Source organism: Roseivivax lentus (assembly GCF_900156805.1).
GTDB lineage: Bacteria > Pseudomonadota > Alphaproteobacteria > Rhodobacterales > Rhodobacteraceae > Roseivivax > Roseivivax lentus.
In genome coordinates this window covers 450,393-562,566 of the sequence record NZ_FTOQ01000001.1, presented here as the reverse complement: position 1 = coordinate 562,566, position 112,174 = coordinate 450,393, and the positions used below count along the sequence as shown (strand labels likewise).

General features: G+C 68.4%; 111 protein-coding genes and 1 tRNA gene (2 of these 112 only partly in view). 57 read left to right on the top strand and 55 right to left on the bottom strand.

The genetic code is table 11. The annotated features are described in order from the left end of the window. The 7 genes from smpB to rlmH all read left to right on the top strand — a co-directional run. A protein-coding gene (gene smpB / locus BW990_RS02635; RefSeq protein WP_076444689.1) for an SsrA-binding protein SmpB crosses the window boundary here: on the top strand, positions 1-30 show its end. Its footprint begins 444 nt before the window's first position; the window shows 30 of its 474 coding nt (coding positions 445-474); its start codon lies off the left edge, out of view; its stop codon occupies positions 28-30. Between the two features lie 67 nt (positions 31-97). Further along, complete coding sequence (gene sseA, locus BW990_RS02630) at positions 98-955, top strand: 3-mercaptopyruvate sulfurtransferase (RefSeq protein WP_076444687.1); 858 nt, start codon at positions 98-100, stop codon at positions 953-955. After that, entirely contained in the window at positions 955-2,139 is a 1,185-nt protein-coding gene (locus tag BW990_RS02625; protein ID WP_076444685.1) for an amino acid aminotransferase, read from the top strand. Before sseA ends, BW990_RS02625 begins: the two co-directional genes overlap by 1 nt. Before the next feature lie 556 nt (positions 2,140-2,695). Beyond that, a complete protein-coding gene (gene deoC, locus BW990_RS02620) occupies positions 2,696-3,679 on the top strand; it encodes a deoxyribose-phosphate aldolase (RefSeq protein WP_076445136.1) in 984 nt (327 codons plus the stop codon). 9 nt (positions 3,680-3,688) lie between these two features. Next, positions 3,689-6,025, top strand: a complete 2,337-nt coding sequence (locus tag BW990_RS02615) for an aldehyde dehydrogenase family protein (RefSeq protein WP_076444683.1) — start codon at positions 3,689-3,691, stop codon at positions 6,023-6,025. A gap of 462 nt (positions 6,026-6,487) precedes the next feature. Next, positions 6,488-6,838, top strand: coding sequence for a ribosome silencing factor (gene rsfS / locus BW990_RS02610; protein ID WP_076444682.1), 351 nt, complete (start codon positions 6,488-6,490; stop codon positions 6,836-6,838). Continuing rightward, positions 6,839-7,309 (top strand): 23S rRNA (pseudouridine(1915)-N(3))-methyltransferase RlmH, encoded by a 471-nt coding sequence (gene rlmH / locus BW990_RS02605; RefSeq protein ID WP_076444680.1) that lies wholly within the window; start codon positions 6,839-6,841, stop codon positions 7,307-7,309. A 6-nt stretch (positions 7,310-7,315) separates the two neighbouring features. On the opposite strand, the gene BW990_RS02600 is transcribed toward rlmH, so the two are convergent. The 3 genes from BW990_RS02600 to BW990_RS02590 form a co-directional block, all read right to left on the bottom strand. After that, a complete protein-coding gene (locus tag BW990_RS02600) occupies positions 7,316-8,341 on the bottom strand; it encodes a succinylglutamate desuccinylase/aspartoacylase family protein (protein WP_076444678.1) in 1,026 nt (341 codons plus the stop codon). A 90-nt stretch (positions 8,342-8,431) separates the two neighbouring features. Next, on the bottom strand, positions 8,432-9,706 hold the full coding sequence (locus BW990_RS02595; protein WP_083950437.1) for a multidrug effflux MFS transporter: 1,275 nt from the start codon (positions 9,704-9,706) through the stop codon (positions 8,432-8,434). A 167-nt stretch (positions 9,707-9,873) separates the two neighbouring features. Further along, positions 9,874-10,527 (bottom strand): peroxiredoxin, encoded by a 654-nt coding sequence (locus BW990_RS02590; RefSeq protein WP_076444676.1) that lies wholly within the window; start codon positions 10,525-10,527, stop codon positions 9,874-9,876. A 155-nt stretch (positions 10,528-10,682) separates the two neighbouring features. Between BW990_RS02590 and BW990_RS02585 the strand changes: the two genes are divergently transcribed. Continuing rightward, a complete protein-coding gene (locus BW990_RS02585) occupies positions 10,683-12,128 on the top strand; it encodes an aldehyde dehydrogenase family protein (protein WP_076444674.1) in 1,446 nt (481 codons plus the stop codon). A gap of 717 nt (positions 12,129-12,845) precedes the next feature. Here BW990_RS02585 and argJ read toward each other — a convergent pair. Further along, positions 12,846-14,081 carry a bifunctional glutamate N-acetyltransferase/amino-acid acetyltransferase ArgJ gene (gene argJ / locus BW990_RS02580; protein WP_076444672.1) on the bottom strand — a complete coding sequence of 412 codons (1,236 nt, stop codon included), beginning with the start codon at positions 14,079-14,081 and terminating at the stop codon, positions 12,846-12,848. A 1-nt stretch (position 14,082) separates the two neighbouring features. Then, on the bottom strand, positions 14,083-14,928 hold the full coding sequence (locus BW990_RS02575; RefSeq protein ID WP_076444670.1) for a peptidylprolyl isomerase: 846 nt from the start codon (positions 14,926-14,928) through the stop codon (positions 14,083-14,085). Positions 14,929-15,105: 177 nt separating this feature from the next. Between BW990_RS02575 and secA the strand changes: the two genes are divergently transcribed. From secA to BW990_RS02555, 4 genes are all read left to right on the top strand, one after another. After that, positions 15,106-17,841, top strand: coding sequence for a preprotein translocase subunit SecA (secA, locus tag BW990_RS02570; protein ID WP_076444668.1), 2,736 nt, complete (start codon positions 15,106-15,108; stop codon positions 17,839-17,841). Between the two features lie 88 nt (positions 17,842-17,929). Beyond that, positions 17,930-18,598, top strand: coding sequence for a hypothetical protein (locus tag BW990_RS02565; protein WP_076444666.1), 669 nt, complete (start codon positions 17,930-17,932; stop codon positions 18,596-18,598). Between the two features lie 183 nt (positions 18,599-18,781). After that, positions 18,782-19,807 (top strand): hypothetical protein, encoded by a 1,026-nt coding sequence (locus BW990_RS21190; RefSeq protein WP_076444664.1) that lies wholly within the window; start codon positions 18,782-18,784, stop codon positions 19,805-19,807. A 67-nt stretch (positions 19,808-19,874) separates the two neighbouring features. Beyond that, positions 19,875-21,488, top strand: coding sequence for a phosphate ABC transporter substrate-binding/OmpA family protein (locus BW990_RS02555; RefSeq protein ID WP_407690121.1), 1,614 nt, complete (start codon positions 19,875-19,877; stop codon positions 21,486-21,488). A 28-nt stretch (positions 21,489-21,516) separates the two neighbouring features. On the opposite strand, the gene radC is transcribed toward BW990_RS02555, so the two are convergent. The 10 genes from radC to BW990_RS02505 form a co-directional block, all read right to left on the bottom strand. After that, entirely contained in the window at positions 21,517-22,266 is a 750-nt protein-coding gene (gene radC, locus BW990_RS02550; protein WP_076444662.1) for a RadC family protein, read from the bottom strand. 180 nt (positions 22,267-22,446) lie between these two features. Further along, positions 22,447-22,959, bottom strand: coding sequence for a peptide-methionine (S)-S-oxide reductase MsrA (gene msrA / locus BW990_RS02545; RefSeq protein ID WP_076444660.1), 513 nt, complete (start codon positions 22,957-22,959; stop codon positions 22,447-22,449). After that, positions 22,956-23,405 carry a peptide-methionine (R)-S-oxide reductase MsrB gene (gene msrB, locus BW990_RS02540; protein WP_076444658.1) on the bottom strand — a complete coding sequence of 150 codons (450 nt, stop codon included), beginning with the start codon at positions 23,403-23,405 and terminating at the stop codon, positions 22,956-22,958. The genes msrA and msrB overlap by 4 nt, the downstream gene beginning before the upstream one ends. A 139-nt stretch (positions 23,406-23,544) precedes the next feature. Further along, positions 23,545-24,585: a tRNA epoxyqueuosine(34) reductase QueG gene (gene queG, locus BW990_RS02535; protein ID WP_076444656.1), complete on the bottom strand. Its 1,041-nt coding sequence runs from the start codon at positions 24,583-24,585 to the stop codon at positions 23,545-23,547. Between the two features lie 24 nt (positions 24,586-24,609). Further along, entirely contained in the window at positions 24,610-25,275 is a 666-nt protein-coding gene (gene fzlA, locus BW990_RS02530; RefSeq protein WP_076444654.1) for an FtsZ-binding protein FzlA, read from the bottom strand. 87 nt (positions 25,276-25,362) lie between these two features. Continuing rightward, complete coding sequence (gene mtgA / locus BW990_RS02525) at positions 25,363-26,070, bottom strand: monofunctional biosynthetic peptidoglycan transglycosylase (RefSeq protein WP_234990139.1); 708 nt, start codon at positions 26,068-26,070, stop codon at positions 25,363-25,365. Between the two features lie 228 nt (positions 26,071-26,298). Further along, on the bottom strand, positions 26,299-27,462 hold the full coding sequence (locus BW990_RS02520) for a beta propeller repeat protein (protein WP_076444650.1): 1,164 nt from the start codon (positions 27,460-27,462) through the stop codon (positions 26,299-26,301). Between the two features lie 138 nt (positions 27,463-27,600). Then, a complete protein-coding gene (gltB, locus tag BW990_RS02515) occupies positions 27,601-32,139 on the bottom strand; it encodes a glutamate synthase large subunit (protein ID WP_076444648.1) in 4,539 nt (1,512 codons plus the stop codon). Positions 32,140-32,144: 5 nt separating this feature from the next. Continuing rightward, positions 32,145-32,579 (bottom strand): GFA family protein, encoded by a 435-nt coding sequence (locus BW990_RS02510; RefSeq protein WP_076445130.1) that lies wholly within the window; start codon positions 32,577-32,579, stop codon positions 32,145-32,147. A gap of 10 nt (positions 32,580-32,589) precedes the next feature. Then, the gene (locus BW990_RS02505; protein ID WP_076444646.1) at positions 32,590-34,026 is read right to left on the bottom strand and encodes an NAD(P)-dependent oxidoreductase; all 1,437 of its coding nucleotides are present in this window, start codon (positions 34,024-34,026) and stop codon (positions 32,590-32,592) included. Between the two features lie 228 nt (positions 34,027-34,254). Here BW990_RS02505 and BW990_RS02500 point away from each other — a divergent pair, with 228 nt between their 5' ends. Continuing rightward, positions 34,255-35,064: an undecaprenyl-diphosphate phosphatase gene (locus BW990_RS02500; protein WP_076444644.1), complete on the top strand. Its 810-nt coding sequence runs from the start codon at positions 34,255-34,257 to the stop codon at positions 35,062-35,064. Here BW990_RS02500 and BW990_RS02495 read toward each other — a convergent pair. The 8 genes from BW990_RS02495 to BW990_RS02460 form a co-directional block, all read right to left on the bottom strand. Beyond that, positions 35,055-35,402: an antibiotic biosynthesis monooxygenase family protein gene (locus BW990_RS02495; RefSeq protein ID WP_076444642.1), complete on the bottom strand. Its 348-nt coding sequence runs from the start codon at positions 35,400-35,402 to the stop codon at positions 35,055-35,057. The two genes, BW990_RS02500 and BW990_RS02495, sit on opposite strands and share 10 nt — an antisense overlap. Positions 35,403-35,535: 133 nt before the next feature. After that, positions 35,536-38,439: an error-prone DNA polymerase gene (locus BW990_RS02490; protein ID WP_076444640.1), complete on the bottom strand. Its 2,904-nt coding sequence runs from the start codon at positions 38,437-38,439 to the stop codon at positions 35,536-35,538. A 103-nt stretch (positions 38,440-38,542) separates the two neighbouring features. Next, the gene (locus tag BW990_RS02485) at positions 38,543-39,538 is read right to left on the bottom strand and encodes a P1 family peptidase (protein ID WP_076445128.1); all 996 of its coding nucleotides are present in this window, start codon (positions 39,536-39,538) and stop codon (positions 38,543-38,545) included. Between the two features lie 14 nt (positions 39,539-39,552). After that, positions 39,553-41,160, bottom strand: coding sequence for an ABC transporter ATP-binding protein (locus tag BW990_RS02480; RefSeq protein WP_076444638.1), 1,608 nt, complete (start codon positions 41,158-41,160; stop codon positions 39,553-39,555). Continuing rightward, positions 41,157-41,972 (bottom strand): ABC transporter permease, encoded by an 816-nt coding sequence (locus tag BW990_RS02475; protein WP_076444636.1) that lies wholly within the window; start codon positions 41,970-41,972, stop codon positions 41,157-41,159. The genes BW990_RS02480 and BW990_RS02475 overlap by 4 nt, the downstream gene beginning before the upstream one ends. Beyond that, positions 41,969-42,913 (bottom strand): ABC transporter permease, encoded by a 945-nt coding sequence (locus BW990_RS02470; RefSeq protein WP_076444634.1) that lies wholly within the window; start codon positions 42,911-42,913, stop codon positions 41,969-41,971. Before BW990_RS02470 ends, BW990_RS02475 begins: the two co-directional genes overlap by 4 nt. Before the next feature lie 192 nt (positions 42,914-43,105). After that, the gene (locus tag BW990_RS02465; RefSeq protein ID WP_076444632.1) at positions 43,106-43,423 is read right to left on the bottom strand and encodes an antibiotic biosynthesis monooxygenase family protein; all 318 of its coding nucleotides are present in this window, start codon (positions 43,421-43,423) and stop codon (positions 43,106-43,108) included. Between the two features lie 287 nt (positions 43,424-43,710). Further along, positions 43,711-45,177 (bottom strand): ABC transporter substrate-binding protein, encoded by a 1,467-nt coding sequence (locus tag BW990_RS02460; protein WP_076444630.1) that lies wholly within the window; start codon positions 45,175-45,177, stop codon positions 43,711-43,713. A 555-nt stretch (positions 45,178-45,732) separates the two neighbouring features. Between BW990_RS02460 and BW990_RS02450 the strand changes: the two genes are divergently transcribed. The 4 genes from BW990_RS02450 to panC all read left to right on the top strand — a co-directional run bounded on the left by BW990_RS02450 (position 45,733) and on the right by panC (position 49,988). Beyond that, positions 45,733-46,944 (top strand): helix-turn-helix transcriptional regulator, encoded by a 1,212-nt coding sequence (locus BW990_RS02450; protein WP_076444626.1) that lies wholly within the window; start codon positions 45,733-45,735, stop codon positions 46,942-46,944. 271 nt (positions 46,945-47,215) lie between these two features. Next, entirely contained in the window at positions 47,216-48,130 is a 915-nt protein-coding gene (yghX, locus tag BW990_RS02445) for a YghX family hydrolase (RefSeq protein WP_076444624.1), read from the top strand. 188 nt (positions 48,131-48,318) lie between these two features. Further along, positions 48,319-49,149: a 3-methyl-2-oxobutanoate hydroxymethyltransferase gene (panB, locus tag BW990_RS02440; RefSeq protein ID WP_076444622.1), complete on the top strand. Its 831-nt coding sequence runs from the start codon at positions 48,319-48,321 to the stop codon at positions 49,147-49,149. Next, positions 49,146-49,988 (top strand): pantoate--beta-alanine ligase, encoded by an 843-nt coding sequence (gene panC / locus BW990_RS02435; protein WP_076445126.1) that lies wholly within the window; start codon positions 49,146-49,148, stop codon positions 49,986-49,988. The genes panB and panC overlap by 4 nt, the downstream gene beginning before the upstream one ends. Positions 49,989-50,301: 313 nt before the next feature. Here the strand turns inward: panC and BW990_RS02430 are convergent, their stop codons facing one another. From BW990_RS02430 to ribA, 7 genes are all read right to left on the bottom strand, one after another. Then, positions 50,302-51,093, bottom strand: coding sequence for an SseB family protein (locus tag BW990_RS02430; RefSeq protein ID WP_076444620.1), 792 nt, complete (start codon positions 51,091-51,093; stop codon positions 50,302-50,304). A 350-nt stretch (positions 51,094-51,443) separates the two neighbouring features. Then, positions 51,444-52,631: a DUF2235 domain-containing protein gene (locus tag BW990_RS02425; RefSeq protein ID WP_076444618.1), complete on the bottom strand. Its 1,188-nt coding sequence runs from the start codon at positions 52,629-52,631 to the stop codon at positions 51,444-51,446. A 17-nt stretch (positions 52,632-52,648) separates the two neighbouring features. Beyond that, positions 52,649-53,623, bottom strand: coding sequence for an HNH endonuclease family protein (locus tag BW990_RS02420; RefSeq protein WP_076444616.1), 975 nt, complete (start codon positions 53,621-53,623; stop codon positions 52,649-52,651). Beyond that, the gene (locus tag BW990_RS22015) at positions 53,623-55,830 is read right to left on the bottom strand and encodes an AAA family ATPase (RefSeq protein WP_200798003.1); all 2,208 of its coding nucleotides are present in this window, start codon (positions 55,828-55,830) and stop codon (positions 53,623-53,625) included. Before BW990_RS22015 ends, BW990_RS02420 begins: the two co-directional genes overlap by 1 nt. Before the next feature lie 82 nt (positions 55,831-55,912). After that, positions 55,913-56,494: a uracil-DNA glycosylase family protein gene (locus tag BW990_RS02410; RefSeq protein ID WP_076444614.1), complete on the bottom strand. Its 582-nt coding sequence runs from the start codon at positions 56,492-56,494 to the stop codon at positions 55,913-55,915. Further along, positions 56,491-57,006, bottom strand: coding sequence for a L,D-transpeptidase family protein (locus tag BW990_RS02405; protein WP_076444612.1), 516 nt, complete (start codon positions 57,004-57,006; stop codon positions 56,491-56,493). The genes BW990_RS02410 and BW990_RS02405 overlap by 4 nt, the downstream gene beginning before the upstream one ends. 328 nt (positions 57,007-57,334) lie before the next feature. Next, the gene (gene ribA / locus BW990_RS02400; protein WP_076444610.1) at positions 57,335-58,432 is read right to left on the bottom strand and encodes a GTP cyclohydrolase II; all 1,098 of its coding nucleotides are present in this window, start codon (positions 58,430-58,432) and stop codon (positions 57,335-57,337) included. Between the two features lie 119 nt (positions 58,433-58,551). On the opposite strand from ribA, the gene BW990_RS02395 reads away from it, so the two are divergent. The 3 genes from BW990_RS02395 (at position 58,552) to BW990_RS02385 (ending at position 61,261) form a co-directional block, all read left to right on the top strand. After that, on the top strand, positions 58,552-59,238 hold the full coding sequence (locus tag BW990_RS02395; protein WP_076444608.1) for a response regulator transcription factor: 687 nt from the start codon (positions 58,552-58,554) through the stop codon (positions 59,236-59,238). Positions 59,239-59,545: 307 nt separating this feature from the next. Further along, a complete protein-coding gene (locus BW990_RS02390; RefSeq protein WP_076444606.1) occupies positions 59,546-60,541 on the top strand; it encodes a fatty acid desaturase in 996 nt (331 codons plus the stop codon). A gap of 6 nt (positions 60,542-60,547) precedes the next feature. Then, positions 60,548-61,261: a hypothetical protein gene (locus BW990_RS02385; RefSeq protein ID WP_076444604.1), complete on the top strand. Its 714-nt coding sequence runs from the start codon at positions 60,548-60,550 to the stop codon at positions 61,259-61,261. A gap of 29 nt (positions 61,262-61,290) precedes the next feature. Here BW990_RS02385 and BW990_RS02380 read toward each other — a convergent pair whose 3' ends face one another. The 6 genes from BW990_RS02380 to BW990_RS02355 form a co-directional block, all read right to left on the bottom strand. Next, a complete protein-coding gene (locus BW990_RS02380) occupies positions 61,291-61,509 on the bottom strand; it encodes a hypothetical protein (RefSeq protein ID WP_076444602.1) in 219 nt (72 codons plus the stop codon). A 129-nt stretch (positions 61,510-61,638) separates the two neighbouring features. Beyond that, positions 61,639-63,780: a polyribonucleotide nucleotidyltransferase gene (gene pnp, locus BW990_RS02375; protein WP_076444600.1), complete on the bottom strand. Its 2,142-nt coding sequence runs from the start codon at positions 63,778-63,780 to the stop codon at positions 61,639-61,641. Positions 63,781-63,949: 169 nt separating this feature from the next. Continuing rightward, positions 63,950-65,059, bottom strand: coding sequence for a THUMP domain-containing class I SAM-dependent RNA methyltransferase (locus BW990_RS02370; RefSeq protein WP_076444598.1), 1,110 nt, complete (start codon positions 65,057-65,059; stop codon positions 63,950-63,952). Between the two features lie 94 nt (positions 65,060-65,153). Further along, positions 65,154-65,423, bottom strand: coding sequence for a 30S ribosomal protein S15 (rpsO, locus tag BW990_RS02365; protein ID WP_076444595.1), 270 nt, complete (start codon positions 65,421-65,423; stop codon positions 65,154-65,156). A 434-nt stretch (positions 65,424-65,857) separates the two neighbouring features. Then, entirely contained in the window at positions 65,858-66,997 is a 1,140-nt protein-coding gene (locus BW990_RS02360) for a calcium-binding protein (protein WP_234990137.1), read from the bottom strand. A gap of 63 nt (positions 66,998-67,060) precedes the next feature. Beyond that, positions 67,061-67,594 carry a DUF1643 domain-containing protein gene (locus tag BW990_RS02355; RefSeq protein ID WP_076444591.1) on the bottom strand — a complete coding sequence of 178 codons (534 nt, stop codon included), beginning with the start codon at positions 67,592-67,594 and terminating at the stop codon, positions 67,061-67,063. A 216-nt stretch (positions 67,595-67,810) separates the two neighbouring features. Here BW990_RS02355 and BW990_RS22435 point away from each other — a divergent pair, with 216 nt between their 5' ends. Together BW990_RS22435 and BW990_RS22430 are read left to right on the top strand one after the other, a co-directional pair. Further along, entirely contained in the window at positions 67,811-68,212 is a 402-nt protein-coding gene (locus BW990_RS22435) for a dienelactone hydrolase family protein (RefSeq protein WP_268794321.1), read from the top strand. After that, positions 68,209-68,562 carry a dienelactone hydrolase family protein gene (locus tag BW990_RS22430; protein WP_268794320.1) on the top strand — a complete coding sequence of 118 codons (354 nt, stop codon included), beginning with the start codon at positions 68,209-68,211 and terminating at the stop codon, positions 68,560-68,562. The genes BW990_RS22435 and BW990_RS22430 overlap by 4 nt, the downstream gene beginning before the upstream one ends. A gap of 65 nt (positions 68,563-68,627) precedes the next feature. Here BW990_RS22430 and BW990_RS02345 read toward each other — a convergent pair whose 3' ends face one another. The 3 genes from BW990_RS02345 to BW990_RS02335 form a co-directional block, all read right to left on the bottom strand. Next, the gene (locus BW990_RS02345) at positions 68,628-71,093 is read right to left on the bottom strand and encodes a mechanosensitive ion channel domain-containing protein (RefSeq protein ID WP_076444589.1); all 2,466 of its coding nucleotides are present in this window, start codon (positions 71,091-71,093) and stop codon (positions 68,628-68,630) included. Between the two features lie 218 nt (positions 71,094-71,311). After that, a tRNA-Ala gene (locus BW990_RS02340) sits at positions 71,312-71,387 on the bottom strand. Between the two features lie 101 nt (positions 71,388-71,488). Next, positions 71,489-71,812: a TIGR02300 family protein gene (locus BW990_RS02335; protein ID WP_076444587.1), complete on the bottom strand. Its 324-nt coding sequence runs from the start codon at positions 71,810-71,812 to the stop codon at positions 71,489-71,491. Between the two features lie 117 nt (positions 71,813-71,929). On the opposite strand from BW990_RS02335, the gene BW990_RS02330 reads away from it, so the two are divergent. The 3 genes from BW990_RS02330 to BW990_RS02320 are packed head-to-tail and all read left to right on the top strand — an operon-like array spanning position 71,930 to position 74,535. Further along, positions 71,930-72,622: a M48 family metallopeptidase gene (locus BW990_RS02330; protein WP_076444585.1), complete on the top strand. Its 693-nt coding sequence runs from the start codon at positions 71,930-71,932 to the stop codon at positions 72,620-72,622. A 31-nt stretch (positions 72,623-72,653) separates the two neighbouring features. Continuing rightward, on the top strand, positions 72,654-73,328 hold the full coding sequence (locus BW990_RS02325) for a GntR family transcriptional regulator (protein WP_076444583.1): 675 nt from the start codon (positions 72,654-72,656) through the stop codon (positions 73,326-73,328). A 1-nt stretch (position 73,329) separates the two neighbouring features. Next, a complete protein-coding gene (locus BW990_RS02320; RefSeq protein WP_076444581.1) occupies positions 73,330-74,535 on the top strand; it encodes a cation:proton antiporter in 1,206 nt (401 codons plus the stop codon). 193 nt (positions 74,536-74,728) lie between these two features. Here BW990_RS02320 and BW990_RS02315 read toward each other — a convergent pair whose 3' ends face one another. Both BW990_RS02315 and BW990_RS02310 read right to left on the bottom strand, forming a co-directional pair. Next, on the bottom strand, positions 74,729-75,691 hold the full coding sequence (locus BW990_RS02315; protein ID WP_076444579.1) for an acetyl-CoA carboxylase carboxyltransferase subunit alpha: 963 nt from the start codon (positions 75,689-75,691) through the stop codon (positions 74,729-74,731). Between the two features lie 76 nt (positions 75,692-75,767). Beyond that, complete coding sequence (locus BW990_RS02310; RefSeq protein ID WP_076445122.1) at positions 75,768-76,385, bottom strand: LysE family translocator; 618 nt, start codon at positions 76,383-76,385, stop codon at positions 75,768-75,770. A gap of 82 nt (positions 76,386-76,467) precedes the next feature. Between BW990_RS02310 and BW990_RS02305 the strand changes: the two genes are divergently transcribed. From BW990_RS02305 to BW990_RS02275, 7 genes are all read left to right on the top strand, one after another. Further along, on the top strand, positions 76,468-76,911 hold the full coding sequence (locus BW990_RS02305; protein WP_083950457.1) for an Lrp/AsnC family transcriptional regulator: 444 nt from the start codon (positions 76,468-76,470) through the stop codon (positions 76,909-76,911). Between the two features lie 65 nt (positions 76,912-76,976). Then, positions 76,977-77,435, top strand: coding sequence for a GAF domain-containing protein (locus BW990_RS02300; RefSeq protein ID WP_076444575.1), 459 nt, complete (start codon positions 76,977-76,979; stop codon positions 77,433-77,435). Next, a complete protein-coding gene (locus BW990_RS02295; RefSeq protein WP_076444573.1) occupies positions 77,432-78,043 on the top strand; it encodes a LysE family translocator in 612 nt (203 codons plus the stop codon). Before BW990_RS02300 ends, BW990_RS02295 begins: the two co-directional genes overlap by 4 nt. Positions 78,044-78,057: 14 nt before the next feature. Next, a complete protein-coding gene (locus tag BW990_RS02290) occupies positions 78,058-78,429 on the top strand; it encodes a GFA family protein (protein ID WP_076444571.1) in 372 nt (123 codons plus the stop codon). Further along, a complete protein-coding gene (locus BW990_RS02285; RefSeq protein ID WP_234990136.1) occupies positions 78,426-79,049 on the top strand; it encodes a LysE family translocator in 624 nt (207 codons plus the stop codon). Before BW990_RS02290 ends, BW990_RS02285 begins: the two co-directional genes overlap by 4 nt. A gap of 42 nt (positions 79,050-79,091) precedes the next feature. Further along, a complete protein-coding gene (locus tag BW990_RS02280) occupies positions 79,092-79,988 on the top strand; it encodes a homocysteine S-methyltransferase family protein (RefSeq protein WP_076444569.1) in 897 nt (298 codons plus the stop codon). After that, positions 79,981-80,640 carry an RluA family pseudouridine synthase gene (locus BW990_RS02275; RefSeq protein ID WP_234990135.1) on the top strand — a complete coding sequence of 220 codons (660 nt, stop codon included), beginning with the start codon at positions 79,981-79,983 and terminating at the stop codon, positions 80,638-80,640. The genes BW990_RS02280 and BW990_RS02275 overlap by 8 nt, the downstream gene beginning before the upstream one ends. Positions 80,641-80,770: 130 nt before the next feature. On the opposite strand, the gene truB is transcribed toward BW990_RS02275, so the two are convergent. The 6 genes from truB to BW990_RS02245 form a co-directional block, all read right to left on the bottom strand. Then, a complete protein-coding gene (gene truB, locus BW990_RS02270; RefSeq protein WP_076444565.1) occupies positions 80,771-81,682 on the bottom strand; it encodes a tRNA pseudouridine(55) synthase TruB in 912 nt (303 codons plus the stop codon). A 51-nt stretch (positions 81,683-81,733) separates the two neighbouring features. Next, positions 81,734-83,125 (bottom strand): MATE family efflux transporter, encoded by a 1,392-nt coding sequence (locus BW990_RS02265; protein ID WP_076444563.1) that lies wholly within the window; start codon positions 83,123-83,125, stop codon positions 81,734-81,736. Between the two features lie 38 nt (positions 83,126-83,163). Then, positions 83,164-83,364, bottom strand: a complete 201-nt coding sequence (locus BW990_RS02260) for a Trm112 family protein (RefSeq protein ID WP_076444561.1) — start codon at positions 83,362-83,364, stop codon at positions 83,164-83,166. Next, on the bottom strand, positions 83,361-84,011 hold the full coding sequence (locus BW990_RS02255) for an LON peptidase substrate-binding domain-containing protein (RefSeq protein ID WP_076444559.1): 651 nt from the start codon (positions 84,009-84,011) through the stop codon (positions 83,361-83,363). Before BW990_RS02255 ends, BW990_RS02260 begins: the two co-directional genes overlap by 4 nt. Before the next feature lie 27 nt (positions 84,012-84,038). Next, positions 84,039-84,950 (bottom strand): thioredoxin, encoded by a 912-nt coding sequence (trxA, locus tag BW990_RS02250; RefSeq protein WP_076444557.1) that lies wholly within the window; start codon positions 84,948-84,950, stop codon positions 84,039-84,041. A 312-nt stretch (positions 84,951-85,262) separates the two neighbouring features. Next, the gene (locus BW990_RS02245) at positions 85,263-86,051 is read right to left on the bottom strand and encodes an exodeoxyribonuclease III (protein WP_076444555.1); all 789 of its coding nucleotides are present in this window, start codon (positions 86,049-86,051) and stop codon (positions 85,263-85,265) included. A 313-nt stretch (positions 86,052-86,364) separates the two neighbouring features. Here BW990_RS02245 and BW990_RS02240 point away from each other — a divergent pair, with 313 nt between their 5' ends. Together BW990_RS02240 and BW990_RS02235 are read left to right on the top strand one after the other, a co-directional pair. Beyond that, positions 86,365-86,982, top strand: coding sequence for a LysE family translocator (locus BW990_RS02240; RefSeq protein WP_076444553.1), 618 nt, complete (start codon positions 86,365-86,367; stop codon positions 86,980-86,982). A gap of 61 nt (positions 86,983-87,043) precedes the next feature. Further along, positions 87,044-87,496: a DUF3429 domain-containing protein gene (locus BW990_RS02235; RefSeq protein ID WP_076444551.1), complete on the top strand. Its 453-nt coding sequence runs from the start codon at positions 87,044-87,046 to the stop codon at positions 87,494-87,496. A 16-nt stretch (positions 87,497-87,512) separates the two neighbouring features. Here BW990_RS02235 and BW990_RS02230 read toward each other — a convergent pair whose 3' ends face one another. Together BW990_RS02230 and BW990_RS02225 are read right to left on the bottom strand one after the other, a co-directional pair. Beyond that, positions 87,513-87,953, bottom strand: a complete 441-nt coding sequence (locus tag BW990_RS02230) for a YqaA family protein (RefSeq protein ID WP_076444549.1) — start codon at positions 87,951-87,953, stop codon at positions 87,513-87,515. 15 nt (positions 87,954-87,968) lie between these two features. Continuing rightward, entirely contained in the window at positions 87,969-88,541 is a 573-nt protein-coding gene (locus BW990_RS02225) for a LabA-like NYN domain-containing protein (RefSeq protein ID WP_076444547.1), read from the bottom strand. Between the two features lie 149 nt (positions 88,542-88,690). Here BW990_RS02225 and folK point away from each other — a divergent pair, with 149 nt between their 5' ends. The 8 genes from folK (at position 88,691) to BW990_RS02185 (ending at position 95,360) form a co-directional block, all read left to right on the top strand. Further along, positions 88,691-89,272, top strand: coding sequence for a 2-amino-4-hydroxy-6-hydroxymethyldihydropteridine diphosphokinase (gene folK / locus BW990_RS02220; RefSeq protein WP_076444545.1), 582 nt, complete (start codon positions 88,691-88,693; stop codon positions 89,270-89,272). A gap of 79 nt (positions 89,273-89,351) precedes the next feature. Continuing rightward, positions 89,352-89,705, top strand: a complete 354-nt coding sequence (gene rpoZ / locus BW990_RS02215; RefSeq protein ID WP_076444543.1) for a DNA-directed RNA polymerase subunit omega — start codon at positions 89,352-89,354, stop codon at positions 89,703-89,705. Between the two features lie 40 nt (positions 89,706-89,745). After that, positions 89,746-91,896 (top strand): RelA/SpoT family protein, encoded by a 2,151-nt coding sequence (locus BW990_RS02210; protein ID WP_076444541.1) that lies wholly within the window; start codon positions 89,746-89,748, stop codon positions 91,894-91,896. A 23-nt stretch (positions 91,897-91,919) separates the two neighbouring features. Further along, positions 91,920-92,579: a DUF2062 domain-containing protein gene (locus tag BW990_RS02205; protein WP_076444539.1), complete on the top strand. Its 660-nt coding sequence runs from the start codon at positions 91,920-91,922 to the stop codon at positions 92,577-92,579. A 120-nt stretch (positions 92,580-92,699) separates the two neighbouring features. Continuing rightward, positions 92,700-93,482: a pyridoxine 5'-phosphate synthase gene (locus tag BW990_RS02200; RefSeq protein WP_076444537.1), complete on the top strand. Its 783-nt coding sequence runs from the start codon at positions 92,700-92,702 to the stop codon at positions 93,480-93,482. A 49-nt stretch (positions 93,483-93,531) separates the two neighbouring features. Next, positions 93,532-93,993 carry a deaminase gene (locus tag BW990_RS02195; protein ID WP_076444535.1) on the top strand — a complete coding sequence of 154 codons (462 nt, stop codon included), beginning with the start codon at positions 93,532-93,534 and terminating at the stop codon, positions 93,991-93,993. Beyond that, positions 93,990-94,391 carry a holo-ACP synthase gene (gene acpS, locus BW990_RS02190; RefSeq protein ID WP_076444533.1) on the top strand — a complete coding sequence of 134 codons (402 nt, stop codon included), beginning with the start codon at positions 93,990-93,992 and terminating at the stop codon, positions 94,389-94,391. Before BW990_RS02195 ends, acpS begins: the two co-directional genes overlap by 4 nt. Before the next feature lie 300 nt (positions 94,392-94,691). Next, positions 94,692-95,360 carry a L,D-transpeptidase gene (locus tag BW990_RS02185; RefSeq protein WP_076444531.1) on the top strand — a complete coding sequence of 223 codons (669 nt, stop codon included), beginning with the start codon at positions 94,692-94,694 and terminating at the stop codon, positions 95,358-95,360. A 36-nt stretch (positions 95,361-95,396) separates the two neighbouring features. Here the strand turns inward: BW990_RS02185 and BW990_RS02180 are convergent, their stop codons facing one another. Then, the gene (locus tag BW990_RS02180; protein WP_076445118.1) at positions 95,397-95,660 is read right to left on the bottom strand and encodes a hypothetical protein; all 264 of its coding nucleotides are present in this window, start codon (positions 95,658-95,660) and stop codon (positions 95,397-95,399) included. Positions 95,661-95,949: 289 nt separating this feature from the next. Between BW990_RS02180 and BW990_RS02175 the strand changes: the two genes are divergently transcribed. Next, a complete protein-coding gene (locus BW990_RS02175) occupies positions 95,950-96,234 on the top strand; it encodes a sll1863 family stress response protein (protein WP_076444529.1) in 285 nt (94 codons plus the stop codon). A 165-nt stretch (positions 96,235-96,399) separates the two neighbouring features. On the opposite strand, the gene BW990_RS02170 is transcribed toward BW990_RS02175, so the two are convergent. Then, a complete protein-coding gene (locus BW990_RS02170) occupies positions 96,400-96,861 on the bottom strand; it encodes a thiol-disulfide oxidoreductase DCC family protein (protein ID WP_083950431.1) in 462 nt (153 codons plus the stop codon). Positions 96,862-97,099: 238 nt separating this feature from the next. Between BW990_RS02170 and lepB the strand changes: the two genes are divergently transcribed. The 5 genes from lepB (at position 97,100) to BW990_RS02145 (ending at position 100,908) form a co-directional block, all read left to right on the top strand. After that, positions 97,100-97,933 carry a signal peptidase I gene (lepB, locus tag BW990_RS02165; RefSeq protein WP_076444525.1) on the top strand — a complete coding sequence of 278 codons (834 nt, stop codon included), beginning with the start codon at positions 97,100-97,102 and terminating at the stop codon, positions 97,931-97,933. Then, a complete protein-coding gene (gene rnc / locus BW990_RS02160) occupies positions 97,930-98,619 on the top strand; it encodes a ribonuclease III (RefSeq protein ID WP_076444523.1) in 690 nt (229 codons plus the stop codon). Before lepB ends, rnc begins: the two co-directional genes overlap by 4 nt. Before the next feature lie 136 nt (positions 98,620-98,755). Next, complete coding sequence (locus tag BW990_RS02155) at positions 98,756-99,652, top strand: DMT family transporter (RefSeq protein WP_076444521.1); 897 nt, start codon at positions 98,756-98,758, stop codon at positions 99,650-99,652. A 19-nt stretch (positions 99,653-99,671) separates the two neighbouring features. Continuing rightward, positions 99,672-100,580, top strand: coding sequence for a GTPase Era (era, locus tag BW990_RS02150; RefSeq protein WP_076444519.1), 909 nt, complete (start codon positions 99,672-99,674; stop codon positions 100,578-100,580). Next, positions 100,573-100,908 carry a DUF1491 family protein gene (locus BW990_RS02145; RefSeq protein ID WP_076444517.1) on the top strand — a complete coding sequence of 112 codons (336 nt, stop codon included), beginning with the start codon at positions 100,573-100,575 and terminating at the stop codon, positions 100,906-100,908. The genes era and BW990_RS02145 overlap by 8 nt, the downstream gene beginning before the upstream one ends. Here the strand turns inward: BW990_RS02145 and BW990_RS02140 are convergent. Further along, on the bottom strand, positions 100,850-101,494 hold the full coding sequence (locus BW990_RS02140; RefSeq protein WP_143526040.1) for a Pr6Pr family membrane protein: 645 nt from the start codon (positions 101,492-101,494) through the stop codon (positions 100,850-100,852). The two genes, BW990_RS02145 and BW990_RS02140, sit on opposite strands and share 59 nt — an antisense overlap. 54 nt (positions 101,495-101,548) lie before the next feature. Here BW990_RS02140 and recO point away from each other — a divergent pair, with 54 nt between their 5' ends. From recO to BW990_RS02120, 4 genes are read left to right on the top strand one after another with little or no spacing between them, the layout of a single operon-like run. Beyond that, on the top strand, positions 101,549-102,286 hold the full coding sequence (gene recO / locus BW990_RS02135) for a DNA repair protein RecO (RefSeq protein WP_076445116.1): 738 nt from the start codon (positions 101,549-101,551) through the stop codon (positions 102,284-102,286). Positions 102,287-102,330: 44 nt separating this feature from the next. Beyond that, on the top strand, positions 102,331-102,996 hold the full coding sequence (gene pgsA / locus BW990_RS02130; RefSeq protein WP_076444513.1) for a CDP-diacylglycerol--glycerol-3-phosphate 3-phosphatidyltransferase: 666 nt from the start codon (positions 102,331-102,333) through the stop codon (positions 102,994-102,996). Then, entirely contained in the window at positions 102,996-103,241 is a 246-nt protein-coding gene (moaD, locus tag BW990_RS02125) for a molybdopterin converting factor subunit 1 (RefSeq protein ID WP_076444511.1), read from the top strand. Before pgsA ends, moaD begins: the two co-directional genes overlap by 1 nt. Further along, positions 103,241-103,684 (top strand): molybdenum cofactor biosynthesis protein MoaE, encoded by a 444-nt coding sequence (locus BW990_RS02120; RefSeq protein ID WP_076444509.1) that lies wholly within the window; start codon positions 103,241-103,243, stop codon positions 103,682-103,684. Before moaD ends, BW990_RS02120 begins: the two co-directional genes overlap by 1 nt. Before the next feature lie 267 nt (positions 103,685-103,951). Here the strand turns inward: BW990_RS02120 and BW990_RS02115 are convergent, their stop codons facing one another. Together BW990_RS02115 and BW990_RS02110 are read right to left on the bottom strand one after the other, a co-directional pair. Continuing rightward, positions 103,952-105,346: an aspartate aminotransferase family protein gene (locus BW990_RS02115; protein ID WP_076444507.1), complete on the bottom strand. Its 1,395-nt coding sequence runs from the start codon at positions 105,344-105,346 to the stop codon at positions 103,952-103,954. 196 nt (positions 105,347-105,542) lie between these two features. Then, on the bottom strand, positions 105,543-106,241 hold the full coding sequence (locus tag BW990_RS02110) for a GntR family transcriptional regulator (protein WP_076444505.1): 699 nt from the start codon (positions 106,239-106,241) through the stop codon (positions 105,543-105,545). 149 nt (positions 106,242-106,390) lie between these two features. Between BW990_RS02110 and BW990_RS02105 the strand changes: the two genes are divergently transcribed. From BW990_RS02105 to BW990_RS02085, 5 genes are all read left to right on the top strand, one after another. Then, positions 106,391-107,476 carry a polyamine ABC transporter substrate-binding protein gene (locus tag BW990_RS02105; RefSeq protein WP_076444503.1) on the top strand — a complete coding sequence of 362 codons (1,086 nt, stop codon included), beginning with the start codon at positions 106,391-106,393 and terminating at the stop codon, positions 107,474-107,476. Between the two features lie 69 nt (positions 107,477-107,545). Continuing rightward, positions 107,546-108,679, top strand: a complete 1,134-nt coding sequence (locus BW990_RS02100) for an ABC transporter ATP-binding protein (RefSeq protein ID WP_076444501.1) — start codon at positions 107,546-107,548, stop codon at positions 108,677-108,679. Positions 108,680-108,682: 3 nt separating this feature from the next. Next, positions 108,683-109,573, top strand: a complete 891-nt coding sequence (locus BW990_RS02095; protein WP_076444499.1) for an ABC transporter permease subunit — start codon at positions 108,683-108,685, stop codon at positions 109,571-109,573. A gap of 211 nt (positions 109,574-109,784) precedes the next feature. Continuing rightward, positions 109,785-110,603 (top strand): ABC transporter permease, encoded by an 819-nt coding sequence (locus BW990_RS02090; protein ID WP_076444497.1) that lies wholly within the window; start codon positions 109,785-109,787, stop codon positions 110,601-110,603. Further along, the gene (locus tag BW990_RS02085) at positions 110,603-111,919 is read left to right on the top strand and encodes an NAD(P)/FAD-dependent oxidoreductase (RefSeq protein ID WP_076444495.1); all 1,317 of its coding nucleotides are present in this window, start codon (positions 110,603-110,605) and stop codon (positions 111,917-111,919) included. Before BW990_RS02090 ends, BW990_RS02085 begins: the two co-directional genes overlap by 1 nt. A 204-nt stretch (positions 111,920-112,123) precedes the next feature. On the opposite strand, the gene BW990_RS02080 is transcribed toward BW990_RS02085, so the two are convergent. After that, positions 112,124-112,174: the 3' end of a hypothetical protein gene (locus BW990_RS02080; RefSeq protein WP_076444493.1), read on the bottom strand. 327 nt of this gene lie beyond the right edge of the window; the window shows 51 of its 378 coding nt (coding positions 328-378); its start codon lies off the right edge, out of view — the gene reads right to left on this strand; it ends in the stop codon at positions 112,124-112,126.

The window sequence follows — 112,174 nt, the reverse complement described above, 5'->3', positions numbered from 1 at the left end:
AAGGCGCGCCTCCTGAAGGAGCATGGCTGAACTTGCCTCCCGCCCGGCTTGGCACTAAGCCGGAGACAACCCGCGAGTGACGCAAACCGAGGTGCCTATGGCAGACGACGATCCCCGCACATTGGTGTCCACCGACTGGCTCGCCGCGCATCTGAAGGACCCCGATCTGCGCGTCCTCGACGCGAGCTGGTACTTGCCCGACATGAAGCGCAACGCCCGCGCCGAATACGAGGCCGCGCATATTCCCGGCGCGCGTTACGTCGATATCGACGATCTGAGCGATGCCCGCTCCGACCTGCCGCACATGGCGCCCCCGCCCGAGAAGTTCATGTCGCGCATGCGCGCGATGGGTGTGGGCGACGGCCATCAGGTCGTCGTCTATGACGGCGCGGGGATGTTCTCGGCGGCGCGCATCTGGTGGCTGTTCCGGCTCATGGGTCATTCGGACATCGCCGTGCTGGATGGCGGCTTTCCGAAATGGCAGGCCGAGGGACGCCCGGTGGAGGACATGCCCCCGGTGATCCGCGACCGCCACATGACCGTGCGGCGGCAGGCGCATATGGTGCGCGATGTCACGCAGGTCTCCTCGGCGGCGAAACTCGGCGATCACGAGGTGATCGACGCCCGGTCCCCGGGCCGCTTCCGCGGCGAGGAACCAGAGCCGCGCGCGGGCATGCGCGCGGGCCATATCCCCGGCTCGCGCAACGTGCATTACGCGTCGCTGCTGGCCCAGGACGGCACGATGAAGGCCACCGCCGATCTGAAGGCCGCCTTCGAGGCCGCCGGGGTCGATCTGGCGAAACCCGCCATCACCACCTGCGGATCGGGCGTCACCGCCGCGATCCTGTCGCTTGCCATGGAGCGTTTCGGCAAGCACGACCATTCCCTTTATGACGGCTCGTGGTCCGAATGGGGCCAGTTCCCCACCCTGCCCGTCGCAACCGGAGACGATTGATGTTCGAACATCTCAAGGAACAACCCGCCGACAAGATCCTGGCCCTGATGCAGGCCTTCAAGGACGATCCGCGCGAGGACAAGATCGACCTCGGTGTCGGCGTCTACAAGGATGCGGACGGCAAGACGCCGATCATGCGCGCCATCAAGAAAGCTGAAAAGCAGCTCTGGGAAGAAGAGACCACGAAGGCCTATACCGGCCTCGCGGGCGATCCGCTCTTCGGCGAACGCATGGCGGCGCTGGTCCTGGGCGATGCGGTGCCCGCGGGCAAGGTCGCCAAGGTCGCGACCCCCGGCGGCACCGGCGCCGTGCGGCAGGCCTTCGATCTCATCCGCATGGCCAACCCGGAGGCCCGCGTCTTCGTGTCGGACCCGACCTGGCCCAACCACCTGTCGATCCTGAAGCACATGGACATCCCCTTCACCACCTACCGCTATTTCGACGGGGTGACGGGCGGCGTCGATTTCGACGGCATGATGGAGGACCTTGCCCAAGTCCGGAAGGGCGACGTGGTGCTGCTGCATGGCTGCTGCCACAACCCCACCGGCGCCAATCTCAACATATCGGAATGGCAGGCGGTCGCCGATCTTCTGAACAAGCAAGGCGCGGTGCCGATGATCGACATCGCCTATCAGGGCTTCGGCGACGGGCTTGACGACGATGCCGCCGCCACGCGCCTCATCGCCGCGCATTGCCCCGAGACGCTGATTGCGGCCTCCTGCTCGAAGAATTTCGGCATCTACCGCGAACGCACCGGCTGCCTGATGGCCGTCGCCCATGAAGAGGGCCGCCACAAGCTCAACCAGGACACGCTGGCCTATCTCAACCGCCAGAACTATTCCTTCCCGCCGGATCACGGCGCGCGGCTGGTGCTGATGGTGCTGGGGGACGACGCGCTCCGCACCGATTGGCAGGCGGAGCTCGAGGACGTGCGCCTCGGCATGCTGAAGCTGCGCGAACAGCTCGCGGGCGAACTGCGCGATCTGTCCGGCTCGGACCGTTTCGGTTTCCTGGCCCAGCACCGCGGCATGTTCTCGCGGCTGGGCGTCGGGCCGGACAAGGTCGAGGCGCTGCGCGAGAAGCATGGCATCTACATGGTGGGCGACAGCCGCATGAACATCGCCGGCCTGAACGCCGAGACGATCCCGAAACTCGCCCGCGCCATCATCGACGTCGGCTGCTGATCCGGCGGAGCAGGCGCCGCGGCGCCTGCCCATGTCATGTCGCCCGTGGCCTGAGGGCCCCGGTCTCCGGTGATGCCTCCGGCGGGAGGTATTTCCGGTCCGGTCGTAACACTTGGTTAAGAACGATCTGAGACGCTGCTCTCGCGGTACAGGCGGGAGCGCCGATGACCATGTACGGTCGTTACGATGTCGCGCCCCGCCCCGTCCTTCACGCGAGGACGGGGCGTTTCCCCGACCAGGGCCGGCCCGCATACCCCAAAACCGACCTGCGGCGTTCCGCGCGAATCCACCTGCTGAAGGAAAAGGACCCGGGTGCCGCCTTTGCCCACCCGGCCAGACCACCCTCAGGTCCCATGCCGGGACCAGCAGGGCCGCGCCCCTCACGATCGGACCAGAAATACCTCCGGAGAGCGCGAGAGGCAGCGTCTCTCGCAGGTTCGGGCCCGGCTCGATGCCGGGTCCGAACCTCCCCCGTCCCGTGACGGCGCGGCATGTCTTGCCCTTGCGCGGTCCGCATGCGAGCAATCCATGGAACCAGACAGGAGGGATGCATCCCATGCAGACCGCCAACAGAGCCACCCATCTTCCCCAGACCGTCGAGCCGCGGAACCCCGGCATGCCGCTCGACCTCGACTGGGTGATGCGGGCCAATGCCAACCGCTCGGCGATCGAGCGGCGCGCGGCGCAACTGCCCGCCCGGCGCAGCGTGAAGAAGGACCACCAGGCGGCCTGGCTCGCCCGGGCGATCTCCTGCATCGACCTGACGACGCTCGCCGGCGACGATACCGAGGGCCGGGTCCGCCGCCTCTGCGCCAAGGCGCGCCAGCCGGTGCGCGCCGATATCCTCGAGGCCCTGGGCCTGCCCGATCTGACCGTGGGCGCGGTCTGCGTCTATCACGACATGATCGCCCCCGCCGTCCGCTTCCTCGACGGCTCGGGCATTCCCGTCGCCGCGGTCTCCACGGGCTTTCCCGCCGGGCTCTCGCCCTTCCATCTCCGCGTGGCCGAGATCGGCGAAAGCGTCGCCGCCGGGGCCGCCGAGATCGACATCGTGATCTCGCGCCGCCACGTGCTGACCGGCAACTGGCAGGCGCTCTACGACGAGATGCGCGCCTTCCGCGAGGCCTGCGGGCCTGCCCATGTGAAGGCGATCCTCGCCACGGGCGAGCTCGGCACGCTGCAGAACGTGGCCCGGGCGAGCCTCGTCGCGATGATGGCGGGCGCCGATTTCATCAAGACCTCGACCGGCAAGGAGAGTGTCAACGCCACCCTGCCCGTCTCGCTCGTGATGATCCGCGCGATCCGCGACTATCACGAGGCGACGGGCATCCGCATCGGCTACAAGCCCGCGGGCGGGATCTCCAAGGCCAAGGACGCGATCACCTATCTCGCGCTCATCAAGGAGGAGCTCGGCCGCGACTGGCTCTCGCCGCATCTCTTCCGCTTCGGCGCCTCCTCGCTTCTGGGCGATATCGAGCGGCAACTGGAACACCATGTCACCGGCGCCTATTCGGCGAGCTGGCGGCATGCGATGGCGTAAGGCACGGACATGACCGTCAAGGATATCTTCGAGACCATGGAATACGGGCCCGCCCCCGAGGCCGCCGGCGATGCGCTGGCCTGGATCACCGATCAGGGCGCGCGGTTCGGGCATTTCGTGGACGGCGCTTTCACCGCGCCCGGCGCGACCTTCGAAACCACAAGCCCCGCCACGGGCGAGGTGCTGGCCGAGATCACCCAGGGCACGGCGGAAGACGTGGCGCGCGCCGTGGCCGCCGCCCGCGCCGCGCAGGGCAAATGGGAGAAGCTCGGCGGTCCGGGACGGGCGCGCTATCTCTACGCCATCGCGCGGCTCCTGCAGAAGCATTCCCGCCTCTTCGCCGTGCTCGAGACGCTCGACAACGGCAAGCCCATCCGCGAGGCGCGGGACATCGACGTGCCCCTCGCGCAGCGACATTTCTACTACCATGCGGGTTGCGCGCAGCTGATGGACGATCATGCGCCGGGCCGCGTCGCGCATGGCGTCTGCGGTCAGATCGTGCCTTGGAACTTCCCGCTTCTCATGCTCGCCTGGAAGATCGCCCCCGCGCTCGCCATGGGCAACACGGTGGTGCTGAAACCCGCCGAATGGACGTCGCTCACGGCGCTGCTTTTCGCCGATATCTGCCGTCAGGCGGGCCTGCCGAAAGGTGTCGTCAACATCGTCACCGGCGATGGCGAGACCGGCGCGGCGCTGGTCGCCGCCGACGTGGACAAGATCGCCTTCACCGGCTCGACCGAGGTGGGCCGCAAGATCCGCGCCGCCACGGCCGGGCAGGGCAAGGCGCTGACCCTCGAGCTCGGCGGCAAGTCGCCCTATATCGTCTTCGAGGATGCCGATCTCGACAGCGCCATCGAGGGCCTCGTTGACGCGATCTGGTTCAATGGCGGGCAGGTCTGCTGCGCGGGCTCCCTCCTTCTGGTGCAGGAGGGCATCGCCGAGCGGTTCCACGCGAAACTGCGCGCCCGGATGGACAAGCTGCGCTTGGGCGACCCCCTCGACAAGTCGATCGACGTGGGCGCCATCGTGCATCCCGAGCAATGCGCGCGGATCGCAGCACTCGTGGAGCAGGCGGACGGCACCGTCTACCGCGCCGCGGGTCCGGTGCCCGAGGGCTGTTTCTACCCGCCCACGCTGATCTCCGATCTCTCGCCCGCGTCGCCCCTGATGCAGGAGGAGATCTTCGGCCCCGTCCTCGTCTCCACCACCTTCCGCACGCCCTCCGAGGCGGTGCAGTTGGCCAACAACACGCGTTACGGGCTGGCGGCCACAATCTGGTCGGAAAACATCAATGTCGCGCTCGACATCGCGCCGAAACTGGCCTCGGGCGTGGTCTGGGTGAACGGCACCAACATGTTCGACGCGGCGGCCCCCTTCGGCGGCGTGCGCGAATCGGGCTTCGGACGCGAAGGCGGCGCTGAGGGGCTGATGGCCTACACGAGACCCGCGGGAAAGGCGAAGGCGCTGAAGCGCATCGCGCCCTTCACCGGCGACGCGGCGGAGCCGCAGCCCGTAGACCGCACCGCCAAGCTCTATATCGGGGGCAAGCAGGCGCGGCCCGATGGCGGCTACGCGCAGGCGATCTTTGATGCCAAGGGCCGCCTTCTGGGGCAGGCGCCCATCGCCAACCGCAAGGACGTGCGCAACGCAGTCGAGGCGGCGCGCGGGGCCTCGGGCTGGGCAGGCGCCACCGCGCATAACCGCGCGCAGGTGCTGTATTACCTGGGCGAGAACCTCTCGGCCCGCGACGCAGAGCTGGCCGCGCGGATCGACGCCATGACCGGCAGGAAGGGCGGCGCGGCGGAAGTGGCGTTGGCCACTACGCGCCTCTTCGAGGCCGCCGCCTGGGCCGACAAGTTCGCCGGAGAGGTGCGCGCCGTGCCGATGCGGGGCCTTGCCATGGCGCTGCGCGAGCCGGTGGGCGTGATCGGCGCGCTCTGCACCGACGAGATGCCGCTTGCGGGCCTCGTGTCGGTGATGGCGCCCGCCCTCGCGATGGGCAACCGGCTGGTTCTGGTGGCCTCCGAAGCCGCGCCCCTCATCGCGCAGGAGCTGACGCAGCTTCTCGAGACGTCGGACGTGCCGGGCGGCGCGGTGAACCTGCTGACCGGGCCGCATGACGATCTGGCGAAAACGCTGGCCGATCACGCCGATGTGGACGCGGTCTGGTCCTTCTCGGGCGCCGATATCTCGGCCGAGATCGAACGCCGCGCGGCGGGCAATCTCAAACGGACCTGGGTCAATGACGGGAAGGCCCGCGACTGGGCCGGGGCGGAGGGCGCCGCGCGCGCCTTCCTCGATGCCGCGACCGAGGTGAAGACCGTGTGGGTGCCCTACGGCGCGTGATGGGGCCTGGCGGGCGAATGCCCGCCACGCCTCCGGTGGCGCCGGGAATCCCTGCGCCCCGACGCGCGCGCTGGCGCGCGCCCTGAGCGCGGAGCCAAGGCTGCGCTGACCACCGCCGCCGCGCGTCCGCACCTGCCCGCCCCGCCGGGCTGGCCATGGGTCATGCCGGCGCCCATGCGCGATCCACGCCATGGCCGGGCATCCATCGCGCGCCAGCATGCGCGGGATGAAGCGTCGCCCGCGGCCAAGCGCTCCCGCGTCATGCGCACAGCGCAAAGCCTCGATGCAGCGCATCCGCACACCTGTCATTGAGATTTCGCCGCCCCGATGTTATCTTTGCACTACCCCAACGCGCCGGGGGTCGTACCGGCGTGACAAACCAAGGAGGACGATGTCCTGTTGCCCAATGCTTCCGCGACCGGTGTCGCTGAACTCGGGGGCCCGATGACGGGCCAGACCCCAATGACGCCGACGAGCGAGAACTCCCTCGCGGCGATTCTCAAAACCCTCGATGACATGAAGGCCGAAGACGTCGTGCAGATCGATCTGCGCGGCAAATCCGCGATGGGCGATTACATGATCGTCTGTTCCGGCCGGTCCTCGCGTCAGGTAGGCGCGATCTCCGAGAAGGTCGCCGACGATCTGAAGACCCAGTACGGGATCTTGTCCAAGATGGAAGGACGCGAGACCGGCGATTGGGTGCTGATCGATACCGGCGACGTGATCGTGCACGTGTTCCGCCCCGAAGTGCGGGACTTCTACCAGATCGAGAAGATGTGGGCGCCCGCGCCCGCGGCGGCCAAAGCCCAGTAGGTGCGGCTGCATCTCTGCGTCGTGGGACGGCTCCGCAAGGGGCCGGAGAAGGCGCTTGTCGACGATTATCTCGACCGAGCGGAAAAAACCGGGCGGGCCTTGGGCCTCGGCCCGGTCTCTTGTGTCGAGGTGGAGGACAAGAAGGGCGGCGGCATGGCCGCGGAAGCGGCGCTTCTGCGGCGCGCGCTGCCCGCCGGCGCGCTGCTTTGTGTTCTCGATGAACGCGGGGCGAGGATGTCCTCGCCGGATTTCGCCGGTCAGATTGCCAAGTGGCGCGATACCGGGCGGCAGGACGTGGCCTTCGCGATCGGCGGCGCCGACGGGATCGACCCGTTCTTGCGCGCCGAGGCGGATTTCGCGCTGAGTTTCGGGGCGATGGTCTGGCCGCACATGCTCGTGCGCGTCATGCTGGCCGAACAGCTTTACCGCGCGGCCTCGATCCTTGCCGGGACGCCCTATCACCGCGCCTGAAGCGGCTCAGATGATCTCGTCCTCGTCGTAAAGCGACGGCAGCTCCAGATGGTCCGACATCGCGTCCTGCGCCATCGGCCGCGCCGGCGTTGCGATATGGAAACAGGCATCGCCCTCGTTGACGACGGGCAGGTTGGTCCGCCCGATCACGATTCCCGCCTCGGGCGCCGCGATCTCGTGATCGACGGCGCCGAACGGGTCCGACACGATGCCCAGAACGGCGCCTTCCTCCACATAATCGCCCGCGGCCTTCAGCGTCCGCAAGAGCCCGCCCGACGGTGCGCGCACCCAGGACGAGCCGTCGCAGAACACCGACGCGCCCCGCGCCCGCGGCACGCCGCGTCCGGCGATCATGCCCAGATGCTGCATGACCCGCAGGATGCCCGCGACGCCCGCCCGCGCGGCGGTCTCGTCGAAGCGCAGCCCCTCGCCCGCCTCGTAGAGCAGCACGTCCACCCCGGCATTGTCGGCGGCCTCGCGCAGCGATCCGTCGCGCACCCGGCTGTTCATCGTCACCGGTGCCGCGAAGGCCGCCCCGAGTTCGGCCAGCCGCGCATCCCCGGGCGTCAGCCGGATCTGCGGCAGGTTCGTGCGCCCGACCGCGGCGGAATGCAGGTCGATGCCCACATCGCAGCGCGTGACGATCTCGGTCAGGAAGATATCGGCGAGCCGCGCCGCGAGCGATCCATGCGCCGAGCCCGGGAAGGACCGGTTCAGATCGCGCCGGTCCGGCAGGTATCGCGACTGGTTGAGAAAGCCGAAGGTGTTGACCACCGGCACCGCGATCAGCGTGCCCGCCAGCCGCTCCAGCGGGCGCGCGCGCAACAGGCGGCGCACGATCTCCACGCCGATCACCTCGTCGCCGTGAATCGCCGCCGAGACGAAAAAGGTCGGGCCCGGACGGCGCCCGTGGACGACCTCGGCCGAGAGGTGCACCGGGGTGTGATCGGACAGGACCGACACCGGCAGATCGACGCTGGCGCGCGTGCCCGGCGCGATGGTGACCTCACCGATCTCGAAGGGTCTGGGCATGGGGAGTTCCTCGTGCAGCACGCCCCACGCGATACGGCATGGGACGCCCGGTGCCAATGGGGCGGGCGGTCAGGCCCGGTGCGCGCGCCCCTACGCCCGGCGGCGCTGGAACAGTCCCCAGCCTTCCGCATAGGCGGCCAGCGTCAGCGACAGCCCGCCCAGCACCGCAAAGCCCAGGAACATCGGCAGCACGGTCCCGTCGTAAAGATAGCCCAGCGCCGCCCCGATCAGTCCGCCGCCCAGCGTCTGCACGGTGCCCAGCACCGCCGAGGCGGTGCCTGCCACATGGCCCAGCTCCTCCATCGCGAGCGCGTTGAAATTCGCCGGGATGAAGCCGAAGAAGCAGAATTGCGGGATCGACAGCAGCAGGAACCACACGAAGGGCAAGGCGCCGCCCCAGGCCGCGGCCAGCGCGAGATGCACCGCCGCTAGCACCGCGAAGCCCAGCAGCGCGCCATGGCTCAGCCGGCGCGTGCCGAAGACCCGCACGAGCCGCGAATTGGCGAAGTTCGACGCCGCCATGAAACACGCCACCAGCGCGAAATAGAGCGTGAATTCCGGCCCGATGCCGTAGACCACGGTGTAGATCTGCTCGGCCTGGCTGACGAAGGAAAAGAGCACCCCGAAAAAGGCGCCGGTCGCCAGCGTGTAGCCGAAGGCGCGGCGGTTGGTGAAGATGATCCGGAAGGCCTCCATGATCCGCGCGCCGCTGAGCTCGCGCCGGTCCTCCGGGCGCAGCGTCTCGGGCAGGCGCAGGAAGCTCCACAGGAAGGCGGCGGCACCGATGAGGAACATCGCCCCCGCCAGAAGCCGCCAATCGCCGAACAGCAGCACCGCGGAGCCGAGGTTGGGCGCCAGCACCGGCATCACCATGAACACCATCATAACCAGCGACATGGCCTGCGCCATCGCCTCGCCGCGGAACCGGTCGCGCACCACCGACAGCGCCACGACCCGGGTCGCTCCGGCGCCGAGGCCCTGGATGAACCGCATGGCGAGCAGCATCTCGAACGAGGTGGCGAAGGCCGCCGCGATGGCCGCCGCGCAATAGACCCCAAGGCCGAAGAACAGCACCGGCCTGCGCCCGAAACGGTCCGACAGGGGGCCGTAGACCACCTGGCTCGCGCCGAAGCCGATCACGTAGGCGCCGATGACGAATTGCCCGGCATTGGCATCGGCCACGGCGAAGGCCGCGCTGATATCGGTGATCGCCGGGATGTAGACGTCGATCGCCGCGGCATTGAGCGCCATCAGGAAGGCCACGATCGCGATGAATTCCCAATAGGGCAGCGCATTGGCCGCCGCGGGCGGCGCGGCGGAGCCTTCGGTGGCGGAGGCGGCGGGACGGTCGGGAATGGCGGACATGGAATTTCCAGATGCAATCGTACGAATGGAAAACCCGGCGCGAAGGCTGCGCCGGGTCTATGGGGAATATATAGCGCCCGATTTCTGCCGCCAACCGCGGCGGCGGCCATCCGCGCAGGCCGCGGGCGCACAGGTCCTGTGCGCCGGTGCTCGGGCGGCGTGCGGGATCACTCGGGCAGTTTGGCCATCCGCAGGTAGGGCAGCACGGTCTGGTACTGGCCGAACTTCTCGCGGGCATCCTCTTCGGACACGGTCGCTGGGATCACCACGTCCTCGCCCACCGCCCAGTTGGCGGGCGTCGCGACGGTGTGCTGGGCCGCGGTCTGCAGACCGTCGATGGCGCGCAGCACCTCGGCGAAATTGCGGCCCACATTCATCGGGTAGGTCATCGACAGCTTGAGCTGTTTGTCCGGCCCGATCACGAAGACCGCGCGCACGGTCGCAGTGTCGTTGGGCGTGCGGCCATCGGGCAGATAGGCCTCGGCGGGCAGCATGTCGAAGGCCTTCGACAGCGCAAGATCGGTATCCGCCACGATCGGGAAGGTGGCCTCGGCGCCGCCTGCGGTGCGGATGTCCTCCTTCCAGCGCTTGTGGTCCTCGACCCCGTCCACCGAGACGCCGAGCACCTTCACGCCGCGCTTGTCCCATTCGTCCTTCAGCCGCGCCACCGCGCCGAACTCGGTGGTGCAGACGGGCGTGAAATCCTTCGGATGCGAAAAGATCACCGTCCAGGCGTCGCCCACGTAATCGTGCAGAGAAATCGGGCCCTGATCGGTCTCGACGGTCAGGTCGGGGATGGTATCGTTGATGCGCAAAGCCATGATGAGCCTCCGTGCCGGGTTATGTCCTCCCCGTGTACCTAGGGCGCCCGGGCGCCCATTGCATCCCCCGGGATGCGGCGGCATGGTGCAGCGGAGAATTTGATCAAATAGCGCGACGGGGTTTCCGGCCCGGGCCGCATGCAAGGGAGACGGCGATGATCGAGAAACGCAACTTCTATATCGACGGTGCCTGGGTCGCGCCCAGGGCGGGCACGGATCACGCGGTGATCGACCCCTCGACCGAAGAGGCCTTCGCGACGATCTCGCTGGGCGGCGAGGCCGATACCGACGCCGCCGTGGCCGCCGCCAAGGCCGCGCTTCCGGGCTGGATGGCCACCCCCGTGGCGGAGCGGATCGTGGCGGTCGAGCGCCTGCTCGAGGCCTATAACGCGCGCGCCGCCGACATGGCCGAGGCGATGAGCCGCGAGATGGGCGCCCCCATCGATCTCGCCTCGCGCAACCAGTTCGGCGCGGGCTCCTATCACCTGAAGAACTTCATCAAGGCCGCGAAGGACTTCGCCTGGGAGGCCCCGCTCGGCGACGATACGCCCAATGACCGGATCATCCACGAGGCGGTGGGCGTCTGCGCGCTCATCACGCCGTGGAACTGGCCGATGAACCAGATCACGCTGAAGGTCGGCGCGGCGGCCGTGGCGGGCAACACGATGGTGCTGAAGCCCTCCGAGGAAAGCCCGCTCTCGGCGCTGATCTTCGCCGAATGCGTCGAGGCGGCGGGCTGGCCCAAGGGCGTCTTCAACCTCGTCAACGGCGACGGCGCGGGCGTCGGATCGCAGCTCTCGGCGCATCCGGATGTCGACATGGTGTCCTTCACCGGCTCCACCCGCGCGGGCAAGCTGATTTCCAAGGCCGCCGCAGACACGCTCAAGCGCGTGCACCTGGAATTGGGCGGCAAGGGCGCGAACCTGATCTTTGCCGATGCGGACGACAAGGCCGTGAAGCGCGGCGTGCTGCACATGATGCAGAATTCCGGGCAAAGCTGTAACGCGCCGTCGCGGATGATGGTCGAGGCGCCGATCTACGACCGCGTCGTCGAGGAGGCCGCCGAGGTCGCCGGCAAGGTCGGCGTCGGCCCCGCCTCGGAAGAGGGCCGCCATATCGGCCCCGTCGTGAACCGCACCCAATGGGACAAGATCCAGGGGTTGATCCAGCAGGGCATCGACGAAGGCGCGCGGCTCGTCGCCGGCGGTCCGGGCCTGCCCGAGGGCATGAACAAGGGCTTCTTCGTGCGCCCCACCGTGTTCGCGGACGTCACCCCCGACATGACCATCGCGCGCGAGGAAATCTTCGGCCCGGTCCTGTCGATCATGCGCTTCGAGACCGAGGACGAGGCCGTGCGCGTGGCCAACGACACACCCTACGGGCTGACCAATTACGTGCAATCGGCCGATGGCGCGCGGCGCAACCGGCTGGCGCGGGTGCTGCGCTCGGGCATGGTCGAGATGAACGGCCAGGACCGCGCGGCGGGCTCGCCCTTCGGCGGCATGAAGATGTCCGGCAACGGCCGCGAGGGCGGTTCCTGGGGCATCCACGACTTCGTCGAGGTCAAGGCGGTGTCGGGCTGGGACCCCGAGGCAGGCTGAGGCAGGAGCGGTCATCCCCGGGTCAGGCCCGGGGATGACGTTTTCCGCGATGCCCGCGCGCAACCGCTTTCGCCAAACTGCCTGTCATCTGAAACGCCTGCCCGGCGGCTGCCAAAGCAGCCTCGGTTCCGCGCCTCGGGGTCGCTGATCCACCGAGCCCCGGAGGGACCGTAACACGAAAAACCCGCCGGTGCGCCTGCCCAGTGGGTTGGCGCTGCCCCCTTGGAGCGTGGGCGCTTTATGGCTGCCAAGCCCCTGCGCAGACCGAACGTCGCGCCAGCATCACCAAAGCGCCAGCCCGTGGGGCTGGGCAGGCGCTGGAGCGCGGCGGTTGCCAAGGCAACCTTGATTCCGCGCTCAGGGGTTCCCTGATCGACCGAGGGCCGGAGAGACCGTGACACGCGAAAACCCGCCGGTGCGCCTGCCCGCGGGTTGGCGTTGCCCCCTTGGAGCGTGAGCACTTTATGGCTGCCAAGCCCCTGCGCAGACCGAACGTCGCGCCTGCGTCACCACAGCGCCAGCCCACGGGGGCGGGCAGGCGCTGGAGCGCGGCGGTTGCCAAGGCAACCTTGATTCCGCGCTCAGGGGGTCCCTGATCGACCGAGACACGGGAAGCATCTCACGCCACGAACACCGCCGGCGCGCCTGCCGGTGAGAGTGGCGCCGCACCCTCGGAATAGGGCGCCTTATCCTGACCACGCCCCCCGCGCCGACCTCTTACGACCGGTAATCCGCGTTGATCGAGATGTAGCCGTGGGTCAGGTCGCAGGTCCACACGGTCGCGTCGCCCTCGCCCAACCCCAGATCCACCGATATCTCGATCTCGGGTTCGCGCATCACCGCGGCCCCCATCTCTTCGCGATAATCCGGCGACACCCAGCCCTTCTCGGCCACCACAACGTCGCCGAAGCGGATCGACAGCAGGTCCCGATCCGCCGCGGCACCCGACTTGCCGATGGCCATCACGACCCGGCCCCAGTTCGGGTCCTCGCCCGCGATGGCGGTCTTCACCAGCGGCGAGTTGGCGATGGAGAGGGCGTGGACGCGGGCATCCGCCGCGCTCTCGGCGCCGGAGACGCGCACGGTGACGAACTTCGTGGCCCCCTCACCGTCGCGCACGACCAGCTGCGCGAGATCGAGAAAGACGCGCTCCAGCGCCTCCACGAAAGCCGTCGTGTTACGGTCCACCCGCACCCCCGACGCCCCCGTCGCACCCATCAGAAGCGTGTCCGAGGTGGATGTGTCGCTGTCCACGGTGATGCAGTTGAAGGTCCGGTCGTTGATCCCCGAGACAAGCGCCTGCAGGTCTTCGCGGTCGATGGCGGCGTCGGTGAAGATGTAGACCAGCATCGTCGCCATGTCGGGCGCGATCATGCCCGAGCCCTTGGCGATGCCCGCGATCTTCACCGGCGCGCCCGCGACCTCGATCTCCGCCGTGGCGCCCTTGGGGAAGGTGTCGGTGGTCATGATCGCCTGCGCAGCACCCGCGATCCCGGCCTCGTCGAGCCCGGCCACGAGGTCGGCGACCTTCGCCACGATCCGCTCATGCGGCAGCCGCTCGCCGATCACCCCGGTCGAGGAGGTGAAGACCCGCTCCGTGGGCAGGTCCATCGCCGTCGAGACCGCCTCGCACAGGGCCTTCACCGATCCTTCGCCCGCGCGCCCGGTAAAGGCGTTGGAGTTGCCGGAATTCACCAGGATCGCCGCGCCGTCGCCGTCCTTCGGGTCGCGCCCGATCTTGGCCTGGCAATCGAGCACCGGCGCCGAACGCGTGGCCGAGCGCGTGAACACCCCCGCCACGGTCGAGCCCGGCACCAGATGCGCCAGCATCACGTCGTTGCGCCCGGCATATTTGACCCCCGCCGCGGCGGAGGCGAAGCGCACGCCCTTGATGACCGGCAGCGCCGGAAAGGCATCGGGCGCCAGCGGCGAACGCGCGAGGGTCTTGGCCATGTCAGCGCGTTCCCAGAAGGTCCAGACGGTTGAGAACATTGGGGTCGAGCGCATCCCCGGGGCGAGTCACGTCGGCCTCGGCGACCGCCGCGTCGATCCCGTTCGCCACGGCCTCTTCGGAGAGCGCGTTCACGATCTCGTCGCGCACGGTGTCGAGGGCCGGGGCCTCCTTCAGGCGGGTCTCGTTCAGCTTCACAACGTGCCAGCCGAACTGGGTCTCGACCGGCGCGGAGAACTCGCCCGCCTCCAGCGTCTCGACCGCCGCCTGGAACGGCGCGACCATCTGGCCGGCCTCGAACCAGCCGAGGCTGCCGCCGTTGGGACCGGACGGGCCGGCGGATTTCTCGCGCGCGAGCTCGGCGAAATCCGCGCCGCCCTCGAGCTCGGTCACCAGCGCCGCCGCCTCTTCCTCGGTCTCCACGAGGATGTGCGAGGCGTTGTATTCGGTGCCGGTCTCGTTGCCGTATTGCGCCTCGTAGGCGGCCTGGATGTCGGCCTCGGAAAACTCGCCCGGAACGAAGTCGCTCATCACCTGCGAGGACAGCAGCGCCCGGCGCTGGTTCTCGAGCGACAGGCGCACGACATCGGTTTCCTCGGCGTTTTCCGACTGCGACAGCGCTTCCTGCTGGATCATCTGGTTCAGGATGCCATCGAACAGCACGTTGGCGGGCAGCTGCTGGTACTGCTCGGGCAGCGTGGTGCGCAGCATCAGCATGTGACCGAGCGTGATCTCCGCGCCGTTGACCGTGGCCACCACGGTATCGATCGCGACGTCGTCCTGCGCGAAAGCGGGCGGCGCGCATGCGATCAGCGCGGCGGTGACGATTTTCAGGCTCGTGCGGGGCATGGAAACACCTCTTTCTGCGGCCCGTCTCAGGGGCAGCGTTGACAGTCAGAAGACCGGCCCTTACATCGCCACAGGGCTCTGCGTAGCCGGTCTTATCTCCCCATTTGTGTATGGGCTCGGTGCAGGACGGGCAAGCAGATGCCGGCACACGAGATGGTGACAGGCGAAAGAGAGCGTATGCTAGGGTTCGGAACAATCGCGAAGAAGGTCTTCGGCACGCCGAATGACCGGAAAATCAAGGCGACCCGGCCCCTGGTCGACCGCATCAACGCCCTCGAGCCGGAGTTCGAAGCCCTCGACGATGCGGGCCTGAAGGCCAAGACCGAAGAGCTGAAGTCGCGCCATGCGGGCGGCGAAAGCCTCGACGATCTGCTGCCCGAAGCCTTCGCCAATTGCCGCGAGGCCGCCAAGCGCGCGCTGGGTCTCAGGGCCTTCGACGTGCAGCTCATGGGCGGCATCTTCCTGCATCAGGGCAACATCTCCGAGATGAAGACCGGTGAGGGCAAGACGCTGGTCGCGACCTTCCCGGCCTATCTCAACGCGCTCTCGGGCAAGGGCGTGCATATCGTCACCGTGAACGATTACCTCGCCCGCCGCGACGCGGACTGGATGTCCAAGGTCTACAGCGCGCTCGGTCTGACCACCGGCGTCGTCTATCCGCGCCAGCCCGAGGAAGAGAAGAAGGCCGCCTACCAGGCCGACATCACCTACGCCACCAACAACGAGCTGGGCTTCGACTACCTGCGCGACAACATGAAGTCGGAACTCGACCAGATGTACCAGCGCGGCCACAACTACGCCGTCGTCGACGAGGTCGACTCGATCCTGATCGACGAGGCGCGGACGCCGCTGATCATCTCCGGGCCCTCGCAGGACCGCTCGGAGCTGTATGTGGGGATCGACAAGCTCATCCCCGAGCTCACCGAAGAGCATTTCACCATCGACGAGAAGACCCGGAACGTGACCTTCACCGACGAAGGCAACGAGTTCCTCGAGGCCCGCCTCGTCGAGGCCGGCTTCGTGCCCGAGGGCCAGTCGCTCTACGACCCCGAGTCGACCACGATCATCCACCATCTCAGCCAGGGCCTGCGCGCCCACAAGCTGTTCCAGCGCGACAAGGATTATATCGTCCGCGACGGCGAAGTGGTGCTGATCGACGAATTCACCGGGCGCATGATGCCGGGCCGCCGCCTGTCGGACGGCCTGCACCAGGCCATCGAGGCCAAGGAAGGCGCCAATATCCAGCCCGAGAACGTCACGCTCGCCAGCGTCACGTTCCAGAACTATTTCCGCCTCTACAACAAGCTCTCGGGCATGACCGGCACCGCCTCGACCGAGGCCGAGGAATTCGCCGAGATCTACGGCCTCGGCGTCGTGGAGGTTCCCACCAACAAGCCGATCGCCCGGATCGACGAGGACGACCGCGTCTACCGCACCGGCCCCGAGAAATACGACGCCATCGTCGAGGAAATCCGCAAGGCCCACGAAAAGGGCCAGCCGGTCCTCGTCGGCACGACCTCGATCGAGAAGTCCGAGATGCTGTCGGATCTGCTGAAAAAGGCCGATCTGCCGCACAACGTCCTGAACGCGCGCCAGCACGAACAGGAAGCGCAGATCGTCGGCGATGCGGGCCTGCCCGGCGCCATCACCATCGCGACGAACATGGCCGGACGCGGCACCGACATCAAGCTCGGCGGCAATTTCGAGATGAAGGTACAGGAGGCGCTGGCCGCCGATCCCGACGGGCATCCCGACGAGATCCGCGCCCGGATCGAGGCCGAACAGGCCGATGACGAGGCCCGCGTGAAAGAGGCCGGCGGCCTCTTCGTCCTCGCTACCGAACGGCACGAAAGCCGCCGCATCGACAACCAGCTGCGCGGCCGCTCGGGCCGTCAGGGCGACCCGGGCCGCTCGGCCTTCTTCCTGTCGCTCGACGACGATCTGATGCGCATCTTCGGCTCCGAACGGCTCGACAAGGTGCTGTCCTCGCTCGGCATGAAAGAAGGCGAGGCGATCATTCACCCCTGGGTGAACAAGTCGCTGGAGCGCGCGCAATCCAAGGTCGAGGGCCGCAACTTCGACATCCGCAAGCAGCTGCTGAAATTCGACGACGTGATGAACGATCAGCGCAAGGTCATCTTCGGCCAGCGCCGCGAGATCATGGAAGCCGAGGACCTGTCGGAGGTCACCGACGACATGCGCGAAGAGGTGATCGACGATCTGGTCGACACCTACGCCCCACCGAAGACCTATGCCGATCAATGGGATGCCGAGGGTCTCGACAAGGCGCTGAAAGAGACGCTGCTGCTGAACCTGCCCGTCGCCGCCTGGACCGAAGAGGACGGCGTCGATCAGGAAGAGCTGCGCGAGCGGATCGAGAAGGCCGCGTCGCAGATGATGGCCGAAAAGGCCGAGAAGTTCGGCCCCGAGGCCATGCGCCAGATCGAAAAGCAGCTGCTGCTGCAGACCATCGACGCGAAATGGCGCGAACACCTGCTGACGCTCGAACACCTGCGCTCGGTCGTGGGCTTCCGCGGCTATGCCCAGCGCGATCCGCTGAACGAGTACAAGACCGAAAGCTTCCAGCTCTTCGAGTCGATGCTCGACAGCCTGCGCGCCGAGGTCACCCAGAAGCTGTCGCAAATCCAGCCCATGAGCGAAGAGCAGCGCCAGCAGCTCATCGACGAGATGCGCCGCCAGCAGGCCCAGGCCCAGATGGCCGCGGCCCAGGCCCCGGCCGGCGCCGCCGCCCCCGATGCCGAGGCCGCGGGCCCCGCCGTCGCGCAGGTCGAACCGCTGGTCGAGGGCTTCGACGAGACCGATCCGTCTACCTGGGGCAATCCGGGCCGCAACAGCCCCTGCCCCTGCGGCTCGGGCAACAAGTTCAAGCATTGCCACGGGCGGCTGACCTGACCCGGCCAGCCGCACCGCGCCCGGCGTGACTTGCGCCGGGCAGCGTGCGGCGCCCCCCCCGAGACGGAAAGCGGAGGCACGGCGGATCATGGCGCTCTTGCTGAAGGACGATATCGTCTACCTGCACATCCCCAAGACCGGGGGAAACTGGCTGACCAAGATCCTCTCCGATCACGACCTGGTCGTGGCCTCGGTCAGTCACAAGCACGCCACCTACGACCTGATCGCCGGGCAGGTGCGCCAGGCCAAGGGCGGCTATTTCCGCCGCCGGGTTCTGCCGAAGGGAAAGCTGCGCTATCTCGCCGTCGTGCGCCATCCGATGCGCTGGTACGAGAGCTGGTTCAAGTACCAGACCTCGAAGGAATTTCGCCGCTGGGGCCAGCCGGGCCAGGCCGCGAACTGGCACGTGATGTCGCCGCTGAACGAGATCACCGACGACGATTTCAACACCTTCCTCGACAAGATCACCACCCGCGCGCCGGGCTTCGTCAGCGGCATGTATGCCGCCTATTGCGCCGCCTCGGGTGCCCATATCCTGAAGAACGAGACGATCCGCGACGATCTGGCGGCGTTCAACCGCGCGGCAGGGCTCGGCATTCCGGAAACGGCGATCTTCGACAGCCCGGCCCACGGGGTCAGCCCGCGGATGACACTCACCTGGGATCCCGCGCTGTTCGACCGGGTGGCGCGCCTTGAAGCCGCGGCGCTGGCCGCGCATGGCTATACCGATCCCGCGGCGGGAATCACCATCGGCTGAGCCTTGCCGCATCGAAATCCGGGCGCGCCCGGGCTATTGGCGCCTGCGCCCGGATTGTGATCGCCCCGCCCCGATATTGTTTCCGCCTTGGAAACGCCGCACCCGATGCACGCCTTTGCCCCATCATCGCCACCTTGGGCAGGCATCAAGATCGGGAATGAAACCGTCTCTCCGGAGGTTACGATGGCCAGCCCCAAGACCCGCGCTCTCGCGATCGGCACCGCGACCTGTGCCTTTGCAATCGGCTACGTGATGCAATTCGGCGTGCCCTTCCTGGGCGGGCCCACCGGCCCCGTCGAGGTCACGGGCATCACCGACACCGCGGCCCCCGCCACGATCGAGGCCGAGGCCGCAGCCGAACCGACGCAGACGGTCCCGGTCCTCGGCGCCGCCACGCTGCCGCAACTGCCCGGCGCGGACGCCGCCCCCGCGCAATTGCCGGACGCACCCGTCGAGATGGCCGCGATCGACAGCGGCACGGCCACGGATGCCACCGCGCTGCCCGCCGAAGCCCCCGAGACCGGCTTTGCCTGCGACATCATTGCCAGTGCCGCCGCAACGGCGGGCGCGATGGTCGCCCTCGACGTGACCGCGCCCTGCCACGGCTCCGAACGGCTCACCGTGCACCATTCCGGCCTGATGTTCACCGCGACGATGCAGCCCGACGGCTCGCTGTCGCTCGATGTGCCCGCGCTCTCGGAACAGGCGGTCTTCATCCTGTCCTTCGCCTCGGGCGATGGCGCCATCGCGCAGGCCGCCGTGCCGTCGCTGGCCTTCTACGAGCGCACCGCGCTGCAATGGCGCGGCGACAGCGGGCTGCAGCTCCATGCCCGCGAGATGGGCGCCGATTACTTCGCCGCGGGCCATGTCTGGTCCGGCGCGCCGGGCTCCGTCGAGACCGCGGCGCGCGGCGAAGGCGGGTTCCTGACCCGCCTCGGCGATGCCGCCGCACCCGAGCCGCTGCTGGCCGAGATCTATTCCTTCCCCGCCGGGACCGCGCAGGTCGAAGGCGCCGTGAGCCTCAGCGTCGAGGCCGAGATCACCGCCGCCAATTGCGGCGACGACGTATCGGCCCAGACCCTGCACTGGAGCTCCGAAGGCCGGCTCGGCACGCAGGAAGTGTCGCTGGCGATGCCCGATTGCGACGCGGTGGGCGACTTCCTCGTCCTCGACGGCGTGGTCCGCGACATCGAGGTCGCAGCCCGCTGAGATAGGCCCGACGCGGCCCTTGATCTTCCCGGACCGGGCGCGGACACTCGCGCCCGGTTCGGGCTGTTTGGAGGGGCGCACCATCCCGCATTTCGTCACAACGATCCGGCATGCGGCGTCCCTCGCGCTGGCATGGGCGCTTTCGCTGTCGCCGGCGCCGGCCCCGGCGCAGGTCGCCGATGACGTGACCCTGCGCAGCCAGGATGGCGGCGTGTCGATCACCGGCACGCTTCTGGGCTTCGACGGCGAGTTCTACCGCATCGCCTCGCAATACGGCGAGCTGACGGTCGACAGCTCCGGCGTGCGCTGCGAAGGCGTGGCCTGCCCCTCGCTCACCGATTTCGTGGCCGAGCTGCGCCTGTCGGGGTCGGGCACGATCGGCCGCGTGCTGCTGCCCGCGCTGATCGAAGGCTTCGCGCTTCGCGAAGGCTACGTCGCCGACCGCAGCGGCGGGACCGAGGGCGAAACCGGCACCGAAACCATCTACACGCTCGGCGACGGCGTCACCGGCAAGAGGCTCGCGCGGTTCGTCATCGCCAATTCCAACACCGACGAAGGCTTCGCCGATCTTCTGGCCGACGAGGCCGACATGGTGATGGCCCTGCGCGAGATTCGCCCCGACGAGGCCGCCCGCGCCGCCGAAGCCGGGCTCGGCGATCTGCGGCAGGCCAAGTGGAGCCGGGTGCTGGCGCTCGACGCGCTGGTGCCCGTGGTGGCGGCCGCCAATCCCGTCGAGGCAATCTCCATCGCCGCACTTGAAGGCGTGCTGGCGGGGCGGATCGAAAATTGGACCGCCCTTGGCGGGCCGGATGCGCCCATCACCCTGCACCTGCCCGCGGTCACCTCGGGCCTCGCGCAAAGCATCGAGCGACGGCTGACCGATGCCCGCGCCTCGGGCGTGGCGGGCAATGTGCTGCGCCATGCGACGCAGGATGCGCTGGCAGGCGCCGTGGCCATCGACCCGTTCGGCCTCGGCATCGCCAGCTTTTCGGAAACCGGCCTCGCAAGGCCGCTCGCCCTGACCGGCGAATGCGGCTTCATCCTGCGCGCCACGCGGCGCACCATCAAGACCGAGGACTGGCCGCTCACCGCGCCCATGTTCCTCTATCTGCCCGCCCGGCGCCTGCCCAAGATCGCCCGGGATTTCCTTGCCTATGCCGCCTCTCCGCCCGCGCAGAACGTCATCCGCCGCGTGGGCTTCACCGACCAGGCCAGCGAGGAGGTCCCGATCGCCGATCAGGGCGCACGGCTGGCCAATGCCATCGCCGTGGCCGAGGGCGAGGCCGGCCTGTCGGAGCTCAAACGCCTGCAGGAAACGCTCGCTCCGCGCCGTCGGCTGACCACCTCGTTCCGGTTCGAACCCGGTTCCGCCCGGCTCGATGCGCAGTCGCGGGCCAATGTCGCGGGCCTTGCCGCGGCGATCGAGGCCGGGCTCTTTGACACGCGCGACATCCTTTTCGCCGGATTTTCCGACGGGGTCGGCCCGGCAGCGGCCAATCGCGCCATCGCCCGCAAACGCGCCGAGGCCGTGCGCGCGGCGGTGCTCGAAGCGGCCGAGGCCGCCGACCCGGGCCGCCTGTCGACCCGCGCCGATGCCTTCGGCGAGGCGATGCCCATGGCCTGCGACGACACGACCTGGGGCCGGGGCGCCAATCGCCGGGTCGAGGTCTGGCTCGACTGAGCCGCCGCGTGCGGCGTGCGGCCCGCGGTCAGATCAGCCCCTCGGCGCGAAAGCTCAGCTCGCGGCTCTTGCCGATCACCAGGTGGTCGTGCAGCGTCACGCCCAGCGCCTCACCGGCGCGCGCGATCTCGTCGGTCATGGCGATATCGGCCTGCGACGGCGACGGATCACCCGAGGGGTGATTGTGCACGAGGATCAGCGCCGAGGCGTTGATTTCCAGCGCGCGCTTCATGATCTCGCGCGGGTAGACGGGCACGTGGTCGACCGTGCCCCGCCCCTGCGCCTCGTCGGCGATCAGCACGTTCTTGCGGTCGAGGAACAGCACGCGGAACTCCTCGATATCCTTGTGGGAGAGCGCGGCATGGCAATACTCCAGAAGCGCGTCCCAGCTCGAGACGACGGGCCGGTTCAGGACGCGCCCCCGGGCCAGGCGCTGCGCCGCGGCCTCGACGATCTTCAGCTCGCAGATCACCGCCTCGCCCATGCCGGCCACCTCGAGAAGCCGCGCCCGCGGCGCCGAGAGAACCCGCGCGAAATCGCCGAACGTGTCGATGAGCAGCCGCGCCAGCGGTTTCACGTCCCGGCGCGGAATGGCCCGGAACAGCACCAGTTCCAGCATCTCGTAATCGGGCACCGCCTCGGCTCCGCCTTCGGTGAAGCGCGCGCGCAAGCGCTGCCGGTGATCGCGGATATAGGAGGGCAGGACCGGCCCGCCCGCATCCCGCCGCGGCGGTTCGAACAGGGTCCCTTGCAGGTCGGAGAAGCCGTGACGTGCCATCCCCCGGATCTAGCGCACGTCCGGTTAAACGGACGTTAACGACACTTCGCGCTGCGCTTAACCTTTGCGTAATGGTTTTGCGCGTAACGTCAGGACGACCCTCCAGGTCAAGTCGCTCGTTTCCCCCGACTGCACGTGAACGCGCCCGGCTATCCCCAGCCGGGCGCGTTCTTCATTGCTCTACTCCGCCGCGTCGCGCCGCGGCAGCACCCAGTCGGGGCGCGGGAAATGGCAGGTATAGCCATTGGGAATCCGCTCCAGGTAATCCTGGTGCTCGGGCTCCGCTTCCCAGAAATCGCCCACCGGCTCGACCTCGGTCACCACTCGCCCGGGCCAGAGGCCCGATGCCTCCACATCCGCGATCGTGTCCTCGGCCACGGCCTTCTGATCCGCATCCACGTAATAGATCGCAGAGCGGTAGGACATGCCGATATCGTTGCCCTGCCGGTTGCGCGTGGTCGGGTCGTGGATCTGGAAGAAGTATTCCAGGATCCGCCGGTACGAGATGCGCGCGGGATCGAACCAGATCTCGATCCCCTCCGCATGGGTGCCATGGTTGCGATAGGTCGCGTTGGGCACATCGCCGCCGGTATAGCCGACGCGCGTCTTCTCGACGCCGTCCATCTTCCGGATCAGGTCCTGCATGCCCCAGAAACAGCCGCCCGCCAGGACGGCGCGCTCGAGATCGCTCATGCCCGTTCCTCCACTTGGTCAAGATATTTGCCGTAGCCCTCGGCCTCCATGTCGTCGCGATGGACGAAACGCAGGGCCGCCGAATTGATGCAGTAGCGCAGCCCGCCCCGGTCCGCCGGACCGTCGGGGAAGACGTGCCCGAGATGGCTGTCGCCATGCTTGGAGCGCACTTCGGTGCGGATCATCCCCATCGAGACATCGCGCAGCTCGGTGATGTTCTCGGGCTCGATGGGCTTCACGAAGCTCGGCCAGCCGCAGCCCGATTCGTATTTCGTCGACGAGGCGAACAGCGGCTCGCCCGAGACGATATCGACATAGATGCCCGGCTCCTTGTTGCCGAGATAGGCCCCGGTGCCCGGCCGCTCGGTGCCGTTTTCCTGCGTCACGCGGTAGCTTTCGGGATCGAGCGTGGCGATCACGTCCGGGTCTTTGCGATACTCTGCCATATGGCCCCCTTCTCGGTGTTGGTTGGTCCTAATGTGGGGTAAGGGCGGCTGAAAACAAAGGGGTGCGGCACCGGATCACGGCACTTGCCTGTGGCGGGGCCCCAACGCCCGGCGCGGCGCGGGACAGGTGCCAGCGGCGCTATTCGGTCTGGGGCAGCTGGCCGAGCGCCCAGGACGCGGCATCGCGGACGGTCGCGTCGGGATCGTCCGCCAAGGCAGCGGCCGCGCGGCGCAAGTCCGGACGCCCGGAATTCCCGATGGCGTAAAGCACGTTGCGCACGAAACGGTCCCGCCCGATCCGCTTGATGGGCGAGCCCGAGAACCGCGCGCGGAACCCCGCATCGTCGAGCGCCGCCAGCTCCGCGAGGTCGGGCGCCAGAAGGTCGGGCCGGGCGTGGTATTTCACCTCCCGCGCCTCGGCGGCGAACTTGTTCCACGGGCAGACCGCGAGGCAATCGTCGCAGCCATAGATCCGGTTGCCCATCTTCGCGCGCAGATCCTCGGCCACCGGGCCCTTATGCTCGATCGTGAGGTAGGAGATGCAGCGCCGCGCGTCGAGCCGGTAGGGCGCCGGGAAGGCATCGGTCGGACAGATGTCGAGACAGGCGCGGCAGGATCCGCAATGATCGTCCTCGGGCGCATCCCGCGCGAGGTCGAGCGTGGTGAAGATCGCGCCGAGAAAGAACCACGATCCCATCTCGCGGCTCACGAGATTGGTATGCTTGCCCTGCCAGCCGAGCCCCGCCGCCTGCCCCAGCGGCTTTTCCGCCACCGGCGCGGTATCGACGAAGACCTTGATCTCCGGCGCGCCCTCGGCCGCGTCGATCAGCCAGCGCCCCAGCCGCTTCAGCCGCTTCTTGACCACGTTGTGGTAATCGCGGTTCTGCGCATAGACCGAGATCGCCGCGCGGTCGGGCGTCTCCAGCACCGCCAGCGGATCGTGCCCGGGCGTGTAGGCCTCGCCCAGCATGATGACCGACCGCGCCTCGGGCCAGAGCGCCTGCGGATCGCCGCGCCAGGCCGCGCGGTCTGCCAGCCAGCCCATCTGGCCGTGATAGCCCTTGTCGAGAAAGGCGCGCAGCCGCTCGGGCACCTCCGGGATCGCATCCGGCCCGGTGATGCGGCAGGCCGTGAACCCCACCGCCTCCGCCTCTGCCTTCAGGCGCTGCGTCAGGTCCAAACCGACCCCCGAGGCGCGCCGCGCTCAAAAGTCGAGATCGGCATAATGCTTGGGCGGCGGGAAGCCCGGCACCTGGTCGGCCAGGATGCGGCGAAAGGCCGGGCGCGACTTGATCTTCGCGTACCAGTCCTTGACCGTCGCCTGCCGGTTCCAGTCCACGTCCGAGATGTAATCGAGCGATGACAGATGCGCGGCCGCCGCGAAATCCGCCAGCGTCATGACGTCGCCCGCGAGCCAGCGACGGTGATCGAGCAGCCAGGCCATGTAATCCAGGTGATACTTGATCGCCTTGGCGCCCGCCTTGACGTTGGCGCTGTCGGGAAAGCCCGCCTTCATCACCTTCTTGTTCACCCGCTCGTACAGGAGCTTCGACGTCACCTCGCTGTGGAACTTGTCGTCGAACCAGCCGATCAGCCGCCGCACCTCGTAGCGGGCATCGGCGCCTTTCGGCATCAGCGAGGGCTCGGGGTAGCTTTCCTCGATCCATTCGCAGATCGCCGCGGACTCGGCCATGGTCTTGCCGTCGATCTTCAGGACCGGGACCTTGGCGGCCGGATTGCGGCGGATGAAGTCGGGATCACGCTCCCAGTAGCGCTCCTCGATCAGCTCGCACTCGATCTTCTTCTCGGCGAGGCTGAGACGCACCTTGCGGCAGAACGGAGATAGGGGCACGTGATATAGCTTGGCCATCGGGAACACGTTTTTTCTGAGAATGCCCGTCGGTCATACCTTCCCCGGCGGGTCGGTTACAACACCTCGTCGCAAGGCTGCGCGGGGTTATGCACGCTCGAAGCAGGCCGCGCGTCCGTCGCGCTGGATCGTCGCCGCCCCGTCGAGGATCGAGGCCGCGCGATTGCGCACAAAGCGCGACGGATCGCTGGCCGACCGGCCCTTGGGATCGGGCAGGATCGCGGCGAGCCGGGCGGCCTGAACCGGGGTCAGATCCTGCGCGGAGGTGCCGAAATAATGCCGCGCCGCGGCCTCCACGCCGAAGATACCCTCATCGAATTCGGCGATGTTGAGATAGACCTCGAGGATGCGCCGCTTGGGCCAGGCGGCCTCCATTGCGGGCGTGATGACCGCCTCCAGCGCCTTTCGCGGCCAGGACCGCCCGTGCCAGAGATAGACGTTCTTCACCACCTGCTGGCTGATCGTCGAGGCGCCGCGATTGCCGCCCGCCTCGATGGCGGTGCGGATGGCGTTCATGTCGAAGCCCCAATGGGTGCAGAAATTGGCATCCTCCGCCGCCACGGCGGAGCGCATCATCACCGGCGCGATCCGGTCCGCATCGACCCAGTCGCGGCGCACCCCGTCGAGGCGTCGCGCCTCGGCCATGATGTAGGGCGTCGTGGGCGGGTTCACCACGCGGTAAAGCCCGACCCCGAGCCCGATCAGGACCGCCACGGCGAGCACCGCGCGAAAGACCCAGCGCAAGAGGAAGCGGACGGGCCGGACGCTCCGACGCGTCTTTTCTGATTTGCGCATTGCTCGTGCCATGTCTCGCTCTTAGCGGCGATGTGCCTCGCCGAAAAGTCATCCGGGGCCGGGATGGTATGCGTTTGGGACATCCCGGCCCCGGAGAGTGCTGAACCCGTCGGGGATATTATCCACGAACTTCGAACAATACCTGCCTATTGCGCATTTTGGACAGGATTGCGGTTCAATCGTGGCAAGAGTTGGACACAGCCGGTGGGACCCCGCCCGCCCGGGCCGTCAGGCGGGCGCGGCCACCTCGACGGACAGGATCGTCGGCAGGTGCCGCGCGATCTCGTGCCATTCCGCGCCCTCGTCGCGGGTGGCGAAGACCGACCCGGAATTCGTCCCGAAATAAAGCCCGGCAGGTTCCTGCGTATCGCCCGCCATCGCCTGGCGCAGCACGGTGAAGAAACACGCCTTCTGCGGCAGGCCCGCGCGCTGCGCCTCCCAACTTTGCCCGCCATCGCGCGAACACCAGACCGCCGCCGCGGCCCCGGGCGGGTAGCGCCCCACGCTGTCGCCGTTGAGCGGCAGCGTCCAGATCGTCTCGGGATCGCGCGGATGAACCCGGATCGGAAAGCCGAAGGTCGAGGGCAGGCCTTCGGTGATGTCGTCCCAGGACCGCCCGCCATCGGCGGATCGCCAGACGCCGTGATGGTTCTGCTGATACAGCACCGCCCCCGGCCCCGGCGCCTTCATCATGTTGTGCACGCAATGGCCGGTCTCGCCGTCGCCCGGCGCTGCCGGGTGGCTCCGTTCCGCCGGGCAGGCCTCGGCGTTGGACAGCCGGTTGCGCCGCTGCCATGTCTTGCCGCCATCCTCGGTCGCGAAGACGCCCGCGGCGGAGATCCCGACCCAGAGAGTGTCCGCATCGTCCGGATCCGCGACGATCGTGTGCAGCGTCAGCCCCGCCGCCCCGGGCGCCCAGCTTTCGGCGGAGGGATGATCGGTCAGCGCCTCGATCCGCTGCCACGTCGCGCCGCGGTCCCGGCTGACCAGCAGGTTCGCGGGCTTGGTGCCGGCATAAAGCGCGCCATGGGCGTAGCCGAGGGACCAGATCTGCGCGAAATCGGTGCCGAAGGGCAGCGGCACGTTCTCCCAGCCGATCATCGCGGCGAAGTCGGGATCGGCCTCGGCCCAATCGTCGGTCACGCCGCGGGTCAGCCGGGTCAGCGTCCAGGTGGCGCCACCATCCCCGGAGCGCCAGACCCCCGCGCCGGTCCAGTCGCCGCCGCCGCCCGCCCAGAGCGTGCCGGTCTCGGGATCGGAGGCGAAGTGGTTGATGGCCCAGCCGTCGCAATAGGGCCCCTCGACCTCCCAGGCTTGGCGCGCGGCGTCGCCCCGGAGCAGAAAGGCCCCTTTCGTCGTGCCGACGAGCACGGTCAGACCATCCGATGCCATGACGCCCTCCCTCGGATTCTGGCCCACAGGATACAGCAAAACGCCGCATTTCCCTACGGGCCGCGAGCGGGCAGAAAAAAACCGCGCGAGACCTGAGGGGCCTCGCGCGGCGTTCTGTCTTTCGGGCGGCGGGAGCGGTTATTCCGCCGGAACCGCCTCGTCCTCGACCCCCACCGGGTAGGGCAGCTTGTCGAGCATCTCCTTCGGGCAGACCTGCAGGAAATTGCCCTTCTCCTCGTCCCAATGCTGGAGGATATCGGCGCCCTTCACGCTGCGGGTCTCGGCCACATGGGCCTCGATCAGCCGCTTCAGCTCGGTCTCCCAGTGATCGACGGTGACCGGGCAGGTCACCAGGCTTTCATGGTTGATGAGCGTCTCGGCCTGGCCTTGGGGATCGTAGAGATAGGCCATGCCGCCGGTCATGCCCGCGCCGAAATTCGCCCCGATGGAGCCGAGGATCACCGCGACGCCGCCGGTCATGTATTCGCAGCCATTCGATCCGCAGCCCTCCACCACGACCTTGGCCCCGGAGTTCCGCACCGCGAAACGCTCGCCTGCGCGGCCTGCCGCAAACAATTGGCCATCGGTCGCACCGTAGAGAACGGTGTTGCCGATGATGGTGTTGTCCGCGGCGACCAGCGGCGAATGCATCGGCGGACGCACCACGATGATGCCCCCCGACAGGCCCTTGCCGACGTAGTCGTTGGCATCGCCCGACACCTCGATCTTCAGACCCGGGGCCGCGAAGGCGCCCAGCGACTGGCCCGCCGAGCCCGTCAGCTTCACCGTCAGGTGATCGGGCTGCAGCGCGTTGCGCATCCCGAAGCGGCTGACGATATGGCTCGAGGTGCGGGTGCCCACGGTGCGATGCGTGTTCATGATCGCATAGGAGAGCTGCATCTTCTCGCCATCGTTAAGGAAGCGCGCGGCGTCCTTCACGATCTCCGCGTCGAGGGTGTCGTCCACCGCGTTGCGCGGCCCGTTGCGGTCGTAAACCGTCGCCTCCGAACCGTCGACGCGGATCAGGAGCGGGTTCAGGTCCAGATCGTCCAAATGATCCGATCCGCGGCTGACCTGGTTCAGCAGATCCGCGCGCCCGATCACCTCGTCGAGCGACCGCGCCCCGATCTGGGCCAGCAGCTCGCGCACTTCCTGGGCGTAGAAGGTGATGAGGTTGACCACCTTGTCCGCCGTGCCGGTGAACTTCTCGCGCAGCGCCTCGTCCTGCGTACACACGCCCACCGGGCAGGTGTTGGACTGGCACTGGCGCACCATGATGCAGCCCATCGCGATCAGCGCGGCGGTGCCGATGCCGTATTCCTCGGCCCCCATCATCGCCGCCATGACGATGTCGCGGCCGGTGCGCAGACCCCCGTCGGTGCGCAGCGTGATGCGCGAGCGCAGGTTGTTCATCGACAGGACCTGATGCGCCTCGGTGAGACCCATCTCCCAGGGCAGACCCGCATACTTGATCGAGGTCGCGGGGCTGGCGCCGGTGCCGCCATTGTGGCCCGAGATCAGGATCACGTCGGCCTTGGCCTTGGCCACACCGGCGGCAATCGTGCCCACACCCGAGGAGGCCACCAGCTTCACCGTGACCTTGGCCTTGGGGTTGATCTGCTTCAGGTCGTAGATCAGCTGCGCCAGATCCTCGATCGAGTAGATGTCGTGATGCGGCGGCGGCGAGATCAGCGTCACGCCCTTCGTCGAGTGCCGCAGCTTGGCGATGAGGTCGGTCACCTTCATCCCCGGAAGCTGGCCGCCTTCGCCGGGCTTGGCGCCCTGCGCGACCTTGATCTCAAGCTCTTCGCAATTGAGCAGGTATTCCGCGGTCACGCCGAAACGGCCCGAGGCGACCTGCTTGATCTTGGCCGAGCGGTTGTCGCCATTGGCGTCGGGGGTGAAGTCCTTCGGATCCTCGCCGCCCTCACCCGAATCAGACTTCGCGCCGATGCGGTTCATGGCGATGGACAGCGTGCGATGCGCCTCGGGCGACAGGGCGCCCAGCGACATGCCCGGCGTCACGAAGCGCTTGCGGATCGAGGTGATGCTCTCGACCTCCTCGATGGGCACCGGGGCGCCCAGCGGCTTGATCGCCAGAAGGTCGCGCAGATGGATCGGCGGGTTGGCCTGCATCGCCTTGGAATAGGACTTCCACATCTCGTAGGAGGCCTTGTTGCAGGCCGCCTGCAGCAGATGCATCGTCTGCGCGCCCCAGGCATGGGTCTCGCCCGATTTGCGCGCCTTGTAGAAGCCGCCGATGGGCATGACGTCCTGGCCGCCGCGGAAGCCCAGCGCGTGGATCTCCTCGACCTTCTTCTGGATGCCCGAGACGCCGATGCCGGAGATGCGGCTGATCATGCCGGGGAAATATTCCGCGCACATGGCGCGGGACAGGCCCACCGCCTCAAAGTTGAGGCCGCCGCGATAGGACGAGACGACCGAGATGCCCATCTTCGACATGATCTTCAGGATGCCGAGGTCGATGGCGTCGCGATAGCGCTTCATCGCCTCGGTCAGCGTGCCGTCCATCAGCCCGCGACGAATGCGGTCGGCGATGGTGTCTTCCGCGAGATAGGGGTTCACCACCGTCGCCCCGGCGCCGATCAGCACCGCGAAGTAATGCGGGTCGATGCATTCCGCCGAGCGGACGTTGAGCGAGCAGAAGGTCCGAAGGCCCTTGCGCGTCAGGTGGCTGTGCACCGCGCTGGTGGCCAGGATCATCGGCATGCCGACGCGATCCTCGCTCGCCTTGTGATCGGTCAGGGTGATGTGCCCGGCGCCCGAGCGCACCGCGTCCTCGGCCTCGGCGCGGATCCGCTCGAGGTTGTCGCGCAGCGTGTTGCGCTGGCCGCCCGGCGGGAAGGTGCAGTCGATCTCCACCATCTCGGCGTTAAAATGCCCCTTCAGCGCCTCGAACTGGGCATTGCCCATGAAGGGCGTGTCGAGCACCAGGATCTCGGTCTGCGACGAGGATTCGTCGAGCACGTTCTTGAGGTTGCCGAACCGCGTCTTCAGCGACATGACGCGGAATTCGCGCAAGGAATCGATGGGCGGGTTGGTGACCTGGCTGAAATTCTGCCGGAAGTAATGCGACAGCGGGCGGTAGCGCTTGGACAGCACCGCCGAGGGCGTGTCGTCGCCCATGGAGACCACGGTCTCCTTGCCGTCCTCGGCCATCGGCATGAGGATCTGCTCGACCTCCTCGATCGAGTAGCCCGCGGCGATCTGACGGCGGCGCAGCTCACCGCCTTCGAAGAGCGGCTTCTCGGTCACGTCCGACAGCGGCTCGTCGAGCTCGGCGATCTTGCCGACCCATTCGCCGAAGGGCCGCGCGGCGGCGAGACGGTCCTTGATCTCGACGTCGTGGAAGAGCAGCCCCTCTTCCATGTCCACCGCGATCATCTGGCCGGGGCCGAGCGCGCCCTTTTCGCGCACCGTCGCCTCGTTGGTCGGGACCATGCCCGCCTCGGATCCCGCGATGAGCAGGTTGTCGCCCGTCACCACGTAGCGCATCGGGCGCAGGCCGTTGCGGTCGAGACCGCCGCAGACCCAGCGGCCATCGGTCATGGCCAGCGCCGCCGGGCCGTCCCAGGGCTCCATCACCGAGTTGCAGTAGGAATACATGTCGCGCCAGGCCTGCGGCAGCTCCTCGGCCTGCTTGGACCAGCTTTCGGGCACCAGCATGGTCTTGGCCATGGGCGCGTTGCGGCCCGCCCGCACCAGCACCTCGAACACCGCATCGAGCGCCGCGGAATCCGACGCGCCCGAGGCGATGATCGGCTTGATGTCGCCCGCCATCTCTCCGAACGTGGCCGAGGCCATGCGGATTTCGTGGCTCTTCATCCAGTTGATGTTGCCCTTGAGCGTGTTGATCTCGCCGTTATGGGCGAGCATGCGGAAGGGCTGCGCCAGCCACCATTGCGGGAAGGTGTTGGTGGAATAGCGCTGGTGATAGATCGCGAAGGCGCTCTCGAACCGCTCGTCCTTGAGGTCGGGATAAAACTCCGCCACGTCCTGCGCGAGCATCATGCCCTTGTAGATGATCGACCGGCAGGACAGCGAGGCGATGTAAAGCTGGTTGATCGAGGCCGCGGCAGCCGCCTTCTCGATGCGGCGGCGAATGACGTAAAGCTCGCGCTCGAAGGTCTCCTCGTCCACGCCCTTGGCGTTCGAGATCAGGATCTGCTCGATCTCGGGCCGGGTGGCGTTGGCCTTTTCGCCGAGGCACTCGACATTTACTGGCACATGGCGCCAGCCATAGATCGAATGGCCCATGCGCAGGACCTCGGTCTCGACGATGGTCCGGCAGGTTTCCTGCGCGCCGAAATCGGTACGCGGCAGAAAGACCTGACCCACGGCCATCAGCTGGTCCATCTTCGGCGTGTGGCCGGTGCGCTCGATCTGGTCGTAGAAGAACGAGACGGGGATCTGCACGTGGATGCCCGCGCCGTCGCCGGTCTTGCCATCCGCATCGACCGCGCCGCGGTGCCAGATCGCCTTCAGCGCGGTGATGCCCGCTTCCACGACCTTGCGGCTCTTCTTCCCGTCGATCGAGACCACGAGGCCCACGCCGCAGGAGGAATGCTCTTCCGCTTCGGAATAGAGACCGTTCTCCGCCAGCCACTGGCGCTTGGCCTCCATCTCGGCGGCCCAGTTCTCGTCGTACTTGGTCATGGCGTTCAGCCCTCCATCAGATGGGGATTCTCGGCCTCGTATGGGGCCGCGTCCGTCCGCCTGTGATCGCCCGCGAGCGTCACGGCGGCGAACGCCTTGTCATGGTAGATTTCGCTGATGAGCGGATAATCCTTCGCGCCGGGGAAGGCCCCGATCATGAATTCGTACGCGCCATCGTCATTGTCGCGCAGCCATAGATTGCTGCCGCAGGTGCCGCAGAAGGCCCGTTCCGCGATCTCACCCGGATAGACCGAGACCGGCCCCTCGACCGTGACGGAAGCGGGCGGGGCGCTGAACACCGCAAAGAGCGCGCCGGACCAGATCCGGCAGCGGCTGCAATGGCATGCGCCGACCTCGGCCCGGTGGCGTTCCACGCGGATCCGCACCGCGCCGCACAGGCACGCGCCGTCGAGCCCATGGGCCCAGACAGGGTCTTCCACGCTCAACCGGTCACTCCGCGGCGATGGCGCTGCTGGCGCCGTTGAGCTGCGCGAGGACCGCATCGGCGCAATCGCGCCCGTCGCGGATCGCCCAGACGACGAGGCTCGCGCCGCGCACGATGTCGCCCACCGCGTAGACGCCGTCGAGGCTGGTCTTGCCGGTGGTGAACTCGGCCTTCACGGTGCCCCAGCGGGTCACTTCCAGCTCCGGCTGATCCCAGAGCGCGGGCAGCGCCTCGGGCTCGAAGCCCAGCGCCTTGATGACCAGATCCGCGGGCTCGTCGTAATCCGAGCCCTCGATCACCTCGGGGCTCTGGCGGCCGGTGGCATCCGGCGCGCCGAGGCGCATCTTCTCGACGATGACGGCCTCGACCGGATCGCCCTTGAAGCCCTTGGGCGCGGTCAGCCATTCGAACTGCACGCCCTCTTCCTCGGCGTTCTGCACTTCGCGCTGGCTGCCCGGCATGTTGGCCCGGTCGCGGCGATAGAGGCACTTCACGCTGGTCGCGCCCTGGCGGATCGCCGTGCGCACGCAATCCATCGCCGTGTCGCCGCCGCCGATCACCACGACCCGCTTGCCCTCGGCGTTCAGCTCCCCCGATTCGAACTCGGGCACCGCATCGCCGAAGCTCTTGCGGTTCGACGCCGTCAGGAAGTCGATGGCGCGCACGATGCCGCCCGCCCCGGAGCCGGGGCCCTGCAGGTCGCGCGTCTTGTAGACGCCCGTGGCGATGATGACGGCGTCATGCTTTTCGCGGATCTCGTCGAAGGTGATGTCGTCGCCGACGTTGCAATTCATGACAAACTCGACGCCCGCGCGCTCGAGCTGTTCGTTGCGGCGCATGACCACGTCCTTTTCCAGCTTGAAGCCCGGAATGCCGTAGGTCAGCAGCCCGCCGGAGCGGTCGTAGCGGTCGTAGATGGTGACCTGCACGCCGGCGCGGCGCAGCACGTCCGCCGCCGCCAGACCGCCCGGCCCCGCGCCGATGATGCCGACGCTTTCGGTGCGCTCCTTGGCGGGCTTGATGTCCTTCACCCAGCCCTCTTCCCAGGCGGTGTCGGTGATGTACTTCTCGACCGCGCCGATGGTGACAGTGCCGTGGCCCGATTGCTCGATCACGCAATTGCCTTCGCAAAGACGGTCCTGCGGGCAGATGCGGCCACAGATCTCGGGGAAGGTGTTGGTGGCCTGGCTGACCTCGTAGGCCTCCTGCAGGCGGCCCTCGGCGGTCAGGCGGAGCCAGTCGGGGATGTTGTTGTGCAACGGGCAATGCGACTGGCAATAGGGCACGCCGCATTGCGAACACCGGCTCGCCTGCTCTTCGGCCTTCTGCCGGGCGAACTCGCCGTAGATCTCGTGAAAGTCGCGGCGACGCTCCTCCGCGGTGCGCTTGTCGGGCATGTCGCGGTTGACGGACACGAACTTCAGCATCGGCTGTTTCGCCATGGATCTTCCCTCGAATTCTGGGTGGTGTGAGCCTGATATACGCGTCGCCCGGAAAATAAAAGTCAGTTTTACTGTCCTTTATTGAAGAAATTTCTGCCGAAAACAAAAATTTCGATGCTGTGCTGCAGCATTTTGGGACCGGTATGTGACCTATATTCGCGCTTCCCTCTGAGAATCAGGGCATTATAGCAGGACGGGTCCCTTCTCCCCTGTCGCGGTGACATGCCTATGACGCTCTTCCACCTGCTCGTACTGGCGCTGATCCAGGGCATCACCGAGTTCCTGCCGGTCTCCTCCTCCGGTCATCTGATCCTGCTGCCGCAGCTTACGGGCATCGAGGATCAGGGCCTCGCCCTCGATGTCGCGGTCCATGTGGGCACGCTTTTTGCGGTGATCCTCTATTTCTGGGCGGATGTGCGCGTGGCGCTCGGCGGCACGCTGCGGCTGGTCCGGGGCCGGATCGACACGCCCGGCGCGTTCCTCGCCCTCTGCCTGCTGATCGCGACGATCCCCGTGATGGCCGCCGGGCTGGTGCTGCGCCTGAGCGGGCTCGACGAGATGATGCGCTCGGTCGCGGTGATCGGCTGGGCGATGATCGTCTTCGGCGTGGTGCTCTACTGGGCCGACATGAAGGGCGGCGAGACCCGCCGTGCGGAGGGCTGGACCCTGAAGCATGCCGCGATCATGGGGCTCTGGCAGGTGCTGGCACTGATCCCGGGCACGTCGCGCTCGGGTATCACCATCACCGGCGGGCGGCAGCTCGGCTATGACCGGCATTCGGCGGCCAGGCTCGCCATGCTGATGTCGATCCCGACGATCCTCGCCTCGGGCGGGCTTCTGGGCCTCGAGGCGGTCACGGGCACCGAAGCCCTGCCCCTGCAGGCCTGCGCCATCGCCGCCGCCATGGCCTTCGTCGCGGCCCTGGGCGCGCTGGCGCTGATGATGCGGCTGCTGCGCTCGGTCAGCTTCACGCCCTACGTGGTCTACCGGCTGATCCTCGGCACCGCCCTGCTGGTCTATGCCTATGGCTATGCGTGATGCACTTCGCGGCTGTCCTCGGGTGCCTCGTCGCGGTCGAACATGCCGTAATCGCGCATCACGTGGCAGACCTTGAGCCGGTAATCCGAAAAGATGCCCGCGCGCCCCTTCGACTGGGCATTGCGATGCGCGGCGAGCTTGCGCCAGCGCATCACCGCGTCCTCGTCCTCGAAGAACGAGATCGACAGGAGCTTTTCGGGATTGGTCAGGCTCTGGAACCGCTCGACGCTGATGAAGCCCTCGACCTCGTGGACCATGGGCCGCATCTCGGCGGCGATGTCGAGATAGGCGTCCTTCTTTCCCTCGGCGGGGATCACTTCGAAGATGATGGCGATCATGGCTGTCTCCTCTGCGGCGCAGTCATACGCCAGTCGGACCGGGCGTGAAAGGTCGCGGGACCGGTCCCGCGGTGTGGCAAAATCTTGCAAGATTTTGCACCGGACATTTCGTGAAATGTCCGTCCCGAAATCTTCACGAAGATTTCGCCCCCGCCGAACCGGGTGTCAGCAGAGGCCGCAGCAGCGCCACCGGATGCCGCCGCAGCGTCAGCCGCATCGCCACGTAATCCTCGACGATCTCCTCGCCCTCGCTCATCTCCGGCAACAGCGCCGCGGGCTCGACGATCCCCTCGCCCTCCATGTCGCCGGCGAAGAGGGGCAGCGGCCTGTCGCCCGCCAGCGCCTTGGCCTCCCACAGCGCCTCCCGCCGCGAAAGGCCCAGCGCGGCGAAGACATCCGCCTCCGCGAGCCGCGCCACGACCCGCGGCGCAAGCCCCGCCCGCCGCCAGACATCCCGCACCGACCGGTAGCCGTTGCCGCGGGCGGCGCACATCCAGGCCGCGTCCTCCTCGGACAGCCCCTTGATCTGCCGGAAGCCCAGACGCAGCGCGAGCCCGCCCCGCCCGTCGGGCTCCATCACGTTGTCCCAGTAGCTTTCGTTGATCGCGATGGGCCGCACCTCGACGCCGTGTTCGCGCGCATCCCGCACAATCTGCGCGGGCGCATAGAAGCCCATCGGCTGCGCGTTCAGGAGCGCGCAGGCGAAGATGCCGGGATGGTGGCACTTGATCCAGGCCGAGGCATAGACCAGAAGCGCGAAACTCGCCGCGTGGCTTTCGGGAAAGCCGTAGGAGCCGAAGCCCTCGATCTGGCTGAAACAGCGCTCCGCGAATGCCTGATCGTAGCCGTTCCTGCGCATCCCCCTGAGGAACCGGTCGCGCATCTCCGACACGTTGCCGTGTTTCTTGAAGGTGGCGAGCGCCCGGCGCAGACGGTCGGCCTCGGAGGGCGAGAAGCCCGCGCCGATGATGGCGATCTGCATCGCCTGTTCCTGGAAAAGCGGCACGCCCAGCGTCTTGCCCAAGACCTCGCCCAGCGCGTCCGAGGGGAATGCGACCGCCTCCTCGCCGTTGCGCCGCCGGATATAGGGATGGACCATGTCGCCCTGGATGGGGCCGGGGCGGATGATCGCCACCTCGATCACCAGGTCGTAGAAGCTGCGCGGACGCATGCGCGGCAGGAAGTTCATCTGCGCCCGGCTCTCGACCTGGAAGACGCCGATGCTGTCGGCGCGGCAGAGCATGTCGTAGACCTTCGGGTCCTCGGGCGGCAGCGTGGCCAGCGTGTGGCTCTCGCCGTGATGCTGGCGCAGCAGATCGAAGGCCTTGCGGATGCAGGTCAGCATGCCGAGGCTCAGCACGTCGACCTTCAGGATGCCCAGCGTGTCGATATCGTCCTTGTCCCAGCAGATCACCGTGCGCTCTTCCATCGCCGCGTTCTCAATGGGCACCAGCTCGTCGAGCCGGCCTTCGGTGATGATGAACCCGCCCACATGCTGGGACAGGTGCCGCGGGAAGCCGATGATCTCGAAAATGAGCTCCATGGTCAGGCGCAGCCGCGCATCGTCGGGATCGAGCCCGATCTCGCGCATCCGCGCCGCCTCGAGCCCGTTGGTCGAGAAGAACCCCCAAAGCTGCGAGGAAAGCGCGCCGATCGTGTCCTCGCTGAGCCCCATCGCCCGGCCCACCTCGCGCACCGCGCGCTTGCCGCGGTAATGGATGACCGTGGCGCAAAGCCCCGCGCGGTGGCGTCCGTAGCGCGCATAGATGTGCTGGATCACCTCCTCGCGGCGCTCATGTTCGAAATCGACGTCGATATCGGGCGGCTCGTCCCGGGCCTCCGACACGAAACGCTCGAAGACCATGGTGCCGATCTCGGGGGAGACCGAGGTCACGCCGAGGCAATAGCACACCACCGAATTGGCCGCCGATCCCCGCCCCTGGCAGAGGATCCCCCGCTCGCGCGCGAAGGCCACGATGTCGCGCACGGTCAGGAAATAGGGCGCGTAGGAAAGCTGCGCGATGAGCCTCAGCTCATGCTCCAGCAGCCCCTGCACCTTCTCGGGCGCGCCCATGGGATAGCGCCACTTCAGCCCTTCGCGCGCCAGCCGCGCGAGGCGCTGGTCGGCGGTCTCCTCGCCGGTGATCTCGGAGGGATATTCGTATTTGAGCGTGCCCAGATCGAAGCTGCAGCGCGCGGCAAGCGCCGCGGCGCGGTCGAGCGCGCCCGCGTGACGCCCCAGGATGCGCCGCATCTCGGGACCCGAACGCAGCCGTTGCTCGCCATTGGCCAGCGCCGCCCGGCCCAGATCGTCGACCCGGCAGCCCAGCCGCACGGCGCTCAGCACGTCCGCCATCTTGCGCCGCCGCCCGTGATGCATGAGCGGCCGCGCGGTCGCCACGCTCTCCACCCCGAGGCTCGCGGCCAGCCGCGCCAGCCGGTCGAACCGGCCCGCATCGCCGCCGTCATAGCGCGGGCTGAGCGCCAGATGCACCTGGCCCGGAAAGCGCGCGACCAGCCTGCGCGCATGCGGCGTCCAGCGCGCGGTCTCCGCGGGCTCCGGGCCCGACAGGATCAGCTCCAGCCCCTCCGCGCCCTCGATCAGATCGTCGAGTCTCAGGTCGCAATCGCCCTTGGGCGCGCGCAGCCGCCCCTTCGACAAAAGCCGGCATAGCCGCGCCCAGCCCGTGCGCGTGGCCGCCAGCGCGGTGATCTCCACCCCTTCCGCGAAGGTCAGCCGCGCCGCCGGGATGAGCCGCGGAACGTTGGCGATGGCCAGCGACGGCGCGCGCGGAGCACCCTCGGGCGCGGGCGGGCCGATGGGGCCGTCCGCCGCCTCCAGCGCTGCACGTTCGCCCACCACCCGCGCGATCTCGCGGGCGCGCTGATAGGCCCGCACGATCCCCGCGACCGAGTTCTGATCGGCCACGGCAATCGCCTCGAGCCCCTCCAGCGCGGCGCGCTCCATGAATTCCTCGGGATGCGAGGCGCCCCGGAGGAAGGTGAAATTCGACGTGATGCTGAGTTCGACGGACATATCTGACGGGAATCGGGACAGGGTCCGGCCAGTATGTTCTATATTTGTTCCGATTGTGAGTCCCGATGTGTGAGTCCCGCTGCGGGGCGCGATGTGCCGCAGTTTACCCCCCGCGAAACGCGGGCAGCGTATCGCCCGGCTCGGGCGTGGCCTCCCAGACCGCGCGCGCGATGGCCCGCGCCATGCAGATCGCGCCCGCATGGCCCAGCGCCGCCAGCTCCATCCCCGTCGCGTCGAGCGCCCGCGCGCCCGTCGCCGCGGCAAAGATCAGGTCGCCATCCATCGGCGAATGGGCGGGCTGGATGGCGCGCCCGATCCCGTCATGGGCGGCCACCGCCATGCGGTGACACTGCCCCTTGTCGAGCGCGGCATCGGTCGCGACGATCCCGATCGTGGTGTTGCCGAGCGCCGCCATCGCGGCGAGCTTCTTCGACGGCGGCAGCGGCTGCAGCCCTCGGGCGGGGTCCGGGCCCAGCCCGCCGAACTCGTCCCCTATCTCGTAGGGGGCCGCCCAGAAATGCCGCCCCGAGGGCGTGGTGACGCAGCCCATCGGATTGACCGCCACGAGCGCCCCCACCGTCACCCCCGACGGCAGCATCAGCGAGGCGGAGCCGAGCCCGCCCTTCACCTGCGCCGTCTGCGCGCCCGTACCGGCCCCCACCGATCCCAGCGAGAAGTCCGCGCACGCGGCGCCAAGCGCGGCCCGGCCCAGCGCCGGATACGGGTTCTCGCCCCAGGCCTTGTCGCCGCCATTCAGCAGATCGAAGAGGATCGCCGCGGGCACGATGGGCACCCGTGCGGACAGCACCTGAAAGCCGCGCCCGGCCTCGGCCAGCGCATCCATCACCCCCTGCGCCGCCGCGAGCCCGAAGGCCGATCCACCCGACAGCACCAGCGCATCGGCGCCGGGCGCGGTCTTGTCGGGCGCCAGAAGATCCGTCTCCCGCGTGCCCGGCGCGCCGCCCATCACCGCGACCGAGGCGGTGAAGGGCGCGTCGCCCACCAGCACGGTGGCGCCGGATTTCAGACGCCGGTCCTCGGCATTCCCGACCCGCAGGCCGGCCACGTCGGTGATGAGGTTGCGCGCGCCGGGGCGCATCGGTGTGTCGTCGGTCATGGTGTCCCCCGGACAGGTTCGGGATGCGGCATCGTCTCGGGCAGGACCGGCGCCGCGGCGATCAGCTCCCGCGTATAGGCGTGTTTCGGCCGGGTCAGCACGTCCTCGGTCGGGCCTTCCTCGACGATCACGCCCTTCTGCAGCACCAGCACCCGGGTGGTGATCCCGCGCACCACCGACAGGTCGTGGCTGATGAAGAGATAGGCCAGGTTGTAGCGCTCCGAGATATCCGCGATCAGGTCGAGGATCCGCGCCCGCACCCGCACGTCGAGGGCCGAGACCGCCTCGTCGAAGATGATGAAATCGGGCTTGGTGATGAGCGCACGCGCGATGGCGATGCGCTGCCGCTGCCCGCCCGAGAAGGCGTGGATGTGCCGGTCCGCATCGCCGGGCGACAGGCCCACGGCGGTCAGCGCCTCGGCGATGGCCGCGTCCCTTTCCGCGCCGCGCGGCGGGTCCGCCATCAGGTGGAAGGGCTCGGTGATCAGCCGCCCGACCCGGTGGCGCGGGTTGAACGAGCCGTAGGGGTCCTGGAAGACGACCTGCATCCGGGCCTGCGCGGCGGGCGGCGTGCGCCCCGGCGCGATGGCCACACCGTCGAGCGTGACGAGCCCCGCCCGCGGCGCCTCCAGCCCGAGGATCGCGCGCGTCAGCGTCGATTTGCCGGAACCCGACTCGCCCACGAGGCCCACCCGCTCGCCCGCGCGGATCGCGAAGGTGACGCCCGTCAGCGCATCGAAGCGGGGCCGCGGGCCGAAAAGGCGTGTGCGCGGCATCGCGAAACTCTGGCTCAGCCCCGCGACCTCCAGAAGCGGCGCTTCGGGCGCGCGCGGGGTCAGCGCGGCCCGGTGCCGCGAGGCGGCGAAAAGCGCGCGGGTATAGGCGTGGTCCTGCGCCGCGAAGACCGTCGCGGTCGGTCCCGCCTCGACGATCCGGCCCTCGTGCATCACCGCGATCCGGTCGGCGATCCCGTGTACCACGGCGAGGTCGTGGGTGATGAGCAGAAGCGCGATGCCCTCTTCTCGCGCGAGGCCCTTCAGCAGCTCGAGGATTCGCGCCTGCGTGGTGACGTCGAGCGCGGTTGTGGGCTCATCGGCGATCAGCAGCTTTGGGCGCAGCGCGGTGGCCATGGCGATCACCACGCGCTGGCGCTGGCCGCCCGACAGCTCGTGCGGATAGCGCGAGAGCGGGATCGCCTCCAGCCCGACGCGGTCGAGCGCGGCGCGGGCGATCTCCTCCGCCCGGGCGGGCGTCGTCGCCGCATGCAGACGCACGGTCTCGGCAACCTGCCGGCCGATCGGCTGCACCGGGTTGAGCGCGGTCATCGGCTCCTGGAAGACCATGCCCATCTCGGCCCCCCGCATCGCGCAGAGCGCGCGCTCGGGCAATGCCATCAGGTCCCGGCCATTGAGCAGGATGCGCCCCCTTGCGCTCGCCGTGCGCGGCAGCAGCCCCATCGCCGCGAACGCGGTCATCGACTTGCCCGATCCGCTTTCGCCGGTCAGCGCCAGGATCTCTCCGGGCGCGATGGCGAAGGACACGTCCTCGACCGCCCGCATGGACCCGAAGCGGATGGACAGGCCCGCGACCTCCAGCACGCTCATCGCCGCACCGTCTTCAGCCGCGGATCGAGCGCATCCCTGAGCCCGTCGCCCAGGAGGTTCAGCCCCAGCACCGTCGCCACGATGGCCAGCCCCGGCATCAGCGCCACATGCGGCGCCAGCGCCACCATGGTCTGCGCATCGGCCAGCATCCGCCCCCAGGACGGCACCGGCGGCTGCGCGCCAAGACCCACATAGCTGAGCCCCGCCTCGGCGAGGATGCCCAGCGAGAACTGGATCGTCCCCTGCACGATCAGCAGGTTGGTGACGTTGGGCAGGATATGCTCGACCGAGATGCGCGCCCGTCCCTTGCCCGCGACCCGGGCCGCCATGATGAACTCCCGCGCCCAGATCGACAGCGCCGCCCCCCGCGTGAGCCGCGCGAAGACCGGGATGTTGAAGATGCCGATGGCGATGATCGCGTTCACCGCCGAGGGCCCCGCGATGGCGGTGATCAGGATCGCGATGACGAGGCTCGGGAAGGCGAAGACCAGGTCGTTGCCGCGCATGATCACCTCGTCGAGCCAGCCGCCATGCCGCGCCGCCGCCGCCAGCCCCAAAGGCACGCCGAGCCCCATGCCGATCCCCACGGCGACCAGCGCCACCGCGATCGAGGTCCGCGCGCCGACCATCAGCATCGACAGGATGTCGCGCCCGAAATGATCGGTGCCCAGAAGATGCGCGCCCGACGGCGGCTGCAGCCGGTTCGGGATCGCCATGCCATCGACCGCATAGGGCGTCCAGGCAAAGGACAGAAGTGCGGCGATCAGCACGATCCCCGACAGCGCCGCGCCCAGAAGAAGCGTCCGGCTCATGCCCGCCGCCTCAGCCGCGGATCGACGGCGGCATAGGCGAGATCGGTTAGAAAGGTCACCAGGATCACCGCGAAGACCAGGAGCATCACCACCGATTCCACCACGATGAGATCGCGCTGCGAGATCGCCTGGAAAATGAGCCGCCCGAGGCCCGGCAGGAAGAACACCTGCTCGATGATGATCGCGCCGGCGAGCAGGAAGGAAAACTGCAGCCCGATGATGGTCAGCACCGGAATGAGCGCGTTCCTGAGCCCGTGCCGCCACAGCGCCTGGCCCCGCGTCAGGCCCTTGGCCCGCGCCGTGCGCATGAAATCCTCGCCCAGGATGTCGATCAGCGCCGAACGCATGACCCGCGCGAGGATCGCCGCCTGCGGCAGCGCCAGCGCCACCGCGGGCAGGGTCAGCGCCTTGAGTGCGGCAAGCGGGTCCTCCCAACCCGGAAAACCGCCCGCCGAGAACCAGCGCAGATTGATGGCGAAGAACAGCACCAGCAGCATGGCGAACCAGAAATTCGGCACCGCGATGCCAAGCTGCGTTGCCCCCATCACCGCCATGTCCCCCGGCCCGCCCCGGCGCGAGGCCGCGAAGAGCCCTGCCGGAAAGGCCAGCGCGGTGGACAGCAAAAGCGCGTAAAGCGCCAGCGGCAGCGAGATCCAGAGCCGGTCCGCGACCATCCCGACGACCGGCGTGCGATAGGTGTAGGAAGTGCCGAAATCGCCGGTCACCATCCCGCCCACCCAGTCGAAATAGCGCTGCCATCTCGGCACGTCGAGGCCAAGCTCCGCGCGCAAAGCCGCCACCGTGTCGGGCTGCGCGTTGATCCCGAGCATGAAGCTCGCCGGATCGCCCGGGGCCACCTCGACCACGAGAAAGATCACGAGCGAGGCCACCAGCAGGGAAAGGCCAAGCGAGATCAGGCGGCGAAGGGCAAAGCGCAGCATGGGCGCAGGGTAGGATGCCGCGCGGGGACGGTCCAGCACCCGGCGTAGACATTCTTGCGCGCCTCGCGCGCGGGTGGTCTTGCGCGCCTCGCGCAAGGGTAATCGTGCGCACCTCACGCGCGGGCAGGTGCCGGGCCTCGCGGCACGGCCCGGCCCGGCACCTGCGCCCCGGCCCAAGCAAAACCGCGGCGCTCAGTACAGCGCGGCGACCTCGTACATGACCGGCTCGAACCGGGTGCAGAGCGCCGCGATCTCGCGGTTGCGCCGACGCATCTCGTCCGAGCGCAGCATCGCCTTGAATGCCTCGCGCGACTGCCATTGCGAATAGTTCGCGATCCGCGTCTCGGCGTCGTTCACATGCAGCCCCGCCGCGAGAAAGCCGGGCTGCGAGGATATGAACTCGGCATAGGCCGATTGCAGCAGCGCCAAGAGGTCCCCGCAGGTCCCCGGCGAGCATTCGAAGGTGGTGATGACGGTCTGGTGACGGGTCCCGGTCCGGATATCGAGCATGGCAAATCCTCCCGCCGCGAGCATAACACATCTTCGCGCCGCCGAAGCGGCACGCGTCAGGCCCGGCCCGCGGCACCGAAGGCGACAGCCCTTCCCGGAACGCGCCACGCCTCCGCCACGCGCCTGCCCCTGCTGCGTTGCCTCTTTGCAAATACGCGACGCGACGGACGGGGCCCGCGCACGCGGCCGGGCAAAGGCCCGACCCCGGAAAGCCGCCACCGGAGACCAGTCGTTAACCCATTGTTAAGACGAAACCTTTCGCATGCGAAAGGTTCGCGGCAGCCGGGTCACTCGGTCCAGGACACCCCGCCCAGGGGATTGGCTTGGGTCGGCTGGTTCTCCCACAGGCCTGTGAGGCGCGCATCCGCCACCGTGGGATAGGCCAACTGGAACAGGAAGGCGTTCACGTAATCCTCCGCGATCATGGTCTGCGCCTCGGCGATCATCTCCGAGCGCGTCGCGGGATCGGTCGTTGCCGTCAAATCCGTCATCAGCGCCTGGAAGTCGGGATTGTCGTATTGGAAGTAGTAATCCGGCCGGGCATAGATACCGATATCGAAGGGCTCGGTATGGCTGACGATGGTCAGCCCGAAATCCTTGCCGCGGAAGACCTCTTCGAGCCATTGCGCCCATTCGAGATTGGTGATGCGCGTCTCGATGCCGACCTCGCGCAGCTGGGCTGCGATGATCTCGCCGCCGCGCCGCGCGTAGGAGGGCGGCGGCAGTTTCAGCGTCGTGGAGATGCCCTCGCCATGGCCCGCATCGGCCAGCAGCTGGCGCGCCAGCTCCGGGTCGTAATTCGACAGACCCGTCAGGTCGACGTAATCGGGATTGCGCGGCGCGAAATGCGTGCCGATGGGCGTGCCCTGCCCGAACATCGCCCCGTCGATGATCGCCTGCCGGTCGATGGCATGGGCCACCGCCTCGCGCACCTCGGGGTCATCGAAGGGCGGCTCGGCGTTGTTCATCGCGAGGATGGTCTCGCCCTCGGTGGAGCCGACGATGACCTGGAAGCGCGGATCGACCTCGAATTGCGGCAGGTTCTCGGGCGCGGGGTAGCCCGCGAAGGCGTCGATATCCTGCGCCATCATCGCCGCGAAGGCCGCCGTGGGGTCCGAGATGAACTTGAACGTCGCCGCCTCGAGCGCCGGGGCCTCGCCCCAGTAATCCGCGTTCCGCGCCAGCTCGATCCGGTCGCCCTGCACCCATTCGGTGAAGGTGAAGGGCCCGGTGCCGACGGGCGCCTGCTTGATATTCTCGATGCTCTCGGGCGCCACGATCACCGCGTCGCCCCAGGCCATGTTGAAGAGGAAATTCCCGTCCGGCTGCGAAAGCCGCACCTCGACCGTGCGCGGGTCCACCACGGTGACCTCCGAGATGCCCTCGAAGAGCGCCTTCTGCGCGTTCACGCTGTCCTCGGCCCGGGCGCGGTCGAGGCTGAACTTGACGTCCTCGGCATCCATCGCGGTGCCGTCATGGAAGCGGACGCCCTCGCGCAGGGTGAAGGTGTAGGTGGTGCCGTCCTCGCCGATCTCCCAGCTTTCCGCAAGCGCGGGCTCGACGCTGCCATCGGCGGCAAAGCGCGTCAGCCCTTCGAAGACATTGCCGTAGAGCACGCTGTCGATGGCGCCCGCCGCCGCCGAGGTCGGATCGAGATGCGGCGGCTCGAGCTGGAGCGCCAGCGTGAGGTCGGTCTGCTGCGCAAGCGCGGGGCTCGCGCAGAGCGCAAGCGCGGTCAGGGTGCGGCGGAACATGGGTCGGGCCTCCTTGGCGGTTTGCGGTACTCTTGAGCGGATCGCAACGCGGATCAAGGATGTTGGGGGCGGGGCGTGTGTCCGGGCGCCGTGACGCGCGGCGGGATCGGGCCTCGGCGATCCCCGGCAACGCATGCAGCGCGGCGAAACGTGTATCCCGGTTTCGCCGTGCAAAAAGTCCAGGCGGGTCGCACGCCCCCTTACGACCCCAGGCCGTCCGTCTCGTTCTTCGTGACGACGGGTGCCGTGGCGCAGGTACGGAGGAAACGACAGCCCCAGACGGTCCCGGGCTCGGGATAGGACAGCGTAGGGACCGACACTGTCTGTGCGTTCGCAAACGGCACGGCGCCGAGCGTGGCGATCCAGATACCGGTCGCAATGGCTCCGGCCCGAAGGAGTTTCGAAAACTGCGCAATCATGGGATTTGTCCTTACGCTGTGCCGTTCAACGACAATCGTTGGGATCGGCGATGCACCAAGACTGGCGTGCAGGGACCCGTCGCGCATGGGCACAATTGCCCATGGGGAAGCTCACGAACCGATGTATGCTGGGCGCATGGACGAGATCATGATCACGCCGGACGAGTTGAGCGACCTGATTGGTCTGGTCTACGATTCCGCCTTCGAGGCCCAGCAATGGAAGTCGCTGATCGACCGGATTGCGCAACTCTTCCCCGGCATCGGCGCCATCGTTTACGGCATCGACGGGGAGATGATGTTACCCGAATATGCCAGCACCGACCTGCCTCAGTTCATCGTCGAGCCCGTGCGCATGGATCTGGGATTGATCGACAACGTGCTGCCCCACGAGGCCTGGAGAGCGTTACCAAACGGGTTTGTCAGTCGCACCAAGAAATTCATGGATGAAGCGACCTTTGTCCAAAGCGGCCTCTACCGCAAATTGCTGAACCCCGCGGGGTTCAGGCACGTCATCCACATCAAGCTCGATGCGCGCGGGCAGCGCTCGGCAGTGATCGGGTTTGCGATACCGAACGATCCCGTCACGGAGACCCGAATCCATGACGCGCTTTTCAAAACCCTCAAGCTCCTGTCTCCGCATGCGGTGAGAGCCCTGCAACTGGCCCGCGCATTGACGCTGGCAAAACGGTCGGCGCAAGTGTGCAGCGGGTTCCTGGATGGGATCATCCTTCCCATGCTTGTCGCCGATGCCCATGGCCAGTTTCTCTTCGGCAATGGCGCGGGCCGCCGCGTGCTGGAGCGGGGCACCCCCCTGTCGGTGGAGGCCGGCGGGCGGCTTGTTCTCGACGATCCGGAGGACAGCCGGCAACTCCGCCGGAAGATCGCCGATATCGACCGCGATCTGACCCCGGGCGGAATGCGCATCATCACCGACCCCGCCCCGATCTCGCTGTCGATCACCCCGTTCCGGGCGTCGATGCGCGATGCCAGCGCCATCGACAGGCACCTCTTGAACGAGGAACGCATGTTCGCGATCTTCATCGGCCAGACAGACGTGGATGCCATCAGCACCGCCTTGCTGGAGGATGTCTTCGACCTCACCTCGCGCGAGGCGGAAGTCTGCAAGGGCCTGATGCTGGGCGCGAGCGCAAGCGATCTGGCCGATGTGTCGGGACGATCGCTGAAGACCATTCGCAACCAGATCCAGATCATCTACGAAAAGGTCGGCGTGTCGTCGAACGTGGCCCTGATCGACGCGCTCTCGGTGTTCCGCACTGTCGGGACGATGTTCGAGGACGGCGGCGGTCGGGACAATCCCAAGCCTTTGTCGCTGCCTTTCGCGCAGTAAGGCGACAACCGGGTCCGCGCGGATGACCAGCAGGGTCGTGCGCTTGGCCATGTCGCCCGGCTCAGGCCGGCGCGGACAGCGCGCGCAGGCACCGCGCTTCCGCGCGCTGTGCGGCATCGCCGAACACCTGCGAACGTTGCCGCAATCGGGTGATCTGACGGTCCGGATGGCCCCGAGCATGCCGTTCCCGAACAGATGAATAATTGCTGTCCACCCGTCGCCGGCGCCTTCCGCCGGTCTAACTTCCTGTCCATCCATTGGGAGGATGTCGATGAACCATCATGCACCGAAGCGCCGGCTCACGGCGGCAGATTTCGATCAGGACCTGCTCGATCTCTACGATTACTACGCGCACGGGAAGATCTCGAAGCGGGAATTCCTCGACCGCGCGGGCAAGTGGGCCGTGGGCGGCCTGACCGCGATGGCGATCCTGAACACGCTCTCGCCCAATTACGCGCTGGCCCAGCAGGTGGCGGAGGACGATCCAGGCATCGTCGGTGAGGACATCACCTACGCGAGCCCCGACGGCACCGGCGACATCACCGCCTACCTCGTGCGCCCGGCCGAGATCGACCCCGAACGGCCCCCCGCGGCCGTCCTCGTCGTGCACGAGAACCGCGGCCTGAACCCCTATATCCGCGACGTGGTGCGCCGGCTTGCCAAGGCGGGCTTCGTGGCGATGGGGCCCGACGGGTTGTCCTCGCTCGGCGGCTATCCCGGCACCGATGACGCGGGCCGCGAGATGCAGCGGACCCTGGACCAGGGCGCGCTGCTGAACGACTTCTTCGCGGGGTTCGAGCATCTGCAGGCGCTCGAGGGCACCAACGGCAAGGTCGGCGCGACGGGCTTCTGCTATGGCGGCGGCGTCGTGAACCGGCTGGCCGCGGCCTATCCCGAGATGGCGGCGGGCGTGCCCTTCTACGGCTCGTTTCCCGATGCCGCGCAGGTCGCGGGCATCGAGGCGCCGCTGATGATCCAGCTCGCCGCGCTCGACCAGCGGATCAACGCGATGTGGCCGGATTTCCAGAAGGCGCTGGAAGACAACGACAAGCGCTACGAGGCGCATATCTATCCCGGCGTGAACCACGGCTTTCACAACGACACCACGCCGCGCTACGACGCGGCCGCCGCGACCCTCGCCGAAGAGCGCATGGTAGCCTGGTTCGGCACCTACCTCGCGGGCTGAGCCCCGGGCGCGTCCGCTGCAGGGCGGGCGCGCACCGCGTCACCCCCGGCATTCCGCTGCCCCGGGGCGATCCCGGGATCGCGCCCCTTCATGCCGCGCGTCGTAACGCAGCGCCACTTCCCGCGCCCCCTAGCCGCCCGCGCCGCACGGTGCTAATCCCCTGCCACCCAATCCGGCAGGAGACCGCCATGAGCGCCACCGCCCGCAAAACCGCGCCCCTTCCCGACGACATCCGCGCGATGAAGGGCGGCACGCCTATCGTCAGCCTCACCGCCTACACCACCCCGATGGCACAGCTCATGGACGCCCATTGCGATTTCGTCCTCGTGGGCGACAGCGTCGGCATGGTGCTGCACGGCCTGCCCTCGACGCTGGGTGTGACGATGGAGATGATGATCCTGCACGGCCAGGCGGTGCGCCGCGGGCTGCGCTCCGCGATGATGGTCGTGGACATGCCCTTCGGCTCCTACGAGGAAAGCCCCGAACAGGCCTTCCGCAACGCCGCGCGCATCATGGCCGAGACCGGCGCGGGCGCGGTGAAGCTCGAAGGCGGCACCGGGATGGCCGACACGATCGGCTTTCTCACGGCTCGCGGCATCCCGGTGATGGCCCATATCGGGCTCACGCCGCAATCCATCAACACGCTCGGCGGCTACCGGGTGCAGGGCCGCGGCGAGGCCGGCGACGGGCTGGTGCGCGACGCCCGCGCCGTGGCCGAGGCCGGGGCCTTCGCGGTGGTGCTCGAAAAGGTGCCCGAGGCGCTGGCCGACCGCATCACCGAAACCGTGGCGATCCCCACGATCGGCATCGGCGCGTCGGCGGGCTGCGACGGGCAGGTGCTGGTCGTGGACGACATGCTGGGGCTCTTCACGGCCTTCAAGGCGAAATTCGTCAAGCGCTACGCGCATCTGGGCGACGATGCCGAGACCGCCATCGCCACCTATGCCACCGAGGTCCGCGCGCGTCTCTTCCCCGCGGCGGAGCATGTCTTCGCCGACACCCCGCCGGGCCGCGGCTGATGGTGCCGATCCTGCGCCGCAAGGCCGCGCTGCGCGCTGCCGTCGCGGGCTGGCGCGCGGCGGGCGAGACCGTCGCGGTGGTGCCCACGATGGGCGCGCTGCACGAAGGCCATCTGAGCCTCGCCGCCGCCGCGAAATCCGATGCGGACCGCGTGATCGTGACGATCTTCGTCAACCCCAAGCAGTTCAACAGCCAGAGCGATCTCGACGCCTATCCCCGCACCGAGGAGAGCGACGCGGAAAAACTGGCCCCCCTCGCGGTGGACGCGATCTATGCGCCGGACCCCGAAGAGATCTATCCCGACGGCTTCGCCACCACCGTCTCCGTCGCGGCGCTGACCGATATCCTCTGCGGCGCGCACCGGCCGGGCCATTTCGACGGCGTGGCGACGGTGGTCTCGAAGCTATTCTTGCAGACCGGCGCCGACCGGGCCTTCTTCGGCGAGAAGGACTTCCAGCAATTGCAGGTGGTCCGCCGCGTCGCGCGCGACCTCGACATCCCCACCGAGGTCGTGGGCTGCCCGACGATCCGCGCCGAGGACGGGCTGGCGCTTTCCTCGCGCAACGGGCGCCTGTCGGACGCAGCCCGCGCGCAAGCCCCCGCGCTTTACCGCGAGATGACCGCCATCGCCGCCGCGCTGCGCAGCGGCGCCGAGGCCCCGCCGCTGATCGCGCGCGCCACCGAGGCGCTGATCGACGCCGGGTTCGAACGGGTGGAATATCTCGAACTGCGCGCGGTCGCGGATCTCTCGCCGCGCATCCGCGCCGACACGCCCGCGCGCCTCTTTGCGGCGGCCTGGCTCGACGGCGTGCGCCTGATCGACAACATCGCCGTCTGAACCCGCCGGAGGCCCGCGCGTCCCACATCAGGCAGACCGCGCGCGCCCCTGTCACGGCCGGACCGGAAATACCTCCGGGAAACGCGAGGGGCTGGCCCCTCGCTTTTCGAAGTGCGCCGATGGCCCAAGGGCATCGGCGACGGGGCTGGCCCCTCGCTTTTCCGGGTGCGCCGATGACCCAAGGGTATCGGCGACGGGGCTGGCGCCTCGCTTTTCGGCATGCGCCGATGGCCCAAGGGCATCGGCGACGGGGCTGGCCCCTCGCTCTTCGGAATGCGCTGATGGCCCAAGGGCATCGGCGCCGGAACCAACCTCAGCGCAGTTTCGGCGGCTTCTCGGGATCGCTGCCGGGCGGGGCGGGCACCACGCGGGCGCGGCTTACCGGCTCGGGCAGATCGAAGCGCAGCCCGACCCGCGCGATCCGGGCGGTGAAGGCGTCGCTGTCGGACAGGAACACCACGTCGAGCGCGCCCGCCTCGATGCCCGAAAAGACCAGCGCCTCGTTTACCGCGCGCGCAAGCGGCCCCTCGGCCCCGTCACGCGCCCCGGTGATGCCCAGAAGATGCCCGCGGCTGCCATCGTCATAGGTGACCCCGACGAGATAGGCCTTGCGCGCCAGCCCCGCCGCCCGCCCGAGTTTCGCATCGAGCGCCGAGAGCAGCGCCTCCGGCAGGCCGGCGGGCGGATGCAGCTCGGCGGGCCGCGCGGCGCCCTCCTGCGGGCCGTGGCCCAGCGTGTCGGCCAGCCACGCCACCGCCTCGGGCGGTACGAGATAGGCCGAGGGCGCAACCTCGATATTCAGCGCGAGCCCCACGCCCTGCCCGGCCAGCATCCCCGCGATCACCCGCCCCGGCAGCGCGGCATAGGGCGCGGGCTTGCCGACGAAGCGCGCGATCCGCGCGTCACTGTCGAAGACCAGCACGAAGGACGTATCCTCGACCTCGAAGATCTCGGGATCGAGCGTCTCGCCCGCCATCTCCCGCGACAGCAGCACGTGCAGTTCGGTATCGGCCAGCCGTTCGTAGAAGCGCAGCCGCGCCGCGTCGTCGTCGGGCGCGGCCTCCATGGCGGCGAAGGCCGCGTCGAGGGGGGTCTCGTGTTCCATGGCGGGCAAGTAGCGGTGCGGCCCCCCCGGGGCAAGTCGCCCGCGCCGGGCGCCCGAGGCCCGGAGCCGCAAATCCCGGCCCGTCCGGCGATGCCCGCCTGAGCCCGCCGAAGCCCCGCAACGCCCGCGCGTCCCACCTCTTCCCCGAAGCGCCACGCCCTGTCACGGCCGGACCGGAAATACCTCCGGGGAGCGCGAGGGGCTGGCCCCTCGCTTTTCTTGGTGCGCCGATAGCCCAAGCGCATCGGCGACGGGGCTGGCCCCGCGGTCGGCTTTGCAGGGCGGATGTGCGACACCCCACGCCACCGGACCGGCGAAGAAACACCCAGAACACCCGGCCGCAAGGCGCCTCAATCCTCGGGCGGCGTGCCTTCGATCCGGTAGGTGTCGGGCGTGTTCACCGGCCAGCGGTTGTCGTGCTCGGCGCGGACCTTCACCGACCAGTGCAGGCGGGCATCCTCGGGGATGGTGCGCGGATCGCAGAGCGGCATGTACCAGCCGAAGATCGAAGCCTTCTTCGAATCCTCGGGCTTGCGGCGCGGCAGGATCTCCACGATCCGCCACCAGATCGACATCGAATCGTGCTGCTTGCCCAGCGGATCGGGCGGCACGTAATCGTCCTTCGTGCCGCGGGCGATCTTGTTCACGGTCTGCGTCCAGAACACCGCGCCCTGCGCCTCGGCCTCCTCGATCATCCAGACGAGCGGCAGCTTGGCCAGCCGCGATTCCGCCTCGCCGTAGCCTCCGCCGATATCGCCGTGCACCCCCCAGAACCAGACCTCGAGGGCATGCTGCTCGGGGGCGTCCTCGGTCTTCATGAAGCGGTTGGGCTTGAAGACCTGCCCCTCGGGCCAGAGCTTGCCGCGGAACATCGTGCGCCGCTCGTGGATCGACACCGCATGGGCGATCGCCTGCACCGAGGTGTTGTTCTTGGTGAAGGCATGGGATTTCAGCCGCGGCCCGAAGCGGCCCCATTCGATCACCGAGGCCACGGTGTCGAAGAGCCCCATGAAACGGATGGTCGGGCGGTGCGGGTCGAGGATGTTCTCGTAGAGGCGGATTTCCTCGAAGGCATGGGCGCCGCCGCCCTCGCCGATGCGCTTGTAGGCGCGGTAGGCGTAGTTCAGCAGGTTGAGGTTGCGCGGCTCGATGATGCCGAAGGCGTGCAGGAAGCCCGCCAGCACCCGCGCCGAATAGGCCCCGCGCGAGAACCCGAAGAGGTAGATCTCGTCGGCGGGCACCTTGGTGCCGTCCTCGGCCTCGCCGCCGGGATCGTAATTCTCCACCAGGAATTGGTAGGCGTCCTTCACGTTCCGGTCGAGGCCCCAGCCCGTCGCCATGCCCCAGACCTCCTGCACCTTGCGCCAGGCCGACAGCCAGACGTTCTCGTCGCCGATCGTGCCGACGCCCGGGTCGTAATAGACCACCTGGTCGTCCATCTTGCGCAGGCATTGATAGAGCCTGAGCACGTTGGTGCGCTGTTTCGCGTCGATCTGGTTCGACGTGCCGTCGAGCAGGAGGATGATCTTCTTGGGCATGGGAAACGCTCCTTGGCTCAGGGGGACAATTCGTCGAGAAAGCGGTCGCACCATTGGCTGACCAGTGCGGAATAGGGGGCATCGGCGGCGGACATGGCGCGCAATTCCTCGATGATGCGGTCGCTCAGCGCCGCAAGCGTGCCCGCCACGCGCCGCACTTCGGGGTCGATATGGGCCTCGAGATCCGCGGCAACGGCGTCGATCTCGAAGATCAGCCCGCGCAGGAATTCCAGATGCTTGAGGACCCGCGCGCGGTCCTGCACAAGGCCGAGCCTGTTGAGACCGTAGACCTGGATCGACACCGCCCCGCGTTCCGACAGACCGAGGGCCGCGGCGTGTTCTGCGATGCTCGCCCCGTCGCCCAGCGCGGCCACGGCGGGCGCGGCGCCCGGGTCGCGTTTCGGCAGCGCCAAGGGCCAGAGGTCCTCGGGGTCGATATGAAATTCGATATGCGCCATGGGATCGTCGCGGCAGGGATCGAGCAGATAGGCGTCCTCCAGCTCGAGCGCGTCGGTGTCGCGCGCCGCGCGCGTGCCGCTGACTGGAAACACGTCCTTCTTGCCGGAACTCGCCTCGACCATCGCGCCGTCGAGCAGCGCCGAGAGCGAGGCGGAGGGATCGGGCGCCTGTTGCTTGCGCCGCCGGTTGCAATCGATGCAGGACGGAAGAAGGTTGTCCCAATCCATCGCGATCCACCAATAGCCGGGATGATCCGGCTCGCCGGCGACCGCGCCCTTGGGCCGGTAATGTTCCACGTCGACGGGCGCCTGGGCGGAATAGAACGTCTCGCAATAGGCGCATTTGCCGTGAAAGAGGTGCTCCAGCGCGGCCTTCACCTCGTCGTGCTTGTAGGCCTTGAAGTCGAAGCTCTTGTCGCGCGTCTCGCGATTGGCGCGGTGGGCCCGCACGCGATCGAGTTCGTTCGGGCCGGGACGCCCGGGCTGGGTCAGCGCCTTGGGCGCGGGGATGGCACGGCGGTCCACGTGGCGCATCACCCCGCCTCCCGCGAGAGGGCGCGCCGGATCCGCGCCTTGGTCTCCTCGCGCAGCTCGCGCCGGCGCGCGGCGCGGGCGTTGCGCGCGGCAAGGACGTAGTCCGCGACCGCCTCCTCGACGATGCGGGCCACCTCGGTCGAGCCGACCGGCAGCGCGCCCTGCACCTCGGTGCGGAACCGCCGCAGCGTCGCCTGCGCCTCTTCGGGCAGGGCCGTGCCCGCATCACCCGCAGCCCGGCGCAGGGCCAGCGCATCCGCGAGGTCGGCCATCGCGTGGCCGGTGCGCGGATCGTCGGTGTCGAAGAGATCGAAGAGATCCGAGGTCAGCAGCTGCTCGATGGTGAGCTTGGTCACGTCGGGCAATTCGCGCAGCGTGTCGACGAAGACCGGTAGGTCGGTATCCCGCGTCTGGCCCGGCACGCGCTGCAGGACCATGACCTCGCCGTCGCGCATGCCGCGCAGGCAGAGGGGATCGTGGGTGGTGACGATGAAGGTCATCGCCGGGAAGGCGCGGCGCAGCCCGGACATGATCGACACCTTCCAGCGCGGATGCAGATGCGCCTCGACCTCGTCGATGAGAACCAGCGCGCGGGCGGCCTCGAGCGTGGTGAAATCATACCGCTCCATCAGCCAGCGCATCATGTCGCAGGTCAGCGCAAGGATGGTGCGGAACCCCGAGGAGACGGTGTCGAGCGGCGTGCGCAGCGACACGCCGTCCTCCTCGACCACCACGAGGCAGCGGGCGGCCTCGCGCTGGATGATGCGGAATCCGCCGCCCATCACCACGCGGAGCGCGCGCACCACCATGTCGAAATATTCCTCTTCGAGGGTCAGCAGCCATTTCTCCGGGTTCGACAGCAGATCGTCGGAGTGAAAGAGCGACCGGACCGGGCGGTCCTCGCGCCATGCGCGCTGCACCGACTTGTAATGGCGGTAGGCGCCGTAGGCGAATACGGGCAAGGTCTGCATGTCGGGCCCGGTGACGAAGAAGCCGCCGGGCGTGACGGTCATCACGCGCTCGGTCTCAGAGGCGTGGGGGCCGCTGCCCCCGAAGCTGTAGGTCAGCCGCACCTCGGAGGTGCTGCGCTGCGCCATCCAGTCCACCCCCATGAAGCGGGGATCGAGCAGGTAACGCTCCGCCTTCTCGCCCAGCCTGTCGCGCGCCGCATCGGGGATCGCGGCCAGCGCCACCGCTTCGAGAAGCGAGCTTTTCCCGGTCGCGTTCTCACCGAGAATCAGGAGCGCCGCGGCGGTGTCGGGGTCGGGCGGGCCGGGCAGCGCGAGCGAGACGGAAGACAGCGCCTTGAAGCTGTCGATGGCGATATGCGTCAGCCGGGCGGAGGTGTGGGCCGGCTCCGGCGCCCCGGCTGCGGCCTCCTTCAGCGCCGCGTCCACACCGAGTTGCGAAAAGGGGATACCGCTTTCGACCAGCAGCTCCTGCATGGTGCGTCCCGCCTGGCCCGACCGGGCCTCGTCGAGCATGAAGGTGATCGACGCCAGGAAATCCTGCGTCGGCTCGGGTCGCCAATCGGGGTCTCGCTCCGCGTTGCGGAAGGCGGCGTCGAGGGCCGCGAAGCGGCGCTGCACCAGATCGGGCCGGTTGAGGTTGAAGTGCTGGATCGTCGCGGTTCCCCGCGGCGTCAGGCCGCCGAGCTGGCCCGCCAGAACGTCCGCCGCGCCGATCACGAGGTCGCGGCCCAGCGGATCGTCGGCGCAGGGGTCGAGGAACACCGCGCGCTCCGCCCGGACCAGCTCCGGATCGAGGGCGTTCTGCATGGTGATCTCGAAATATTCCTCAACGCTCGGAATCGGCATCCGGGTGCCGTCGACCGGGAAGGCCTGATGGTCGGTCGGATAACAGTCGGGGCAGATCGGATAGAGGTTCTGCCAGAGATCCGACATCCAGGCGTAATAGATATGCGCATCGTGCAGATCGGGCGCGTCGATCCCGTTCGGCGGGCGGAAGCGGAAGGGCATGAGGTCCGACCGGGCCTCTTCGCAGAACGCGCATTTGCCGTCGAAGAGGGTCAGAAGCTCGGGCAGGATCGGGGGCGTTTCGGGCAGCCTGCGATCCGGCACGCGGGTCTGCGCCCGCTCTTTCTCATCGAGGGCGAGGTAATTCTGCAGCTTCCGCCCGGCCTCGCGATAGGGGGGCGAGAAGACCTGTTTCGGAACGGGCACGCGGGATCGGTCGACGAAGCGCATTGAAATACCGGGTCAAAACAAGGGCTCGAAACAATGGCCCGATGCTGGCACGCGCCCGGGTTTCAGGCAAGCACGGGAAACCCTACCCCAGCGCCTCGGCCACCCGGGCGCGCAGCTCGGGCAGCAGATCGGCCTCGAACCACGGATGCTTCTTCAGCCAGCCGGTATTGCGCCAGGAGGGATGCGGCAGCGGAATGGTGCCCGGGGCGTGGTCGCGCCAGGCGGCCACGTTGTCAGTCACGCCCGCCCGCGTGCCGAGATGGTAGCGATGGGCATAGCCGCCGATCACCACCCTGAGGCGCAGGCCGGGCAGCGCCTGCATCACCCTGTCGTGCCAGGTCGCCCGGCAGATGGGGGGAGGCGGCAGGTCGGCGCCCTTGGCGTCATAGCCCGGAAAGCAGAAGGCCATGGGCACGATGGCGATGCGGCGCGTGTCGTAGAAGGTCTCCGGATCGAGGCCCAGCCAGTCGCGCAGCCGGTCGCCCGAGGGATCGTCGAAGGGCTTGCCGGAGGCATGTACCCGCGCCCCAGGCGCCTGCCCGGCGATCAGGATGCGCGCTTCGGGCGCGAACCAAGTGACCGGGCGCGGCGCATGGGCCGTGCGGGTAGCGGCGAAGCGGTCGGCGCAGAGCCTGCAGGCGCGGATGTCGCGGGCGAGCGTCACCGCGCCTGCGTCTCGGGCACGATGAGCCGGGTCTCGTAGCGGATGCGCGGGGCGATCCAGCGCAGGTCTTCGGGCCGGAAGGCCACGCAGCCCGCGGTGGGATAGCCCGGGCGGCGCTGAGCGTGCAGGAAGATCGCCGAGCCGCGCCGGTATTCCGCGCGCGGCCAGTTCCAGTCCGTCAGGATCACGATGTCATAAAGCGGATCGGCGCGGCGCAGGCATTCGTGGCTCGGCGCATAGGGCGCGCGGACCATGGTGTTGTAGGCCTCGTCGGCCGGATCGTCGGACCAGAGATCGCCGGGGCGGATCGGCAGCGCCCAGTCGGCGGGCCGCGCGAGGCGGTCGGGCCGGTAGAGCATGCCGACGATGCGATGCGTGCCCGCGGGCGTCGCGCCGTCGCCTTCGCGCTTGTCCGAACGCACGCCGCCGCGGCCGATGGTGACCGGGAACCGGCGCCCGGCAAAGCGCAGGCCGGTGGGGGTGAGGACCATGTCGGTGGGGCGGTGCTGCATGACGGGAGTGTTATCGCGGCGGCGCGCGGGGTCAATGCGGGGGGCGCGGTCCAGACGGCGCGGCGGGCCCGGGGGCGGAAGCGAGGGGCCCTGCCCCTCGCGCTCCCCGGAGGTATTTCCGGTCCGATCGTGACAGGGCGCCTCTGTGGTGAGGTGGGTTTCGCGGGTGGGTGCGGCTGCGTGGCGCGAGGGGGCCGATAGGTGGAGGGGCGGCGCGCGCTTTTGCGCGAGATCGGGCAGGGGCAGGGAGGTCGGTACAGGGCTCCGGGTGTGCCATGGCCGTTGGGGGCCTGCGAGCGCCCGGGGCGCGGCCAGCCTTGCGCGCGGCTTACAGCAAATGCCCCGATTTCTTCGCCTTGGTCGCGAGGTAATGCGCGTTGAAACGGGTCTCGCCGACTTTCAGCGCGACCCGGTCGGTGACCTTGATGCCCTCGCCCGCCATCCGTGCGATCTTCGCGGGGTTGTTGGTCAGAAGCCGCACCGCGCCGAAGCCGAGGCTGCGCAGCATCTGCGCGCCGAGGCGGAAATCGCGTTCGTCATCCTCGAAGCCCAGCCGGTGATTGGCCTCGACCGTGTCGAAGCCCTGATCCTGCAGCGCATAGGCGCGCATCTTGTTGGCGAGCCCGATGCCGCGCCCTTCCTGGTTGAGATAGAGCAGCACACCCTGCCCCTCGGCGCCCATCTGCGCCAGCGCGGCGTTGAGCTGCGGGCCGCAATCGCATTTGAGCGAGCCCAGAAGGTCGCCGGTGAAACAGGCCGAGTGCAGCCGCGCCAGCACCGGGGCGTCGCGGTCGGGGCGGCCCACCTCGACGGCGTAATGCTCCTCCGATCCGTCATCGGGGCGGAAGACGTGCAGGCGCGCGGCCTCGGCATGGCGAAGCGGCACGCGGGCGCTCACCACATGGTGCAGCGGCGCCAGTTCCGACAGGTGCGGCGCGGCGGCATCGGCGTCGATCCGGGTCAGCCCCGGCGGCGGCGGCAGGTCGCCCAGCGGCACGACAAGCGCGGCGGGCAGGAGGCGCGCGGATTTCACCAGAACCAGCGCCAGCCGGTGCAGCGCGCAGCCGCCCTCGCGCCGGGTGCGGAGCGGGCCCTTCATCGGCTGCGCGAGGTCGTCGGCGGGATCGGCGAGGCCGCGCACCCAGGAGAGTCCCGCGCCCTCCGGCAGCACCACCCGCGCGATATCGCCATCGTAAGCGCGGGCGCGCAGGGTGGCCGCGCGCCGCCCGGTCAGCGCGAGATCGACCGGCAGCGCCATCGCCTGCACGGCAGCGAGCCGCCCCTCGCTGAGCGTCTCGGCGGCGAGGACGAGTGCCGCGCCCTCCGCCCTGCCCGCCAGCACGACGGGCACGCCCATGCGCAGATCGCCGCGGGCGCGGGCGATGGTTTCGGTCAGGTCGGGCGAGAAGGCGGTATTGGCGGTCATCAGCTTACAATATTGTAACAATACTGGGCCGTTTACACGACGCCGTGAGAGAATTGCAGCAAAACTTGCCGCGCCCACCCGGCGCTCACATTTCTGTCACGAGAAACGGAGGAACCGACATGGCGCAACTCAAGAACATCCTGCTGGTCGACGACGACGAGGACCTGCGCGAAGCGCTGGCGGAGCAGCTCGTCCTGACCGAGGATTTCGAGGTGTTCGAAGCCGAAGACGGCGCCTCGGCGATGCGCAAGGCCAAGGAGATGCACCACGACCTGGTGATCCTCGATGTGGGCCTGCCGGATACCGACGGGCGCGAGCTGTGCAAGCTGATGCGCAAGCAGGGCGTCAAGGCGCCGGTGATGATGCTGACCGGCCACGATTCCGACGCCGACACCATCCTCGGGCTCGATTCGGGGGCGAACGATTACGTCACCAAGCCCTTCAAGTTCCCGGTCCTGCTGGCGCGCATCCGCGCGCAGTTGCGCCAGCACGAGCAATCGGAGGACGCGATCTTCCAGCTTGGCCCCTATTCCTTCCGGCCCTCGATGAAGGTGCTGGTGGACGAGTCGGATCGGAAGATCCGCCTGACCGAGAAGGAAACCAACATCCTGAAGTTCCTGTACCGCGCCCCCGATGGCGTCGTGCCGCGCGACGTGCTGCTGCACGAGGTCTGGGGCTACAATGCCGGCGTCACGACCCACACGCTCGAGACGCATATCTACCGGCTGCGCCAGAAGATCGAGCCCGATCCCTCGAACGCGCAGTTGCTGGTCACCGAAAGCGGCGGCTACCGGCTGATGTCCTGATTTTTTTTCGCGTCATGCGGGAACCGGGAGGTCGGCTCCGGGTTCAGGTCTTACCCGTTGCATGTGCGGGACCTCACATGCACCTCCCTGTTGGACTAGCCCGGGCCGCCGTGCCCGGGTATTTTTTTGCCCGCTTACGTGCCGGTTACGGCTGTGGCGCGGCGCGCGGGCGGCATGCGATCCTGGCAGGCGCGGGGGCGCGGCATAAGGCGTATCCAAAGTAAATCTTTCCACCACGCGGATCCGGCGCTTAGGCTTGGCGTGATGCCGGTCGGGACCCGGCAGGCAAAGGCCGCGGGGAACTGACATGTCTGCGATCCGCAAGATGTCGCGCGATTTCGCGACGCCCGACGACGCGCGGGCCTGGTGGGAACTGGCGATCAGCTTTGCGCTCTATGCCATGGGCATGATCGTGGCGCTGGGCTTCATCGGCCATTGGTGGGTGATGATCCCCGCCATGGCCTTTGCCGCCACGATGGGCCTCAGGCTCTACATGATCCAGCACGATTGCCTGCACCGGTCGTTCTTCACCGGGCGGATGGCCAATGACGTGGTGGGCACGCTGCTGTCGCCCATCGCGATGACGCCGTTCCAGGCCACCCGCTACAAGCACAACCTGCATCACGCCCATGTCGGCGATCTCGACCGGCGCGACGCCTTCGAGATCGACGTGATGACGCTGCGCGAATACGAGGCAGCGCCCCTCGGCCAGAAGATCCGGTACCGCATCTATCGCTCGCCGCTGATCCTCGTGGTGATCGGGCCGTTCCTGCTTTACGCGGTGCTGCGGCGGGTGCCGCTTTACGGGCTGAAGACCGGCCTCTGGGACCTCGTTCTGCACAACGCGATGCTTTTTGCCTATCTCTGGGCGGTCTGGGTCTGGACCGGCTGGGCGGGGATCGGCGTCTTCTACGGCATCGTCTACATCGCCACCTTCTTCGGCGGGCTGATCCCCTACATCCTGCACAATTTCGAAACCGTGCACTGGGGCGTGAAGCCGGATCTCGACTTCGAGACCGCCGCGCTGAAGGGCTCGGCGGTGCTGGATCTCGGGCCGGTCTTCGATCTGGCGATGATGAATATCGGCTATCACGACCTGCATCACCTCAATGCCAAGATCCCCGGCTACAAGCTCAGGGCCGCGCATCGCGCGCTGGAGGATGCGGGGCTGATCTCATCGACCCGGATCGGGCTTTGGGACGGCCTGCGCTGTCTGCGCTGGAAGCTCTATGACGAGGAGCATGGCCGGATGGTGCCCTTCCCGCCCCTGTCGCGTGGCGCGATGGGGCTGCCGGCGGAGTGAGCGGCCATGGCACGCGCATGGGCCCTGGCCTTTGCGCTGTCGCTCTGCGGTGCCTGCGCCCCGCCCACGGGGCTGAGCCAGCCCGCATCCGAAGCACCGCCCCTGCCGGATTATGTCCATGAGCGCTACTTCATCGAGCCCGCCTCTTCCCGCCGGCCCGAGCGGGGCGCGGAGGCGCTGCGCTTCGCCCTGACGCCCGGGGGCTGCAGCCCGGGCCCCGGCTGCGCGCGGTCGGCCATCGCGACGGGCGAGGCATGGCAGCCCGGCCACCAGACCATGATCGGCTTCGAGATACGGGTGCCGCGGGACTTCGCGCATCGCGGGCCGGGCCTGTCGGTCGCGCGCTTTCGTGCCGGGCGCGGCGGGCCGCTGCTGATCGACATGACGCTCGACCGGGACCGCGGGCTGACGGCGTTCGGCCGGGTCTGCCTTCCGCCGGAGGTTTTCGGCCAGTGGCGGCGGGTCTATCTGCGCATGGCCTGGGCGCAAGACGAGACGGGTTTCGTCGAGATCCGCTGCGGCCGGGGCGACATCCTGAGTGAGCCGGTGATCTACGCGGCGGAGGGCATTGCCACCCATCCGCCCGGCGCGCCCGCGCGGTACGATCTGCATCTGGGACTGGTGGCGGACCGGCCAGTGTCGCGGCCCGTCACGGTCGAGATGCGCCGCATCCTTTGGCGCAGGCTCTATGTGGTGCTGGGGCGGCCTGCGGGCGGGTAAGCGCCCGGCGCCAGAGCCCCGGGGCGCGGTCAGGCCGGCACCGCGTCGGGATCGGGCGAGATGGGCGTCTCGCGCATCATGGAGGATCTCAGGACGAGGAGGCCCCCCAGCGGCCATGCGGCGGCGCAGAGGCGCCAGTCGATGCCGGTCATCACCATGGCGAGCGCCGCCGCCCCCGCGAGGATGAGGCCGACGCGGGTGCCGGTGCTGATCCGTGACAGGACGGTCGGGCGGTCATGGTCACTCATTTTGCGGTGCTCGGCATCGTTATAGGCGGTCCAGGCGAAGCCCGCGCCACTAGGGCATTGCGGCCAGCGGACAGCAAAAGGCCCCGGGCGATCACCCGGGGCCTTTCGGCATTCACAATGAAGGCGGGATTATTCCGCGTCTTCCTTGGCCGCTTCGGGCTGGGCTTCCTCGCCCGTTTCCTGGTCGACGACCTTCATCGACAGGCGCACCTTGCCGCGATCGTCGAAGCCCAGAAGCTTGACCCAGACCTCCTGGCCTTCCTTCAGAACGTCCGAAGGATGGTTCAGGCGGCGGTTCTCGATCTGGGAGACGTGCACGAGGCCGTCACGCTTGCCGAAGAAGTTCACGAAGGCGCCGAAATCGACGATCTTCACGACCTTGCCCTTGTAGATCTTGCCCTCTTCCGGCTCCGCCACGATCGAGTAGATCATGTCGTAGGCCTTCTGGATGGCGTCGCCGTTCGGCGAGGCGATCTTGATGATGCCCTCGTCGTTGATGTCGACCTTGGCACCCGACACTTCCACGATCTCGCGGATCACCTTGCCGCCCGAGCCGATCACTTCGCGGATCTTGTCGGTGGGGATCTGCATGGTCTCGATGCGCGGCGCGTGCTCGGAGAACTCGCCGGCCGAGGACAGGGCCTTGTTCATCTCGCCGAGGATATGCATCCGGCCTTCCTTCGCCTGGGCGAGGGCCTTTTGCATGATCTCGGGCGTGATGCCGGCGACCTTGATGTCCATCTGCAGGGACGTGATGCCGTTCTCGGTGCCGGCGACCTTGAAGTCCATGTCGCCGAGGTGATCCTCGTCGCCCAGGATGTCGGTCAGGATGGCGTAATCGCCGTCCTCCTCCAGCACGAGGCCCATGGCCACACCGGCCACCGCCGACTTGAGCGGCACACCCGCATCCATCATCGACAGCGAGCCGCCGCAGACGGAAGCCATCGAGGACGAGCCGTTCGACTCGGTGATCTCGGAGACGAGACGGATCGTGTAGGGGAAGTCCGTCGCCGCCGGAAGCACCGCCTGAAGCGCGCGCCAGGCAAGCTTGCCGTGGCCGATCTCACGCCGTCCCGGAGGGCCCACGCGACCCGCTTCGCCGACCGAATAGGGCGGGAAGTTGTAATGCAGCAGGAAGTTGGAACGATAGGTGCCGTGCAGCGCGTCGACCATCTGCTCGTCGTCGCCGGTGCCGAGCGTCGTGACCACGAGCGCCTGCGTCTCGCCGCGCGTGAAGAGCGCCGAGCCGTGCGTCCGGGGCAGGATGCCCGTCTCGGACACGATGGACCGGACCTGATCGAGCGCGCGGCCGTCGATGCGGCGCGAATTCTTGACCACGTCGGCGCGCAGAACCGTCGATTCGAGCTTCTTCAGCGCGGAGCCGAGGTTCGGATCCGCCTGCTCTTCCTCGGTGAGACGCTCCTTGATGCCGTCCTTCGCCGCAGAGACCGCAGCGGTGCGCTCCTGCTTGTCGGTGATGGCGTAGGCGTCGCGCATCTCGACCTCGCCCAGTTCTTTGACCCGGGCATAGAGGTTCGCGTAATCGGGCGGCTGGAAGTCGAAGGGCTCTTTCGCGGCATCCTCGGCGAGGGCCACGATCAGGTCGACGACCGGCTTGAGCTGCTCATGGGCGAAGGTCACCGCGCCCAGCATCTCTTCCTCGGTCAGCTCGTAGGCTTCGGATTCGACCATCATCACCGCGTCGCGGGTGCCCGCGACCACGAGATCGAGGCGCTGGTCGGGGTTGTTGCGCAGGCCCTGCATGTCCTCGACCTCGGGGTTGAGGATGTATTCGCCACCCTCGTAGCCGACGCGGCAGCCCGCGATCGGGCCCATGAAGGGCGCGCCCGAGATGGTCAGCGCAGCGGAGGCCGCGATCATCGCCACGATGTCCGGATCGTTGACGAGGTCATGGGACAGAACGGTGCACATCACGAGCACTTCGTTCTTGAAGCCCGGGACGAAGAGCGGGCGGATCGGACGGTCGATCAGGCGCGCGGTCAGCGTTTCCTTCTCGGTCGGACGGGCCTCGCGCTTGAAGAAGCCGCCCGGCACCTTGCCGGCGGCGTAGTATTTTTCCTGGTAATGGACGGTGAGCGGGAAGAAGTCCTGCCCCTCCTTCGCCTTCTTGGCGAAGGTCACGTTGGCCATCACGGAGGTTTCGCCCAGCGTGGCGATCACCGAACCGTCGGCCTGACGGGCAACCTTGCCCGTTTCCAGTGTGAGCGTTTCCTCGCCCCACTGCATGCTTTTCGTCGTCGTATTGAACATCATCGTATCCTATGGCGGAGCACTCCCGAGCGTATCCCGGGTCTCCGATTTGAATGGCGGCCCCATTGCCGCCGCCCCCTATCCTATTGCATGGCCCGGGGGCTCTGGGCGTCACGTCTCAGATAGCGACGGCCCTACACGAGAATTGGCGATTTGGAAAGGGCGCGACTCAGAGCGGGCCGGTTTGCCACAGCCGCACCTTGGTGCCGCCGTGATCGACGATCGCGCCCGGTTTGCGCCAGGGCAGGCCGGCGGCGCGGGCGAGCTTGGCCTCGGAGGTGACCATGGCCACCCGCCAGCCCGGAAAGGCCGCGATCATCCGCGCGCCGAAGGCGGCGTAGAGACCGAATAGCGGGGATTTCGCACCGATCCGGAGCCCGTAGGGCGGGTTCACGATGACGAGGCCCGGCGGGCCGTCGGGCGGGGCCGCCTCGGTCACGGGATGGCAGGCGAAGCTGCAGAATGCGGCCACGCCGGCGCGTTCGGCATTGGCGCGGCTCATGGCGACCGCGCCCTGATCGCGGTCGGAGCCCGCAAAGCGCAGACCCGGCGGGGGGCCGCTCCTTCGCGCTGGTCGCGCGGCCTCGCAGGCGCCGGGATCGAAGGTGGCGAGATGTTCGAAGGCGAAGCCGCGGGCGCGGCCCGGCAGGAGACCCGCGGCGCGCTCCGCCGCCTCGATCACGAAGGTGCCCGAGCCGCACATCGGGTCGGCTACCGGCTCGGCCCCGTCGAAACCCGCCGCGCGCAGGAACAGGCTGGCCAGCGTTTCGCGCAGGGGTGCCTTGTTGACCTGCTCCTTCAGGCCGCGCTTGTGCAGCGAGGCGCCAGAGGTGTCGACCGAAAGCGTGCAGAGATCGTCCTCGATCCGCAGCTTGACCGTGACCGGGGCGTCCTCGGCGATCTCGGCGCCGAGCGTCGCCTTGAGCGCGGTCTCGATGCGTTCCTTCGCAGCGCCCGCATGGTAGATCTTCGACTTGCGGCTGGTGGCCTCGACCCGGACGGGCACATCGGCGCGCAGCCAGTCGGACCAGGGCAGTTTGCGCGCGCGCTTGTCGAGCTGGCTGAGGTGATGGGCGGGAAACTCCGCCATGCGCACCAGCACGCGGGTCGCGCCGCGCAGTTCGAGATTGGCGCGCCAGACCTCGGGCCAGCCACCCTTGAGCGACACGCCGCCGGGGATGATCCGGGTCACCGTGAAGCCCGCCGCGCGCGCCTCCTCGCCGAGGAAATGCTCGAGCCCCGGGGCGGTGATGAGGAAGATGTCGAGGGGGGATTTCATGGCGCGGGCTTAGTCCGGCGGAGAGGGCACGCGCAACGCAAAAAGGCCGCCTTCGCGGAGAAGACGGCCTTTCGCGAATTCCGGTGCCCGTGGCTCAGCGGCGGATGCCGAGCTTGCCGATCAGGGTCTTGTAGCGCGCTTCGTCGCGCGACTTGAGGTAGTCGAGCAGCTTGCGGCGCTGGGCGACGAGCTTCAGCAGACCACGGCGGGAATGGTTGTCCTTCTTGTGGGTCTTGAAGTGCTCGGTCAGCGCGGTGATGCGGGTCGTGAGGATCGCGACCTGGACTTCCGGCGAACCGGTGTCGCCTTCGGCGGTGGCGTAGTCCTTCATGACCTGCTGCTTGGTCTCGGCGGTAATCGACATCGGGGTCTCCTTTGGGTGTTGGTGTGAAGGCGCGAGCCGGGATGTCGTCCAGCAAGGCCGTTGGAGGGGGTCCGGCGCCGGGAGCGCGCGGATTGCGGGCGTATAGGGTGATTCCGGCGGGTTGGAAAGACCAAAGGTGCGGGGCGGGTGCTTGGGCCGGGTCGGGACAGGGCGGCCTTGTGCGGCTGCGGGGTGCTCTGAGGCGCGGGCCGCGCGGTGCGGTCGGGCTCGGAGGCCTGTCGCGGCGATCCTCGGCTCGGGGTGCAGGCGGCATTTGTAGGCGGGTGTGACCCGGGGTGGGGCTCGTCGGAGTGGCCTATACGGGGCTTCCGCACGGGACATCCGCGGCCAAGGCCCGGCGCAGCTTGGGTGTGGGAGCTCCCGCGGAGGAGTTCGGTTGAATGACCCGAACAAGCGATGCGGCGCGGCGGCGGTCAGGCGGCGGTGAGCACCTGGGCCGCTTCGCTGGCCGCGATCAGGACGATATCGCCGAGCGGCGGCGCGTCCTCCTCGCTCAGCGTGGCGAGGACTTGGTCGCCAACCATCAGCAGGACCTGCCCGGTCTGGTCGGGATGGGGCGCGTAGGCGATGTCGTCGGGCGGGCCGTCCGCGTCGTCATAGACCACGATCATGCGATCCTCGGACGGGGTGAAATCCGCGATGGATGCGCCCTCGGCGCCGATCCAGTGGCCGGTCACGAAGCTGTCCGCACCGGTGCCCCCGTCGCCGGTATCGCCGTCGCCGAGGATCAGCGTGTCCGCGCCCGCGCCGCCATTGACGAAATCGGCATCCGCGGGCGCGTCGTCGGACGCATCCCCCGCATCGTCGTCCACCGTATCATCCGTATCATCCGCGCCGGTTCCGGTCGCCGCCGCCGGGTTCGCCGCGATGCCCGACAGGACGGCCGGCCAGTCGACGCCCGAGACGAGGTCGTCGCCATCGCCGCCGAAGAGCGTGTCGGACCCGGCATCGCCCGTCAGCGTGTCCGCGCCTTCGCGGCCATGCAGCGCGTCGTCGCCGGCCCCGCCGGAGAGGGCATCGTCGCCCAGACCGCCTTCGAGGCTGTCGGCCCCGTCGGCGCCGAAGAGCGCGTCGTCGCCATCGTGCCCGAAGAGCGAATCGTCCCCTGCGCCGCCGTCGAGGCGATCCGCGCCCGCCTCGCCATGCAGCGTGTCCTGCCCGGTGCCGCCCGAGATATCCTCATCGCCCGCATCGCCGTGAAGCTCGTCGTCGCCGCCGAGGCCGGACAGGGTGTCGTCGCCCGCGCTGCCGGATACCTGGTCGGTGACATCGGTGCCGGAGATCATGTCGGCATCGGGCGAGCCCACGGTGATCAGGCCGCCTTCGGGCGAGAGCGTGAGGCTTTGCGCCGCCGCTTCGAGGATCTGCGTCCCGGCCGCGTCTTGCGACTCGGTGCCGATGGCGTCTTCGGGCGCGTCGGCGGCGTCGAAGCCGTCATCCTCGTCGGCGCCGGTGTCATCGGGCACGACCGAGAGGATCGCCACGGATCCGACGACCATCGCACCCATGAGACCTGCAAGAAAGAGCATCCCGCCCTCCAACATCCCTGCCATGTCGGGCAGGCGCGAAGTATGTCCCACGGCGGCACCCGATGCAAAAACTCCCGGTCTAGATGGTTAAGGAGAGCTTGCCGCCGGAACTGGCGCATAGCGGGCCTCCGGCTGCCAGATTTCGGGCGCGCGGGCATAGGGCACGTAGAGCGGATGGCGGGGATGGCCCGCCTGCGTCAGCCCCAGATGCCAGAGCGGCCCCATCGCCCGCGCGAGCGCGGTCGCGCGGCCCAGAAGCGCGCCATGCACGCCCCAGGCGGCGATGGTCATGCCCGCAGCTGCGTGCCAGTCCAGAAGCAGCGCATCGTTCTCCGGCCCGACCGGATCGGCAGCACGTTTCAGATCGGCGGGTCGGGTGGCGCGGTAGCCGAAGAGGTTGGCGATGCGCACCCCGCCCGCCCCCATTGCCCGCGCCCGGGTTTCGCAGCGGTGGATGGTGGGATCGTTCGCGCGTTCCGTGGCGGTCGAGGGGTTGAGCATCACGAAGAGCACAGGCGCGGCGTCGGACCAGCGCCGCGCGAGGCCGTAGCGGTAGGTCTCGCAGGGCGAGTAGAAGGCTTCGGACACGGTGTCTTCGGAGATATGGCTGCGGCGGATCATGGCCCCCGATTGGCGCGGCGGAGGCCTGGATGCAAGGGCCCGGCGTGGGGTGCGTCCGGTGAGGACGGGTGCGAGGGGCCAGCCCCTCGCGCTCCCCGGAGGTATTTCCGGTCCGGTCGGGACAGGGGCGGGGCGGCCCGAAGGCGGGCGCCCTACGCATCGGTCCGGATCACGCTATTTATGGGCCACGTACATGAACCGATCGGGAGAACTCATATGATCCGTACCGCTTTCATCACCCTGCCCTTCCTCGCCGCGGCGGGGCTCGCCTCGGCGGAAATCACCGGTGAATACCATCGCTACAGCGTCGGGGGCGTCGAATTCGAAGGCTATGTCGCGCGCAACAGCGACCTCGAGACCACCAAAGGCACGGTGCTGATCGTGCATGATTGGGACGGCATGACCGCCTACGAGGAGCGGCGCGCCGAGATGCTGGCCGCCGCCGGCTACACCGCCTTTGCCATCGACGTCTACGGCGCCGACGAGAACCCCCAGAGCATCGATGAAAACCGGGCGCTGTCGGGCGCGCTGTATCAGGACCGGGCGCTGTTCCGGCAGCGGCTGATGGGCCCATCGCAGAGGCCGCGAAGATCCCCGGCGCGACCGACAACATCGTGATTTCGGGCTATTGCTTCGGCGGTGCGGCGGTCCTGGAAGCCGCGCGCGCAGGCGCCGAGATCAATGGCTTCGCGGCATTCCATGCCGGGCTGGGTACGCCCGAGGGGCAGGATTACAGCGCCACCACGGCGCCGATCGTGCTGTTTCACGGCTCCGCCGATCCGGTCTCGGGCATGGCCGACATGGCCGCCGCGCTGGACGCGATGCAGGCGGCGGGTGTCGCCCACGAGGCGATGATCTTCGGCGGCGCGCGTCACAGCTTCACCGTCTGGGGATCGAACGACTACGACCTCGCGGCGGACGAGGGCTCGTGGGACGGGTTCATGGCGTTTCTCGACGACCGTCTCTAAGGCTCAGGCGCCCTCACCACTGCCCGGCCGGGATTGTCCCGGCCGGGCGCGTGCCGTCGCGGCCCTCAGCGATCGGCCTCGGCGCCGTCCTCGTCCGGGGGGGCATCCTGCGTGGGTTTCTTGCCCTCCTTGTCGGTGGCGGGCGCGTCGGGGATCTCGTGCGCCTCGCCCTCCACCTCTTCGGTGACATTGGCCAGCCGCAGCGCCTGGGTGCGGCCGTCCTTGGCCTCGCCGAAGAAGATGGTCTGGTGCGGGAAGGGGATCTCGATGCCGCGCTCGTCGAAGAGCTCTTTCAGCAGCGCGTTGTAGGCCCGGCCCACGCCCCATTGGCTGCCCGGCACGGTCTTGATCCGCGCGCGCAGCACGATCGCGCTGTCGCCGAAGGCGTTGAGCCCGAACCATTCCAGATCGCCGATGATCTCCTTGGCCTGCGCCTCGTCCTCCTTCAGCTTCTCGAAGGCGTCGAACATGGCCTGCTTGGCCTCGGCGATGTCCTCGCGGTAGGCGATGCCCATGTCGCAGACGAAATACGAGAAATCGCGCATGAAGTTCGACACCATGTCCACCGACGAGAAGGGAATGATGTGGAAGGTGCCGTTCAGGTCGCGCAGGCTCACCGAGCGCACTGTCAGCTTCTCGACGACGCCGGTGGTGCCGCCCACGGTCACCACGTCGCCCACGTTCATCGCGTTCTCGAACTGGATGAAGACGCCGGTGATGATGTCCTGCACGAGCTTCTGCGCACCGAAGCCGATGGCGAGGCCGAGAACACCGGCGGAAGCCAGGAGCGGGCCGATATTGATGCCGATCTCCGACAGCGCGAACATCAGCGTGAGGATGATGAGCACGATCGTCGCGGCATTGCGCAGCAGCGACAGCAGCGTCTTTTCGCGCGAGGTCGGCACCGCGCCGATATCCGGGCTGAGCCGGTAGTCGATCCAGGAATTGAGCGCCAGCCAGATGATCCCGGCCACGAGCAGGATCAGCAGCGTCGTCACCACGCGGCCCGAGGCCTCGACCCCGAAATCGGTGGCGAACCACGCCGAGAAGTCGATCAGGCCGATCGTGTCGAAGGCATAGAGCGCGACCGCCGCCGCCACCAGGAGGCGCAGCGCGATCAGGATCTTCGGCACCACGCGGTTCAGGCGCGATTGCAGGAGTGGCAGCCGTTCGTTGACCGTCTCGGGCAGCACCACGCCGGAGCGCAGCCAGCCGCCGATGGCCCCCACCAGCACCGATCCGCCGAGGATCGCGGCGAAGACCTTGGCGGAGCCCAGCACATAGGTCAGCACCACGTCGTTTGACTGCGACAGCACCACCCCGACCATGAAGGCGAGATAGGCCAGCACGAACCAGTGCCAGGTCCGCGTCAGCGTGCCGAGCACGCCGCCCAGCCGGGCGCTGGCATGAACCTCGTCATCCTCTTCGGGCCGGCTGTCCTTGGCCATGAGGCGCCGCGCGATCCAGTCCGCGACCGGCGCATGGTGCCGGACCACCAGCACGACGAGGTAGATCAGCACGAAGATCGACACGATCGCCGAAACGGCGGTGCCCGCGGCCAGCGACACGGCGCGTTCGACCACCGGCACGACCAGAAGATAGCCGTAGCCGAGCACCGAGACGATGATGCTCATGTGCCGCGTCAGGCGATGCGCGCTGCGGTTCGACACGTTGACGAGGCGCAGGGTGGCACTGCTCGGCGACAGGATCGCGCGGATCGCGACCCGGATCATGCCGACCATCAGGAACGCATTGAGATAGAGCGCCTGCCGCAACCCGATCTGGCCCGAATCGCCCACCGCCAGCAGCGTGATGGCGTAGCCCAGACCCCAGGCCGCGATCACGATGCCCGCATCGATCAGAATGCCGCTGAGGAAGATGAAGATCGTGCGGAGCGCGTTGGCGCCCGCCGCGCGCTCGCCGGCGCGCTTGAAGACGGGGCGGAACACGGCGCGCAGCGACAGGTAGACCGCGACGGTGATCGCGATGACGATGGCGAGGTTCTTCAGCGCGTCGAGCAGGATGCCCAGCTCGTCGCCCGAAAGACCGTCGAGAACGGTGTCGCCCTGCACCAGCCGGTCGGCGAAGCCGATCACCGCCGAGGCCGCGCCCTGCGCGACCTCCTGCGTGAACTGGGCGATGCGCGTGCCGATGGCCTCGACCGCCTGGGCGGCATCGGCGACGGGCTCGCCGCCGCTCTCGCCCGATCCGCCGCTGTCGCCGGCGCCCTCACCGCTGCCGGAGCCGTCGCCCGAGCCGGACCCATCGCCCGACACGGCCTGTTCAAGCTCCTCGATCAGCGTCTGGCGGGCCTGCTCGTCGCGCAGCACCTCCAGCAGGCGCTCCAGCGGCGCCGAAGCCGCCCCGTCCGCCGTCTCGCCGGAAGCCTCGCCGCCACCGCTCCCCGTGCCGAGGCCGGGCAGCATCTGCGCCGCCGCGGGCTGGGCCAGAACGAAAAGAAAGAGGCCGAGAAGACCGGCGAGGCACATCCGCACGAGCCCCGCAATCGGGAGATTTCCGTTCCGCACCATTTACCTGTCCTCGTCTTGTCTTGCTTTTTCGCGCCACGAAACACGGGCGCCGCGTCGCCCCTGCTGGGTCGTTCCGGGCGCGCATCCCTGCCGCATATTGTCGCTGAAACCAACCCCGGGCGGGTTTTGTTCCCCCGCAAGACCCGTGCGGGCCCGCAGATGCCGGGCGCAGGGCGCGCCGTCCTATCGGAACCAGACCAGGGAACTCGGGGGGGATTTGGTGGAGCCTAGGGGGATCGAACCCCTGACCTCTTGCATGCCATGCAAGCGCTCTCCCAGCTGAGCTAAGGCCCCGTGCCGCGCAGCCCGGAGACTGCGTCGTGCGGCGTCAGATACGAAAGTCCCAAAGCGGGTTCAAGGCAAAAAACGATGCCCGACCCGCTTTGTCTTCCGCATCAATCGTCGTCGTCGTCCGCGACATCCGCGATCTCGTCGAGCGAGACGTTTTCATCGTCGTCGTCATCCTCGAGCACGTCATCATCGCCGAGATCCACATCGACGTCGTCATCATCGACGACATCCGTCTCCTCGGTATCGGCCTTCTTGGCCTTGCGGCTGGCGCCGTCGGCGGCGTCAGCAGCGATCATCGAACGCTTGCCGGTCTCGATCACGACGACCTCGCCCGTATAGGGGCTGACGATCGGATCGCGGTTCATGTCGTAGAATCGCTTGCCCGTTGTCGGGCACAGCCTTTTGACGCCCCATTCTTCCTTGGCCATGGGAGGTCCTTTCCATCTGGTCACACTTGCGGACAATTCGGGGCACCTGCCATAAGGTCCCGGCGGTGTCAAAGCCTTTGACGCCGGGTACGCGCATGCGCTCCGACAAGAGGCCAGATGGGCATCATCGAACTCAATGGCAACCCGCCCATCGCGGTGACCCTTCGCCGCTCTTCGCGGGCGCGGCGCATCTCGCTGCGCATGTCGGGCATCGACGGGCGGGTGACGCTGACAATGCCGCGTTTCGTGCCCGAGCGCGAAGGCCTCGCCTTCCTGCGCGAAAAGGAGGAATGGCTGCGCGCGCATCTGGAGCGGCGCGCGGATCCGGTCACCATCGGCCCCGGCGTGATCCTGCCGGTCGAGGGTATCGCGCGCCGGATCGAGAGCACCGGCACGGGCCGCCTGCGCATCGAGGCGGACCGCATCGCGGTGCCGGGGCCCGAGGCGCGCATCGCCGCGCGGCTTCAGGCGCATCTGAAGACCCGCGCCCGCGACCGGCTGGCGGAGGCCTCGGACCGCTATGCCACGGCGCTGGGGCGGCCCTATGCGCGCATCACCCTGCGCGACACGCGCTCGCGCTGGGGGTCGTGTTCCAGCCGGGGCGGGCTCAGCTATTCGTGGCGGCTGATCCTCGCGCCGCCCGAGATCCTTGACTACGTCGCCGCCCACGAGGTCGCGCATCTGGCGCATATGGACCATTCGGAGCGCTTCTGGCGGCAGCTCACCGCGCTTTACGGCGATTGGCAGGGACCGCGCCGCTGGCTGCGCGAGAACGGTGCGGAGCTGCACCGCTACCGTTTCGGCGATTGACGCAAGGGGCTTTCGTGATCACATTTTCCGCATGTTGACGCCGCCCCGCCCCGATCCCGTGACAGCCCCGCGCGTGGCCGAGGCCGCGCCGTCCGCGCATGACAAGGTCTATCGCGGCCTGCGCACGCGGATCATGTTCGGCCAGATGGCCCCGGGCGTGGCGCTGACCCTGCGCGGCATCGGGCGCGAATTCGGCGTCTCCATGACGCCCGCGCGCGAGGCCGTGCACCGGCTGGTGGCCGAGGGCGCGCTGTCGATGTCGGCCTCGGGGCGCGTCGCCACGCCGGAACTCTCCCCCGACCGGATCGAGGAACTGGCCGCTCTGCGCGCGCTGATCGAGGTCGAGCTGGCCTCCCGCGCCCTGCCGCGCGCCCATATCGCGCTGATCGAGCGGCTGCAGAGCATCAACAGCGCAATGACCGACGTCGTCTCGAATCGCGACGCGGTGGGCTATATCCGCACCAATCTCGAATTTCACCGCACGCTCTATCTGCGCGCCCAGGCGCCCGCGATGCTGGCCATGGCCGAGACCGTCTGGCTGCAGCTCGGCCCGACCATGGGCGCGCTCTATTCCCGCCTGCGCCGGTCCGAGGCGCCGCAATACCACCGGCTGATCGTGGCGGCGCTGAAGGCGGGCGACGAGCCGTCGCTGCGCCTCGCGGTACGTTCGGACGTGACGCAGGGCCTGAAGATGCTGGCGACCTGAGATGTCGCAGGGCATCGCGCTGATCGCCATCGGAGCGCTGTTTCTCACCGGCCTCGCGGCGGACATGATCGGGCGGCGCACGAGGCTGCCGCGCGTCACGCTCCTGCTGATCCTCGGCATCGCCATCGGCGCGCCGGGGCTCGACCTGATCCCGCCGGGCATCGCCGCGCTTTACGAGCCGGTCTCCATCGTCGCGCTGACCATGGTGGCCTTCCTTCTGGGCAGCGCGCTGCAGCTCGACCGGCTGCGGCGGCGGGGCCGGGCGATCCTATGGGTCTCCGTGGCGATCGTGCTGGTCACGCAGGCGCTGGTGACGCTGGGCCTCTGGGCGCTGGGCGCGCCGGTCGCGATGGCGCTTCTGATGGGGGCGATCGCCTGCGCCACGGCGCCCGCCACGACCCGCGCGGTGCTGCAGGAAAGCGGCGCGACGGGGCCCTTCGCCGAGACCGTGGAGGGCATTGTCGCCATCGACGACGCCTGGGGCATGATCGTCTTCGCGCTGGCGATGGTCGGCGCCCAGATGCTGACCGACGGCCCGGCGAACGGACAGGGCGCGGCGGGCCTTCTGGCGGCGGGCCACGAGATCGTCGGCTCCGTCGCGCTGGGCCTCGCCATCGGTCTGCCCGCGGCGCATCTGACCGGGCGGCTCAGCCCCGGCGAGCCGTTGCAGACCGAGGCGCTGGGCCTCGTCTTTCTCGTGGCGGGGCTCGCGCTCTGGCTCGATCTGTCCTTCCTGCTGGCGGGCATGACCGTGGGTGCGGTGATCGTGAACCGCGCGACGCATCACGACCGCGCCTTCCACGAGATCGAGCATATCGAGTGGCCCTTCCTGATCCTGTTCTTCCTGCTGGCGGGCGCCACGCTGGAAGTGGCGAGCCTGGCGGAGCTCGGCCTTCTGGGCGCGGGCTTCGTGGCGTTGCGGATCGGCGCGCGGGCGCTCGGCGGCTGGATCGGCGGGCTGGCGGGCGGGCTGCCGGCGGTCGAACGCCGCTGGATCGGGATGGCGCTGCTGCCGCAGGCGGGCGTCGCGGTGGGCATGGCCCTCATCGCCGCCGAGCGCCTGCCCGGCCATGGCGAGGCGATCCTGAGCCTGACCATCGGCACCACGGTGCTGTTCGAGCTGGCCGGGCCGATCTTCACCGCGGTCGCGCTGCGCCGCGCGGGCGCTGTGCCGCCCGGCGCCCCCTCCCCCGCCCCGCAGGAGTGACGGGCGGGCGGTGCCCGTGCGCGAAAGACCGCGCCACCTTGCGGCTTCATCTTTCCGGATAAACGCAGAAAGCCCGAGGAAACGGCCCGGGGCCGTTTTCGAGATATCATGCCGCGCGGGGCTGCAAGCCCCGTGCGACCGCCGGATCAGGCCGGTGCCCGGCGCCCCGGTCCGGCCAGGGGCCGGCGCGCGCTCAGGCCGCCAGACCCTTGGAGCCAATATTGAGGAATTTCTTGCGCCGCGCGGCCACGTAGCCCTTGGGCTCGATCTCGTTCATCTCGCCCAGCATGGCGGTGATCGCCTCGCCCACCGCGGCGATGGTCGCCTCGGTGTCGCGATGCGCCCCGCCCAGCGGCTCGGGGATCACCCGGTCGCAGACACCGAGCTTGTGCAGGTCCTGCGCGGTCAGGCGCAGCGCCTCGGCGGCCTCGCGCATCTTCTCGGCATCCTTCCACAGGATCGAGGCGCAGCCCTCGGGCGAGATCACCGAATAGACCGAATGCTCCAGCATGGCGACGCGGTTGGCGGTGGCGAAGGCCACGGCCCCGCCCGATCCGCCTTCGCCGATGATCACCGACAGAAGCGGCACGCCGATCTGCAGGCATTTCTCGGTGGCGCGCGCGATGGCTTCGGACTGGCCGCGCTCCTCGGCGCCCTTGCCGGGATAGGCGCCGGGCGTGTCGACAAGCGTGATGACCGGCAGGCCGAAGCGGTCGGCCATGTCCATCAGCCGGATCGCCTTGCGGTAGCCCTCGGGCCGGGCCATGCCGAAATTATGCGTCAGGCGCGACTTGGTGTCGTGGCCCTTCTCGTGGCCGATCACCACGACCGCGCGGTCTTGGAACCGCGCGAGCCCGCCCATCACCGCGTCGTCCTCGCCGAAGGCGCGGTCGCCCGCGAGCGGGGTATATTCGGTGAAGAGCGCGTCGATGTAATCGCGGCAATGCGGGCGCATCGGGTGCCGGGCGACCTGGCATTTCCGCCAGGGCGTCAGCTTGCCGTAGAGATCGCGCAGCATCCCGGCGGCCTTCTTGTCGAGCGCGCGCGCCTCGGCCTCGATATCCATCTCTTCGTTGCTGCGGGCCATCGCGCGCAGCTCTTCCGCCTTGCCCTCGATTTCGGCGAGCGGTTTTTCGAAGTCGAGATAATGGGTCATCTGCGCCCCTGCCTGTTGACTTGGCGTTATATGCCGTCCGGCGGCGCCGGTTGCAACAGAACCGGTCCAGTTCGCCTCAGTTGAGGATCACCGGGATCAGCGACGCCACGAGCAGCCCCGCCATTGTCCAGTTGAACAATCGCAGCCGCCGCGGGTCCTGCAGAAAGCGCCGGAGCGCGGTGCCCACCACCGTCCAGCTGGTGGTCGACACCATCGAGCAGGCCACGTAGGCCCCCACCACCCACACCACCGCGCCCAGGGACTTGCCCGGCGCGTAGAGCGTGATCGCCGACAGCGCCATCGACCAGGCCTTCGGGTTTACCCACTGGAAGGCGGCGGCCTGCAGGAACGACAGCGGCGTGCCCTTCCGACCGGCTGCCTCGGCGGTATCGGTGCGATCCGCCTCGGGCGGGGCGGCATTGGCGATCTTCCAGGCGAGATAGAGCATGTAGGCCACCGACAGCACCGTCAGGATGCCGTAGGCGGGCGGCCACAGATCGAAGAGCCGCATCACCCCGAGCCCGACGCAGAAACACATCGCCGGAAAGCCGAGCCCCACCCCCGCCATGTGCGGCAGCGTGCGCCGGAAGCCGAAATTCGCCCCCGAGGCCATGAGCAAGAAATTGTTGGGCCCCGGCGTCATGACGGTGACGAAGGCGAAGGCCACGAGCGCGGTGAAGAGTTCTGGTGTCATGCGGCGCATTAATTCGCAATCATCCCGCGATGTAATTGCAATTTCAGCCGCCTTGACGATTAATTCGCAATTTATGAGCGTCATGGACGATATCAACCGCAAGATATTGCAAGAGCTGTCCCGCGACGGGCGGCTAAGCAACCTTGCCCTCGCCGAACGCGTGGGCCTGTCGCCCTCGGCCTGCCTGCGCCGGGTGGCGGCGCTTGAGCGCTGCGGCGTGATCACCGGCTACCGCGCGGTGCTGTCGCCCGAGAAGATGGGCGCCGGGTTCATCGCCTATGTCACCGTGGCGCTGAACTCCCACACCAAGGCGAGCCAGCTCGCGTTCGAGCGCGCCATCGCCCGCGCCCCCGAGGTCCGCGAATGCCACAACATCACCGGGGCCGTGGAGTACCTTCTGCGCGTCGAGGCGGCGGATCTGGCCGCCTACAAGACCTTCCATACCGATGTTCTGGGCACGTTGCCGCAGGTGCACGCGATCACCTCCTACGTCGTGATGGGCTCTCCCAAGGATGAGCGGGGATAACCGCGCGGCTTGCGTCCCGCCGCAGCCCCGGATTATTGCCGCGGGCGAGATGAAGGAGCCCCGACATGCGCGCAGATTACGACGAGCTCGCCAAGACCATCGCCGCCCTGACCGAGGGCGAGACCGACGCGATCGCCCTGATGGCCACCATCGCGTGCGAATTGCATCACGCCGACGACCGGTTCGACTGGACCGGCTTCTACCGCGTCACCGGGCCCGAGATGCTGAAGATCGGGCCCTATCAGGGCGGGCATGGCTGCCTCGTCATCCCGTTCTCGCGCGGGGTCTGCGGTGCGGCGGCGCGCAGCGGCGAGGTGCAGATCGTGGATGACGTGGACGCCTTCCCCGGCCACATCGCCTGCGCCTCCTCGACCCGGTCCGAGATCGTGCTGCCGGTCCGGAACGGCGCGGGCGTGCTGCTGGGCGTCCTCGATATCGACAGCGACCGGCCCGCCGCCTTCGACCGCGCCGATGCGGACGCGCTGGCGGGCATCCTCGCGCGCAGCTTCGAGCACGCCGCGTGAGCGGACAGGCCTGGCTGGTCTTCGCGGGCTTCTGGGTTCTCTTCGTCACCTCGCCCGGGCCGAACGCGGTCAATTGCATCCAGAACGGCATGACGCACGGCTTCTGGCGGTCGCTCTGGGGCGTATTGGCGATCCTGACGCAATCGCTCCTGTTCCTCTTCCTGTCGGCGCTGGGGATCACCGCGCTGCTGACCGCGGCGCCCGCGGGTTTCCTCGCGGCGAAGATCGCCGGTGCGGCGGTGCTGATCTGGCTCGGCATAAGGGGCTGGCGGCGCGCGGGCCAGCCCCTGGGCCATGTCGCGGCGGCGCCCGGGTCGATCTACCTGCGGGCCTTCGCGGTCGCCACGATCAACCCCAAGAGCGTCGCGGGCTATCTCGCCGCCTTCTCGCAATTCGTCGATCCCGGCGTCCCGATCCCGGAGCAGATGGGGGTGATCGTGCCCACCGCGCTCAGCATCACCGCCATGAGCTATGCGGGCTATACCGCGCTGGGCGCGGCGCTGGGCCGGGCGGCGCTGAGCGCGGTGGCCGACCGGCGGGTCCGGAGTGGCCTTGCGGCCTGTTTCGTGTTCTATGGTCTGGCGCTCGCCGCCACCATTTTCGCGTAGAAAGGACCCCGCCCATGCTGACCGGAAGCTGCTGTTGCGGCGACATCACCTTCACCGTCGCGGGCACGCCCAAGGGGGCCGCGGTCTGTCATTGTTCGCAATGCCGCAAGATGTCGGGGCATCTGTGGTCGTCGTCCTACGTGCCCGAAAGCGATATCACCATCACCGGCGCGCCGCGCTGGTTCGCCGCCAGCGACAGCGCCACGCGCGGCTTCTGCCCGCGCTGCGGGTCGTTCCTGTTCTGGAAGGCGCATGACGAGGACACGATGAGCTTCGCCATGGGCGCCATCGACGGGGCGACGGGCATGCGCATCGTCAAGCACATCTTCACCGACAGCCGGGGCGACTACTACGATCTGCCGGACGACGTGCCGCTCAGCCCGTGACCGATCTTTTCGCCCTGCCCGACTGGCCGACGCTGCTGAGCTTTCTCGGCGCGGGCATCCTTCTGAACCTGACGCCGGGCGCCGACGTGATGTTCGCGATGGCCTCGGGCGCGCGGGGCGGGCCGCGGGCGGGTGTCGCCGCGGCGGCGGGGATCACCGCGGGGGCCACGGCCCATATCTGCGCCACCGCCTTCGGACTGGCCGCGGCGCTGGCGGCGAGCCCGGGCGCCTTCGAGGCGATCCGCTGGCTCGGCGCGGCCTACCTTCTCTATCTGGCGGTGCAGACCTGGCGCGCGCCGCCTGCCGCGCCGGAGACGGGCGGCAGCGCGCGGCTTGGCCCGGCTTTCCGGCGCGGCTTTCTCACCAACCTGCTCAACCCCAAGGTGGCGCTGTTCGTGCTGGCCTTCCTGCCGCAATTCGCCGACCCGTCGCGCGGCCCGGTCTGGAGCCAGATCCTCACGCTCGGCGCGCTGTTCCTGGTCACCGGCTTCGTCATCACCGCCGGGTACGGCGCGATGGCGGGGGCGCTGTCGGCGCCGCTCCGGCGGCATGGCCGGGCGATGAACCGGATCGCGGCGCTGGTCTTCGGCGCTTTGGCGGTTAGGTTGGCATGGGGATGACACATGGCCCCCCGGTGGGGGCCTTCAGATGAGGGGGCATTCATGGCCAAGATAACGCTGCTCGATGGCGGCATGGGCCAGGAGCTGATCAAGCGCTCCGGCGACAAGCCCACGCCCTTGTGGGCGACCCAGGTGATGATCGACCGCCCCGGACTGGTGGAGCAGGTCCATACCGCCTTCTTCGACGCGGGCGCGACGGTCGCGATGGCGAACACCTACGCGCTGCTGCCCGACCGGCTGGAACGGGCGGGTCTTCTGGACAAGATCGACACGTTCCGCGCCGCCGCCCTCGCCGAGGCACAATCGGCGCGCGAGGCCCATGGCAAGGGCCGGATCGCGGGCTGCATCGGGCCGCTCGGCGGCTCCTACCGCACAGACATGTTCCCCGGCATGGAGAAGGCCGTCGCGGTCTATTCCGGGATCGTGCGCCAGATGGCGCCCGAGGTCGATATCATCGCCTTCGAGACGCTGGCGACCCTCGACACGCTGCGCGCGGCCCTCGCGGCGGCCGAGGAGACCTCGAAGCCGGTCTGGATCGGCCTGACGGTCGACGACAAGGACGGCACGCGCCTGCGGTCGGGCGAGCCCGTGGCCGAAGCCGCCGCACTGGCCGCGGCCGGGCGCTGCGACGCGCTGCTGATCAACTGCTCGGCGCCCGAGGCGATGGGCCCCGCGCTCGCGGCGGCGGCGCCGTCCGGTCTGCGCCTCGGGGCCTATGCCAATGCCTTCGCGCAGATCACCAGCGATTTCCTCGATCCCGAGGCCACGGTCGACTCGCTGTCCGCGCGCCGGGACATGGGGCCGCAGCGCTATGCGGGCTTCGCCATGGACTGGGTGAAGCAGGGCGCGACCATCGTCGGCGGCTGCTGCGAGACGGGCCCGGAGCATATCGCCGCCATCGCCGAGCGGCTGCGCAATGCGGGGCACGAGATTGTCTGACAGTCCGGGCACGGCATACGACCCGCCCGAAGGCGACATCCCCGTCCTGCATGCCGATCACGAGATCCTCGTGGTCGACAAGCCCGCGGGGCTCCTGTCGGTGCCCGGCAAGGGCGAAGCACTGGCCGATTGCCTGATCGCGCGGCTCGCGACGGCCTTTCCGGAGGTGCTCCTGGTGCACCGGCTCGACCGGGACACGTCGGGCGTCATGGTCTTCGCGCTGACGCCCCATGCGCAGCGCCATCTCGGGCTGCAATTCGAAAAGCGGCAGATGAAGAAGACCTACGTGGCGCGGGTCGCGGGGCGCATCGCCGAGAAGACCGGCGAGATCGACCTGCCGCTCATCGTCGACTGGCCGAACCGCCCCCTGCAGAAGGTCGATCACGCGGCGGGCAAGCCCGCGCTGACCGGCTGGCGGGTGATGAAGGCCGGCGACGACGAGACGCGGGTGCGGCTTTTCCCGAAAACCGGCCGGTCGCACCAGCTCAGGGTGCACATGCTGGCGCTGGGCCATCCGATCCTGGGCGATCCGCTGTATGCGCCCGAGCATGCGGGTGCCTATCCGCGCATGATGCTGCATGCGGAGGAGCTGCGTCTGCGCCATCCCGATGGCGGGCGCGGCATGCAGTTCCGTGCGAGGCCGCCCTTCTGAGGCGCAAGGCGGGGGAAGGCCGCGTGCCGCGGCCTGCGAGAGGCCAGCCTCTCGCGCTCTCCGGAGGTATTTCCGGTCCGGCCGTGAGGGGGGCGTGGCGCGCCGTCCCGGACGTGGGACGCGCGGGGTCTTACGAGGCCGCGACGAAGACCCGGTCGGGGTGGAACTCGCCCGCGCGGTAGCGGCCGACCGCCACCGGTTCGCCGTCGCAGGAGGCCCAGCATTCCGCGCCGTATTCGAGGCCCGACACCGCCACCGCGCCGGGATTGCCGTTGCGGATGCGGTTGGCCTCGCCCGCGCCGCAGCGCAGTTCCGGCAGATCGGCGAGGCCCGCCGCAACGGGCAGCAGGCGGTCGTCGAGGGCCGGATCCTTGGCGAGGCGGTCGATCTCGTCGAGGGTGATCGCGTCCTCGACGTCGAAGGGGCCGGACCAGAGGCGGCGAAGCTCGCGCACATGGGCGTGACAGCCCAGCGCCGCGCCGAGATCGCGGGCAATGGCACGCACGTAGCCGCCCTTGCCGCAGACCATCTCGAGGGTGACGTGATCGGCATCCTCGCGCTCGGTCATCACGAGTTCCTCGACCCAGAGCGGGCGGGCGGCGATCTCCATCGTCTCGCCGTCGCGGGCGCGTTTATATGCGCGTTCGCCGTCGATCTTCACGGCGGAATATTGCGGCGGAACCTGCATGATCTCGCCGACGAAGCCCTGCAGCGCCTCCTTGATCTCGGCATCCGACGGGCGCTGCTCGGAGGTCGCGATTACCTCGCCCTCGGCATCGTCGGTATTGGTGGCCTGTCCGAGCCGGATGGTGAAGCGGTAGGCCTTCAGCGCATCGGTGATGTAGGGCACGGTCTTCGTCGCCTCGCCCAGCGCCACGGCCAGAACGCCCGTCGCTTCCGGGTCGAGCGTGCCCGCATGTCCCGCCTTCTTCGCCGAGAGCGCCCAGCGCACCTTGTTGACCACCGCGGTCGAGCTCAGCCCCGCGGGCTTGTCGACCACCAGCCAGCCCGACACGTCCCGACCCTTGCGTGCACGTCCCATGCATCCTCCTTGCCTCAGAGGCGCGGCAGATAGGCGAGTGCGCGCGGGCTGTCAATTCGGCGGGACAGCCGCGCCGGCCGCGCGGACAGCCCCGCCGAGGCCGAGCGCGCCCAGAACGCCGGTGCGCCGGCAGAGCACGATCGCGCCCAGCACCGCGCCGAGATTGGCCGCCACCGCCGCGGCGAGGATGCCGGAATAGCCCAGCGTATAGGCCCCGACCCAGGCCAGCGGCACATAGAGCAACCCGATCCGCCCGAGGCTGAGCGAAAGCGAGAAGAGCGGCTTCTCGCGGGCATTCATCGCGGCGTTGGCGGTCACCAGGATGCCGTAGCCGAAGAAGCTGACGGAGACCCAGCGGAGATATTGCTCGGCATAGGGCACCGCCTGGAGGCCGTTGGTCATCACCCGCGCGATGGGCCCCGCGGTGAGCCACAGGAGCGCCGAGACGGCGATGCCGTAGCCCAGGCAGAGCAGGAAGGTCAGCCGCACGGTTTCGCGCGCCCTGGCCTTGTCGCCCGCGCCCCAGGCCTGGCCCACCACCGGGCCGATGCCCGCCGAGAGCGCCAGCATTGGCACGAAGAGCAGGTTCTGCACCCGCGTCGCCGCGCCGAAGCCGCCGACCGCGCTGGCGCCGATGATCGCCACCGCGGCGGTGACCGCGGCCATGCCCGCGGGGTTGATCGCGTTCGACAGCGAGGCCGGGCCGCCCACCTTGACGATGCGCCAGGCCGAGGTGCCGAACCCGGTGAGCGAGCAGTTGGAGATGTCGAGCCGCGCGGTGCGGATCGCGAAGGCGAGACAGCCGAGGAAGGCCAGGATCCTGGCCGTGGCCGTCGCGATGCCCGCGCCCTCGATGCCCAGGGCCGGGACCGGGCCGAACCCGAAGATGAGGATCGGATCGAGCACGATGTTGATGATTGCCTGGCTCATCATCACGCTGGCGGCGATGCGCGCCTCGCCCCCGGCGCGGAACACCGCGTTCAGGGACTGGCCCGCGACGATGAAGGGAAAGCCCGCGCACCACCAGGGCATGTAGGCGAGGATGCCGTCGAGCACCGCGCCCTCGGCGCCCATCAGCCCGAAAAGCCACGACGCCGCGACATAGAGCAGGCCTGCCACCAGAGTCGCCGCAGAGGCCGCGACGATCAGCGCGTGCAGCGCGAGCCGCGCGCTGGCGCTGTCATCCCCGCCATTGGCACCGAGCGCCTGGCTGACCACCGCGCTGGTGCCCGCCGAGAGCCCGATGGAGAGCGAGGTGATCGCCACGATCACCGGGTAGATGAAGCCGATCGCGGCCAGCTCGTCCTCGCCCGCGCGGGCCAGGAAGTAGCTGTCAGCCAGGCCCACCGACAGGACGCCGAGAATGCCGATGGCCATCGGGGCAGAGACCTGCCACAGCGCCCGCGGCACCGACTTGTCGTTGAGATCGAGTTTGCCCGCCACGCATCCGCTCCTGTCCGCAATGGACGGGAACTAGCGGTCTAGCCCGCGTCGTCCACCACGCGCGCTTCGGAGATGAGCATGACCGGGATGCCGTCGCGGATCGGATAGGCGAGACCGGCGCGCTTGCTGACAAGTTCCTGGCGGTCCGAATCGTAGGACAGGACCGACTGGGTCTCGGGGCAGACCAGCGCCTCCAGCATGCGGCGGTCGAACGGGGTCTCGGGCGAATGTTCGGTCATTGCATCACGTCCTCGCCGTCGGCCCCGCCCGAGCGCAGCGCGTATTCCAAGAGCGTCACCAGCGTCTCGCGCCGGGTCGAGAGCGACGGCGCCTCCAGAAGGGCCTGCTTCTCCTCGGGTTCGAAATCGAGCAGCATGGACAGCGAGTTGATGAGCAATTCGTCATCCGCCTCTTTCAGCGACGACCAGTCGGCGGAGAGATCCCGCGCCGCGAAGAAGCGGTTGAGGATGGCGAGGAAGGCGGCGCGGTCGAAATCGTGGTCGTGTTCGGAGCGCCCGTTGCGATCCGCCTCGAACCCCGCCCAGCTGACGCGGGCCCGGCGATAGGGCGTGAAGCCGTCCTCCTCCCCCTCCAGCCGGAAGCGCGACAGCCCGGTCAGGGTGATCATGTAGCGCCCGTCCTCGGTCTCGGAGAACTGGGTGATCCGCCCCGCGCAGCCGATCTTGTGCAGCGCGGCGCTGTTGCCCGGGTTGGGATTGGGCTGCACCATGCCGATGAGCCGCGTCTCGGTCTTCAGCGTGTCGTCGAACATCTGCAGATAGCGCGGCTCGAAGAGATGCAGCGGCAGATGCGCCCGCGGCAGCAGCAGCGCACCGGGAAGCGGAAAGATCGGGATCGTGTCGGGGAGGTCTTTGTACCGTGCCATATGCGTCCAGCTAGCCCCTTCCCGGTCTCAGGCAAATATCATCGAGCTGAGTTTCCGCCGCCCGTTCAGAACGATGGGATCGTTCGGCTTCAGCGCGTCGAAAATGGTGAAAAGCTGCTGTTTCGCGGCGGCCTCGTTCCATTCGCGGTCGCGGCGGAACAGCTCCAGAAGCTGGTCCACGGCCTCCTCGGTGCGCCCGCCCGCGAAAAGCGCCTGGGCGAGGTCGAAACGCGCCTGCGGGTCGGCGGGGTCGGCGGCCACCTTGGCCTCCAGGTCGGCGATGGGGCCGGCCTTCTCGGCCTGCCGCGCGAGGGCGATCTGGGCGCGCGCGGCCTCGAGCTCGGGCGCGTCGGAAATCTCGGCGGGCGCGCCGTTCAGCACCGCCTCGGCCTGGTCCACGTCGCCCGTGGCGAGCGTCGCGCGCACCAGCCCGCCATAGGCGCCGGCATGCGCGGGTTCCTCGCCGAGGATGGCCTGGAAGATCTGCGCGGCATCCTCGGGCTGTCCGGCCTCGAGCATCTCTTCCGCCGCGGCCACGGCGTCATCGAGGCCGCCCGACGTGTCGCCGCCGCCCATCTTGGCCAGCTGCTCGACGAATTGCTTCACCTGGCTTTCGGGCACCGCGCCCTGGAAGCCATCGACGGGCTGGCCCTTGTGAAAGGCATAGACCGTCGGAATGGACTGTATGCGAAGCTGGCCCGCGATGGCCTGCGCCTCGTCGACATTGACCTTGGCCATCTTCACCGCGCCCTTCTGGGCGCGGACCGCCGCCTCGAGCTGCGGACCCAGGGTCTTGCAGGGCCCGCACCAGGGCGCCCAGAAATCCACGATCACCGGGACCTCCTGGCTGGCCTCGATCACGTCCTTCATGAAGTCCTGTTCGGCGACATCCTTGATGATGTCGGCGTCGTTCGGGGTGGCTTGTCCAAGCTCGATCATGGCGGGCTCCGTCTGCAAATGTCCGGGTCGGTCTGCATCGCTGTGCAGTTTGGAGGTTAGATGGCGCGCACGAACCCGTGATGCAAGGGCGCAGGGCGCGCCGTCGGGGCATGTTCGCGGAGGAATGGGGCGATCCGAGGCCCGTGACCGGCGCGGGGAGCCGGGCGGGACCGAGACCCGCGACGGCCGACATCCACGTGTCCCACGCGGATGCGCATGCGCCACGCCGCCCCTCACGATCGGACCGAAAATACCTCCAGAGAGCGCGAGAGACAGCGTCTCTCGCAGGCCGCGGGACGCGGCCTTGCCCGCTCAGAGATCGAAGGTCGCGAAGACCGGGGCGTGATCGGAGGGCTGCTCCCAGCCGCGGACATGGCGCAGCACCCGGCTGCCATGGGCGGCATTGGCGATATCGGGCGTCGCCCAGACGTGATCGAGCCGTCGGCCCTTGTCGGCGGCGTCCCAGTCGGGCGAGCGGTAGGACCACCAGGAATAAAGCGGCCCGTCGGGGATATCGGCGCGGGTGACATCGACCCAGCCGCCGGCGTCCTGCGCGGCGCCCAGATGCTCCACCTCGACCGGGGTATGCGAGACGACCTTCAGGAGCTGCTTGTGCGACCAGACGTCGTCTTCGCGCGGGGCGATGTTCAGGTCGCCCACCAGCACCGATTTTTCGGGCCGCTCCGCATGGAACCAGTCGCGCATTTCCGTGAGGTAATCGAGCTTCTGGCCGAATTTCTCGTTCACCTCCCGGTCGGGCTTGTCGCCGCCCGCGGGCACGTAGAAATTGTGGATGGTCACGCCGTTCTCGAGCCGCCCGGCGACATGCCGCGCATGGCCGAGGGCGGCGAAATCCTTGTCGCCCGCATCCTCGATGGGCAGCTTCGACAGGATCGCGACGCCGTTATAGCCCTTCTGGCCGCGGGCGATCATGTGGGGATATCCGAGATCCGCGAAGGTCTCGGTGGGGATCTTCTCCACCGGGCTCTTGCATTCCTGCAGGCAGAGGATGTCGGGGCCCTCCTCGGACAGGAGGCGCGCCACGAGGCCTTCGCGCAGGCGCACGGAGTTGATGTTCCAGGTGGCGAGCGTGAAGGACATGGCTTGTCTCCGGCTGGGCATGGGAATCGGCATTCCTGTCGCGCATCGGCGGCGGAGGCGCAAGGGTGCGGCGCGGGCCGGTTTGGGCGGGCGCACCTGCCGGGGGGGGGGGCGAAACGCCGCGGGCGCGCCGGGGCGGCCGCGCTGCGGCCGGCGAGGGCGCTGCCCTCGCGCTCCCGGAGTATTTCCGGTCCGATCGTGACAGGAACGGAGCGCCCGGCCCGGCGGACCGGGTATTAGCGGTAAGCGGTAGCGGCCGACCCGGGCGCGTTCGGCGTTGACAGGGCGGCCCGGAGACGCGCTACTGCGCGGCATGATCTCGATCCAGTTCCTCGTCACCGCCTTCGTCGTCGTCATCGCCCCGGGCACCGGCGTTCTCTACACGCTTGCGATCTCGCTCGGACAGGGACGGCGCGCGGCGCTCTGGGCGGCGCTGGGCTGCACCTTCGGCATCGTGCCGCATCTGGCCGCGGCGACGCTGGGCCTGGCCGCGGTGCTGCATACAAGCGCGGTCCTGTTCACCTTGGTGAAATGGGCGGGCGTCGCCTACCTGCTCTGGCTCGCCTGGCAATCGCTGGGCGCGGGCGGCGCGCTTTCCGTCAGCGCCGAGAAGCGGGCCGAGCCCGGAGCGCGCATCGCCCGGCGCGGGGCGCTGATCAACATCCTGAACCCGAAGCTGTCGGTGTTCTTCCTGGCGCTGCTGCCGCCCTTCCTGTCGGGCAATCCGGCGACCGCGACGCTGGAGATGACGTTCCTGGGCGCGATCTTCATGGGGCTGACCTTCGTCGTCTTCGTGGGCTACGGGCTGATGGCCGCGGCGGCGCGGGACCGGCTTCTGGGCAGTGCGGCGGTCATGCGCTGGCTCAACCGCTCCTTCGCGGCGCTCTTTGCCGCGCTTGCGGGACGTCTGGCGCTGGAACGGGCCGGGTGACTTCCGGCGCGGCAAGCGCTACCTGAGCCAGGCACGAGACCGCCACGACGGAGCCCGCCCCATGACCGACATCCCCCGCGCCGCCCTGATCCTCGGCCTTGCCGGCGTCCTTCCGTTTCTCTGGGGCGCCATGACGCTGCTGTCGCCGGGCCTCGCGGAATGGGGTCTGGCCAATCTCGGGCCGCGCTTCATCGGGCCTTACGTGCAGCTTTATTACGGCGCGGTGATCCTGAGCTTCATGTCGGGCGTGCTCTGGGGGTTCGCCACCAAGGCCGAGGATGCCCGCGCCGCCACCGGATACGCGCTGTCGGTGATCCCTGCGCTCTGGGCGTTCTTCATGGCGGGGGGCGGGCCGGTTTCGGCGGGCATGAACCTGATCTTCGGCTATCTCGGTCTGTTGGTGCTGGATTTCGCCTTCTGGCGCTGGGGGCTCGCGCCACGCTGGTGGATGCAGCTTCGGGTGCTGCTGACCGCGCTGGTGGTCATCTGCCTGTCGGTCGGGGTCTTCTACTGAGCGCAGGCCGCGCGGATCACGCCGAGGCCGCGGCGGTGGCCCAGGCCAGCACCGCGTAGCGGCCCGTCTTGGCGATGCTCACCAGCGCGAGGAAGACCCAGAGCCGGACCCTGGCGATGCCCGCGAGCACCGTGAAGGCATCCCCGAGCGGCGCCCAGGACAGCAAGAGCGTCCAGACGCCGTAGCGCTGCCACCAATCCTGCGCGCGGTCCATCTGCTTGTCGGAGGCGGGAAACCAGCGCGTGTCGCGCAGCCGTTCGGCCCAGAGGCCGAGCACGTAATTGACCACCGCGCCGAGGATATTGCCGATGCTGGCCACCAAAACGAGAAGCCAGATCGCCGCCGCGCCGCTCAGCTGCAGGCCGACGAAGACCACTTCGGACTGGAACGGCAGGATGGTCGCGGCCCCGAAGGCCGCGGCAAAAAGACCGCCGAGCGCGGCAAGGCTGACCTCCACCGGGCGTGGTCCGGATCAGGCGACGTTGCTCGTCCGGTCCTGGGCCTCGGCGCCGACATCGCGCGGGGGCCGCCCGATCACGTCGCGCAGCTCGTCGAGCTCGATGAAATTGTCGGCCTGGCGGCGCAGTTCGTCGGCGATCATCGGCGGCTGCGAGCGGATCGTCGAGACGACCGAAACGCGCACGCCCTGGCGCTGCAGGCTTTCGACCAGAGGCTTGAAATCGCCATCCCCCGAGAACAAGACGATGTGATCGACGCGCGGGGCAAGCTCCATGGCATCGACGGCAAGTTCGATATCCATGTTGCCCTTCACCTTCCGGCGGCCCTGGCTGTCGGTGTATTCCTTGGCGGGCTTCGTCACCATGGTGAAGCCGTTATAGTGCAGCCAATCCACCAGCGGGCGGATCGGCGAATAATCGTCATTCTCGAGCAGTGCGGTGTAATAGAAGGCCCGGATCATGCGTCCCCGGCGCACGAATTCCTGCCTCAGGAGCTTGTAGTCGATGTCGAACCCAAGCGCCTTTGCCGCGGCGTAGAGGTTGGAACCATCGATGAACAGCGCCAACCGTTCGTCCTTGTAAAACATAAAATGGCCTCTTCAATGCTTTTGATGCCGTCGATGACCGGACGGCCGTGAATCGGAAGGTCTTCGCTTGGTGCTCTAAATAGAGAGCGTAGGCGTAGCGGCAAGTCGATGTCGCGGGTTCAAAAGAATGGCCACCTACTCGAAAGGATATGCCTCTCATGCAGGTCAGGCAAGATGCAGTGATCGCGTTAGGAGGGAATCTGCCGCTCGGCGATCATCCCCCGGCAGAAACCCTCTTATCGGCATTGAAAAAAATCGGCCAGACGGCGCTGCAAATCAGGGCGATCAGCCGATTCTACGCGACGCCGTGTTTCCCGGCCAATGCGGGTCCGGACTACGTCAATGCCGCGGCACTGCTGAGCCTTCCGGCGGGCATGACGCCCGAGGCGGCGCTGGCGGAATTGCACGCGGTGGAGGCGGTTTTCGGGCGCGCCCGCGCCCAGCGCTGGGGCATGCGCACGCTGGATCTCGACCTGATCGCGCTGGGAGATCTGGTGCGCCCGGACGCCGAAACCCAGACACGCTGGCGGAAGCTCGCGCCCGATGCGCAGCGGCAGGAGGCGCCGGAGACGCTGATCCTGCCGCATCCGCGCCTGCAGGATCGCGGGTTCGTGCTGGTCCCGATGGCCGATATCGCGCCCCACTGGACCCATCCGCTGACCGGGCAGAGCGTGCGCGAGATGCGGGATGCGCTGCCGCCCGGGGCGCGTGCGGAAATCACGCCGCTGTAAGAGGAAACGCGTCTTGTCAAGCCTCTTGTGGCACGTTAGGTACGACTCTTCTGACGTCAGACCCAGACTGGAGATACCAATGGCCCGCGTGACGGTTGAAGATTGCGTCGACAAGGTTCCGAACCGCTTCGAGCTGGTTCTGTTGTCGGCCCATCGCGCTCGTGAAATTTCCGCCGGCAGCCCGATCACCGTGGACCGCGACAACGACAAGAACCCCGTTGTCGCCCTGCGCGAGATCGCCGAGGAGACCCAGTCCGCCGACGAGCTGCGCGAGCGCATCATCGAGGCGAACCAGACCCAGATCGAGGTCGATGAGCCCGAAGAGGACGCCATGGCGCTGCTGATGGGGGCCGAGCCCGACAAGCCGCAGGAAGACGACATGTCCGAAGAGAAACTGCTGCGCGCGCTGATGGAGGCCCAGGGCGAGCGCTAAGCCGCCCCGGAATGCGGGCGCGCGCGGGGAGGATGGGCGCATGATCGCCGCCGAAGACCTGATTGCGCTCGTCCGCAATTACAACCCGAAGACCAACGAGGCGCTGATTCGCGCGGCCTATGCCTATGGCCGCGAGATGCATGAGGGCCAGACCCGGCAATCGGGCGAGCCCTATTTCACCCATCCCGTCGCGGTCGCGGCGCTGCTGACCGAGCAGCAGCTCGACGACGCGACCATCGTCACGGCCCTGCTGCACGACACGATCGAGGACACCAAGTCGACCTATTCCGAGGTGCAGAAGCGCTTCGGCGACGAGATCGCCATGCTGGTCGACGGAGTCACCAAGCTGACCAACCTGCAGCTGTCCTCGAACGAGACCAAGCAGGCCGAGAATTTCCGCAAGCTCTTCATGGCGATGTCGAAGGATCTGCGGGTGATCCTCGTGAAGCTCGCCGACCGGCTGCACAACATGCGCACCATCCGCGCCATGCGCGAGGACAAGCAGCTGCAGAAGGCGCGCGAGACCATGGACATCTACGCGCCGCTGGCGGGCCGGATGGGCATGCAATGGATGCGCGAGGAGCTGGAAGACCTGGCCTTCCGCGTCATCAACCCCGAGGCGCGCAATTCGATCATCCGCCGCTTCATCACGCTGCAGCGCGAAACCGGCGACGTGATCCCGCGCATCACCGCCGACATGCGCCACGAGCTGGACGCCGCGGGCATCGAGGCCGAGGTCTTCGGGCGCGCCAAGAAACCCTATTCGATCTGGCGCAAGATGCAGGAGAAGGACCTGTCCTTCTCGCGGCTGTCGGACATCTACGGCTTCCGCATCATCACCCGCTCGGAGATGGATTGCTACCTCGCCCTGGGCGCCATCCATCACCGCTGGCGCGCCGTGCCGGGGCGGTTCAAGGATTACGTGAGCCAGCCCAAGACCAACGGCTACCGCTCGATCCACACCACCGTCTCGGGGCGTGACGGCAAGCGCGTGGAGGTGCAGATCCGCACCCGCCAGATGCACGAGGTGGCCGAAACCGGCGTGGCCGCGCATTGGTCCTACCGCGACGGCGTGCGCGCGCAGAACCCCTTCGCGGTCGATCCCGCGAAATGGATCGCGTCGCTGACCGAGCAGTTCACCGCCGAGGAGGACCACGACGAATTTCTCGAGGCGGTCAAGCTCGAGATGTATTCCGACCAGGTCTTCTGCTTCACGCCCAAGGGCGAGGTGGTGAAGCTGCCGAAGGGCGCGACGCCCCTGGATTTCGGCTATGCGATCCACACGCGGATCGGCTCGGCCTGCGTCGGCGCCAAGGTGGACGGGCTGCGCGTGCCGCTCTGGACGCGGCTGAAGAACGGCCAGTCGGTCGAGATCATCACCGCGCAGGGGCAGGCCCCGCAGGCCACCTGGCTCGACATCGCCAAGACCGGCAAGGCCAAGTCCGCGATCCGGCGCGCGCTGCGCGAGGCCCGCAAGGAGCGTTTCGTCAAGCTCGGCCGCGAGATCGCCCGCTCGGCCTTCGAGCATGTGGGCAAGAAGGCCTCCGACAAGGTGCTGGAGAAGGCCGCCCGGACCCTGCGCATTTCCGATGCGGAGGCGATGCTGGCGCGACTGGGATCGGCCGAGCTTTCGGCGCGCGAGGTGGTCTCGGCGGTCTATCCCGACCTCACGCCCCGGCCCAGCGACGAGGTCGACACCGCCCGCGCGGTCATCGGTCTCGAACACGGGCAGGCCTTCCATCGCGCGGGCTGCTGCCAGCCCCTGCCCGGCGAGCGGATCGTGGGCATCGCCCGGCGCGGACACGGCGTCGTGGTCCATGCCATCGACTGCCCGCGCCTTGCGGATGTGGAGGACGAGCCCGACCGCTGGCTCGACCTGCAATGGGCCGAGGGGCACCACCCGCCGGTCTACGCGATCACGCTCGATCTCACGATCGGGAACGATGCGGGTGTGCTCGGGCGGATTTGCACATTGATCGGAGAGCGTAAGGCCAATATCTCGGACCTGCACTTCAAGGACCGCAAGCCGGACTTCTACAGGCTGAAAGTCGACCTGGAACTGAGCGATGCGGAACAATTGCATTCGGTCATGTCGGCCCTTGAGGCGGAAAGCGACGTCGCGCAGGTCATCCGCTGGCGCGACGACGGCAGCGATGACACGACGGCGACGTCCCGCGCGGCGGCCGAGTAGCGATGAAATGAGGTGAGGCGCGGGTGGTCTTCAGGCGTCGCGATCAACAACCGCTGTGGAAACGGCTCCTGCGCGCGCTCTGGCCCAAAGGCGGCTGGGCGCGGGCGGCGCGCTACGTGCGCCACCGGCTCCAGCGGCTGCCCGACCCGCCCGACAAGATCGCGCGGGGCCTCTTCGCGGGCGTCTTCATGACCTTCACGCCGCTTTACGGCTTCCATTTCTTCCTCGCGGCGCTGCTTGCATGGATCCTGCGCGGCAACATCGTGGCGAGCCTGCTCGGCACCTTCTTCGGCAATCCCCTGACCTACGTGCCCATCGCGGTGATCTCGCTGCAGACCGGCAACTGGCTTCTGGGCATCGAGAGCGATCCCGAGGATCACCGCTGGGTCGGGCAGAAATTCACCGCCGCGGGGCGCGACCTGTGGGACAATTTCCTGGCGATCTTCACCCCCGCCGAAGCCGATTGGCAGAACCTGTCGCAATTCTTCGACGAGGTGTTCTATCCCTATCTCGTGGGCGGGATCATCCCCGGCATCATCACCGGGCTCATCTGCTACTACATCTCGCTGCCGCTGATCCGCGCCTACCAGAACCGCCGCAAGGGGCGGCTCGCGGCGAAGCTCGCCTCGCTCAAGGCCAAGAAGAAGGCCAAGGCCGCGGGCCGGGGCGCCTCGGCGGATTGAGCGGGTCGCGCGCCGCTTGGCGTCCGCGCAAGGCCGCGGCTTTTGAGGTTTCCCGCACCGGCCCGCGGCCCTAGTTTGCAGGCAAGGCATCACGGACGGACACAGTCGGAGTACGAGACAATGGCAGATCACAAGGGCGCGGTAACCGGCGGCGCGGAGACCGGCGGACACCTGCGCCTCGGCGTGAACATCGACCACGTGGCCACCGTGCGGAACGCGCGCGGCAGCGCCTATCCCGACCCGCTGCGCGCGGCGAAGCTCGCCGAGGAGGCCGGGGCCGACGGCATCACCGCGCATCTGCGCGAAGACCGCCGCCATATCCGCGACGCCGATATCGAGGCGCTGATGGACGGGCTGTCGGTGCCGCTCAATTTCGAGATGGCGGCGACCGGGGAAATGCAGGAAATCGCGCTGCGCTACCGCCCGCGCGCGGTCTGCATCGTGCCCGAGAAGCGCGAGGAACGCACCACCGAGGGCGGGCTCGAAGTGGCGGGCGACGCGCAGAGGCTCGCCGCCTATATCGCGCCGCTGCGCGAGGCCGGCTGCCGCGTATCGCTCTTCGTCGCCGCCGACCCGGCGCAGATCAAGGCCTCCGCAGAGGTCGGCGCCGAGGTGATCGAGCTGCATACCGGCGCCTATTGCGACCATCATTACGAGGGCGACCATGCCGCGCGGGATACGGAGCTGGCGCGGCTGCGCGAGATGGCAACCTATGCCCACAGCCTCGCCCTCGAAGTGCATGCGGGCCACGGCCTGACCTACGAGATCGTCGGGCCGATCGCCGCCCTGCCCGAGGTGCGGGAGCTGAATATCGGTCACTTCCTGATCGGCGAGGCGATCTTCCGCGGGCTCGGCGGCGCCATCGCCGAGATGCGCCGCGCGATGGACGCGGCGCGGCCATGAGCCGCTTCTCCGCCCGTGCGGGCGTCGTCGCGGGCGCGGCGGCCCGGCCATGAGCTTCGCGCTGACCGAGACCGAGGAGGAGGCGCTCGACCAGGTGATCGCGCGGGCGCGGGCGCTGCATGACGGGACCGGCCCGGTCTTCACCGCCGCGATCGTGCAGGACACGCGGATCGTGGCGGTGGAAGCCAACGAGGTGGCGGAAACGACGGACCCCACGCGCCACGCCGAAGTGGTGGCCATCGCCCGCGCGGCCCGGGCGCTGGGCTCGACAGACCTGTCGGGCAGCACGCTCATCGCCTCGATGCAGCCCTGCGAGATGTGCCTCGCGGCCATGCGCTGGGCCGGGATCGACCGGCTGGTCTTCGCCATGACCCAGGACGAGGCGCCCGACTTCTTCCAGTTCCCGCAACTCCGGCTCGAGGATTACGCCCGCGCCACGCAGGACGCTTTCGCCTGGCGCGGCGGCGTGCGGATCGCGGAGGTGCGGCATATCTACGGGGGATCGGAATGATTCTCGGCATCGGCACCGATCTGGCCAACATAGAGCGCATCGAGCGCACCCTGCAGCGCTTCGGCGACCGTTTCCGCAACCGGGTCTTCACCGAGACCGAGCAGCGCAAGGCCGAGCGGCGCGCGGACACGCCCGGCACCTATGCCAAGCGCTGGGCAGCCAAGGAGGCCTGTTCCAAGGCGCTGGGCACCGGGCTGCGCATGGGCATCGCCTGGAAGGACATGGCGGTGTCGAACCTGCATACCGGCCAGCCGGTGATGGAGGTGACGGGCTGGGCCAAGGACCGGCTCGAGGCGATGACGCCGCCGGGTTTCGAGGCGATCATCCACGTCACGCTGACCGACGATCACCCCTGGGCGCAGGCTTTCGTGCTGATCGAGGCGCGGCCCCGGGCGTGAGGCGCGGCGCTGCGGTTGGATGAGGTGTTCGGGCGGGGCTGCCCGAATGTCGGAAGGCCGCGCTCAGGAGCGGATCGGATTGCCGCCTGTCGTTTGGTGTCGCGACGTGGGGGCGCTGCGGCCTCGGAGCCGGCGGTCCTGCGCCGCCCGGTTCGGCGCGGATGAACGCGCCTTGTGTGGTCGACGGCGCGCAGCGGCGCAGGCTTCTTGCGCGGCATCCGACGGAACCGCTTGTGCAACGGCACGTTGGGACCGCAAAATGCCCCGCAACGCCGGGACAGACACGAGGACAGCCAAGACATGCTGACACGACGCCATTTCGTCATGACAACCGCCGCGCTTTTCTCCGCCCCGATCGCGGGCGCGGTCCATGCCAGTACCTGGCCGACCGAGGCCCAGAAGGACACCTGGGACGCGCAGGTGACGCCTGCGGAATATGACCCGGCCACGTCGAATCCCTGGGGTCTGCATCCGCGCTTCCTGCCGGTCCGGGTGGAGGCCAATCCCGGCCTCGTGCCGGGCGACATCCATGTCGATGCGGTCGCGCGCTATCTCTACCATATCGAGGAAGGCGGGACCGCCATGCGCTACGGTGCGGCGATCGGGCGGGGCAACCTTTACGAGCCCGGAACCTACACCATCCGGCGCAAGGTGGCCTGGCCGCACTGGACCCCGACCCAGGCGATGATCGCGCGGGAACCCGAGAAATACGGCCGCTACGCCGATGGCGGCATGGAGCCGGGTCCGGGCAATGCCCTCGGGTCGCGCGCGCTCTATCTCTATGTCGGGAACCGCGACACCTATCTGCGGATCCACGGCACGCCCGCGCCGCGCTCGATCGGCACGCGCGCCAGTTCGGGCTGCGTGCGCATGGTGATGGCGCATATCAACGGGCTTTACGATCAGGTCGACACCGGGGTCATGGCGCGTCTCTATCCGGCCGAGGATTCGGTCACCGCCAGCAGCTGACCGGCCGCGTGCCGCCGCGACGGACGCCGCGTTGGCTCAGGTGGATTCGGCGGCCGAGCTGCAGATCGGGTTGCCCGCGGCGGTGCGCAGGGGGATCAGCGTCGTCTCGACCGGGCCCGCATGGGAATACCAGTAGCAGCCGTCTTCCGAGCGCAGCCGCGCGGTGGTGAGGTCCTGATAGGGTGCGGCGATGGCGACCACGGCCTCGGGCAAGGGCGTGACCGGCGCGCCATCGGACATCTCGGCGCAGGCGCCCAGCAGCAGCGCCGCGGAGAGCGCGGCCAGACATTTCGTTTTCATTTCATATCTCTCTGACGGGAAAGCGGCCTCGTTTCGCCGGGAAGTATCGATGATCGCCGCTGCCGGGACAAGCGTATCGAACATGGCGGCGGGCCATCCTTTCTCAGGTGTGGCAGATGGTACGACACCGGGCCACGGGCTGCGACGCGCTGCAGGAGAGGCCTTTCTGCGACGACGCGTGGCTGCTGCCCCGAACGCGGCGCCTTCCTTCGCCATCGCGCCGCAGCATACCATTCATTTTCCACTCATATTATGCCACACTCCCCTCTCAGCAACGGAGGAGAAGACGATGGATCGCGACGCATATGTCGAGAAGATGAAGGCGAAGCTGGACGAGTGGAACGCCGAGATCGACAAGCTCCAGGCCAAGGCGAAGGCCGCCGAAGCGGAGAACACGGCGAGATACGAAAAGCAGCTCGGCGAAATGCGCAAGCAGCGCGACGAGGCCCACGCCAAGATGAAGGAGGCGCAGGCCGCCAGCGATGCTGCCTGGGACGACATGCGCAAGGGCATGGAAAGCGCCTGGGAGAACATCTCGAGCTCGTTCCAGAAGGCCTGGAGCCGCTTCCACTAGGAACGTCACTCGCCCTGCCCCCGGATGCCTTATCCAGGCGCGGGGCGAACAAGTCCGTTGTCGGGCGGGAACGCATTTGGCGGCGCGGACATGCGTGCGGCGGGCTTGGCGCGCTGTTCGAGACTGTCCGGCGCGGGCAACGGGGTCAGGCCGACGCGCGCGCCCTCAGGTCATCAGCCGTTTGCGCAGCCGCGCGTCCGGGAGCGCGCACATGTCGGTCCGCCCGAAGCGGTAGCGGTTGCGCGCGATACGCCGGTAAAGCCATTCCCGCGCAGGCCGCGGCAGCACGCGCATCGCGGCCGCCACGCGCGCCAGCCCGCCCAGGCGTTCGCCGATGCGGATGATCGCCTCCATCCCGGACCAAGCCTGCCCGTTATCGAGAAAGAGCCAGGTTTCGGGATCGTCGGGGGCCAGCCCGAAATGCCGCGCAAGCGCCGTGCCGGTGGGAGACTGGACCGTGCAGATGCGGAACTGCTCGCGCCGGTCGAGCCGCGCGATGGTGCGCGCGCCCGTCGCGCAGAGGGCGCAATCGCCGTCCATCACGGCAATCGGGCCGGCATCGTCGAACTCCGGAACGTCCGGGTCCTTGCGCCAGGAATACGCGTCGCGCTCGATCGGCCGGGCCATTGCCATCCCTCCAGAAGATGCCCTGCAATCTGCGCCGGAACGCCCCCGGTTCGCAATGCCCGTCGGTTCGCCGTCACGGCGGCTTGCGATGCTCGGGCGCGCGCGGCCAAGCGGACATGCCGCCCGAATCGCCGCCCAGACGCATGCGGGGGCCTGCCTGCGCCGCCCCGGCCCTTCCCCGGCTTGACTTGCCCGCACCCGGTCGGCACTTACCGGGCACCAGGCAAAGAGGCAGGACATGGCAGACAAGGCCCGCTCGGGCGGCATACTCGACACGATCAAGACCGTCATCTACGCGCTGCTGATCGCGGGTATCTTCCGCACGCTCTTCTTCCAGCCGTTCTGGATCCCGTCGGGCTCGATGAAGGACACGCTGCTGATCGGCGATTTCCTGTTCGTCAACAAGATGGCCTACGGCTATTCCTACGCCTCCTGCCCCTCGGTGCGCATCCCGGCCATCGGCATCAATATCGACGCGAAGGACATCTGCGGCTGGGCCGATGGCGACAATACCCGCTTTCTGGGCGCCGAGCCCGCGCGCGGCGACATCGCGGTCTTCCGCCATCCCGTCAACGGCACCGATTTCATCAAGCGCGTGATCGGCCTGCCGGGCGATAGGGTGCAGGTCCGCGACGGGCGCGTCATCATCAACGACACCCCCGTCGAGGTCGCGCCCGACGGCCAGTTCGAGGAAGTGGCCGAACCGCAGGGCCCGCACGGCATCCGCCCGCGCTGCGCCAATGGCCCGGTCGGCGATGGCGGCACCTGTCTCAAGGAGAAGTTCGTCGAGACGCTGCCCGGCGGCACCAGCCATTCGATCCTGAACATCGGCAATCAGGGCGCCGACAACACGCCGGTCTACACCGTGCCCGAGGGGCATTACTTCTTCATGGGCGACAACCGCGACAATTCCTCGGACAGCCGCGTGCCGAGCGTCGCGGGCGGGGTGGGCTTCGTGCCCTACGAGAACCTCGTGGGGCGCGCGGACCGGGTGATCTTCTCCTCGGCGGGCAGCTCCATGCTGTTCTTCTGGACCTGGCGGGGGGATCGGTTCTTCGAGGCGCTGGAGTGAAACGGTCGGCCGAACTGGCCGAGCTCGAGACGCGGCTCGGCGTGCGGTTCCGGAACGTGGCGCTGTTGCGCGAGGCGCTGACCCATGCCTCGATGTCGGGGCCCAATCGCAGCGACAACCAGCGGCTTGAGTTTCTGGGCGACCGGGTTCTGGGTCTGGTGATGTCCGAGGCGCTGCTGGAGCGCGACCGCGCCGCCTCCGAAGGGCAGCTCGCCCCCCGCTACAACGCCCTGGTGCGCAAGGAGACCTGCGCGGACGTGGCGCGCGAGGCGGGCATCGGCGACGCGCTGAAGCTCGGCCGGTCGGAGCGGCTGTCGGGCGGGCGGCGCAAGATGGCGCTCTTGGGCGACGCGATGGAGGCGGTGATTGCGGCGGTCTATGTCGATCAGGGCTTCGAGATCGCCAAGGCCATGGTGCTGCGGCTCTGGGGCGCGCGGATCGACGGGGTGGAGAAGGACGCCCGCGACGCCAAGACCGCGCTGCAGGAATGGGCGCAGGCGCGCGGATTACCGCCCCCGGCCTATATCGAGACGGCCCGGTCCGGCCCGGATCACGCGCCGGTCTTCACCATCGAGGCGCGGCTGGAAAGCGGCGAGACGGCGGCCGCCGCGGCGGGCTCCAAGCGGCAGGCGGAGCAGAAGGCGGCGGAGGCGCTTTTGGCGGCGGTGGACCGGGCGCCGTCATGACCCGTCGAGGCCCCGGAGCAAGTCCGGGGCGCGGTGCGCGTTTGGCCAGACCTGCGTCAGTGCCGGACCGGGCTTGCCGTGCCCCGCACCCGATGCGGAGCCTCTGCAGCCCCCACGCGGACGGGATATCCAAGGCATGACCGACAACCTCCGCGGCGCTCTGTTCATGATCGCGGCCATGCTCGGCTTCGCCATCGAGGATGCGCTCTTCAAGACCGCGACGGCCACTGTCTCTCCCGGCCTCGGCACGCTGATCTTCGGTCTTACCGGGCTTGCGGCCTTCCTGATCTATACGCGCTGGACCGGGACGCCGCTTTGGTCGCCCACCTATCTGCAGCCGCGCCTCGCGATCCGGTCGGGCTTCGAAGTGATGGGACGGCTCTTTTTCGCGCTGAGCCTTGCCTACACGCCGCTGTCCACCACCTCGGCCATCCTGCAGGCGGCGCCGCTCGTGGTCACGCTCGGTGCGGCGCTGGTCCTCAAGGAGAGTGTCGGTCCGCGACGCTGGACGGCACTTCTTCTGGGGTTTGTCGGCGTGCTGATCATCCTGCGCCCCTCGGGCGCGGCCTTCGGGCCGGAGGCCGTGTTTCCGATCCTCGGCATGATCGGCTTTGCCTGCCGCGACCTTGCCACGCGCACGAGCCCGCCCGAAGTGACCGCCGGGCAGCTCGGTATTCTGGGCTTTGCCACCATCGTGATCGCGGGCCTCGTCATTCTCGCCTTCGAGCCGGGCCTGCCCGCCCCGCCCACAGCCACCGCCTGGGCCTGCCTCATGGGCACGGCCATCGCGGGCGTTGCGGGCTACGCCGCGCTGACGCAGGCGATGCGCACGGGGGAAGTGTCGGTCGTGGCGCCCTTCCGCTATTCCCGCCTTATCGTCGCGCTGATCTTCGCCTATGCCATCTTCGGCGAACGGCCAGATGCCGTCACGCTCGCGGGCGCGGCATTGATCGTCGCCACGGGCAGCTACACGCTCTGGCGCAGCGGAAAGGCTGGCTCTGGCCGGGAAACCGCGTTAAAGCCCCGATCTTGATCCCGCAAGGACACGACACATGACCACACGCGCAGGCTTCATCGCGCTGATCGGCGAACCCAATGCCGGCAAATCGACCCTCCTGAACCGCATGGTCGGGGCCAAGGTGTCGATCGTGACGCACAAGGTGCAGACCACCCGCGCGCGCATCCGCGGCGTGGCGATGGCGGGCGACGCGCAGCTTGTCTTCGTGGACACGCCGGGGCTCTTCAAGCCGCGCCGCAGGCTCGACCGTGCGATGGTCGCCGCCGCCTGGGGCGGGGCGGCCGATGCCGATATCGTCGTGCTGCTGATCGAGGCGCATCGCGGCATGACCGAGGGTGTGAAAGCCATCCTCGACCAGCTCGACACGGTGGGCCATGGCCGCCCGGTGGCGCTGGCCATCAACAAGATCGACCGGGTGAAGGCCGAGACGCTGCTGAAGCTCAGCGAGGAGACGAACGCACGCTTCTCCTTCGCCGAGACCTTCATGATCTCCGCCGAAAAGGGCTACGGCGTGGACGACCTGCGCGACTGGCTGGCCAAGACCCTGCCCGAGGGCCCGTGGCTCTATCCCGAGGACCAGATCGCCGATCTGCCCATGCGCATGATCGCCGCCGAGATGACCCGCGAGAAGCTGACCCTGCGCCTGCACCAGGAACTGCCCTACCAGCTCACCGTCGAGACCGAGAACTGGGAAGAGCGCAAGGACGGCTCCGCCCGCATCGATCAGGTCGTCTATGTCGCCCGCGACGGGCACAAGGGCATTCTGCTCGGCCACAAGGGCGAGACGATCAAGGCCGTCTCCAAGGCCGCGCGCGAGGAGCTGTCGGAATTCCTTGGCCGCAAGGTGCACCTGTTCCTGCAGGTGAAGGTGCGCGAGAAATGGCTCGAGGAGGCCGAGCGCTATTCCGAGATGGGCCTCGATTTCCGCGACGGCGATGGCTGAACCGCGTCTCACCGCGCGCTTCTGGGTCGATGCCTACCGGCGCCGGCTGGCGCTCCATGACATCCCCTGCTTCGTGGTGGCCCATGGCGACGACACGGCGGGGGCGGTCCTGGTGAAATGCGCCACGCTCGACGGGCGGGCCCGGGCCTTCACCCGGTCATTCGACCTGATGACCGGCGACCGGGTCTGGCAGGAGCTGGCGGCGGGCGACGAGCCCGAGGTGGACGCCTCGATCGCCAAGCAGCGCAGCTTCGACCCGGATCTCTGGGTCATCGAGGTCGAGGATCGGCAGGGGCGGCATTGTCTGGATGAGGACGGTCTCGGCTGAGCCAACCGCCGAGCGCCACGAGCCCGCGCCCGGCGACCCAGAATACCACGCCCAGCCCCAGAAGCCACAGCGCCACGCCGTCCCAGCCCTGCCGCGTCGGATCTACGAAGAAATAGGGATAGCGGTCCACGAAGGTCCCGCGCCAGAGCGCATAGGCCGCGTAGATCGCGGGCCAGAGCAGCCACCACGTCGCATGGGCGGGCCGCAAGGCCGCCTTGGGCGCGAAGGCCAGCCACCACAGCCCCACGAAAAGCGGCACGGCGGAATGCAGCATCTGGTCCGCCACCATGCGCAGGCCGGTCAGATCGCGCGCCAGAAGCCCGTGATAGACCGCGCCCACGATCAGCGCCCAGAGCGTGATCGCGCCGGTCCACGCGGCACTCGCCCGGCCCAGGGCCGCGACCCGCGTGTAGCGCAGAACCACCAGCAGCGTCGTCAGGATGGTGAAATAGCGCGCCATGCGCCACATCTCCTCGAGCGCGGTGCGGTCGGGCCGCCGTTCCAGCCCCACGTAAAGCTGCAGCAGGACCGCCAGCAGGGCGGTGGCGGCGATCAGGGCGGCGGTGATCCGGGCAAGACGTGTCATATGCGCCAATGTGCCAGCCTTGCGGCCAGCTTCAAGCGTCCCGATAGTCACGATATGGAATGGCGCGACACCGGAATCCTGCTGTCCACGCGGCGGCACGGCGAGACCTCGGCGATCCTCGAGGTCTTCACCGAAAGCCATGGCCGCCATGCGGGCGTGCTGCGCGGGGCGACGTCGCGCAAGATGGCGCCGCTCCTGCAGCCCGGGGCGGAACTGGACGTGGCTTGGCGCGCGCGGCTCGAGGATCATATCGGCACCTACAATGTGGAGCTGAAGCGCAGCCGCGCGGCGCAGGCCATGGCCGACCGGGTGACGCTGGCGGGGCTCAATGCGCTGGTGGCGATCCTCGGCTTCACCCTGCCCGAACGCGAGGCCCATCCCGACCTCTACACCCGCACCACGACCCTGCTCGAACTTCTGCGCGCCCCCGATCTCTGGCCGCTGGCCTATCTGCGCTGGGAGATGGCGCTTCTGGACGAGATGGGATTCGGCCTCGATCTGACGACCTGCGCGGCGACCGGCCGGGCCAATGACCTGAGCTATGTCTCGCCGCGGACGGGTCGGGCGGTGTCGCGCGCCGGCGCCGGCGACTGGGCGCCGCGGCTCCTGCCCCTGCCCCCGGTGATGCTGGGCGCGGGCGAGGGCGGCGATGCGGAGGTGCTGGAGGCGCTCGGCACGACCGGGCATTTCCTGTCTTCGCATCTTGCCGCATCGCTGGGCGACAAGCCCGTCCCGCCCGCCCGCGCGCTGTTCCTCGACCGGCTCGCCCGGCGTGCCCGTGCCGGGAACTGAAATCAAGCTTTCCGCCGCCTTCGGGCCGCGATAGGACTAGGTCCATGCGCTGGACCCTGCCCAATATCCTGACCCTGATCCGTCTTCTGGCGGCGCCCGGCGTTGCGGTCATGTTCCTCTATTTCTCCCGCCCCTTCGCGGATTGGTGCGCGCTGATCCTGTTTCTCGGGGCGGCCATCACCGACTGGTTCGACGGCTATCTCGCCCGCGCCTGGGGCGAGGAGACGAAGATGGGCGCGATGCTCGATCCCATTGCCGACAAGGCGATGGTGGTGATCGCGCTGATGGTGATCGTGGGCTATTCCTCGATGTCGCCCTGGCTCGTGCTGCCCGCGACGCTCATCCTCTTCCGCGAGGTCTTCGTCTCGGGCTTGCGGGAATATCTGGGGCATCTCTCGGGCACGCTGAAGGTCACGCGGCTTGCCAAGTGGAAGACGACGCTGCAGATGGTGGCCATCGCGGTGCTCTTCGCGCAAGGCATCTTCGAGCATTTCCTCGTGGTCTCGACCATCGGGATGGATGCGGCCATCATCGGCGATATCATGGCGGGCGAGATCGATGACGATCTGGGCCTCGGCTGGAAACGCATCGGCATGGTCTGGACCGGCAATGCGGGCATCATGCTCTTGTGGGTCGCGGCGCTGCTGACCGCGATCACCGGCTGGGACTATTTCGCCAAGGCCCGCCCCTACCTGACGGAGGATCGCTGATGGATGTGCTGTATTTCGCCTGGGTCCGGGAACGGATCGGCCACCCGAAGGACCGGATCGAGACCGAGGCCGCGACGGTGAACGAGCTTGTCGCGGAACTCCGCGCGCGCGAGGACCGCTATGCCGCGGCCTTCGCCGACCTCTCGGCGCTGCGCGTCGCGGTGGACCAGGAACTGACCGATTTCGACGCGCCGCTTGCGGGCGCGCGCGAAGTGGCGTTCTTCCCGCCGATGACGGGCGGCTGATGCGCGTCGTCGTCCAAGAAGCCCCCTTCGATTTCGGCGCCGAGGCCGAGGCCTTCGCGTCGGGCCGCAGCGATCTCGGCGCGGTCGTGACCTTCACCGGCGTGGTGCGCGATACCGGCGATGCGGCGCGCGACCGCATGGAGATCGAGCATTACCCCGGCATGACCGAAAAGGCGCTCGCAAAGATCGCCGAGGAGGCGCGGACGCGCTGGTCGCTGGGCGACGTGCTGGTGATCCACCGTTACGGCGCGCTCACGCCCGGCGAGAAGATCATGATGGTCGCCACCGCCGCCCGGCACCGCAAGGATGCGTTTGAGGCCGCCGAATACCTGATGGATTACCTCAAGTCCCGCGCGCCCTTCTGGAAGAAGGAATTCAGCGGCACGGACACCCAATGGGTTGCCGCCCGCGACGAGGACGAGGACGCGCTGAAGCGCTGGTAAGAGCCTCGGGCAAACCGCGCGGCCCGCTGCGCCTCACCAATCGCCGCCCCCCGCCATCACAGGCACGCCAGAAACGGCGCGCCGTCGTTTCGACCCGGGGGGTCCCGTAAGCGCCGCCCGCGCGAGCGGTCAGGCAAGGCGCATCCGCCCCTTGCCCTTCACCTTTCCGAAAAAACGCGAAAAATCCGGATATGGCGGCCAAAGGCCGCCAGTGACAAGACATGCCGCGCAAGGCTGCAAGCCTTGCGCGACCGCCGGATGGGACTCTCAGGCAGCAACGAACAGCCCTTCGGATTTCGCCTGCGCCATCGCCTCGTCGAGGCTCTTCCAGGCCCGCGCGATCAGCACGTCGACCTCGTCCTTCGAGATCACCAGCGGCGGCGAGATGATCATCCGGTCGCCCACATGCCGCATCACGAGGTTGTTGGCGAAGCACCGCTCGCGCGTCATCAGGCCGATCTGGCCCTCCTCGCCGCGGAAGGCCGCGCGGCGTGCCTTGTCCGGCGTCAGCGCGATGGAGCCCATCATGCCGACGATGCTGGCCTCGCCCACCATCGGATGCTCGGTCAGGCTCTCGAACTTCTCCTTGAGGTAGGGCCCGATCTCCTCGCGCACGCGGGTGATGATGCCCTCCTCGTCGAGGATGCGCAGGTTCTCGAGCGCGACCGCCGCCGCCACCGGATGGCCGGAATAGGTGTAGCCGTGATTGAATTCGGCATCGCCGATGACCCGCGCGATCTCGGAGGACACGATGGAGCCGCCGATCGGCAGATAGCCCGAGGACAGGCCCTTCGCGATGGTCATGATGTCGGGCTGGATCCCGAGGGTCTGGGAGCCGAACCAGTTGCCGGTGCGCCCGAAACCGCAGATCACCTCGTCGGCGATCAGCAGGATGCCGTATTCGCGCACGATGCGCATGACCTCGGGCCAGTAGCTTTCGGGCGGGACGATCACGCCGCCGGCCCCCTGCAGGGGTTCGGCGATGAAGGCCGCGACATTCTCGGGGCCCAGTTCCTGGATCTTCGCCTCGAGCTGTTTTGCCCGCTCGAGACCGAATTCCTCGGGCGAGAGATCGCCGCCCTCGGCCCACCAGTTGGGCTGGTCGATATGGTGGATGTCGGGGATCGGCATGCCGCCCTGGGCGTGCATGCCCTTCATGCCGCCGAGGCTGCCCGACCCCACCGAGGAGCCGTGATAGGCGTTCCAGCGCGAGATCACCGCCTTGCGCGCGGGCTGGCCCTTCAACTCCCAATAGGTGCGGACCATGCGCAGGTTGGTGTCGTTGGCCTCGGATCCCGAGCCGGCGAAGAAGACATGGTTGAGATCGCCCGGCGCCAGCTCCGCCAGCCGTGCGGCCAGCTGGATCGCGGGGGCGTGGCTGGTCTGGAAGAAGGTGTTGTAGAAGGGCAGCTCCGACATCTGGCGGGTGGCCGCGTCGACAAGCTCCTGCCGCCCGTAGCCGAGGTTCACGCACCAGAGCCCGGCCATGCCGTCGAGGATGCGGTTGCCCTCCGAATCGGTGAGCCAGCAACCCTCGGCGCGGGTGATGATCCGCGCGCCCTTGGCGCCGAGCGCAGCGCCGTGGGTGAAGGGGTGCATGTGATGCGCGGCGTCCAGCGCCTGCAGATCGGCCGTGGGCAGCGGGTTGGAAATCTGGGCCATGAAAGGACCTTTCGAGATGTGCGGATGAGGATCGGGCGCTTGGCTCAGAAATATGATCAAATTATGCGCAGGTCAATGCGCGGCCTTGTCGAGCGGCTGCCTGCGACTGCGCTTCGGCCCGTCATGAGGACCGCGTCGTGGGCGCCTCACAAGGAGCGTGCCGCCGGCACATCACGAGGACCGCGCCGCTGGCGCATCAGGAGGACCTCGCCGCTGGCGCGAGGCCCAGCGCGATCTGCTCCATCCCCTGCCGCACATCCTCGGCCATGGCATCGGCCGCCGCCTCTGCCGCCCCCTCCCCGAGCGCGGCCAGCAAGTCCTTGTGACGATCCGGAAGCCCCTGTGTGCCGAGCCGCCCGCAGACCACCCGCAGCGACGGGCCGAAGCGCAGCCAGAGCCCGTCGACGAGCCCGGTCAGGATCGGCGCATCCGCATGGCCGTTCAGCAGGGCATGGAAATGATGATTGCCGGTCAGGTAGCCGGTGATATCGCCCGCCGCGATCGCCGCATCGAGGGCCGAATCGGCCTCCGCCAGCGTGGCGATCCCGTCCGCGTCGATGCGCAGCGCGGCGCGGCGCGCCAGTTCCGGCTCGAGCGCGAGCCGCGCGAGTGTCAGCTCCTCCACCGCGCGCGCGTCGAGGACCGGCACCGCGATCCGCCGGTTACCCTGGAAATCGAGCGCGCCTTCGGCCGTCAGCCGCCGCAGCGCCTCGCGCACGGGCGTCATGCCCGCCTCCAGCGTCTCGGTCAGCCCCTGGATCGTCACCGGCTGCCCCGGCGCCAGCGCGCCGAAGAGAATCATGTCGCGCAATTGCCGGTAGACCCGCTCATGGGCCGGCAATCCCGCCGCCTCGGGCTCCGCATCGCGCGACAATTGCGCAGTAAATCGGCTCATGCCGCTTCCTCCTCACCGCCATTCACGACCCGTCTTGCACCTGCCCCGGAGCCGTGGAAGCATCGCGATATTGCCAGCATCGGCAATTTTTGATCAAATTCAAGGATCGGGGAGCAACGACTCCCAGGAACCTTCAGGGAGTTGACAGAATGACAAGCAAGACACTCGGCAGCGTCGCGGTCCTCGCGCTCATTGCCGGCGCGGCCAGCGCGCAGGAAGTGCGCGTCTACAACTGGTCCGACTATATCGACGAAGCGCTGCTGACCCAGTTCGAGGAAGAGACCGGGATCGACCTGATCTACGATGTCTTCGATTCGAACGAGGTGCTCGAGACGAAGATGCTCGCGGGCTCGTCGGGCTATGATGTGGTGGTGCCCACCGGCACCTTCCTGCAGCGGCAGATCGAGGCGGGCGCGTTCCGGAAGCTCGACAAGTCGCAGCTGCCCAATCTCGACAACATGTGGGACGTGGTCTCCAGCCGGACAGCGCAATACGACCCGGACAATGCCTATTCGATCAACTACATGTGGGGCACGACCGGTATCGGCGTGAACGTCGGCAAGGTCACCGAGATCCTCGGCGAGGACGCGCCGATCTCGTCCTGGGACCTCGTCTTCGATCCGGCGAACATGGAAAAGCTCGCCGAATGCGGCGTGCATTTCCTCGATGCGCCCGCCGAGATGATCCCCGCCGCGCTGAACTATATCGGCGAGGACCCCGACAGCCACGATCCGGACGTGATCGCCAAGGCCGGCGAGGTGTTCGAGCCGATCCGCCCCTACATCCAGAAGTTCCATTCCTCGGAATACATCAACGCGCTGGCCAATGGCGACATCTGCGTGGCGGTCGGCTGGTCCGGCGACATCCTGCAGGCGCGCGACCGGGCGGCGGAGGCCGATAACGGCGTCGTGATCGCCTATAACGCCCCCGACGAGGGCGCGCAGATGTGGTTCGACCAGATGGCCATCCCAGTGGACGCGCCGAATCCCGAGGCCGCGCATACCTTCCTGAACTTCATCATGGATGCCGAGAACATGGCGGCGGCGTCGAACTACGTCTATTACGCCAATGGCAACGAGGCCTCGCAGGAGTTCCTGGTCGAGGACGTGATCGGCGATCCGGCGATCTATCCGACGCCCGCGGCGCTCGAGAACCTCTTCACCACGACGCCCTATCCGCCGCGCGTGCAGCGGACGGTGACGCGGCTCTGGACCGAGATCAAATCGGGCGTCTGACGCCCTGACCTTCGGCCCGCGCCCCGGCGCGGGCCGATTTCATCCGCCCTTCCCCGACTGGATGCGACCATGAGCCAGACCGTCTTCGCCCCCTGGAACGACCCGGACGAGACCCCGCTGATCCGGTTCAAGGGGGTCACCAAGCGTTTCGGCGGTTTCACCGCGATCGACGACCTGACGCTCGACATCTATGCCCGGGAATTCTTCGCCCTGCTGGGGCCCTCGGGCTGCGGCAAGACCACGCTGATGCGGATGCTGGCGGGGTTCGAGAACGCCACCGAAGGCACGATCGAGCTTTCGGGCCAGAACATCGCGCCCATTCCGCCCAACAAGCGCGCGGTGAACATGATGTTCCAAAGCTACGCGCTGTTCCCGCACCTGTCGGTCTGGGAAAACATCGCCTTCGGGCTGAAGCGCGAGAGCACCGACAAGGAGGCCATCTCGGCCAGGGTCGAGGAAATGCTGCGCCTCACGCGGCTCACGAAATTCGCCAAGCGCAAACCGCACCAGATCTCGGGCGGCCAGCGGCAGCGCGTGGCGCTCGCGCGCAGCCTCGCCAAGGCGCCGAAGCTGCTGCTGCTCGACGAACCGCTCGGCGCGCTCGACAAGAAGCTGCGCGAGGAGACCCAGTTCGAGCTGATGGATATCCAGGAAAAGACCGGCACCACCTTCGTGATCGTCACCCACGACCAGGAAGAAGCGATGACCGTCGCCTCCCGCGTGGCGGTGATGGACGAGGGGCGCCTCGTGCAGGTCGACACGCCGGACGTGATCTACGAGGCGCCGAATTCGGTCTACGTGGCCGATTTCATCGGCGACGTGAACATCATCGAGGGCCATGCCACACCCGAGGGCGAGCGCGCGCGCATCGACTGGGCCGAGGGCCAGCCGCCGATCTGGGGCACGCCCCGGGGCGCTGCGGGCACCGGCAGTGGCGCGGGCAAGGTCGCCTTCGCCATCCGTCCCGAAAAGGTCGCCATCGCCAAGGAGAAACCCGAGGGCCGGCGCAACCTGCTGGAAGGCCAGGTGATCGACATCGCCTATCTGGGCAATTCCTCGACCTATCACGTGAAGATCGCCGATGGCCGCATCTTCAAGGCGCAGACCGCCAACACCCGGCGCCTGGTCAATCGCGACATCACCTGGGAAGATCGCGTCTGGCTGTCCTTCACCGAAACCGCCGGCGTGATCCTGGAGGGCTGAGGCATGCGCAAGGCCTTCCTCATCGCGGTGCCTTACCTGTGGCTTCTGCTGCTGTTCCTGGTGCCGTTCCTGATCGTGCTGAAGATCTCGCTGTCGGATATCGCGCTGGCGATCCCACCCTACACGCCGACGCTCGATGTGTCGGCGGGCTGGCAGGGTATCCGGGAATTCTTCGCGGCGCTCGATTTCGAGAATTACGTCTTCCTGACCACCGACGATCTTTACTGGAAGGCCTATCTGTCCTCGCTGCAGATCGCCGGCGTCTCGACACTGATCACCCTCGCGGTGGGCTATCCCATCGCCTATGCGATGGCGCGCGCGGCGCCCGAATGGCGGCCCACGCTCCTGATGCTGGTGATCCTGCCGTTCTGGACCTCGTTCCTGATCCGGGTCTATTCGTGGATGGGGATCCTGTCTTCCGAGGGCGTGCTGAACCAGCTGCTGATGGGGCTCGGGCTGATCTCGGAACCCCTGCAGATCCTGTCGACGAACATCGCGGTCTATATCGGCATCGTCTATACCTACCTGCCCTTCATGATCCTGCCGATCTACGCGGCGCTGGAGAAGATGGACGAATCGCTGCTCGAGGCGGCGGAGGATCTCGGTTGCTCGCGCCTCTCGGCCTTCTGGCTGGTGACCGTGCCGCTGTCGAAAAGCGGCATCATCGCGGGCTGTTTCCTGGTCTTCATCCCGGCCATCGGCGAGTTTGTGATCCCGTCGCTTCTGGGCGGATCGAACACGCTGATGATCGGCAAGGTGCTGTGGGAGGAGTTCTTCTCCAATCGCGACTGGCCGGTGGCCTCGGCGGTGGCGATCATCCTGCTCCTGATCCTGATCGTGCCGATCGTGCTGTTCCAGCGCAACGAGCAGAAGGCACGGGAGGCGGAAGGATGAGGGGGGCGAAATCACACGGTGATTTCGGGGGCGATTTCGACGCGAAATCGCGGCCCGTCCGGACCGCAGCGCGCGCGTCGACCATTGCGCCGCGGAGCGCTCGGCCGGGGCGGGCATCCGCGCCGTGCGCGCCCCAAAGCGTCGCGCCGGGCCGCAAATCCGCGTCGGATTTGGCGGCGAAATCCTCGCGGGATTTCGCGGAGGCGGCCCGATGAAGCGCTTCTCCTGGTTCAACGCGACATCGCTCACCTTGGGCTTTGCCTTCCTCTACCTGCCGATGATCATCCTTGTGATCTACAGCTTCAACGAATCGAAACTGGTGACCGTCTGGGCCGGTTTCTCGACCAAGTGGTATGGTGAGCTCTTCCGCGATCAGGAATTCCTCGATGCCGCCTGGGTCACGCTGCAGGTGGCGGTGTTCTCGTCGACCATCGCGACGGTGCTCGGCACCATGGCCGCGACGGTCCTCGTCCGCGCGGGCCGCTTTGCCGGGCGCACGCTCTTCTCCGGCATGATCTACGCGCCGCTCGTCATGCCCGAGGTCATCACCGGCCTGTCGCTGCTGCTTCTCTTCATCGGCATCGGGCTCGACCGCGGCATCTTCACCATCGTGCTGGCGCATACGACCTTCGCGATGTGCTACGTCTCGGTGGTGGTCTCTTCGCGGCTCACGAGCTTCGATCAGGCGCTCGAGGAAGCAGCACTCGACCTCGGCTGCACGCCCTTCCAGGCCTTTCGCCTCGTGACCCTGCCGATCATCGCGCCCGCCGTGATCTCGGGCTGGCTTCTGGCCTTCACGCTGTCGCTCGACGACCTCGTGATCGCGAGCTTCACCACCGGCCCCTCGGCCACGACGCTGCCGATCAAGATCTTCTCCGCCGTGCGCCTCGGCGTCAGCCCCGAGATCAACGCGCTTTCGACCCTGATGATCGGCATCGTCACGATCGGGGTCATCACCGCCTCGCTGATCTCCAAACGCGCCGCGGTCGCGCAGGCCCGGGACGAACGCGCCGCGGCGCGCACCGCCTGATGCACCGCCTCTACGAGGCGGCGGCCTATGCCACGCCCGAACGCTGCTACTGGAACGAGGGCGCCCCGCCGCCGGACTGGCCCCGGCTCACCGGGGCGCAGCGCGCGGATGTGGCGATCATCGGCGGCGGCTATACCGGCCTCGCCGCCGCGCTGGAACTTGCCGAAGCGGGCGCGCGCGTGACTCTTCTGGAGGCGGAGGCGCCCGGCTGGGGCGCGTCGGGGCGCAATGGCGGCTTCTGCTGCCTCGGCGGCGCCAAGGCGAGCGCGGGTCAACTGCGCCGCCGCTTCGGCGCCGAGGGCCTCGCCGAATGGCGCGCCACCGAAATCGCCGCGATCGACACCGTGGCCCGCCGCCTGGCCCGGCACGGTATCGACGCGGAGACCCATTCGGAGGGCGAGACCCTTCTGGCCCACACGCCGCGCATCGCGCGGGGTTTCGAGGCCGCCGCGCGCGACATCGAGGACGCCTACGGGGTCACGCCCCGGCTCACCCCCGCCCATGCGCTGCGGCAGGAGGGGTTCGGCGGCACCTTCCACGGCGCGCTCACCACACCCTTGGGGTTCGCGCTGCATCCGAGGCGCTACCATGACGGCCTCGCCCGCGCCGCGATGACCGCCGGTGTGCGCTGCCATGCGCGAAGCCCGGTCACCGCGCTGCGCCGCGCTGCGGGCGGCTGGCAGCTGACGACACCGGAGGGCACGGTCGCGGCGCCCGAGGTGCTGATCGCCACCAACGGCTACAGCAGCGAGGACCTGCCCGACTGGCTGCGCGCGCGCACGCTGCCGGTGCAATCCTCGATCATCGTGACCCGGCCCCTCAGCGACGAAGAGGCCGCGCGGCAGGGCTGGACCACCCGCCAGATGGCCTATGACAGCCGCCTGCTGCTGCATTATTTCCGGCGCTTGCCCGATAACCGCTTTCTCTTCGGCATGCGTGGCGGGCTGACCGCGCGGCCCCGGGCGCAAGCGGCGATCTCGAAACGCATACGGCGCGACTTCGCGGCCATGTTTCCGGAATGGCGCGGGGTGGAGATCACCCATGAATGGTCGGGGCTCGTCTGCCTCCTGCGCGGGCTCACGCCCTTCGTGGGCGCCGTGCCCGATCAGCCGGGCCTCTTCGCCGCCCTGGGCTATCACGGCAACGGCGTGGCGATGGCGAGCCATGCGGGCACGCTTGCCGCCGGGCTCATCCTGAACCGGGGGCCCGATATTCCCGCCGCGATGCGCAGGCCCCCGGGGCGGTTCCCGTTCGGCCGCTTTCGCAGGCTCGCATTGGCGCCCGCCTATCTCACCGCCGAGGCGCTCGATCTTTAGGTGCCGGAGGTCGGCCAGGGGCGGGTCCCGCAGGCGCCGCCCACGCGGCCGCGGCTCATACGCCCACCTCCCGTCTTCACGTTTCCAGGTCTCGCCCGGGGGTCCCGGGGGCAGCGCCCCCGCCGCCGGCGGGCGCCACAGGCGACCGGCGGCCAGACCGGCGCGCGCGGCACGCGCGCTCCGCGAGGATCGCGGCCGGACGGCTCAGCGCGTCTCGATGCAATGGCGCCGGAAGGCCCGCTTCAGCATGTCGAG

Coding starts and splice junctions, on each gene's coding strand:
- sseA (WP_076444687.1), top strand. CDS start 98: ATGGCAGACGACGATCCCCGCACATTGGTGTCCACCGACTGGCTCGCC.
- BW990_RS02625 (WP_076444685.1), top strand. CDS start 955: ATGTTCGAACATCTCAAGGAACAACCCGCCGACAAGATCCTGGCCCTG.
- deoC (WP_076445136.1), top strand. CDS start 2,696: ATGCAGACCGCCAACAGAGCCACCCATCTTCCCCAGACCGTCGAGCCG.
- BW990_RS02615 (WP_076444683.1), top strand. CDS start 3,689: ATGACCGTCAAGGATATCTTCGAGACCATGGAATACGGGCCCGCCCCC.
- rsfS (WP_076444682.1), top strand. CDS start 6,488: ATGACGCCGACGAGCGAGAACTCCCTCGCGGCGATTCTCAAAACCCTC.
- BW990_RS02600 (WP_076444678.1), bottom strand. CDS start 8,341: ATGCCCAGACCCTTCGAGATCGGTGAGGTCACCATCGCGCCGGGCACG.
- BW990_RS02595 (WP_083950437.1), bottom strand. CDS start 9,706: ATGTCCGCCATTCCCGACCGTCCCGCCGCCTCCGCCACCGAAGGCTCC.
- BW990_RS02590 (WP_076444676.1), bottom strand. CDS start 10,527: ATGGCTTTGCGCATCAACGATACCATCCCCGACCTGACCGTCGAGACC.
- BW990_RS02585 (WP_076444674.1), top strand. CDS start 10,683: ATGATCGAGAAACGCAACTTCTATATCGACGGTGCCTGGGTCGCGCCC.
- argJ (WP_076444672.1), bottom strand. CDS start 14,081: ATGGCCAAGACCCTCGCGCGTTCGCCGCTGGCGCCCGATGCCTTTCCG.
- BW990_RS02575 (WP_076444670.1), bottom strand. CDS start 14,928: ATGCCCCGCACGAGCCTGAAAATCGTCACCGCCGCGCTGATCGCATGC.
- secA (WP_076444668.1), top strand. CDS start 15,106: ATGCTAGGGTTCGGAACAATCGCGAAGAAGGTCTTCGGCACGCCGAAT.
- BW990_RS02565 (WP_076444666.1), top strand. CDS start 17,930: ATGGCGCTCTTGCTGAAGGACGATATCGTCTACCTGCACATCCCCAAG.
- BW990_RS21190 (WP_076444664.1), top strand. CDS start 18,782: ATGGCCAGCCCCAAGACCCGCGCTCTCGCGATCGGCACCGCGACCTGT.
- radC (WP_076444662.1), bottom strand. CDS start 22,266: ATGGCACGTCACGGCTTCTCCGACCTGCAAGGGACCCTGTTCGAACCG.
- msrA (WP_076444660.1), bottom strand. CDS start 22,959: ATGAGCGATCTCGAGCGCGCCGTCCTGGCGGGCGGCTGTTTCTGGGGC.
- msrB (WP_076444658.1), bottom strand. CDS start 23,405: ATGGCAGAGTATCGCAAAGACCCGGACGTGATCGCCACGCTCGATCCC.
- fzlA (WP_076444654.1), bottom strand. CDS start 25,275: ATGGCCAAGCTATATCACGTGCCCCTATCTCCGTTCTGCCGCAAGGTG.
- mtgA (WP_234990139.1), bottom strand. CDS start 26,070: ATGCGCAAATCAGAAAAGACGCGTCGGAGCGTCCGGCCCGTCCGCTTC.
- BW990_RS02520 (WP_076444650.1), bottom strand. CDS start 27,462: ATGGCATCGGATGGTCTGACCGTGCTCGTCGGCACGACGAAAGGGGCC.
- gltB (WP_076444648.1), bottom strand. CDS start 32,139: ATGACCAAGTACGACGAGAACTGGGCCGCCGAGATGGAGGCCAAGCGC.
- BW990_RS02505 (WP_076444646.1), bottom strand. CDS start 34,026: ATGGCGAAACAGCCGATGCTGAAGTTCGTGTCCGTCAACCGCGACATG.
- BW990_RS02500 (WP_076444644.1), top strand. CDS start 34,255: ATGACGCTCTTCCACCTGCTCGTACTGGCGCTGATCCAGGGCATCACC.
- BW990_RS02495 (WP_076444642.1), bottom strand. CDS start 35,402: ATGATCGCCATCATCTTCGAAGTGATCCCCGCCGAGGGAAAGAAGGAC.
- BW990_RS02490 (WP_076444640.1), bottom strand. CDS start 38,439: ATGTCCGTCGAACTCAGCATCACGTCGAATTTCACCTTCCTCCGGGGC.
- BW990_RS02485 (WP_076445128.1), bottom strand. CDS start 39,538: ATGCGCCCCGGCGCGCGCAACCTCATCACCGACGTGGCCGGCCTGCGG.
- BW990_RS02480 (WP_076444638.1), bottom strand. CDS start 41,160: ATGAGCGTGCTGGAGGTCGCGGGCCTGTCCATCCGCTTCGGGTCCATG.
- BW990_RS02475 (WP_076444636.1), bottom strand. CDS start 41,972: ATGAGCCGGACGCTTCTTCTGGGCGCGGCGCTGTCGGGGATCGTGCTG.
- BW990_RS02470 (WP_076444634.1), bottom strand. CDS start 42,913: ATGCTGCGCTTTGCCCTTCGCCGCCTGATCTCGCTTGGCCTTTCCCTG.
- BW990_RS02465 (WP_076444632.1), bottom strand. CDS start 43,423: ATGCTCGATATCCGGACCGGGACCCGTCACCAGACCGTCATCACCACC.
- BW990_RS02460 (WP_076444630.1), bottom strand. CDS start 45,177: ATGTTCCGCCGCACCCTGACCGCGCTTGCGCTCTGCGCGAGCCCCGCG.
- BW990_RS02450 (WP_076444626.1), top strand. CDS start 45,733: ATGGACGAGATCATGATCACGCCGGACGAGTTGAGCGACCTGATTGGT.
- yghX (WP_076444624.1), top strand. CDS start 47,216: ATGAACCATCATGCACCGAAGCGCCGGCTCACGGCGGCAGATTTCGAT.
- panB (WP_076444622.1), top strand. CDS start 48,319: ATGAGCGCCACCGCCCGCAAAACCGCGCCCCTTCCCGACGACATCCGC.
- BW990_RS02430 (WP_076444620.1), bottom strand. CDS start 51,093: ATGGAACACGAGACCCCCCTCGACGCGGCCTTCGCCGCCATGGAGGCC.
- BW990_RS02425 (WP_076444618.1), bottom strand. CDS start 52,631: ATGCCCAAGAAGATCATCCTCCTGCTCGACGGCACGTCGAACCAGATC.
- BW990_RS02420 (WP_076444616.1), bottom strand. CDS start 53,623: ATGCGCCACGTGGACCGCCGTGCCATCCCCGCGCCCAAGGCGCTGACC.
- BW990_RS22015 (WP_200798003.1), bottom strand. CDS start 55,830: ATGCGCTTCGTCGACCGATCCCGCGTGCCCGTTCCGAAACAGGTCTTC.
- BW990_RS02405 (WP_076444612.1), bottom strand. CDS start 57,006: ATGCAGCACCGCCCCACCGACATGGTCCTCACCCCCACCGGCCTGCGC.
- ribA (WP_076444610.1), bottom strand. CDS start 58,432: ATGACCGCCAATACCGCCTTCTCGCCCGACCTGACCGAAACCATCGCC.
- BW990_RS02395 (WP_076444608.1), top strand. CDS start 58,552: ATGGCGCAACTCAAGAACATCCTGCTGGTCGACGACGACGAGGACCTG.
- BW990_RS02390 (WP_076444606.1), top strand. CDS start 59,546: ATGTCTGCGATCCGCAAGATGTCGCGCGATTTCGCGACGCCCGACGAC.
- BW990_RS02385 (WP_076444604.1), top strand. CDS start 60,548: ATGGCACGCGCATGGGCCCTGGCCTTTGCGCTGTCGCTCTGCGGTGCC.
- BW990_RS02380 (WP_076444602.1), bottom strand. CDS start 61,509: ATGAGTGACCATGACCGCCCGACCGTCCTGTCACGGATCAGCACCGGC.
- pnp (WP_076444600.1), bottom strand. CDS start 63,780: ATGTTCAATACGACGACGAAAAGCATGCAGTGGGGCGAGGAAACGCTC.
- BW990_RS02370 (WP_076444598.1), bottom strand. CDS start 65,059: ATGAAATCCCCCCTCGACATCTTCCTCATCACCGCCCCGGGGCTCGAG.
- rpsO (WP_076444595.1), bottom strand. CDS start 65,423: ATGTCGATTACCGCCGAGACCAAGCAGCAGGTCATGAAGGACTACGCC.
- BW990_RS02360 (WP_234990137.1), bottom strand. CDS start 66,997: ATGGCAGGGATGTTGGAGGGCGGGATGCTCTTTCTTGCAGGTCTCATG.
- BW990_RS02355 (WP_076444591.1), bottom strand. CDS start 67,594: ATGATCCGCCGCAGCCATATCTCCGAAGACACCGTGTCCGAAGCCTTC.
- BW990_RS22435 (WP_268794321.1), top strand. CDS start 67,811: ATGATCCGTACCGCTTTCATCACCCTGCCCTTCCTCGCCGCGGCGGGG.
- BW990_RS02345 (WP_076444589.1), bottom strand. CDS start 71,093: ATGGTGCGGAACGGAAATCTCCCGATTGCGGGGCTCGTGCGGATGTGC.
- BW990_RS02335 (WP_076444587.1), bottom strand. CDS start 71,812: ATGGCCAAGGAAGAATGGGGCGTCAAAAGGCTGTGCCCGACAACGGGC.
- BW990_RS02330 (WP_076444585.1), top strand. CDS start 71,930: ATGGGCATCATCGAACTCAATGGCAACCCGCCCATCGCGGTGACCCTT.
- BW990_RS02325 (WP_076444583.1), top strand. CDS start 72,654: ATGTTGACGCCGCCCCGCCCCGATCCCGTGACAGCCCCGCGCGTGGCC.
- BW990_RS02320 (WP_076444581.1), top strand. CDS start 73,330: ATGTCGCAGGGCATCGCGCTGATCGCCATCGGAGCGCTGTTTCTCACC.
- BW990_RS02315 (WP_076444579.1), bottom strand. CDS start 75,691: ATGACCCATTATCTCGACTTCGAAAAACCGCTCGCCGAAATCGAGGGC.
- BW990_RS02310 (WP_076445122.1), bottom strand. CDS start 76,385: ATGACACCAGAACTCTTCACCGCGCTCGTGGCCTTCGCCTTCGTCACC.
- BW990_RS02305 (WP_083950457.1), top strand. CDS start 76,468: ATGGACGATATCAACCGCAAGATATTGCAAGAGCTGTCCCGCGACGGG.
- BW990_RS02300 (WP_076444575.1), top strand. CDS start 76,977: ATGCGCGCAGATTACGACGAGCTCGCCAAGACCATCGCCGCCCTGACC.
- BW990_RS02290 (WP_076444571.1), top strand. CDS start 78,058: ATGCTGACCGGAAGCTGCTGTTGCGGCGACATCACCTTCACCGTCGCG.
- BW990_RS02280 (WP_076444569.1), top strand. CDS start 79,092: ATGGCCAAGATAACGCTGCTCGATGGCGGCATGGGCCAGGAGCTGATC.
- truB (WP_076444565.1), bottom strand. CDS start 81,682: ATGGGACGTGCACGCAAGGGTCGGGACGTGTCGGGCTGGCTGGTGGTC.
- BW990_RS02260 (WP_076444561.1), bottom strand. CDS start 83,364: ATGACCGAACATTCGCCCGAGACCCCGTTCGACCGCCGCATGCTGGAG.
- BW990_RS02255 (WP_076444559.1), bottom strand. CDS start 84,011: ATGGCACGGTACAAAGACCTCCCCGACACGATCCCGATCTTTCCGCTT.
- trxA (WP_076444557.1), bottom strand. CDS start 84,950: ATGATCGAGCTTGGACAAGCCACCCCGAACGACGCCGACATCATCAAG.
- BW990_RS02245 (WP_076444555.1), bottom strand. CDS start 86,051: ATGTCCTTCACGCTCGCCACCTGGAACATCAACTCCGTGCGCCTGCGC.
- BW990_RS02240 (WP_076444553.1), top strand. CDS start 86,365: ATGATCTCGATCCAGTTCCTCGTCACCGCCTTCGTCGTCGTCATCGCC.
- BW990_RS02235 (WP_076444551.1), top strand. CDS start 87,044: ATGACCGACATCCCCCGCGCCGCCCTGATCCTCGGCCTTGCCGGCGTC.
- BW990_RS02225 (WP_076444547.1), bottom strand. CDS start 88,541: ATGTTTTACAAGGACGAACGGTTGGCGCTGTTCATCGATGGTTCCAAC.
- folK (WP_076444545.1), top strand. CDS start 88,691: ATGCCTCTCATGCAGGTCAGGCAAGATGCAGTGATCGCGTTAGGAGGG.
- rpoZ (WP_076444543.1), top strand. CDS start 89,352: ATGGCCCGCGTGACGGTTGAAGATTGCGTCGACAAGGTTCCGAACCGC.
- BW990_RS02210 (WP_076444541.1), top strand. CDS start 89,746: ATGATCGCCGCCGAAGACCTGATTGCGCTCGTCCGCAATTACAACCCG.
- BW990_RS02200 (WP_076444537.1), top strand. CDS start 92,700: ATGGCAGATCACAAGGGCGCGGTAACCGGCGGCGCGGAGACCGGCGGA.
- BW990_RS02195 (WP_076444535.1), top strand. CDS start 93,532: ATGAGCTTCGCGCTGACCGAGACCGAGGAGGAGGCGCTCGACCAGGTG.
- acpS (WP_076444533.1), top strand. CDS start 93,990: ATGATTCTCGGCATCGGCACCGATCTGGCCAACATAGAGCGCATCGAG.
- BW990_RS02185 (WP_076444531.1), top strand. CDS start 94,692: ATGCTGACACGACGCCATTTCGTCATGACAACCGCCGCGCTTTTCTCC.
- BW990_RS02180 (WP_076445118.1), bottom strand. CDS start 95,660: ATGAAAACGAAATGTCTGGCCGCGCTCTCCGCGGCGCTGCTGCTGGGC.
- BW990_RS02175 (WP_076444529.1), top strand. CDS start 95,950: ATGGATCGCGACGCATATGTCGAGAAGATGAAGGCGAAGCTGGACGAG.
- BW990_RS02170 (WP_083950431.1), bottom strand. CDS start 96,861: ATGGCCCGGCCGATCGAGCGCGACGCGTATTCCTGGCGCAAGGACCCG.
- lepB (WP_076444525.1), top strand. CDS start 97,100: ATGGCAGACAAGGCCCGCTCGGGCGGCATACTCGACACGATCAAGACC.
- BW990_RS02155 (WP_076444521.1), top strand. CDS start 98,756: ATGACCGACAACCTCCGCGGCGCTCTGTTCATGATCGCGGCCATGCTC.
- era (WP_076444519.1), top strand. CDS start 99,672: ATGACCACACGCGCAGGCTTCATCGCGCTGATCGGCGAACCCAATGCC.
- BW990_RS02145 (WP_076444517.1), top strand. CDS start 100,573: ATGGCTGAACCGCGTCTCACCGCGCGCTTCTGGGTCGATGCCTACCGG.
- BW990_RS02140 (WP_143526040.1), bottom strand. CDS start 101,494: ATGACACGTCTTGCCCGGATCACCGCCGCCCTGATCGCCGCCACCGCC.
- recO (WP_076445116.1), top strand. CDS start 101,549: ATGGAATGGCGCGACACCGGAATCCTGCTGTCCACGCGGCGGCACGGC.
- pgsA (WP_076444513.1), top strand. CDS start 102,331: ATGCGCTGGACCCTGCCCAATATCCTGACCCTGATCCGTCTTCTGGCG.
- moaD (WP_076444511.1), top strand. CDS start 102,996: ATGGATGTGCTGTATTTCGCCTGGGTCCGGGAACGGATCGGCCACCCG.
- BW990_RS02120 (WP_076444509.1), top strand. CDS start 103,241: ATGCGCGTCGTCGTCCAAGAAGCCCCCTTCGATTTCGGCGCCGAGGCC.
- BW990_RS02115 (WP_076444507.1), bottom strand. CDS start 105,346: ATGGCCCAGATTTCCAACCCGCTGCCCACGGCCGATCTGCAGGCGCTG.
- BW990_RS02110 (WP_076444505.1), bottom strand. CDS start 106,241: ATGAGCCGATTTACTGCGCAATTGTCGCGCGATGCGGAGCCCGAGGCG.
- BW990_RS02105 (WP_076444503.1), top strand. CDS start 106,391: ATGACAAGCAAGACACTCGGCAGCGTCGCGGTCCTCGCGCTCATTGCC.
- BW990_RS02100 (WP_076444501.1), top strand. CDS start 107,546: ATGAGCCAGACCGTCTTCGCCCCCTGGAACGACCCGGACGAGACCCCG.
- BW990_RS02095 (WP_076444499.1), top strand. CDS start 108,683: ATGCGCAAGGCCTTCCTCATCGCGGTGCCTTACCTGTGGCTTCTGCTG.
- BW990_RS02090 (WP_076444497.1), top strand. CDS start 109,785: ATGAAGCGCTTCTCCTGGTTCAACGCGACATCGCTCACCTTGGGCTTT.
- BW990_RS02085 (WP_076444495.1), top strand. CDS start 110,603: ATGCACCGCCTCTACGAGGCGGCGGCCTATGCCACGCCCGAACGCTGC.